Here is a 112,849-nt window from a genome sequence, read left to right on the forward strand (position 1 = left end):
GGCGCTGGGTGACTGGCATCAGCAGCACGCCTTCACCCTGGCCGCGGAGCTGTTGCCGGAGGCTGCCGAGTACCTGGTTCAGGAACTGGCCGCAGAACGCATCGAATTCACCTTCAGCAAATACGCCAAGCAGCTGCAGGAAGCCCTGACCCTGCGTCTGCAGGGCGCGCGGATGTGGGACGACTACCAGCAGGCCCTGGCGCGGCTGGTGGAACGGCCCGCTGCGCAGTGGGCGCTGACCGAGAACTGGCTCTCGGCCCTGTGCGCCGAGGGCGAGTTCGCCGAGTGGGCCGACTACGTGCCCGAGGCGGTGGCCCTGTCGCTGCTGCGGGAAGACTTTGCCAAGCGCATCACCGAAGTCGATCTGCGGTTCAAGGTCGACAACCTGATGGGCGAGCACCCGCGCATCCAGGAGCGCAGCCTGTCCCTCACCGTGGACGGCTTCTTCGCTCGCCTGCGGGCTCACCGCGAACAATTCCTGCCTGGCCTGCAGCGTTACCAGAGCCTGCGCCAGGGCATCATCAGCCGCGAACGCTCGGCCCTGCGCCTGAGCGAATTCAAGCCGCGGCCGCTGAGCTCGTTCGTGCGCAACAAGCTGATCAACGATGTGTACCTGGGCTTTATCGGCGACAACCTGGCCAAGCAGATGGGCACCGTGGGCGAGAACAAGCGCACCGACCTGATGGGCCTGTTGATGCTGATTTCGCCACCGGGCTACGGCAAGACCACCCTGATGGAGTACGTGGCGCACCGCCTGGGCCTGATCTTCATGAAGATCAACGGCCCGGCCCTGGGGCACCAGGTCCGTTCCCTGGACCCGGCCCAGGCGCCGGACGCCACTTCGCGCCAGGAACTGGAGAAGCTCAACCTGGCCCTGGAGATGGGCAACAACGTGATGCTCTATGTCGACGACATCCAGCACACCCACCCGGAATTCCTGCAGAAGTTCATCTCGCTGTGCGACGGCACCCGGCGCATCGAAGGCGTGTGGAAAGGCCGCACCAAGACCTACGACATGCGCGGCAAGAAGTTCTGCGTGGTGATGTCGGGCAACCCGTACACCGAGTCCGGCGAAGTGTTCAAGATCCCCGACATGCTGGCCAACCGGGCCGACATCTATAACCTCGGCGACACCCTGGGGGGCATGCAGGACGCCTTCGCCCTGAGCTACATCGAGAACGGCCTGACCTCCAACCCGGTGCTGGCGCCACTGGCCACCCGCGACATGGCGGACGTCTACCGCTTCGTCGCCAAGGCCGAGGGCAAGGCCTTCTCCAGCAACGAGCTGAGCCACAGCTACAGCGGTGCCGAGATCAACGAGATCACCACCACCCTGCAACGCCTGATGCAGGTGCGCGACGTGGTGCTGCGGGTCAACCAGCAGTACATCGCCAGCGCCGCCCAGGCCGACCAGTACCGCAGCGAGCCGCCGTTCAAGCTGCAGGGCAGCTACCGCAACATGAACAAGATGGCCGAGAAGATCTCGGCGGTGATGAACGACGCCGAGCTCCTGCAACTCTTGGCCGACCACTACCAGGGCGAATCCCAGCTGCTGACCACCGGCGCCGAAGAGAACCTGCTCAAGCTCGCCGAACTGCGGGGCAACCAGACCCCGGAGCAGAGCGAGCGCTGGACCCAGATCAAGCGCGACTTCGTGCGCAACCGTTCCATGGGCGGCAGCGACAGCGATGTCGGCACCCGCGTCGTGGCCCAGCTCAACGATCTGGTGGAAGGCGTGCGCGGCCTGGCCCGGCCCGCGCCGCAGCAAGGCATGCGTGAAGTGCTGGAGAACCTCTCCGAGCACCTGGAGCAGAGTTTCCTGCCGCTGCTCAAGGTCATGCACAAGAAGATCGATGTCGACCTGCACAGCCACCAGCGCATTGGCGACATTGCCACGCGCCTCGACGAACTGAGCCAGATGCTCAGTAACGGCGAGGTTCCGACCCTCAAGGACTCCCAACCGTAGGAGCCGGCTTGCCGGCGAACAGCCAAGGATCACGACATGGATTTTGCCCACCTGGACCAGCAACTGCGCGACAGCGTGCTGGACCTGAAACTGAGCAACGAAGAGCGGGATGAGCTGCGCCAGCTGGGCAGCGAACTGGGCCAGGACCAAGTGCGCTACATGCGTAACCGTGCCTTTGACCTGGTACGCGAGCTGGCGCTGGCGGACAGCGTCAATGTGCTGCCGGCGTTGAAGTGGCTGGAACAAGTGATCAAGACCCTGGACGCCAACAGCGCCCCGGTGCGGGACATGGCCAGCGCCCACTTCAGCCCCGGCGAAGACTGCCGGCGCAAGATCCGCGACCTGTGCCGCCAGGCCCGAATCTCGGTGGATATCTGTGTGTTCACCATTTCCGACGATCAACTGAGCGACGAAATTCGCGCCTGCCACCAGCGCGGCGTGGCCGTACGGGTGATCAGCGACAGTGAAAAGCAGTTCGATGTCGGCAGCGACATCGCCGCGCTGCGCGAGGCCGGGGTGCCGGTGCGGATCGACGACACGCCGTTCCACATGCACCACAAGTTCGCCGTGTTCGATGGCCGGACCCTGCTCAACGGCAGCTTCAACTGGACCCGCAGCGCCACCACCGGCAATGAGGAGAACCTGCTGGTGATCGACCACCCGCAACTGGTGGCCAGTTACCTCAAGGAGTTCAACGAACTCTGGAGCCGCTACGCGCCGCGTTAAGGCGTGCAGCGGCGGGCCTTGACGCGGCCTCAGGCGGCGTTCGGCTGGCCCCAGGCGCTCTCGGCGGCCAGGTGGTCGATCAACTTCTGGCACAGCCCTTGGGCTTTTTCCGGGGCGCTCTGGCGCAGGGTTTCCAGGGCCAGGTGCAACTGCTGCACCGGGTTTTCGCCGATAAACAGGTTACTCGGTTCCAGCCCGGCAATCGCCTCGTCGAAGCGTTGCTCGTGGATGTGCTTGAGCACCATGGCCTGGCTCAACTGGTGGGTGTAGGCCGCCTGCTGCTCCAGGCGAGCTTTCAGTTCGACAGCCTTTGCCTGGTCGTCGATGTAGACGTAGCTCAGCGCCAGCTGTTCCAGGAAGAAGTTCTTTTCCGCTGGATCCAGAGGCGCATTCTGACTGTCGTCGAGGGCTTGCACGGCCTGCTCCAGCAGTTCACCGGCTTGCCGGGTCTGCTCCAGGTCGTGCAGCAGCTTGGCCTGCAAGGCCAGTTTCATCGGTCGATCGGCGTATTCGAGCTGGGTGTTGAGGCGCGCCATTTCCTCCAGATTGTTGCGGATCAGCCAGCTGTCGCGGCGCAGGCGCGGTAGGTCGGCCTGCACCCGCAGTTGGGTTTCCAGGATCAGCAGGCGCAACCACGGCCATTGCTCATCGCCACGCAAGGTCTCCAGTGCCAGCAAGGCTTGCTCCAGCAGATGGGCGCACCATTGCGAGTGTTCCTCGACGTAGCTGCCCCACAGGCAGACCAGGCACCAGATACGCTGCGAGGGCGAAACGGCGCAGGCCTGCAGGGCCGCCTCGGCCTTGGCCATTTCGTTGCGCCCGACATGCCAGTTCAACAGGCTCAGCAGTAGATCGCTGGCGTAGCTTTCCGGCATCTGGGCGATCAGCCGTGGAGCCAGATCCGGGCGGTTGGCGTCCAGTATCAGCTTGAGCAGCGGCGGGTAGCCGAAGTAGTCCTCGGGCTCGAGGGCCTGCGCCAGCAGTTCGAACCCGGCCTCGAATTCCCCGGTTTCCATGAGCAGGGTCACGACGATGATCCGAGCCGATCCGGGCAATTGCGCGGCCATGGCCGGGAACTGTGCATCCTGCCCCTGGGCACGGTACTCGCGCAGGGTCTGCTCTACCTCGTGTGGGTCCAGTTCGTTGACCGGCTGTTTGAGCAGCAGTTGCCAGGCCAGGCCGATGCTGATGGCAGCCTCGTCGGCCAGGCCCAAGCTGCGTTGCAGGGTAGCCAACTGCCGGTGCTCGCCGGGGGAGTCCGGGCTCAGCTGGTTGACGCCGAAGGTCACCAGCAAGTCGCGGGCCTGCTCGTGTTCACCCTTGGCCAGCAGCAGCGGGATGCGCAGCAAGGGCGCTGACGGCAGGGGTTGATGCAGGCGCTCCAGCAAGCCCAGCACAGCCTGCGGGCCGTCGTTGTCGAGCAGGGTTTCGAGCAACTGGTTCAGTGCCATGGGCTGGTAGGTTTCATCCAGCTCGGCCAGTACTTCCAGGGCCTGTTCCGGGTGCCCCTGCCGGTACAGCGCTGCGGGCATCTGGAACAGCCCCAGTTGCCGGGCTTTACCCGTCAGGCGTTGGGCCAGTTGCAGGCCCACTTGCGGTTCGATGGCGCTCAGGTGCGCCGCGCGATTGATCTGCGCCGCCTCGTCCAGGGTGATGCCCAGGTCATTGCCGGCGCTGCGCTTGTTGGCATAGACCACCAGCAGCGTTATCACGCCGGTAATCAGCAGCAGGATGACAAGTACTTCCATGATGAATCTTCCTCGGGTGCGGCTGTTGGCCGGTGACGCGCCCCGCCAAGGGCGCGCAACCGGGGGGGCGTCAGTTGGTCTGGGAACTGAGCCAGATCTGGCCGTTGGCGATGCGCGCCATCAGCTGCTGTTTCAGCTCGCCGGCACGTTCGGGGGCACGCTGCTGCAGGTCTTCCAGGGCCTGGTACAGCAGCGACAGGGGCTTCTTGTCACTGAGCAGGATGCCCAGGTTCAGGCCCTCGATGGCCTGGGCGTAACGCTGATGCTGGATATGGTTGAGCAGCAGTTCCTCTTCCAGGATGCGACTGCCCGAATCCTCGGCGTTGAGCCGGTCCTGCAGGGCCTGGGCCTGTTGTACATCGTCGATGTTCAGGTAGGCGCTGGCGATGTCCTCCAGGTAGAAGCGGGCGTCCATCTCATCCACATCCGGCAGCGGCTCGCCATCCAGTAGCTGCACCGCCTGCTCCAGCAGGGACCTGGCCTGGGCGGTCTGGTCCAGGGCGTGCAGCAGCTTGGCCTGGTCGCACAGGTGCAGCAATTGCTCGTCACCGGGCACCTGCTGGCGCAGGCGGTGCATTTCCTCGATGCTGCTGCGCACCAGCCAGCTGTCCCGGCGATGAGCTGGCAGGTGGCTTTGCATCAGTAGCTGGGTTTGCAGGGCCTGCATGCGCAAGCTGTTGTAGAACTCATGTTCATTCTTGTAGCCGTCGATCAGTTGCAGGGCCTGGGCCAGCAGGGCTGTGGTCCATTGCGGCTGCGCCTGGTGCAACTCATCGCAGAGGTTGAGCATCAGCCCCGGACGCTGCGACTCGTGGCTGGCTCGCGCCTGCAGCAGGGCCTCGGCTTCGGCGGTCTGGCCCTGGGCCGCCAGATGGTTGAGCAGTTGCAGCAGCAGGCTGTGCTGGTGCATCTCGGGGGTCAGGTCCAGCAGGCGCAGGGCGGTTTCGGTTGGCTGGCGTTTCAGGGCCGAGTCCATCAGGTCGCTGTAGGTCGAGGAGTAGAGGGTGCCGTTGTCGGCCAGCAAGCTGAAGGCCGGCTCCACCTGGCCGGCATCGAACAGCGCGATCAGCGCCTGCACCTGTTCCTCGGCCGGCAGTTCGGCCGAGTGGGCCAGAATCCGCTCGGCATGCCCTTGGGTGGCGAAGGCGTCGAACAGGCTGCGCAGCACAGTGTGATAGCGCTCCTGCCCGGGTTGCTGGAAGCTCGCCCAGGCCTGTTCGAGGCTGATCAGCGCGGCGTCTTGCATGCCCGCCTGAAATTGCACGCGCGACAGCATCAGCAGATTGCCGATGCTCTGGCGTTCATGGGCCGCAGGGTTTTTCGGGTCGCCGAGTTCGCCGATCAGGGCCAGGGCGCGCGCCTGTTCACCGCGGGCCTGGAGGATTGGCACCTGCAGCAGCGGCCAGCTGGGCAGGGATTCGCCCCAGTGCTCCAGGAGCTCCAGGCAGGCCTGGGTATCCTGGCTGTCGAGCAGCGTTTCAATCAGGGTATTGAGCACGTATTCCCGAGCGTGAGGCGGCAGTTGCTGGTAGATCGCCGTGGCCTGGGCCTTGTGCCCAGCTACATAGAGCTCGCTGGCCACCAGTTGCAGGGCCAACTGCTGCGCTTCGCCCTCCGGCAGTTGCAGCGCCAGTTCTAGGGCCAGCTGCGGCTCGGCCTTGCTCATCAGCAGGGTCTGATTGATCTGGGCGGTGAGGTTGCCGGTCTGTTCCAGGTACTGCTGCTGGTCGGCGGATTTCTGGCGCAAGTACAGGATCAGTGCGATGAACAGCAGCACGATGACGAGCAGGGTGACAAAGAGGGTCATGGACGTCCTTTTCTATTGCACAGCGGCTCTGGCGCGGTGCGCGTCAGCCGGTTTGCGCGGGGTTATAAAGCCATGGCTACAGGCTGGCAACCGACTTTACCCAGCCAATGCGTTTCAGCGGATGTCATCCAGGGCGGGGGCGGCCCGGTCAGCGGTCGGGCAGGGCGGCAGGTTTCGGGTTAGACTTGCCGCCTTTTCGCACATTCAAGAAGCCCGCACATGGCCCAGCCGTCCACCACCTACAAATTCGAACTGAACCTGACCGACCTCGATCGTGGGGTCTATGAAAGCGTCAAGCAGACCATCGCCCGTCACCCTTCGGAAACCGAAGAGCGCATGACCGTACGGCTGCTGGCCTACGCCTTCTGGTACAACGAGCACCTGTCGTTCGGTCGGGGTCTGTCGGACGTGGATGAACCCGCCCTGTGGGAAAAGAGCCTGGATGACCGCGTCCTGCACTGGATCGAAGTTGGCCAGCCGGACGCCGATCGCCTGACCTGGTGCTCGCGCCGCACCGAACGCACCAGCCTCCTGGCCTACGGCAGCCTGCGGGTCTGGCAGACCCGGGTGCTGGACGCGGTGAAGAGCCTGAAGAACCTCAATATCGCCGGCGTGCCCCAGGAAGTCCTCGAGACCCTGGCCAAGGACATGCCGCGCGTCATCAAGTGGGACGTGATGATCAGCGAAGGCACGATCTTCGTCACCGATGATCGCGGCCAGCACGAAGTGCAGCTGGAATGGCTGCTGGGCGAGCGCGGCTGATCGCCCGCTCTGCCCCTGAACGATCCACCGTCCCCCCAGAGAAGTTGCTGTTAGCCCATGCGTATCGAACCCCGTGAGTTGCCCGCCGTCCTGCCCTTTCTCGGCGATCTGCCGCCGCTGCTGACCCGCCTCTACGCCGCCCGTGGCGTGCAGTCGGTGGAGGAGCTGGACAAGAGCCTGGCGCGGCTGATCCCGTATCAGCAGCTCAAGGGCATCGATGCCGCGGTGGACCTGCTGGTGACCGCCCTGGACCAGCGCCAGCGCATCCTCATCGTCGGCGACTTCGACGCCGACGGCGCCACCGCCAGCACCGTGGGCCTGCTGGGCCTGCGCCTGCTGGGCGCGGCCCATGTCGATTACCTGGTACCCAACCGCTTTGAATACGGCTACGGCCTGACCCCGGAAATCGTCGCCGTGGCCCTGCAGCGCGAACCGCAGTTGCTGATCACCGTGGACAACGGCATCTCCAGTGTCGAGGGCGTGGCGGCGGCCAAGGCAGCAGGCTTGCAAGTGCTGGTCACCGACCACCACTTGCCCGGTCATGAACTGCCGGCGGCGGACGCCATCGTCAACCCCAACCAGCCGGGCTGCGAGTTCCCCAGCAAGGCCCTGGCCGGGGTCGGGGTGATCTTCTATGTGCTGATGGCCCTGCGCGCACGCCTGCGCAGCCTGGGGCGCTATGAAACCCGGCCGCAGCCGAACATCGGCGAGCTGCTGGACCTGGTGGCCCTGGGCAGCGTGGCGGACGTGGTGCCCCTGGACGCTAACAACCGCATCCTGGTGCACCATGGCCTGGAGCGGATTCGCGCCGGTCGCGCGCGGCCGGGGCTCAAGGCGATTCTCGAAGTGGCCAAGCGTGATCATTCGCGCATCACCTCCACCGACCTGGGCTTTATCCTCGGCCCGCGGCTCAACGCCGCCGGGCGCCTGGACGACATGAGCCTGGGTATCGAGTGCCTGCTCAGCGACGACGTTTCCGCCGCTCGGGCCATGGCCGCCCAGCTGGACGAACTGAACCAGGACCGCAAATCCATCGAGCAGGGCATGCAGCGCGAAGCACTGGCCCAGCTCAAGGAGCTGCCGGTGGAGTCGATGCCGTTCGGCCTGTGCCTGTTCGACGCCGACTGGCACCAGGGGGTGATCGGGATTCTCGCCTCGCGCCTGAAAGAGCGTTACCACCGGCCGACCATCGCCTTTGCCGATGCCGGCGACGGCATGCTCAAGGGTTCGGCGCGCTCGGTGCCGGGCTTCCATATCCGTGACGCCCTGGACGCCGTGGCCGCGCGCCATCCACAACTGATCAGCAAGTTCGGCGGCCACGCCATGGCCGCCGGCCTGTCGCTGCCGGAGCAGAACTTCCCGGCCTTTGCCGAGGCCTTCGACGAAGAAGTGCGGCGCCAGCTGCGCGAAGAAGACCTCACCGGGCGCCTGCTGTCGGACGGCACCCTGGCCGTGGAAGAGTTCCACCTGGAACTGGCCCGCGCCCTGCGCCACGCCGGCCCCTGGGGCCAGCATTTCCCCGAGCCGATGTTCCATGGCGTGTTCGAACTGGTGGAGCAGCGCATCGTTGGCGAACGCCACCTGAAAGTGGTGCTGCGCAGCGAATGCGGCTCACTGAAGCTGGACGGCATCGCCTTCGGCATCGACCGCGAAGTCTGGCCCAACCCGACCATCCGCTGGGTGGAACTGGCCTACAAACTCGACCTCAACGAGTTCCGTGGCCAGGAAACCGTGCAGTTGATGATTGCCCACATCGAACCGCGCTGACCTACGAAAGGGCGCCGGGCCTTGCCTTGTGCGTCCCCACCACCTTCCCCCGCCTCTGCTGGCAACCCCTGTAGCCGCTGCCGAGCCTGTGGCGAGGCTGCGAAAAGGCCCGCAGGGCCTTGCCGGCAATCTTGCGCCGACCTCTGAGGGCCTTTGAAGCCCCACGTCTGCTGTGCAGCCGATCGCAGCCTGCGGCAGCGGCTACAAGGGGAGCAGCGCCTTTTTTGCCCGGGCACGCATTAGGAACCCTGCCGGCGACAGTGTTGTCGACTAGTCTCTAAGCACTGTCTGATTGGCCTTGTGACCTTTTGTCATTCTTCTACCCGCGGGGGCGGGCGCTTCACTTCGCAGTCACTCGTCGACCGTTCAAACAGAACCCTGGAGCCTGACCATTGACCGAGAGGTGCCCCATGAGTCTGCTGCTTGAACCCTATACCCTGCGTCAACTGACCCTTCTCAACCGCATCGCCGTGTCGCCCATGTGCCAGTACTCGTCGGTGGACGGGTTGGCCAACGACTGGCACCTGGTGCACCTGGGCAGCCGCGCCGTCGGCGGCGCCGGGTTGATCTTCACCGAGGCCACGGCGGTTACCGCCGAAGGCCGGATCACCGCCCAGGACCTGGGCCTGTGGAACGACGCGCAGATCGAACCCTTGCAGCGCATCACCCGTTTCATCACCGCCCAGGGCGCGGTGGCGGGTATCCAGCTGGCCCATGCCGGGCGCAAGGCCAGTACTCATCGGCCCTGGCTCGGCAAGTCCGGCAGCGTCAAGCCCGAGGACGGCGGCTGGGTGCCGGTGGGGCCCTCGCGGATTGCCTTCGACCCGCAGCACACACCGCCTACCCAGCTCGATGAAGGGCAGATCGGCGAAGTCATCCAGGCCTTCGTCGAGGCCGCCAAGCGCGCCCTGGTGGCCGGTTTCAAGGTGGTGGAAGTGCATGCTGCCCATGGCTACCTGCTGCATCAGTTCCTCTCGCCCCTGAGCAACCAGCGCCAGGACCAATACGGCGGTTCGTTCGAGAACCGCATTCGCCTGGTGCTGCAGGTGACCGAGGCGGTACGCGCGGTGTGGCCCGAGGAGTTGCCGCTGTTCGTGCGGGTGTCGGCCACCGATTGGGTGGAAGACGGCTGGAACCCGGACGAGACCGTGGAGCTGGCGCGGCGCCTCAAGGACCTGGGGGTGGATTTGATCGATGTGTCGTCCGGAGGCACCGCGGCCAATGCCGAGATTCCCACCGGGCCGGGTTATCAGACGCGCTTTGCCGAGCGGGTGCGCAAGGAGTCGGGGATTGCCACCGGGACCGTGGGGATGATCACCGAACCGGCCCAGGCGGAGCATATTTTGCGTACCTGTCAGGCGGACATCATCTTTCTCGCCCGTGAGCTGTTGCGTGATCCTTACTGGCCGCTGCACGCCGATGACGACCTGGGCGGGCGCAAGGCGATCTGGCCGGCCCAGTACCAGCGGGCGACCCACAGGGACCAGCCGATTCATGAGTCGGATTTGCGCGATTAGGCTTTTGCCGATGTAAAAAAACGGCCCGTGCGGGCCGTTTTTTGTGCCTGGCTTCAGGCTGCCTTCGCTGGCAAGCCAGCTCCTACGGGGGCGGTGTGGTCTGTAGGAGCCGGCTTGCCGGCTAAGAGGCTCGTAGGGCGGGCCGGGGCTGGCAGCGGGTCACGGGTATTTGCGTTTGTCCGGCGCCGGCGGGAAGTACTGGTACAGCCAGGTCTCGCTCAGGGTACGGTCGTTGGTGCGGATGAACAGCCGCAGTTCCACCGGTTCGACGCTGTCGTTGGTGGGGAACCAGTCGAAGGTGATGCGGTAGCCCTTGATCTCGTCCAGCACCAGCACGTTGAAGTCCTTGACCTCGCCGTTAGACGCGGTGACCACCGGCTCGATGCCGGTGCCCGCTGGCAGGCGATCCAGGCCGCCGCCGGTGAAGTCCACGGCAAAGCGCCGCGCCCAGACTTCCGGGTAATGCTCGCCCGGGGCCCAGCCTTCGACGAAACCACCCATGCCGGAGCGGGTGGCGTGTACTCGCGCCAGGGGCGTGCCCACGGGCGGCAGGGCGCTCCAGTAGAGTTTGTAGCCGTAGTTCAGCGAGTCCCCGGCGGCCACCGGTTTTTTCGGGGTCCAGAAGGCCACGATGTTGTCCAGGGTTTCGCCGGTGGTGGGGATTTCCAGCAGGTCGATGCTGCCTTCGCCCCAGGCGGTGGTGGGCTCGACCCACAGGCTCGGGCGGCGGCTGTACCAGTCCACGGTGTCCTGGTAGCTGGTGAACTCGTGGTCGGTCTGCACCAGGCCGAAGCCTTTCGGGTCCTTGTCGGCGAAAGCGTTGAACTGCAGGTTCGCCGGGTTGTTCAGCGGGCGGCAGATCCACTCGCCGTTGCCGCGCCACATGGCCAGGCGGTCGGAGTCGTGGATCTGCGGGTGGATGGTGTCGCACATGCGCCGCTCATGGGTGCCGCAGCTGAACATGCTGGTCATCGGTGCAATGCCCAGTTGCTCGATGGCGGTGCGGGCATTGATGTGGGCGTCGACGTCCATCACCACGCGTTCGGCCTGGCAGTCGATGTCGAAACGGTAGGCACCGGTGGCGCTCGGCGAGTCCAGCAGGGCGTAGACCACGAAGCGGGTGCTGTCCTTGTCCGGGGTCTCGAACCAGAACTGGGTGAAGTCGGGGAACTCCTCGCGGCGCTTGGCGTAGGTGTCGATGGCCAGGCCACGGGCCGAGAGGCCGTACTGGCCGGTGGCGTCCACTGCGCGGAAGTAGCTGGCACCAAGGAAGGACACCACGTCGTGCTTGTCCAGTTCCGGGGCCTTGAACAGCTTGAACCCGGCAAAGCCCAGGTCGCCCTTGAGCTGGGCGGTGTCGACGCTGGTGTTCTGGTAGTTGAACAGTGGCGGGCGGAAGTGCACCTCCCGCGCCTGGCGGGTCTTGGGGTCGACACTGTGCATGCGCACCGGCTGCTTGAAGCCCATCCCGACGTGGAAGAACTGCACGTCCAACTGCCCGTTCAACTCGTTCCACAGCGAGTGCTTGCTGTCGTACTGGATGGCGTTGAAGTTCTGCGGGGTCATCTTCGCCAGGGTGGGCGGCAACACCTGCTTGGTGTCCACGTACTGGCTGGCGGCAAGTTGCTTGGCCTGGGCCTTGAGCTGCTCGAAATCGAACGCCTGGGCCTGGCCATCAGCGGCGCCGGCCCAGGCGCGGGCGGCCAGCAGGCCGCTGGCCGAGAGGCCGGTATAGGCCGCCAGGGCCATGGAGGCTTTGAGGAGATTCCTGCGGTGCATGGTTGAACCTTGATCAGAGAAAGATCCCAAGCCGTTCCTGGCTGCGTGGGGGGATCGCGAGGGGTGGTTCGGTCATGCCATCGGCCAAACGCAACGGACTATAAACAGACGCCGGATAGAATAAACGGTTCGCCAGGGGCAGAAAAATGATTAGCTTGTGTCCATTGGTAACCGCCCGATCCCCTTCAGGAACTGCTCCCATGCTGCACCCGCGCTTGCTCGGCGAAGACGATATCCCCTTGCTCAAATGGATCGACCGCGCCGAGGTCATCGATGAGTTCTACCGCCTGTGCAATGGGCAATTGAGCTGCTACGCCCAGCATGAAGTGGTGCAGGGCTGGCCGGAGGGCGAGGCCGAGCATGACGCATTGATCTTGCAGCAGTGTTACCGGCGTGGCGGTTGGCTGTACGGGGTGTTCGACGGCCCGGCGCTGGTGGCCGCGGTGGTGGTGGATTGCCTGCCGATCGCCTGTGCCGGGCTGGATCTGCGGCAATTGAAGTTCCTCCATGTGAGCCAGGCCTATCGCGGCCTTGGCCTGGGCCGGCAGTTGTTTGCCCTGGCCCGGGAGCAGGCCCTGGTCCTGGGGGGGCAGGGCTTGTATGTGTCGGCCACGCCGTCGCGGCATACGGTGGATTTCTACATGCGCCTGGGCTGCGAACTGCTGGCCACGCCCGACCCGCAACTGCTGCGCATCGAGCCCGAGGACATCCACCTGTACCTGCGCCTGGCCTAGGCCGCCAGGCGCTTGCGCCAGCTTGGCCAGGCCGCGATGGTCACGGCCCGCAGCAGCCACTCGCAGGGGCCGTACTGGTGGCTGCGCAACCACAGGGTGCTGAGCTGCATCTGCAGCAGGTAGATGGCAACCACCAGCAGCACAATCCACAGCGGCGGCAACTGGTTGACCAGCCCCAGCCCGTAGCCGGTGAACAGCAGCCCCAGAATCAGCGATTGCAGCAGGTAGTTGCTCAAGGACATGCGGCCCAGTGGCGCCAGCCGTCGGCACAGGCGTTGGCCCGGGGCCGAGCCGAAGGCCTTGAGCAGCAGCATGGCGTAGCTGGCCGAGAGCAGTGGTGCGGTCAGTTGGCTGATGCCGTAGCCGAGCACTTCCAGGCCGCCGCCGGGCGCATAGGCCGCCCAGTAGCCGTAGAGCAGGGCGCCACCCAGGCCCAGCGGCAGGCTGATCCTCAGCAGCCGTGCCAGGTGCGGTTCGAAGGCGTAGGGCGCCACCAGCAGCTTGTTGCGCCCCGCCACATAGCCCAGCAGGAACATTGCCAGGGTGCAGGGGCCCTGCAGCAGCCACAGCGCCGAGGCGGTTTCCAGCAGGTGCGAGGCGTTGTAGGCCAGGGTTTGCAGGGCGCTGCCGCTCAGGGCCAGGTCCTTGAGTACCGGCCCGCCATCGGCGGCGCCGGTGTAGAGGCCGGCCTCCAGCAGGGTGATGCCGAACAGCAGGAACAGCGCCGCCGTGCCGCTGATCAACAGTGCGGCCAGGGCCGCCGCCCAGCGGACCGACAAGCCGCGCAGCATCAGCAGGACCAGCCCCAGCACGGCGTACAGCGAGAGAATTTCGCCATAGAACAGCAGGGCGCCGTGGATCAGGCCGATCACCAGCAAGGCCAGTTGCCGGCGCAACATGCGCGGCACGAAGCGCTCCCCCGAGCGTTCGGCGGAGGTCATCTGCAAGGTGAAGCTATAGCCGAACAGGAACGAGAACAGCAGGTAGAACTTGGTCTCGAAGAACACCGACACCAGCCAGCGAACCAGGTGGTCAAGGCTACTGGCGTAGCCCGGGTTGCTCACCGACGAGGCGTAGTACGGATCGGCGAAGGACCAGATATTCACCGCCAGGATGCCCAGCAGGGCGAAACCGCGCAGGGCGTCCACCTGCTCCAGGCGCGCTGCTTGCGTCGCTCCGGAGGCCGTCATCTGCGGGGTACCGGCAACAGCGGTGGTGAAAGCGGGGTACAGCGCATGGAACGGACCTCCGGGGTTGATCGAGCCAGAGGCTCAATTAACCCGATCAGGCCGGGGCGCAGCTATGGGGATTTTGTTAAAAAGCGTCAAGATGCGGGCTCAGCTTCCCACCTGGGCGGGCGCTGAAGGTTCCAGGCACTGGGCGCCGCTGGCCGGCATCTCATTCTTTTTGCTCCACCAGGTCAGCGGCCAGAGGCTATGCAGGTCACCGCGCTTGAGTGCTTCCTGGTGACAGGCCAGGGCCCTGGGTCTGTCGGTGACGCCCCACTGGCCATCGGCATAGCCACTGCCCAGGTAGTAGAAGGCGCTGCCTGAATCCAGTTCCCTGGCGGTGCGCAGCACCAGCTCTTCGGACTTGCGCGGCTGCTGGCATTGGGTGATCGAGCCATCGCCGACTGGGTCGCAGTAGTACATGGACAGCATCAGCGCCGCCTCGGCATCGGTCTTGGCGTAGGGCAGCAGCAGTTCTTCCGGCTCCCCCGGCTTGAGCGCCGGGGCCATGCCCGAGTAGCCGAGGCTGACCGCCTGCACCGCGGCCTTGGGTGAGCCGTGGCGGGCGGCATCGAGCAGGATGCGTTGCCCGAGCTCGAAGAAGTACGCGGTCAGCGGGTACTGCTCGCGTCCGCCGTAGCCCAGGAACAGGTCAGCCTTGCGCATCTGTCGCTGCAGGGCGCTTTCGCCTGCGGGGGCGTTGTGTGTGAGCAATTCGTCCATGGACCATTGCTCGACGCGCACCAGTTGCCAGCAGGCACCCTGTTCAAAGACGAAGGCTTGCACCACATCGCCCAGGGGATCGTTGACCACCAGGGTATTGCCCTCCCAGAAGCTCTGCAGGCCAGCTTCGGCCTGGACCTTGGGGGCGAGCCGGGTCAGCAGGTGGTGGGTGTCGCCCGTGAGCTTGTAGCGCGCGGTGACTTCCCGGCCGCGCTCGTCAGTGATCGGCCGTTGCTCGACCAGTGGCACGGCAGTGAATGCCTGCTGCAGTTCCGGGCTGCTGGCAAAGGCCTGGGCAAAGACCTTCAGGTCGCTGGACGGGCAGGCAGGTGCGGCGGCGGCCTGGGCGGCGGCACCGAGCATCAGGCTCAGGGCGATCAGGTGCAAACAGCGACGGGGGGTGGGCATCGGCAGGGTCATCCGGGGGCGATACAGAACAGGCATGTGGGCAAGCAGGCTCATTGGCTTTGCGGGTCGCAATACAGCACCGAGCTGCCGGGAGTATGGCGGTCTTCGGTGAGCAGCGGGCGTTCCCGGCCATCACCGAAGAAGGCGGTTCCCAGGTGCTGGCGCACGCTGTCGACACTGTCCTTGAGATACAGGGCGTGGACCGAGAACGGCCCGCGATAGGGAATCATCACCGCGCTGACTGCCAGGCCGTGGTACTGGTCGTCGACGCAATAGCGGGCGGCTTCGTCCAGCTCGCAGGGCTGCAGTTGGCGTTCGCTGAAGTACGCGCCCCGGGGCTGGTGGTCGCTGGCGTCCAGGTAGACGTTTTCCATGGAGCAGTCGGCAAGCCCGGCGAACTGCTGCTCCAGGCTCATGGCCAGGCAGGGGCGGCCAATGATCAGCAGTACAAGCGCCAGCCAGAAGCGCGCAATTGGGGTGTTTCTACTGGGCATGCAACTGCTCCCTGGGCAGGCACAGCCGGCACAGACCCTGCGCCAGCCAGATCGCCAGCAATGGCGGCACGGTCATCAGGAAGCAGTAGACGTAGCCGCGTATCGGATGGTCGGGAAACATTGCCCAGGCGGTGAACAGCGCCAGGGTGCCAATCAGGACCAGCTTGACCTTGAGCTGGGGCACCAGGACCAGCAGGAAACTGACGACGATCAGCAGTTGCAGCAGCAGTTCCACCATCATCCCCAGACCGAAGCCCTTGGCGAGAGCGCCGAAGTGGCTGCGGTACACCGGTATGCCCCAGACATGGGCGTAGTAGAACAGCAGCGGTGGCAGGCAATGGGGCACCAGGCCGGTGAGGATTCGCGTCACCTGATAACGGCTGGCAGCGTCCAGGCTCATGGGCGGCACTCGCAGACTGTGGTGGGGTTGTCACGGGGCATGGGAGCATCCTTGCTGCCGGAAGGTATGGGGTGAGCCCGGGCAGTGGCGCCGGTGCTTTTCAGGAGGCGGATAGTGCCGTAACTCGGGGCGCCAATCCAGTGGGGCGACGCCGGTGTTCCAGGCCGGGCAAAGCAACATTCAGAAGCACTATCGCCGCATCGACCCGGGCACTTCTCTCTAGGCTTACAGCCTTATGTGTCGACATGACACCTATTTTCCGGAGGCAGCAGATGAACACCCGTGGATTGCTCGATCAATTACTCAGGTCCGGCCAGGAAATGCTGCAGAACAAGGCAGGCGCAGCGCCGGCGGAGCACGGCAAGGGCTCGCAGGGCGGCCTCGGCGGCTTGCTCGGTGGCCAGTCCGGCGGCCTCGGTGGGCTGCTTTCCGGCGCCGGTGGCGGTGCCTTGGCAGCCGGGGCCATGGGCCTGCTGCTGGGCAACAAGAAGGCCCGCAAGTACGGCGGCAAGGCCCTGACCTACGGCGGTCTCGCGGCCCTCGGCGTGCTGGCCTACAAAGCCTACGGCAACTGGCAGGCGCAGCAGGGCGCCGCCCCGCGCAGCGAACCCCAGACCCTGGACCGCCTGCCGGCGCAGCAGGTGGAATTGCACAGCCAGGCGATCCTCAAGGCGCTGGTGGCGGCGGCCAAGGCCGACGGCCATGTGGACGAGCGCGAGCGGGCGCTGATCGAGGGCGAGTTCCGCAAACTGGACAACGACCCGCAATTGCAGCAGTGGCTGCACAGCCAGCTGAACAAGCCCCTGGACCCGGCGGACGTCGCCCGGGCCGCGAGCACGCCGGAAATGGCCGCGGAAATGTACCTGGCCAGCGTGATGCTGGTGGATGAAGAACACTTCATGGAAAAAGCCTACCTGGACGAGCTGGCGCGCCAGTTGCAACTGGCGCCGGGGCTCAAGGCCGAACTGGAGAACCAGGTGCGCCAGAACAACCTCTGAAGCGGTGTTGGGAGTGCCGTTCGCCACGGATGGCGGTTCTGCCGGGTGGATTTGCCGAATTGCCTTGGCTGGGGTGATAAAACCGCCGCTGAGCCGCCATCCAGAGCGGGTGCACAAATTTATCGAAAGTGCCAACCGTGGTGCTAAACCACCCATAAAACCTGCATCGTCCTCGGCTATACTCCCCACATTTTTGAATGGCCTCGAGGACTGACTGTGAAGAACTGGACGTTGCGCCAACGCATTTTGGCGAGCTTTGCGGTGATTATCGCCATCATGCTGTTGATGGTCGTCGTCTCGTACTCGCGGCTGTTGAAGATCGAATCCGGTGAAGAACGCATGCGCAATGACGCGGTGCCCGGGGTCTATTTCAGTTCGATGATCCGCAGCGCCTGGGTCGACACCTACCTGCAGACCCAGGAAATCATCGGCCTCAAGCAGAATCAGGACATCAGCGCCGAGGACAAGGCGGACTTCAAGGCCTTCGAAGAACGCCTGCAGACCCAGATGACCAATTACAAGCAGACTATCAACAGCCGCGAGGACCAGAGCGAGTTCGATGCCTTCGAGAAGGACCACCAGGAGTTCAACCGCATCCAGGCCGCCGTGCTCGATCTGCACCAGCGTCGCCAGGAAGCCGAGGCAATCCGCCTGTTCAATGAGCAACTGACCCCGGCCTGGACCGCCGGGCGGATGAAACTCAACGACATCATCAGCGAAAACAAGGCCGTGGCCGACTCCGCCACCGCCGCCATCGACGATGCAGTGGCCGCGGCCAAGGTCAGCATGGGCGTGTCGTTGCTGCTGGCGGTACTGGCTGCCGGGCTCTGCGGCCTGCTGCTGATGCGCGCAATCATGGCGCCGATGAACCGCATCGTGAGCATTCTGGAAATCATGCGCACCGGTGACCTGAGCGGCCGCCTGAACCTGGACCGCAAGGACGAGTTCGGCGCCGTGGAAACCGGCTTCAACGACATGATGACCGAGCTCACCGCCCTGGTGTCCCAGGCCCAGCGCTCCTCGGTGCAGGTCACCACCTCGGTGACCGAGATCGCCGCCACCTCCAAGCAGCAACAGGCCACCGCCACCGAGACGGCCGCCACCACCACGGAAATCGGCGCCACCTCGCGGGAGATCGCCGCGACCTCCCGGGACCTGGTGCGCACCATGACCGAAGTGTCCAGCGCCGCCGACCAGGCCTCGGTGCTTGCCGGCTCCGGCCAGCAGGGCCTGGCGCGCATGGAAGACACCATGCACTCGGTGATGGGCGCGGCAGACCTGGTGAACGCCAAGCTGGCGATCCTCAACGAGAAGGCCGGCAACATCAACCAGGTGGTGGTGACCATCGTCAAGGTCGCCGACCAGACCAACCTGCTGTCGCTCAACGCCGCCATCGAGGCCGAGAAGGCCGGCGAGTACGGCCGCGGTTTTGCCGTGGTCGCCACTGAGGTGCGGCGCCTGGCGGATCAGACCGCAGTGGCCACCTATGACATCGAGCAGATGGTCCGTGAGATCCAGTCGGCGGTGTCGGCGGGGGTCATGGGCATGGACAAGTTTTCCGAGGAAGTGCGCCGCGGCATGGCCGAGGTGCAGCAGGTGGGTGAACAGCTGTCGCAGATCATCCATCAGGTCCAGGCCTTGGCTCCGCGGGTGTTGATGGTCAATGAGGGCATGCAGGCCCAGGCCACGGGTGCCGAGCAGATCAACCATGCCCTGGTGCAACTGGGGGATGCCAGCAGCCAGACCGTCGAGTCCCTGCGCCAGGCCAGCTTTGCCATTGACGAGCTGAGCCAGGTGGCGGTGGGGCTGCGCAGCGGCGTTTCGCGTTTCAAAGTCTGATGGATGAGCTCGCGCACAAGCGCAACGGCGCAACTGGTGCCAGGAATGCTCTGTTCCTGGTGTTCCGCATCGGCCAGGAGCGCTATGCGCTGCAGGCCGTGGATGTGGTGGAGGTGTTGCCGCGCCTGCAGCTCAAGCCCATTGCCCAGGCGCCGTCCTGGGTGGCCGGGGTGTTTGCCTATCGCGGCGTGGTGGTGCCAGTCATCGACCTGTGCGAGCTGACCTTCGGCCGCCCGGCGCAGTTGCGCACCAGTACCCGGCTGGTGCTGGTGCACTACCGTGGCGATGTCGGGCAGCCGGCGCGGATTCTCGGGCTGTTGCTGGAACAGGCCAACGACACCCTGCGCTGCGACCCGGCGCAGTTCCAGCCCTATGGCCTGGACAACTGCCAGGCGCCATACCTGGGGCCGGTGCGCGAAGACGCCCAGGGCCTGCTGCAATGGGTGCGGGTCGACGACCTGCTGCCCCTCAAGGTGCGTGAGCTGCTGTTTCCCGCCGTGCCCCTGGATCCGGCATCGCTTGAGGAGCCTCGATGAGCGAGGAGCAACGATTTTTCGATTTCCTCAAGGAACGTATCGGCCTGGATGTCGCCTCCGTGGGGCCGGCGATCATCGAGCGCGCGGTACGCCAGCGCTGCAATGCCCTGTATGCCCGCAGCAGCGATGAGTACTGGCAGAAACTGCAAGGTTCGCGGGATGAGCAGCAGGCCCTGATCGAAGCGGTGATCGTTCCGGAAACCTGGTTTTTCCGCTATCCGGAATCCTTCGCTACCCTGGTCAAGCTGGCCAAGGCGCGGCTGGCGCAGATCAAGGGCATGCGGGCCCTGCGCCTGTTGAGCCTGCCGTGCTCCACCGGCGAGGAGCCCTATTCCATCGCCATGGCCCTGCTCGATGGCGGCCTGGCGCCGCATCAGTTCAAGGTCGACGGCCTGGACGTCAGCCCGTTGTCGGTGGAGCGGGCCAAGGCTGCGCTGTACGGCAAGAATTCCTTTCGTGGCCAGCCCATCGAGTTTCGCGAGCGGCATTTCAACCCTGAAGAAGGCGAGCGTTATCGCCTGAGCGAGCGGGTTCGTGAGCAGGTGCGGTTGCAGGTGGGCAATGTCCTGGATCCGGGCTTGCTGGCCAGTGAACCGGCCTTCGATTTCGTGTTCTGCCGCAACCTGCTGATCTATTTTGACCAGCCGACCCAGCGCCAGGTGTTCGAGGTGCTCAAGCGCCTGACCCATGAAGAGGGCGTGCTGTTCATCGGCCCCGCCGAAGGCAGCCTCCTGGGCCGCCTGGGCATGCGCTCCATCGGCATCCCGCAGTCCTTCGCCTTCAGCCGCCATGAGCCCGAGCCGGCCCCGGTGGTGCTGCCGCAACCCTTGCCGCTGCCGGTTCCCGTGCGCAGCCTGGTGCCCCCGGCGCCGCGCCCACGGCCGTTCGCCAGGCGCCCGGTAGCGGCGCCGTTGAGCGACGGCGCGCTGATGGAAAGCGATGCCGCCAGCCTGCTGGCCACCATTGCCGCCCTGGCCAACGAGGGCAAGAGCGCCGAGGCCCGTGCCGCCTGCGAGCGTTATTTGCAGCAGCACGAGCCGGTGGCCCAGGTGTTCTACTGGCTGGGCCTGCTCAGTGATGTGGCCGGCAACGCCATGGAAGCCCAGGGTTACTACCGCAAGGCCCTGTACCTGGCGCCCCAGCACCCCGAAGCCCTGGCGCACCTGGGCGCGCTGCTGGCTTCCCAGGGTGATGTGGCCGGGGCCCAACGATTGCAGGAGCGCGCGGCCCGCAGCGTTCGCTCTGCCGACAGTGAGTTGAAACGATGAGCCATCCCTATTCATTGGACGTCACCCGTGAAGATGCGCAGGCCATCGATGATTGCTGGAACCGCATCGGTATCCATGGCGACAAGTCCTGCCCGTTGCTGGCCGAGCACATTCATTGCCGCAACTGCTCGGTGTATTCGGCCGCCGCCACCCGCCTGCTGGACCGCTATTCGTTGCGCCAGGAGGACCGCGAGCATTCGGTGGTGCTGGAGGCCGACAGCGATGTGGTCACTCGCTCGCTGCTGATGTTCCGCCTCGGCGAAGAGTGGCTGGGCCTGCCGACCCGCTGCCTGCTGGAAGTGGCACCGCAGCAGGCGATTCATTCCTTGCCGCACCAGCGCTCGCGCGCCCTGCTGGGGGTGGCCAATGTCCGCGGGGCGCTGGTGGCCTGCCTGTCGCTGACCGAGCTTCTGGGGCTGGATCCTTCCCCGGCCGCGCCGGCAGGAGGACGGGTGATGCCGCGCATGCTGATCATCGGCGCCGCCGGAGGCCCGGTGGTGGTGCCGGTGGACGAAGTGCACGGCATCCACGCCATCGACGAGCGCATCCTCAACGGCGCCTCGGCCTCCGGCGAGCAGGCCAATGCCAAGTACACCCGTGGCGTGTTGCAATGGCAGGGGCGCAGCCTGCGCCTGCTGGACGAAGAGCAATTGCTCGCGGCCGTGACCCGGAGCCTGACATGACCCCCGATCAGATGCGCGACGCCTCGCTGCTGGAGCTGTTCAGCCTGGAAGCCGAAGCCCAGACCCAGGTGCTCAGCACCGGGCTGCTGGCCCTGGAGCGCAACCCGACCCAGGCCGACCAGCTGGAAGCCTGCATGCGCGCAGCCCATTCCCTCAAGGGCGCGGCGCGGATTGTCGGGGTCGATGCCGGGGTCAGCGTTGCCCACGTGATGGAAGACTGCCTGGTGAGCGCCCAGGAAGGGCGGCTGTACCTGCAGCCCGAGCATATCGACGCCCTGCTGCAGGGCACCGACCTGCTGATGCGCATCGCCACCCCGGGCGGTGCGGAGCTGGTCGCCGCGGACATCCCGTTGTACGTGGCCCTGATGGAGCGCCTGTTGACCCCAGGGGCCGCGATGCCGGCGGCGCAAATGCCGGAACCGCCAGTGCCGGAGCTGCCAATCGCACAACCGCAAGCCCCGGTGCAAGCCCATGGAGCGTTCCTGGGCGAGCCCGAGGCCGAGGCCGAGCCCGTGCTGCTGGCTGCCAGCGAACCCGCCCATGAGCCCGCTCGCCCGGGCAAGCGCATGACCGAAGGCGGCGAGCGGGTGCTGCGGGTCACGGCCGAACGTCTCAACAGCCTGCTGGACCTGTCGAGCAAATCCCTGGTGGAAACCCAGCGGCTCAAGCCCTACCTGGCCACCTTGCAGCGCCTGCGGCGGATCCAGAGCAACAGCCTGACCGCCCTGGAAAACCTCAACCTGCACCTCAAGGAACATGCCTTGAGCCTGGAGGCTCAGGAGGCCCTGGCGGATGCGCGGCGCCTGCTGGCCGAATCCCAGCAGTTGCTGGCGGAGAAAACCGCCGAGCTCGACGAATTCGGCTGGCAGGCCAGCCAGCGCGCCCAGGTGCTCTACGACACCGCGCTGGCCTGCCGCATGCGGCCCTTTGCCGACGTACTCACCGGCCAGGTGCGCATGGTTCGCGACCTGGGTCGCAGCCTGGGCAAGCAGGTACGCCTGGAGATCGAGGGGGAGAAGACCCAGGTCGACCGCGATGTGCTGGAGAAACTCGAAGCGCCGCTGACCCACTTGCTGCGCAACGCCGTCGATCACGGCATCGAACTGCCGGAGCAGCGCCTGCTGGCGGGCAAGCCGGCGGAAGGGGTGATTCGCCTGCGGGCATCCCACCAGGCCGGTCTGCTGGTGCTGGAACTCAGTGACGACGGCAATGGGGTCGATCTGGAGCGTTTGCGCCAGAGCATTGTCGAGCGCCAGTTGTCGCCGGCGCAGACCGCGGCCCAGCTCAGTGAGGAAGAGTTGCTGACCTTCCTGTTCCTGCCGGGCTTCAGCCTGCGGGACAAGGTCACCGAGGTCTCCGGTCGCGGCGTCGGCCTGGATGCGGTGCAGCACATGGTGCGTCAGCTGCGCGGGGCGGTGGTGCTGGAACAGGACACTGGCCAGGGCAGCCGTTTCCACCTGGAGGTGCCGCTGACCCTGTCGGTGGTACGCAGCCTGGTGGTGGAGGTCGGCGACGAGGCCTACGCCTTCCCGCTGGCCCATATCGAACGCATGTGCGACCTGGAGCCCGAGGCCATCGTCCAGGTGGAAGGGCGCCAGCATTTCTGGCACGAAGGCCGGCATGTCGGCCTGGTCGCCGCCAGCCAGTTGCTGCAGCGGCCGGCAACCCAGGAAAGCGCGCCAACTCTGAAAGTGGTGGTGATCCGCGAGCGCGATGCGGTGTACGGGATCGCCGTGGAGCGTTTCATCGGCGAGCGCACCCTGGTAGTGCTGCCGCTGGACGACCGCCTGGGCAAGATTCAGGACATCTCCGCCGGAGCCCTGCTCGATGACGGCCGGGTGGCGCTGATCGTGGATGTCGAGGACATGCTGCGCTCGGTGGACAAACTGCTCAATACCGGGCGTCTGGAGCGCATTGCGCGCAACCATCAGCAGCACGCACAGGCCGCGCGCAAGCGTATTCTGGTGGTGGACGATTCGCTGACGGTGCGTGAATTGCAACGCAAGCTGCTGATCAACCGCGGTTACGACGTGGCGGTGGCAGTGGATGGCATGGATGGCTGGAATGCCTTGCGTTCGGAAAGCTTCGACCTGTTGATCACCGACATCGACATGCCGCGAATGGATGGAATTGAATTGGTCACACTCTTGCGTCGTGACAATCGCCTGCAGTCCCTGCCGGTGATGGTGGTGTCCTACAAGGACCGTGAGGAAGACCGGCGCCGTGGACTGGATGCCGGTGCCGACTATTATCTAGCCAAAGCCAGTTTCCATGACGACGCCCTGCTGGATGCAGTGGTGGAACTGATTGGAGGAGCGCGGGCATGAAGATAGCGATAGTCAATGACATGCCCATGGCCGTGGAGGCCCTGCGCCGTGCCCTGGCCTTCGACCCCAGCCACGAGGTGGTGTGGGTCGCCACCAATGGTGCGGAAGCGGTGAAGTACTGTGCCGAACTGACCCCGGACCTGATTCTCATGGACCTGATCATGCCGGTGATGGATGGCGTCGAGGCCACGCGGCGGATCATGGCCGAGTCGCCGTGCGCCATCGTGATCGTCACCGTCGATCGCCAGCAGAATGTGCACCGGGTGTTCGAAGCCATGGGCCACGGCGCGCTGGATGTGGTGGACACTCCGGCCCTGGGCGCGGGCAATGCCCAGGAAGCGGCGGCGCCACTGTTGCGCAAGATCCTCAATATCGGTTGGCTGATCGGCCAGCGCGGCAGCCGGGTGCGTTCCGCGCCCCAGCCACTGCGCAGCGGTGCGCCACGCCAGAGCCTGGTGGCCATTGGCTCCTCCGCGGGTGGGCCGGCGGCTCTGGAAGTGTTGCTCAAGGGCTTGCCAAAGGACTTTGCCGCCGCCATCGTGCTGGTCCAGCACGTTGATCAGGTGTTTGCCGCAGGCATGGCCGAATGGCTCAGCAGTGCCTCCGGCCTGGAGGTGCGCCTGGCCCGGGAAGGCGAGCCGCCGCAAAGCGGCAAGGTCCTGCTGGCGGGCACCAACCATCATATCCGTCTGTTGAAGAACGGCACCCTGGCCTATACCGCCGAGCCGGTGAACGAGATCTACCGGCCCTCCATCGATGTGTTTTTCGAGAGCGTTGCCAGTTTCTGGAATGGCGATGCGGTGGGGGTGCTGCTGACCGGCATGGGCCGTGACGGCGCCCAGGGCTTGAAGCTGATGCGTGATCAGGGTTATCTGACCATCGCCCAGGACCAGAACAGCAGTGCGGTGTATGGCATGCCCAAGGCGGCCGCTGCCATCGGCGCCGCCTCAGAGATTCGCCCGCTGGACAAGATCGCTCCACGTTTGCTGGAGATATTTGCCAAATGACTGATAAACGCAGCTGTCCTGGCCAGGTAGCAATTCAGGTGACAACCCATGAATGATTTACAGCTCGACGAATTCAAGACCGACGAAAATGCCGCCATGGTGTTGCTGGTGGACGACCAGGCCATGATCGGCGAAGCGGTGCGGCGTGGGTTGGCGAACGAGGAAAACATCGATTTCCACTTCTGCGCCGATCCGCACCAGGCCATTGCCCAGGCGATCCGCATCAAGCCCACGGTGATTCTCCAGGACCTGGTGATGCCGGGCCTGGACGGCCTGACCCTGGTGCGCGAGTACCGCAACCACCCGGCGACCCAGAACATCCCGATCATCGTTCTCTCCACCAAGGAAGACCCGCTGATCAAGAGCGCGGCCTTTGCCGCCGGGGCCAACGACTACCTGGTCAAGCTGCCGGACAACATCGAGCTGGTGGCGCGCATTCGCTATCACTCCCGTTCCTACATGACCCTGTTGCAGCGTGATGCGGCCTACCGCGCCCTGCGGGTCAGCCAGCAGCAACTGCTGGACACCAACCTGGTGCTGCAACGGCTGATGAACTCCGACGGCCTGACCGGGCTGTCCAACCGCCGGCATTTCGATGAGTACCTGGAGCTGGAGTGGCGGCGGGCGATGCGTGAACAGAGCCAGCTGTCGCTGTTGATGATCGACGTCGACTACTTCAAGACCTACAACGACACCTTCGGCCACCTGGAGGGCGACGAAGCCCTGCGCAAGGTGGCCACGGCGATTCGCGAGGCCAGCAGCCGGCCTTCCGACCTGCCGGCCCGCTACGGCGGCGAAGAGTTCGTGCTGGTGCTGCCCAATACCTCGCCGGGCGGGGCGCGACTGGTGGCCGAGAAGCTGCGCCAGACCGTGGAAGCCTTGAAAATCCCCCATATCGCGCCGGTGGAGGGCGCGAGCCTGACCATCAGCATCGGTCTTTCCACCGTAACGCCGCAGCCCAACAGCCATTGCCGGCAGTTGATTTCGGCGGCGGACAAGGGGCTGTACCTGGCCAAGAACAACGGTCGCAACCAGGTCGGGATCGAGTAACCGCCTCAGCTTCCAGGCTGCTCGTCGGTCGCCGGGTCCCGAGGGACGGGCACCAGGGTGTCGCCGAACAGGTAGTAGCTGTGGCTTGCGGTTTGCGAGCAGGTGAGAAGGGCGGCTTCGACCCTGTATCGGGTGTGCAGGTCGAGCCTTTTCTCGTTGAAGAGGTTGTTCAGCCGGCAGCAGGCGGCGATGGGGTAGTCACCGAAGCTGTAGCTGAAGTGGCCATTTCTGTGGCTGGAGACCCAGGTGGCGCTGAATTGACCTTGCAGCCACTGGGTCCGGGCTGCCACCTCGCTTTGCTGGCCTTTCAGACGATGCAAGACCCACCACCACAGGAAGATCGCCCACGGCACCAGCAGGGCGCAGGCCAGCTGTGGGGAGATCAACAGCCAGACCCCTTGCAGCAGGATCAGCACGAACAGGCTCAGGAACAGGCATATGAATGCCTGTGCTCCCCTGAGATTGCGACGCTCGCGGGCCTTGATGTAGCGGATTTGCGAGTCGCTGAGGGTTCTCTCCATGGCGGGCTGTTTCCTGGTTCTGCTGGCAATCGAGTGCGAGAAGTGGCATTCACGCTCGGATTGTATAGGTCCTGGCGCTTAAATTAGCGGGTCTAATTGCGCTTAAAGCCGCTAAGCGGGCTGCCGTGAATCAGTGATTCCGTTATAATCTCCGGCTTTCAAAAGTTCGCCAACGAGTGCCGCCCCCCATGGAAATCAACCCGATCCTGAACACCATCAAGGACCTGTCCGAGCGCTCCGAAACTATTCGGGGGTATCTTTGACTACGATCAAAAGCATGAGCGTCTGACCGAGGTCAATCGCGAGCTTGAAGATCCGAGTGTCTGGAACAAACCCGAATACGCCCAGGAACTGGGCCGCGAGCGCGCAGCGCTGGCACAGATCGTCGAGACCCTGGACGAACTGAACGGCGGCCTGGCCGATTGCCGCGATCTGCTGGACATGGCGGTCGAGGAAGAGGACGAAGGCGCGGTGGGCGATGTCGTCGCCGAGCTGGCCCGTCTCGAGGAAAACCTCGCCAAGCTCGAATTCCGCCGCATGTTCAGCCACGAAATGGACCCGAACAACGCCTACCTGGACATCCAGGCCGGCTCCGGCGGCACCGAGGCCCAGGACTGGGCCAACATCCTGCTGCGCATGTACCTGCGCTGGGCCGACAAACGCGGTTTCGACGCGACCATCATGGAACTGTCGGCCGGTGAAGTCGCCGGTATCAAAGGTGCGACCGTGCACATCAAGGGCGAATACGCCTTTGGCTGGCTGCGCACCGAGATCGGCGTGCACCGTCTGGTGCGCAAGAGCCCGTTCGACTCCGGCAACCGTCGCCACACCTCGTTTTCCGCCGTTTTCGTCTCGCCCGAGATCGACGACAAGGTGGAAATCGAAATCAACCCGGCAGACCTGCGGATTGACACCTATCGTTCCTCCGGTGCCGGTGGTCAGCACGTAAACACCACCGACTCGGCCGTACGTATCACCCACGTACCGACCAACACCGTGGTCAGCTGCCAGAACGAACGTTCCCAGCACGCCAACAAGGACACCGCCATGAAAATGCTGCGGGCCAAGTTGTACGAGCAGGAAATGCAGAAGCGCAACGCCGCGTCGCAAGCGCTGGAAGACACCAAGTCGGACATCGGCTGGGGTCACCAGATCCGCTCCTACGTGCTCGATGCGTCGCGGATCAAGGATCTGCGCACCAACATCGAACGCAGCGACTGCGACAAGGTACTCGACGGCGACATCGACGAATACCTGGAAGCCAGCCTGAAATCGGGCTTGTAATACTGCAATACGGGATCGGCTGACACGGTGCGATCCCGTAGGAGCCGGCTTGCCGGCGATCTCCAGGCCGAAGGCCTGGGGGCAATGAACCTGTGATGGAATTTCAAAAGACATGAGCGACCAACAACTCGACCCGCAAGCCCTGCAACAGGAAGAAAACTCCCTGATCGCCCTGCGCAAGGAAAAGCTTGCTGCCGAGCGCGCCAAGGGCAATGCCTTCCCGAACGACTTCCGCCGCGAAAACTACTGCGAAGATCTGCAGAAGAAATACGCGGACAAGACCAAGGAAGAGCTCGCAGAGGCTGCAATCCCGGTCAAGGTTGCCGGTCGCATCATGCTCAACCGTGGCTCGTTCATGGTGATCCAGGACATGACCGGTCGCATTCAGGTCTACGTCAACCGTAAAACCCTGTCCGAAGAAACCCTGGCCTCCGTCAAGACCTGGGACATGGGCGACATCATCGCTGCCGAAGGCACTCTGGCCCGTTCCGGCAAGGGTGACCTGTACGTTGAAATGACCAATGTGCGCCTGCTGACCAAGTCGCTGCGCCCGCTGCCGGACAAGCACCACGGCCTGACCGACACCGAGCAGCGCTACCGTCAGCGCTACGTCGACCTGATCGTCAACGAAGAAGTACGCCAGACTTTCCGCGTGCGTTCGCAAGTGATCGCCCACATCCGCAGCTTCCTGATGAAGCGCGACTTCCTCGAAGTCGAAACGCCGATGCTGCAGACCATCCCTGGCGGCGCGGCGGCCAAGCCGTTCGAAACCCACCACAACGCGCTGGACATGGAAATGTTCCTGCGTATCGCCCCTGAGCTGTATCTGAAGCGCCTGGTGGTTGGCGGTTTCGAGAAAGTGTTCGAGATCAACCGCAACTTCCGTAACGAAGGCGTTTCGACCCGTCACAACCCTGAATTCACCATGTTGGAGTTCTACCAGGCTTACGCCGACTACGAAGACAACATGGACCTGACCGAAGAACTGTTCCGCGAACTGGCGCAGTTGGTCCTGGGCAGCACCGACGTGCCGTACGGCGACAAGGTGTTCCACTTCGGCGAGCCGTTCGCGCGCCTGTCGGTGTTCGACTCGATCCTCAAGTACAACCCCGAACTGACCGCTGATGACCTGAACGACATCGACAAGGCTCGCGCCATCGCCAAGAAGGCCGGTGCCAAGGTGCTGGGCTTCGAAGGCCTGGGCAAGTTGCAGGTGATGATTTTCGAGGAACTGGTGGAGCACAAGCTGGAGCAGCCGCACTTCATTACCCAGTACCCGTTCGAAGTGTCGCCGCTGGCCCGTCGCAACGACGATAACCCCAACGTCACCGACCGTTTCGAGCTGTTCATTGGTGGTCGCGAAATCGCCAACGCCTACTCCGAGTTGAACGACGCGGAAGACCAGGCAGAGCGCTTCATGGCCCAGGTGGCGGACAAGGACGCTGGTGATGACGAAGCCATGCACTACGACGCCGACTTCGTCCGTGCCCTGGAATACGGTATGCCGCCCACCGCCGGCGAGGGCATCGGTATCGACCGCCTGGTGATGTTGCTGACCAACTCGCCGTCGATTCGCGACGTGATCCTGTTCCCGCACATGCGGCCGCAAGCTTAAGTGCTCTGAATAATCAGCCGCCTTTATCAGGCGGCTTTTTATTGTCTGGTTGGAACTGACGTACCGCTTCTAATTCTGTGTGATTTTTAAGAGGGAATACCTGTCGTGAACCGCGCAATTGCTCAAGAAGGTGCAGCTGGCATCGCCACTGCGGTGGCTGAAAGTGTTCAGTACCAGGGCCGCAAGGCCAGCCGCCAAGGCAGTGAGCAGCGTAGACAGGACATTCTCGATGCTGCCATGCGCATTGTCGTGCGTGACGGCGTGCGGGCCGTGCGCCATCGTGCGGTGGCCGCCGAAGCCGGTGTGCCCTTGTCGGCCACCACCTATTACTTCAAGGATATCGATGACCTGCTCACCGATACCTTCGCCCAGTACGTGGAGCGCAGCGCGGCGTTCATGGCCAAGCTGTGGGCCAGCAACGAGGGGCTGCTGCGGGAAATGGTCGCCTATGGCGACGGCAGCGCCGCCTCGCGCTCGCAACTGGCCGACGATATCGCGCGTATGACCGCCGATTACGTACGGCGCCAGTTGAGTACCCGTCGTGAACACTTGATGGCCGAACAGGCCTTCCGCCAGGAAGCCTTGCTCAACCCGCGCCTGGCGCAGCTGGTGCGCTCGCACCAGCAGATCCTGCTGCACGGCACTTGCCAGTTTTTCCAGGTCCTGGGCTCGCGGGAGCCGCAGCAGGATGCCAAGGTATTGACGTCGATAATCGGCCGGATGGAATATCAGGGCCTGCTCAACGGCGCCGAGCCGCTGGTGGAAGAAGAGATGCTCGGCATCCTCACGCGCTACATGCATCTGGTTCTGGCTTCGGTCTGAGCCGCCCGGCCTGGCTTGCCGGCTGCGGCCTGGCGGTCGTGGCCCGCGCCAGCGGCTACAGTGATTCTGGTGTTCATGGGAGAGTTGCATGCAAGCCTGGCGCGTCCTGATTGCCCTGTCGTTCCTGCTGCTCAGCGGTTGCCTGGTGGCCTTCAAGGAGCCGCTGCCGGCTGCGCAGGCGGCGCCTGCCCAATTGCTGGGCAAGTGGGCCAGCAAGAATGCCTGGGGCGAGCCGCTGAACATCCAGCTCAGCCAGATCGGCGCCAACCGCTACCGTGCCTCGAGTTACCCAGGCGGCACGGCGCGCCCGCGGGACACCTATGATTTCACCGTGTCCCGGCATGGCAACCGCTGGTACCTGTCAGCGGCGGTGCCCCAGGCTTTTGGCGGGCACTACAGCATTGCCGGCTTCGAGTTGACGGCAAGGCACGAACTGGTGCTTTACACCCTGGACCTGGAACAGATTCGCCAGGCCCTGGGTCAAAAGGCCTTGAGCGGTGAGCCCATGGCCACGGCCGAAGGCGATGGCGTGCTGATCAGCAGCCCCTTGCCCGAGGTCTTCGCCTACCTTGACGACCCCGCCAATTCCGACTTGTTCGTCGAGGCGGCGCGCTTCAAGCGCGTGGGCAAGTGACCCCGCGCTACAGACCCATTCAATAGGAGCTTTTGGTGGACGATTACCAGCAGACGATACGCACCTTGTCCGATCGCATAGTGCTGGCCCAGACACCGATCCGCGTGCTGGATGCGGTGAAGTGGGACGAGAACGTCCGCAAAGGCTTTCTCAAGGCCAAGGGCAAGGAAATGCCGGCGGTGGACCGCGCCTATTACGAGGGGCGGCCACTGTCTTTCGATTCTGGCGCGGTGAAGCTGGAATTCCAGAACATCGAGCGCGACATCACCCGCCAACTGGGCCAGTTCAACCCGGTGGGGCAGATCATGCGCCGCATGTGCAAGGAATACCGCATGGTGGTGCGCATGCTCGAAGCACGAGGTACCGGCGACTTCGGCCTGATCTCGCAGGAGCTGTACGGCGCCGCATCCGATGCCTTCCATGCCGGCGACCCGACCCTGGCGGACCTGGGGCTGATGATGTCCGATTACCTGAACAACATCGACGGTCGGGGCGATCTCAAGGACGAACCCAAGACCCTGAGTGCCAAGGATGCCGTGAGCCTGCTGCAGAGCCGCCTGAACAAGGTGTTCGGCGAGGCGGAGGAAACCATCCGGGTGTTCGAGTCCGACGGTATCGTCGCCGACGCCGCGGCGGGCGCCGACTACATCAAGATCCGCAGCGATGCGATGTTCAACAACCGTGACGTGCGAGCCCTGGAAGTCCATGAGGGGCTGGTGCACGTGGGCACCACCCTGAACGGCCTCAACCAGCCGATCTGCACCTTCCTGGCCAAGGGCCCGCCCTCGTCCACGGTGACCCAGGAGGGGCTGGCGATCCTGATGGAGATCATCACCTTTGCCTCTTACCCCAGCCGCTTGCGCAAGCTGACCAACCGCACCCGGGCCATCCATATGGTGGAGGAGGGCGCGGACTTCCTGCAGGTGTTCGAGTTCTTCCGCGAGCAGGGCTTCGAGATGGCCGAGAGCTACGGCAATGCCAGCCGGGTGTTCCGCGGGTCGGTGCCCACGGGGCTGCCGTTTACCAAAGACTTGTCCTACCTCAAGGGCTTCATCATGGTTTACAACTACATTCAGCTGGCTGTGCGCAAGGGCAAGCTGGAGCAGGTGCCGCTGCTGTTCTGCGGCAAGACCACCCTCGAGGACATGCGCACCCTGCGCCAGCTGGTGGACGAAGGGCTGGTGGTGGCACCCAAGTACCTGCCCGAACAGTTTCGCGACATGAACGCGCTGTCGGCCTGGATGTGTTTCTCCAACTTCCTCAACCACCTGAGCCTGGACCGGATCGAGGCGGACTACTCCAACATTCTTTGACTTCTGCCGGGGGGCGCACATGGACGTATCCACAGACAGCTGTAGCCACTGGCACAGGCTGCGACAAGGCCCGCAGGGCCTTCAGCGCCCATCCGGGTACAGGCCAGGGGGCTGCGGATGAGCCGGCTGCTGAAGTGTTGCGCGGTATTTGCCCTGCTGCTGGGCCTGCAGGGCTGCAGTTCGTTGCTGTTCTATCCCGAACCCGGGCTGCCTTTCACCCCTGAGCGGGCCAGGCTCCAATACCGTGACGTGACCCTGACCACCGCCGATGGCCTCAAGCTGCACGGCTGGTGGCTGCCGGCCAAACCCGGAGTGGCGGTCAAGGGCACGGTGCTGCACCTGCATGGCAACGGCGGCAATCTGGCCTGGCACCTGGGGGGTAGTTGGTGGCTGCCGGAGCAGGGCTATCAGGTGCTGCTGGTGGACTATCGCGGTTATGGCCTGTCCGAAGGTGCACCGAGCCTGCCGGCGATCTATCAGGATCTGGATGCCGCGTTCAAGTGGCTGGACCAGGCCCCCGAAGTGCAGGGCAAGCCATTGATCGTGCTGGGGCAAAGCCTGGGCGGCGCCCTGGCCATCCACTACCTGGTACAGCACCCCGAACGTCAGGCCCAGCTCAAGGCCATCGTCCTCGATGGGGTTCCGGCCAGTTATCGCGATGTCGGGCGCTATGCCCTGAGCACTTCCTGGCTGACCTGGCCGTTGCAGGTGCCGTTGTCGTGGCTGGTGCCGGACACCGACAGCGCGATTCACTCGATGCCGCGCCTGACCGGGGTACCGAAACTGATCTACCACAGCATCGACGATCCCATCGTGCCCCTTTCCAATGGCATCCGTGTGTATCAAGCTGCGCCCCCGCCCAGGGTCCTGCAGCTGACCCGCGGCGGCCATGTGCAAACCTTTGCCGATCCGACCTGGCGCCGCGTGATGCTGCGCTACCTCGATGATCCGCAGCATTTCGACGGGTTGCGCCGCCTGGGGGAGATCCCCAATTACCCGACGCCCCCGAATTCAGCAGTTGAACCTCCAGAGAGTCCGCAATGAGTGAAGAACGCAACGCCATTCCCATGATCATCACCGGTATCTGCAGCATCATCGTCACCGTGGGCAGCCTGTGGTACTACGGCTACCTGCACTTCGCCAAACCGGAGGATGCATTGCTGCTCAGCGACTTCACCATGCTCAAGACCGTGCCCGGCGAGGACTACAAGATCTCTCTGCAACCGGCCGATGAAGTGGCCCAGTGCATCGACGGTGTACTGGTGCTGTTCGACACCCAGCAGAAAGGCCTGACCGGGGTGCTGGTGAACAAGAAGAAGCAGGCCGTGCGCTGCATGGGGCAGGAAACCCCGCAACTGGAGCAGTGATCTGTTCGCCGGCAAGCCGGCTCCTACATGGATAACGGCATAAAAAAACGCCGCCGACCTGAAGAGGTCGGCGGCGTTTTGTCTTACCTGCCTATATAGGCAGGGTGCCCGATCAGTTGCGGCTGACCGACGAACGTGGTGCTACCGGCTGGTTGTCGTTGGAGATGGTGACTTCCACGCGACGGTTCATGGCGCGGCCGGAAACACTGCCGTTATCGGCCACCGGATATTCCTTGCCATAACCCTGGCTGACGATGCGCGCCGGGTCGATACCCATGCGGATCAGAGCCATCTGCACCGAGCCGGCACGGCGCTCGGACAGCGACTGGTTGTAGGAATCGCTGCCGGTGCTGTCGGTGTAGCCTTCGACGATCACCTTGCGATCGGGGTTCTGCTGGAGGAATTGCGCCAGCTTGTTGATGTTCACCAGGCCGCTGGATTTCAGGTCGGACTTGTTGGTGGCGAACAGCACGTCACCGAAGGTCACCAGGGTGCCGCGGTCGGTCTGCTTGGCGTTGAGGCTGTCCTGCAACTGCTTGATTTGCGCGTCGCGGGCATCGAGGATGGCGCGGGCGCGCTGGTCGCCGGCGTCCTTGAGCTTGGCTTCGGCGGTGCGCAGGGCAATGGTTTCCTTGGCCACTTCAACCCGCTGGTTGGTCAGGTAGGCCAGTTGGTCGACCTTCTTCTCGTCGTCCTTGTTCAGGTAGGCCTTGTCGGCCTTGTCCATCCAGTCGGCGGCGTCCTTGGTTTCCAGGGCGGCGACCTTGCTGGCCTGCGGGTTGGCCTGCAGGGCGGAGAAGTTGGTGCGGGCGTTTTCCAGGTTGGCGTTAGGCGGGGTGGAGCAGGCCGCCAGGGCTACGCTCATGGCCAACAGGGCTGGGATCATCAATTGTTTGCGCATAATGGTTCGTCCTTTCAATCAAATACGAGTACGTGGGAATCGGCGGCGGCTTCTTATTGCACGCTACGCATGCCTTCCTGACGCAGTTCCTGAACGCCTTTCTGCGAGTCTTTGAGCGCCTGCTCGGCCTTGGCGGCCTGGGCCTTGCGCTCTGCTACGCGGGCGTCCCACTCGGCTTGTTCAGCCAGGCGACGGGCTTCGTCGTACTTCTTGTCGTGCATGGCAATCTCGGCTTGCTTGAGCTTGTCCTGCGCCGACTTCATTTCCACGGCAGCAAATTCGGTACCGCCTGCGCTCACTGCGCTATTGACCGCAGATTGCGTGACCGCGTACTGCTCGGTGGGCGGGTTCCCGGCACAACCGGCCAGAACCATGCTGCTACCGAGGGCCAGCGCGGCCAGCTTCAGCCCGCGCAGAGAGGTGAACGAGGATTTGGCAGTGCTGATCTTCATGGTCTTCAACTCCATTGGGTAACTCCTGGAAAACATCAAAATCCATCCTGGTTCTGGCGCCGTGACGCTTCAGTGACGACGAGCGCTGATGGCAAAATTTGAAACGGCCGTTCCAGTGATGGCTAATGGGTGTGACCCGAGGCTTTTTTGAATAGTTCAGAGAAAGATGGCGATTGGCCGGAAAAAAATCTGACGCATCGGACAGGGCTCTAGATCGGGAACTTTTGCCGTGCGCAGGGGTATCCCCGACCCTTTGCAGGGCCGGGAAGGATGATTGTCAGGTGACCGCGGGAGTGTGGAAGTTCAGTGCTTGGGCTTGTCGGACTGGCTCGCCAGCAGGTGCAGATGCTGGCGCGACAATGCCAGGAAACGAGGGGTGGGACCCACATCCTCGTACAGTGGATCGCCCTCTTCATCGGTGGCCACGACGTGCTGGCCTTGGATGTAGGGGAAGCTCGCCTCCAGCTCTTCCAGGGCGGCGCCGATCAGTTCGCCGAGCAGTTCTTCGGTCTGGCGTTTGGGGTACATCTCGGAAAGGGCGGCCAGGCGTGCGGCGGCTTCCACATCCAGGTGAATCCGGTAGCCGGTCCGGGTCAGGCGACCCTTGGCGTTTTCTTCCCAGTGTTGCGCAAGTTCACGGATTTTCATGATGACCTCAATGAACACCTGCTCGTGGCAGGCTGGGTTGAGTGGACCGGCCGGGGCCGGTAGGCGGCCCTCGTGCGGCCTATGCTTGAGACTAGCTGCATCGCCGAAGGTTTGGTGCGCTTTGCCCCACGCTTGCTAAGCGAGGTGTGCAGGCGGCACTCTTGAGCCTTCCGTGCCGCCTTGAGTCCGCTGGAGAACACCTCGATGACCGATATTGATGCGCGCTTGCGCGAAGACGTTCACCTCTTGGGGGAACTGCTGGGCAATACCATTCGCGACCAGTACGGGGAGGCTTTCCTCGACAAGATCGAGCAGATTCGCAAAGGCGCCAAGGCCGATCGCCGGGGCTCGCCGGGGGCCGAGCTGAGCGCCAGCCTCGACCAGTTGAGCGAGGACGAACTGCTGCCGGTGGCCAGGGCCTTCAACCAGTTCCTCAACCTGGCGAACATCGCCGAGCAGTATCAGTTGATCCACCGCCGCGACGAGTCGCAGCCGGCACCCTTCGAGGCTCGGGTGCTGCCGGAGCTGCTGGCTCGCCTGCGGGCCGAAGGGCACAGCGCCGATGCTCTGGCCCGGCAACTGGGGCGCCTGGAAATCGAGCTGGTGCTGACCGCTCACCCCACCGAAGTGGCGCGCCGCACCCTGATCCAGAAATACGATGCGATTGCCGGGCAACTGGCGGCCCAGGACCACCGTGACCTCACCAGCGCCGAGCGCGGGCAGATCCAGGAGCGCCTGCAACGCTTGATCGCCGAGGCCTGGCACACCGAGGAAATCCGTCGGACCCGACCCACTCCGGTGGATGAAGCCAAGTGGGGCTTTGCGGTGATCGAGCATTCGCTGTGGCAGGCGATCCCCAATTACCTGCGCAAGGCCGACAAGGCCTTGTTCGAGGCCACCGGGCTGCACCTGCCGCTGGAGTCGGCGCCGATCCGCTTTGCGTCGTGGATGGGCGGCGACCGTGATGGCAACCCCAATGTCACCGCTGCGGTAACCCGCGAAGTGCTGCTGCTGGCGCGCTGGATGGCCGCCGACCTGTACCTGCGGGACATCGACCACCTGGCGGCCGAGCTGTCCATGCAGCAGGCCAGCCCGGCGCTCCTGGCCAGGGCCGGAGATAGCGCCGAGCCTTATCGGGCGCTGCTCAAGCAATTGCGCGAACGCCTGCGGGCCACCCGCAACTGGGCCCACGCGGCGCTCAGCGCGGCGGTGCCGGCGGGCGCCGAGGTGTTGCACAACAACCGTGACCTGCTGGAGCCGCTGCAGCTGTGCTACCAGTCGTTGCACGAGTGCGGCATGGGAGTGATTGCCGACGGGCCGCTGCTCGACTGTCTGCGCCGGGCAGTGACCTTCGGTCTGTTCCTGGTGCGCCTGGATGTACGCCAGGATTCCAGCCGGCATACCTCGGCCATGACCGAAATCACCGATTACCTGGGCCTGGGGCGTTACGAGGACTGGAGCGAGGAGGATCGCATCACCTTCCTGATGCGCGAACTGAGCAGCCGTCGGCCGTTGTTGCCAGGCTATTTCAAGCCCTCGGCGGACACCGCCGAAGTGCTCGCCACCTGCCGCGAAATTGCTGGTGCGCCAGCGGCGTCCCTGGGTTCCTATGTGATTTCCATGGCCGGCGCGGCCTCCGATGTGCTGGCGGTGCAGTTGCTGCTCAAGGAATCCGGTGTGCTGCGACCGATGCGCGTGGTGCCTCTGTTCGAGACCCTGGCGGACCTGGACAACGCCGGCCCGGTGATGGAAAAACTGCTGCACATGCCGGGCTATCGTTCGCGCCTGCAAGGGCCGCAGGAAGTGATGATCGGCTACTCCGACTCGGCCAAGGATGCCGGCACCACGGCTGCGGCCTGGGCCCAGTACCGGGCCCAGGAGCGGCTGGTGGACATCTGCCGCGAGCAACAGGTGGAACTGCTGCTGTTCCACGGCCGCGGTGGCACCGTGGGGCGTGGCGGCGGCCCGGCCCACGCGGCCATTCTGTCGCAGCCGCCGGGCTCGGTGGCGGGGCGTTTCCGCACCACCGAGCAAGGGGAAATGATCCGCTTCAAATTCGGCCTGCCGGACATCGCCGAGCAGAACCTCAATCTCTATCTGGCCGCGGTACTGGAGGCGACCCTGTTGCCGCCGCCGCCACCGCAGCCGGCCTGGCGTCACCTGATGGACGAGCTGGCCAGCGATGGCGTCCGGGCCTACCGCGAGGTGGTGCGGGACAATCCGCAGTTCGTCGAGTACTTCCGCCAGTCCACTCCGGAGCAGGAGCTGGGCCGCCTGCCGCTGGGCAGCCGCCCGGCCAAGCGCCGTGCCGGGGGCATCGAGAGCCTGCGGGCGATCCCCTGGATCTTCGGCTGGACCCAGACCCGCCTGATGTTGCCCGCCTGGCTCGGCTGGGAAGCGGCCTTGAGCAAGGCCCTGGCCCGTGGCGAGGGTGACCTGCTGGGGCAGATGCGTGAGCAATGGCCGTTTTTCCGCACCCGCATCGACATGCTGGAGATGGTGCTGGCCAAGGCCGACGCGGATATCGCCCGCTCCTATGACGAGCGCCTGGTGGAGGCCGAACTGTTGCCGTTGGGCGAGCATTTACGCGACCTATTGTCGCAGGCTTGCGCGGTGGTCCTGGGCCTGACCGGGCAGTCGCAACTGCTGGCGCACAGCCCCGATACCCTGGAGTTCATCCGCCTGCGCAACACCTACCTCGACCCGCTGCATCTGTTGCAGGCCGAGCTGCTGGCGCGCTCGCGCAAGCAGCAGGCGCCGCAAGGAAGCCCCGTGGAACAGGCGTTGCTGGTCTCCGTGGCCGGTATCGCCGCTGGCTTGCGCAATACCGGCTGAGGTGCGAGAGGGCTGCCGGCCAGCTGCGCGGCAGCCCCGATCAAGGCAATTGCGAGGTGTCGTTCTGGTTCATCTGGCGACACTTTGTTGTCGGGTTGCGACTTGTTCTACCCGGCCAATGGGGCACAAAAGGGCCGGGTTCCTCCGACTTTCGACTGCTTGTGTGCGCTGTGTCGGCTGTGTATCTTGATCAGCCTTTGGCCGTTTGGGCGGCCACACCCCCATTTTTGAGATTGGCCCCACGAGGCGAATCCGAGCGTTTCTAAATAAAAAATTGAGGAGCACATCGATGCGCGTAATTCTGCTGGGAGCTCCCGGGGCCGGTAAAGGTACTCAGGCAAAGTTCATCACCGAAAAGTTCGGTATTCCACAGATCTCCACCGGTGACATGCTGCGTGCTGCGGTCAAGGCCGGCACCGAGCTGGGCCTGAAGGCCAAGAGCGTGATGGACAGCGGTGGCCTGGTGTCCGATGACCTGATCATCAACCTGGTCAAGGAACGCATCAGCCAGGCCGACTGCGCCAATGGCTTCCTGTTCGACGGCTTCCCGCGCACCATTCCCCAGGCCGAAGCGCTGGTGAAGGCCGGTGTCGAGCTGGACAACGTGGTGGAAATCGCCGTCGACGACGAAGAGATCGTCCAGCGCATCGCCGGTCGCCGTGTGCACGAAGCTTCGGGCCGGGTCTACCACACCGTCTACAACCCGCCGAAGATCGCCGGCAAGGATGACATCACCGGTGAAGACCTGGTGCAGCGCAAGGACGACACCGAGGAAACCGTGCGTCATCGCCTGTCGGTCTACCACTCGCAGACCAAGCCGCTGGTGGAGTTCTACCAGCAACTGGCTGCCACCCAGGGCAAGCCTAAGTACAGCCATATCCCTGGCGTCGGTTCGGTGGAAGTGATCACCGGCAAGGTACTCGAAGCCCTGAGCTGAGTTGCCTGAGCGTTTGATCGTTGAACGGCCCGCTTGCGGGCCGTTGCTGTTTATAATGCGTCACTTTTTTCAATGCCTATGGAACCCCGAATGAGCACCTTGCTGGCCCTGGACACCGCGACTGAAGCTTGCTCCGTTGCTTTGCTGCATGACGGCAAGGTCACGAGCCATTACGAGGTGATCCCGCGCCTGCATGCGCAGAAGCTGTTGCCGATGATCCAGGAACTGCTGGCCAATGCCGGGGTGACCTTGCAACAGGTCGAGGCCATTGCCTTTGGCCGTGGCCCGGGGGCCTTCACCGGGGTGCGCATCGCCATCGGCGTGGTCCAGGGCCTGGCCTTTGCTCTGGAGCGCCCGGTGCTGCCGGTATCCAACCTGGCGGTGCTGGCCCAGCGGGCTCTGCGCGAGCATGGCGCGACCCAGGTGGCTTCGGCCATCGATGCGCGCATGGATGAAGTCTATTGGGGCTGCTACCAGGAAGTTGCCGGTGAGATGCGCCTGGTGGGCGCGGAAGCGGTATTGCCGCCGGAAGTCGCGGCCCTGCCCGCAGGCTCCAGCGGCGACTGGTTCGGTGCGGGCACCGGTTGGGGGTATGGCGAGCGCATTGCCGTCGAACTCAGCGGCCAGGACGCCGGCATGCTGCCGCATGCGGTCGACCTGCTGACCCTGGCGCAATTTGCCTGGGAGCGCGGCGAGGCGATCGTTGCCGACCAGGCCCAACCTGTCTATCTGCGGGACAAGGTCGCTACTCCCAAGGCCCGTTGAACCCAGAACAAATGTGCGCGGTTATGCGGATAACTCCTGCATACGCCCGCCAATCGTCCGTTTTTTCAGCCTGAACCTGCCCGGTTTTAAACCTTTTGGCTTTTCTGTGTTCTAGTTATCACTTGGGCATTTGCTAAGTCGAAGCGGTGCCGCTAAATTGCCATCATCGACCCCGGGCTTTTCTGTATGCGTATAGACGGCATCTCCTCTCAGTCCTACCCCATCAAGCGCAAGCCTCGCAAAGGCCGTGCGCTGGTAGACGAGTCCCTGGACGATGCCGACGCGATTGAAGTGCAGCCCGAGCCTTCGGCCCAGAGCCGTTCCCAGGCTTCTTCCCCACGTACCGGCAATCTTCCCGCCCGCCCCCAGGACATGATCTTCCAGCGGGCGATGAAAAAGAGCGTGGCCAACGCCCTGGCCAGCTACCTGACCACCGCCGGCTTTGTCGATTGGGATATGGAAGTGGTGGGTCTCGACCTGCATATCTGATGCTGCCTTATTTCCTCGGTTGTCCTTCCTGGAGCGAAAACGCCTGGCGTGAGTACCTGTACCCGGAAGACGCCCGGCCCAATGATTTCCTCGGCCTGTATTGCCAGGTCTTCAACGCCGTCGAAGGCAATACCACCTTCTATGCACGGCCGGCGCCCGGAACCGTGCAGCGCTGGGCCGAGATCATGCCCGAGCACTTTCGCTTTACCGCCAAGTTCCCCGGTGACATCAGTCACGGCGGCGACCTGCGCGAGCAGTTGAGCGCCGCTGAGTCCTTTATCCAGCTGCTCAGCCCCCTGGGTGAGCGGGTGTCGCCGCTGTGGCTGCAGTTGCCGGCCAGCTTTGCGCCCCAGCGTCTGGCGGAACTGGCCGGGTTCATCGATGGCCTGGAGCGGCCGCTGGCGGTGGAAGTGCGACATCCGGAGTTCTTCACCAAGGGCGATGCCGAGCGCATGCTCAACCGGCTGCTGCGCGAGCGTGGCGTGGAACGCATCTGCCTCGACCCGCGGGCCCTGTTCAGTTGCACGTCGACCGCTCCTGCGGTGCTGCATGCGCAGTCGAAAAAGCCCAAGGTGCCACCGCGCCCCGCAGCCTTCACCCAGTTTCCCCAGGTGCGCTTCATCGGTCATCCGGAGCTTGAGGCCAACGATCCTTTCCTTGAGCCCTGGATCGACAAGGTCGCCGGCTGGATCGAAGAGGGGCGTACGCCCTACGTGTTCCTGCACACTTCGGACAACCGTCTGGCGGCCGAACTGGCGCGGCGTTTTCACGCCCGGCTGATGCAACGTTTGCCTGGCTTGCCCGCATTGCCTGAGTTATACAGAGAGCCCGCTGCGGAGCAACTCGGCTTGCTCTGAAGCGCCTTCACGGCCTTCTTCAGGAGCGAGCCAATGGACGCGCAAACCCTTCGAGCCACTGCCTTCAGGGCCCTGCATGAACGTGCCGGAGCCTTCGTCATTCCCAACCCCTGGGATGCCGGTTCGGCGAAGATGCTCGCCAGCCTCGGCTTCGAGGCCCTGGCCACCACCAGCGCCGGCTATGCCTTTTCCCTGGGGCGCCCGGATGCCGAAGGTGCACTCAGCCTGGAGGACACGCTGGACAACGTGCGCAGCATCGTCGGCGCCAGCAGCCTGCCGGTGGCGGCGGACCTGGAAAACGGGTTTTCCGACAGCCCCGAAGGCTGTGCCCAGGCGCTGCTTCTTGCGGCGGCCAGCGGTGTGGTCGGTGCTTCGATCGAGGACGCCACGGGCCATGCCGAGCAGCCGATCTACGATTTCCAGCTGGCGGTGGAACGCATCGAGGCCTGCGTGGCGGCCGTTCGCAGTCTGCCCTTTCCCTTTACCCTGACCGCCCGGGCGGAAAACCTGCTGCACGGGCGTGATGATCTGGCAGACACCATTCGCCGCTTGCAGGCCTTTGCCGAGGCCGGTGCCGATGTGCTCTATGCCCCGGCCCTGGGCAGTGCCGAGGATATCCAGCAGGTGGTGCGGGCGGTGGCGCCCAAGCCGGTGAACGTGCTGATGTCGGGAGGCCTCAACCTCAGCGTGGCGCAACTGTCGGAGCTGGGCGTCAAGCGCATCAGTGTCGGTTCGGCCCTGGCGCGGGCCGCTTACGGAGCCTTCTACCGGGCTGCGCAAGATATCCATAGCCACGGGCGTTTCGATTTTGCCGACCGGGCGATGCCGTTCGGGCAGATCAATCAAATGTTCAAGCAGCCGTGAAACGGGAGTGTCTGTGCGGGTAGTGAAAGTCCTGGGCGCCTTGTTGTTGCTGGGCGCCCTGTTGTTGATCGGTGTCCGCCTGGGCTGGTTGCCCGTCGCGGACAGTTGGAATCCCTGGGCGCCGCTGGACGTGCGGGCCAAGCCCAACCTGTTGACCCGTTTCAAGCTGGCGCGGCTGCGGAATGACCCGCAACTGTGCGACCAGGTGCTGGCGGGCTCGGGTTTGCGTACCAGCCGCCAGCCCGACAGCCGCACGGACGTCGCTTGCCCATTGAGCAATACCCTGCGTGTACAGGGTGGCGACGTGGCCCTGAGCAGCAGCTTTCTCGCCAGTTGCCCGCTGGCGGTGGCCTTTGCCCTGTATGAGCGCCACGGGCTGCAGTCGGCCGCGCAGGCGGTGTACGGCCAGCGGGTGGCGCGAGTCGATCACCTGGGCAGTTTCGCCTGTCGCAACATGTACAGCCGCGAGAGCGGTGCCCGCAGCCAGCATGCCAGTGCCAATGCCCTGGACATCGCCGGCTTTCGCCTGGGGGATGGGCGCAGCATCAGCGTGCTCCGGGATTGGCCCAAGGACAGCAATGAAGGCCGGTTTCTGCGCCTGGCCCGGGATGGCGCCTGTGACGCGTTCAACGTGGTGCTGGGGCCGGACTACAACAATGCCCATCGCAACCACTTTCATCTGGATGTAGGGCCTTGGTGGGTGTGTCGCTGAGGCTGGGCTCAGGCGGCGATGCGCAGGTTCTGCAGGATCAATGGGCGGGCCCAGCCGATATCGAAGTCCATCGCCCGCTGTTGCTCGATGAGTTCCTGAGGCGGGAACGGCTCCGCGGGTTTGTCCAGCAGGTCCAGTTCGAATTCGGCGATCGGCAGGTGCAGTGGGCGGGGCTCCGGCGCAGGGCCTGGAGCAGGAATCGGCTGGCCGGCGTTGAGCACGATCGGGCGTACCCAGCCACTTTCGAAATCCTGCTGGCGCTGCTGGGCCACGATCTCTTCTGGCGGGAAGGGCGGGGCGGGTTTATCCAGCAGGTCCATTTCAAACTCGGCGATAGGCAGGAACAGCGGCTCCGGCGGGCGGACCTCGGTGTCTTGCACGTCGCAATGACGCTGATTGACGATCTGCGCCAGCACATCGCTGCCGCCAGCCGGTTCAACCGGGCCATCGATGGCCACCGCCGGTACCGATTCAACGCTCGCACCTTCACCCCGTTGCTCGGCCAGGGCCTGGGCAAAGAAGTCCTGCCACAGATGGCTGACGCCGCTCAGTGCCTGGGAGTTGCGCAGGCCATAGTCGCCGTGGGGCGAGATATAACCTATCGATGTGCGTTGAATGTCTGACATTGCTCTCGGTCGACGCTTGAGCTCTGGCAAAATGGCCGATAGTCCTGTTATCGGCAGTTTTTGCCGATCATTAATTTTTTGAGTGTGTTTTCAGATGAATGAGCAACCCGCAGCCTGCCGCATCAAAGTCGAGGCCCTGGGCGCCGGATTCGCCCCAGCGGCCGAGCAATGGGCCGAGCGCCTGGGGCTGGCGCTGCAGGTCGATGAGGCCGAGTTCGCCTTGCAAGTGGGGGAGCAGGGCCTGCAGTTGCAGCAATTGGGGCCGGACGCGCCCGGGCCGGTACGGGTGGATTTCGTCGAGGGTGGTGCAGCCCATCGGCGGCTGTACGGCGGCGGCAGCGGGCAGATGATCGCCAAGGCGGTGGGCGTGGCCCAGGGCGTGCGACCACGGGTGCTGGATGCCACGGCCGGTCTGGGCAAGGATGGCTTCGTGCTGGCGACCCTGGGTTGCGAGATGAGCCTGATCGAGCGCCAGCCATTGATTGGTGCGCTATTGGAAGACGGCCTGGCCCGCGCTGCGCAGGACGCCGAGGTAGGGCCTATCGTGGCCCGCATGCACCTGCTCAAGGGCAATTCCATCGAGCTGATGCGCAACTGGCAGGGTGAACCGCCCCAGGTGATCTACCTCGACCCGATGTTTCCCCATCGGGAGAAAAGTGCCCTGGTGAAGAAGGAAATGCGCTTGTTCCGGCCACTGGTGGGCGATGACAACGACGCCCCGGCCCTGCTCGCCGCGGCCCTGGCCCTGGCCAGCCACCGGGTGGTGGTCAAGCGTCCGCGCAAGGCGCCGTGCATCGAAGGGCCCAAGCCCAGCCATGGACTGGAGGGCAAATCCAGCCGCTACGACATCTACCCGAAGAAGGCCCTCAAGGCCTGAGCCCCCTGTAGCAGCCAGCTTGCCGGCGAAGGCGGTCTCTTCAGCCCGCTTCGCTGGCAAGCCCGCTCCTACATCAGCCAGCGCTTGCGCCTGCCGGTTTCTACGGCCGGTAGGCGCGGATGAACAGCGCCACCACTTCCTGCACATGCTCCTCTGCGGCGGCGCCCCTCAAGGGTTCGCCGCAGCCGTAGAGCAGGCGGAAATTCGCCCCGCCCTTGAGCATGCAGAAAAAGTGCTCGGCGGCGTTGCGCGGCTTGTCGATGCGCAGGGTGCCCAGTTGATTGATCTTCGCCAGCAGCCGCTCCATGCCCTGCAGCACCCGTTCGGGACCGGCCTCGATGAAGATCTGCGAGAGCTTGGGGTCCTGGCTGCCCAGCGTCATGATCAGGCGGTGCAGGTTCACCGACTCGTCGCTGTTGATCAGATGGTGAAAGCCCCGGGCGATGTTCAGCAGGACATTCTCCACCGGCGTTTCGGGGGTCAGTTCGTAGATCAGCGTGGGCAGCTGTTCTTCGCACTTGGCCACCACAGCGGCGGTGAACAAGGTCTCCTTGTCATTGAAATGGCTGTAGACCGTGAGCTTTGAAACCCCGGCCTCAGCGGCGACCGCATCCATGCTGGTACTGGCGTAGCCATTGCTCAAGAACAGGACTTTGGCTGCTTCGAGAATGGCCTGGCGCTTGGCCAGATCCTTGGGCCTGCCTGGCCCAACGTTTGCGGAAATATTGTCGGACATTTTTTCGCTGTTAATACTGGACTGGTGAGTTTGCTATTAATAACATACCGGCCAGTATAAATATTCCAAGCACCATTAGCGAAAGGTCGCCGCCATGTTCCGCTATGCCTTGCCAGTCAGCCTGGCTTTTTTTCTGTCTGCTTGTGGGCACGAAGAGCCCGTTCAAATTGGCATTCGGCCGGCCATGGTGGTCCAGCCAGAGCCCTCGGCAAGAGCTTCGGACAGCTACCCGGGCGAGGTGCGCGCCCGCTATGAGCCGGACCTGGCATTCCGTATCGGCGGCAAGGTCAGCCGACGGCTGGTGGAGGAGGGCGAGCGGGTCAAGGCCAACCAGCCCCTGGCGGAGCTCGACCCGCAGGACGTGCGCCTGCAACTTGAAGCCACCCGGGCCCAGGTCACTGCAGCCAGCGCCAACCTCAACCTGGTCCGCGCCGAGCGTGATCGCTACAAGACCCTGCTGGAGCGGCAGATGGTCAGCCATTCCCAATACGACAACGCCGAGAACCTCTACCGTTCCGGCGAAGCGCGCCTGAAGCAGATCAAGGCCGAGTTCGATGTGGCCAACAACCAGGCCGGCTACGCGGTGCTGCGCGCGCCGCAGGACGGCGTGGTGGCCAAGCGTGCGGTGGAAGTGGGGCAGGTGGTGGCGGCCGGGCAGACGGTCTTCACCCTGGCCACCGATGGCGAGCGTGAGGTGCTGATCAGCTTCCCCGAGCAGAACTACGGCCGCTTCAAGGTCGGCCAACCGGTATCGGTGGAGCTCTGGACCCAGCCGGGCCAGCGTTTCGACGGGCGCATCCGCGAGCTGTCGCCTGCTGCCGATCCCAAGTCCCGGACCTTCGCCGCGCGTATTGCCTTCACTGCCGGCAAGGTTCCCGCCGAGCTGGGCCAGAGTGCCCGGGTGTTCATCCAGAGCGGCGATGCGGTGCCGCTGTCGGTGCCGCTGTCGGCGTTGTCCGCGGAAGGCGGGGCGACTTATGTCTGGCGGGTGGATGCCAACAATACTCTGCACAAGACCCCGGTGCGGGTCGGCGCCTTCGGCGAGAAGAGCGTGCCGGTGCTGGAAGGGCTGAGCGCCAGCGATTGGGTGGTGGCCGCGGGGGTGCATGTGCTCCATGAGGGCTTGCAGGTGCGCCCGGTGGATCGCTCCAACCGCGTGGTCAATCTGGCGGCCAAGGAGTAATCCCCGATGGGTTTCAACCTTTCCGCCTGGGCGTTGCGCAATCGCCAGATCGTTCTGTTCCTGATGCTGCTGCTGGCCATTGTCGGTGCGCTGTCCTACACCAAGCTGGGGCAGAGCGAGGATCCGCCTTTCACCTTCAAGGCCATGGTGATCCGCACCAACTGGCCCGGGGCCACGGCCCAGGAAGTCTCGCGCCAGGTCACCGAGCGCATTGAAAAGAAGCTGATGGAGACTGGCGAGTACGACCGCATCGTGTCCTTCTCGCGGCCGGGGGAGTCCCAGGTGACCTTCATCGCCCGGGACTCGATGCACTCCAACGAGGTTCCCGAGCTGTGGTACCAGGTACGCAAGAAGATCAGCGATATTCGGCAGACCCTGCCGCCCGGTATCCAGGGGCCGTTCTTCAACGATGAGTTCGGCACCACCTTCGGCAATATCTATGCGTTGACCGGGCAGGGCTTCGACTACGCGGTACTCAAGGACTACGCCGACCGCATCCAGATCCAGCTGCAACGGGTCAAGGACGTGGGCAAGGTCGACCTGCTGGGCCTGCAGGACGAGAAAATCTGGATCGAGCTGTCCAACGTCAAGCTGGCGACCCTGGGCCTGCCTCTAGCGGCGGTGCAACAGGCCCTGGAAGAACAGAACGCAGTGTCCACCGCCGGGTTCTTCGAGACCCCGAGCGAGCGGGTGCAACTGCGGGTGTCGGGCAATTTCCAGACCGTGGAGCAGATCCGCAATTTCCCGATCCGCGTCGCCGGTCGTACCTTCCGCATCGGTGATGTGGCGGACGTGCGTCGTGGTTTCAACGATCCGCCCGCGCCGCGCATGCGCTTCATGGGTGAAGACGCCATCGGCCTGGCTGTGGCGATGAAGGAGGGGGGTGACATCCTGGTGCTGGGCAAGGCCCTGGAAGGCGAGTTCTCGCGCCTGCAGAAAAGCCTGCCGGCGGGGATGGAACTGCGCAAGGTGTCCGACCAGCCGGCGGCGGTGAAGACTGGGGTGGGCGAGTTCGTCCGGGTGCTGGCCGAGGCCCTGGTCATCGTGCTGCTGGTGAGTTTCTTCTCCCTGGGAGTGCGGACCGGGATGGTGGTGGCCCTGGCGATTCCCCTGGTGCTGGCGATGACCTTCGCCACCATGTACTACCTGGGGATCGGCCTGCACAAGATTTCCCTGGGGGCGCTGGTGCTGGCCCTGGGCTTGCTGGTGGACGACGCGATCATTGCGGTAGAGATGATGGCGATCAAGATGGAGCAGGGCTTCGACCGGATCAAGGCCGCCAGCTTCGCCTGGACCAGTACCGCCTTCCCCATGCTCACCGGCACCCTGATCACTGCGGCGGGCTTCCTGCCGATCGCCACGGCCCAGTCCGGCACGGGCGAATACACCCGTTCGATCTTCCAGGTGGTGACCATTGCCCTGGTGGCCTCGTGGATTGCAGCCGTGGTGTTCGTGCCGTACCTGGGGGAAAAACTGCTGCCGGACCTGGCGAAGATCCACGCCGCCAAGCACGGCGCCGAATCCAATCCCCACGGTACACCCTTCTACCAGCGGGTCCGGCGGGTAGTGGGCTGGTGCGTGGAGCGGCGCAAGACGGTGATCGTCCTGACCATCCTGCTGTTCGTAGGCTCGGTGATGCTGTTCCGTTTCGTTCCCCAGCAGTTCTTCCCGGCCTCGGGTCGCCTGGAACTGATGGTCGACCTGAAGCTGGCGGAAGGCGCGTCCCTGAGCAACACCGCCGATGAGGTCAAGCGTCTGGAAGCCCTGCTCAAGGAGCATGCGGGCATCGACAACTACGTGGCCTACGTGGGCACCGGTTCGCCGCGGTTCTACCTGCCGCTGGACCAGCAACTGCCGGCCACCAGCTTTGCCCAGTTCGTGGTGCTGGCCAAGAGCATCGAGGAGCGTGAAGAGCTGCGCGGCTGGTTGATCGAAACCCTCAACGAGCAGTTCCCGGCGCTGCGCTCGCGGGTCACGCGCCTGGAGAACGGGCCGCCCGTGGGCTACCCGGTGCAGTTCCGGGTCACCGGCGAGCACATCGAGGAAGTCCGCGCCCTGGCGCGCAAGGTAGCGGCCAAGGTGCGAGAGAACCCCCATGTGGTCAACGTGCACCTGGATTGGGAAGAGCCCAGCAAGGTGGTCTACCTGAACATCGACCAGGACCGGGCCCGGGCCTTGGGAGTGAGCACCGCCAACCTGTCGAAATTCCTCCAGAGTTCGCTGATCGGTTCCACCGTCAGCCAGTACCGGGAAGACAACGAGCTGATCGAGATCCTGCTGCGGGGCACCCGCGAGGAACGCACCGAGCTGTCGTTGCTGCCGAGCCTGGCGGTGCCTACCGAGAATGGCCAGAGCGTGTCCCTGTCCCAGGTGGCAACCCTGGAGTACGGCTTCGAAGAAGGGGTGATCTGGCACCGCAACCGCCTGCCCAACGTCACCGTGCGCGCCGACATCTACGGCAAGGAGCAGCCGGCGACCCTGGTGCAGCAGATCCTGCCGACCCTGGAGCCGGTTCGCGCGGAGCTGCCCGATGGTTACCTGCTGGAAGTGGGTGGCACGGTCGAGGACTCGACCCGGGGCCAGAACTCGGTGAAGGCCGGCGTGCCGCTGTTCATCGTGGTGGTGCTGACCTTGCTGATGATCCAGCTGCGCAGTTTCTCGCGCACGGCCATGGTGTTCCTCACGGCGCCCCTGGGATTGATCGGGGTCACCTTGTTCCTGCTGGTGTTCCGCCAGCCCTTCGGCTTCGTGGCCATGCTCGGGACCATTGCCCTGTCGGGGATGATCATGCGCAACTCGGTGATCCTGGTGGACCAGATCGAGCAGGACATCAAGGCGGGGCACAAGCCCTGGGATGCGATCATCGAAGCCACGGTGCGGCGTTTCCGGCCCATCGTGCTGACCGCCCTGGCGGCGGTGCTGGCGATGATCCCGCTGTCGCGCAGTGTGTTCTTCGGGCCGATGGCAGTGGCCATCATGGGTGGGCTGATCGTGGCGACGGCGCTGACCCTGTTGTTCCTGCCGGCGCTGTATGCGGCCTGGTTCAGGGTCAAGAAAACCTAGGAACCGGTATGCGGGAATACATCCTGTAGGAGCCGGCTTGCCGGCGAAGAGGCCCTTGGGGCAGGCGCTTGTCCTGGCGACGTCTTCGCCAGCAAGCTGGCTCCTACAGGTAGCGGGGAGGCTTACAGGGTGCCGAAGACTTTCTTGGCCAGGCTGGTGGCGGCTGCCGCCGGGTTCTGGCGAATGGTTTCTTCCTGCTTGCCGATCATTTCGAACAGGCCATTGAGGGCTTGTTCGGTCACGTAACTCTCGATGTTGGCGCTCTTGGCATCCAGCACGCCGAGCGTCGCAGCCTGGCCGGCGAAGGAGTTGTACTGCTTGGCCAGGCCGACCTGGTCAGTGGCCTGCTTGACGATCGGCAGGAACTTGGCGCGGATCTGCTCGCGGCTGCTCTTGTCCAGGTATTGGGTGGCGGAGTCCTTGCCGCCGGCAAGAATGCCCTTGGCGTCAGCCACGGTCATCTTCTTCACGGCATCCACCAACAGGGCCTGGGCTTGCGGCACAGCGGCCTCGGCAGCCTTGTTCATGCTGGTTTCAAGCTGATCGACCTGGTCGCCCATGCCGAACTGTTTCATTTTTTTCGCGACTTTGCCCAGGTTGCCGGGCAGCTCGATGCGCACCTCGGGGTTGTTGCTGAAACCACCTGGGGTGCCCAGCTGTTTGACGGCGATCTGCGCACCCTGGGTCAGGGCATCTTTCAGGCCACCGCTGGCGTCACCCTGGGACAGGTCGCTCAGGGACAGGGCCAGGGCGCTGGCGGAGATCAATAGGCCAGCGCACAGGCTGGTGAAACGAAGCGAAGTACGGAGCATGGCGGCTTCCTTGTGCAATAAGAATTAACGAACAGCGTCGACCCGCAGCTTCAAGGGCTGCGGGTCGCTGCCGTCGAGTTTAACGGCGTTGTTTTCGGTGGTGATGAAGACCAGCTGGCCAGCCACTTCAATCCGCGCGCTGACCGAATAGCGGTGGCCGGGCTTGACCTGGGCCGGGTCGTAGCTGAGGTGAAAGGGCAGCGGCACCTGGCCCTTGACCGGACCGCTCTGCTCGGCCAGGACCACGGCAGGGGCGTCGGCCAGTGACACGTCCTGCAGGCTCACGCTCAGGGTGGCGGCCGGAGGCAGGGCGATGCGCTGCAAGTAGAAGACTTCGCCGTCGAGGCTGGCCTTGGCAGCGGGATTCATGGACTGGCAAGCGCCGAGCAGCGCGGTGGCGGCCAGCAGGCTGAGCTTTTTCATCGCGGATCTCCGTATCGAGGGCGCCGCAGCTGCTCCGGCGCCCGTAAGAATCTAGTCGTTTTGCGCAGGTGCCGCGAGCTGGTCGGCGGCGTCTTCGCTGCGGTGCAGGGCGACCTGGCGGATCGACAGGCGAATTTCTGCCGGCAGCACGCGCTTGGCGGCACCTTCGGCCAGCTCCCCCAGCGCTTCGTGGTAGCTCAGCTTGCCGGCTTCGTCGCGGCGCAGCACACCCTGGTCCAGCAGGGTCTGGATAAAGTGGCGGAACAGGCTCTTGTCGAAGAACTCCGGGGCATTGAGGCCATGCAGGATCGACAGGCGCTGGGCCATGACCGTGCACAGGTCTTCCAGCTCCTCGGCGCTGATGCTGTTCTGGCCGCTGTTGAGCAACAGGGAAATAGCCATGTAGAAGCGTTGCAGGGTCTGGGCAATGCTCTTGGACAGCAGGGTCAGCAGGACGAAATGCCGCGAGCTCGGGGCCGGACGCTGGTACAGGTCCTTCTCGAAGCGCAGCAGGCCCTGTTCGACAAAGGCCTCCAGCCACTGGTCCACCACCGCGTCCAGCTCATCCAGCGGCCAGCGGATGAACAGCTCCGATTGCAGGTAGGGATAAAGCGCGCGGGTATAACGCAGGATCTGTTCGCGGCTCATGCGCGACGAGCTCTGGAAGAAGCTCGCCAGCAACGCCGGCAGGGCGAAGATGTGCAGCACGTTGTTGCGGTAGTAGGTCATCAGGACGGCGTTCTGCTCGTCCAGGTAGAGGATCTTGCCCAGGGCGTCGCTCTGTTCGGCCAGCAGGTCCATGTCCTTGACGTGCTGGATCAGAGCCCGGCCGTCGCCTTCGGGCAAGGTGGTGTGGGGCGAGTAGGGCACGCGACGCAGCAGTGCCAGGTACAGGTCCAGGACCCGCGCCATGGCGCGGTCGTCCAGGGCCAGGCGGGTGGTGGAAAGCAGGGCCAGGGCCACCAGGTTCACCGGGTTGATCGCCGCGGCTTCGTTGAGGTGCTGGGCCACCCGCTCGCCGAGACGGTTGGTGGTTTCATTGAGCCAGGCCGGGCGGTACTGCGGGCCCAGCTCCTGGGTCCGCCAGTCCGGCTGTTCCTGGTCGAGGAATTCCGCCAGCTTGATCGGTTCGCCGAAGTTCACCGCCACCTGGCCGAAGCGCTGCTTGAGGGCGCCGATGACCTTGAAGATGTCGAAAATCGACTCTTTCTTCTTACTCGCGCCGCGCAGCTCGCCCAGGTAGGTCCGGCCTTCCAGCACCCTTTCATAGCCGATGTACACCGGTACGAAGACGATGGGCATGCGCGAGGAGCGCAGGAAGCTGCGCAGGGTGATTGCCAGCATCCCGGTCTTGGGTTGCAGCATGCGCCCGGTGCGCGAACGGCCGCCCTCGACGAAGTACTCCACCGGGAAACCCTTGGTGAACAAGGTGTGCAGGTATTCGTTGAACACCGAGGTGTAGAGCGGGTTGCCCTTGAAGGTGCGGCGCATGAAGAAGGCCCCGCCGCGACGCAGCAGGCCGCCGATCACCGGCATGTTGAGGTTGATCCCGGCGGCGATGTGCGGCGGGGTCAGGCCGTTGCGAAACAGCAGGTAGGACAGCAGCAGGTAGTCGATATGGCTGCGGTGGCAGGGCACGTAGATCACTTCGTGGCCCTGGGCGATCTTCTGCACGCCTTCGAGGTGGTTGACCTTGATCCCGTCGTAGATCTTGTTCCAGAACCAGCTCAGCACCACTTCCAGGAAGCGGATCGCGGTGTAGGTGTAGTCCGAGGCGATCTCGTTGCCGTAGCGCAGGGCCTGGGCCTTGGCTTTTTCCGGGGAAATCTTTTCGCGCTCGGCCTCGTCGAGGATCGCCTGTTTCACCAGGGGCTGGTTCAGCAGGCCCTTGACCAGGTTGCGCCGGTGGGAAATGTCCGGGCCGATGACCGCAGCCTTGAGGTTGCGAAAGTGCACCCGCAGGATGCGCTGGGCCATGCGCACGGTGCGCTCGTGGCCCTTGTTGTGCTCGATCAGCTCGCGCAGGTTGATCGGTGCGGAGAACTGCACCCGGGTCTTGCGTCCCAGGATCATGATGCTCAGCAGCCGGCGCAGGCGCCCGGTGACCGCCCAGCTGTCGGCGAACAGCAGCTTCCACGGGCTCGATTCGCTGTCCGGCGACTGGCCCCAGAATACGCTGACCGGAATGATCTGTGCATCTTCGGCGGCATTCTGGGTCAGGGCGCTGACCAGCCGGGTCAGGGTCGGTGGCGCCCCGCGCTTGTCCTGGCGACCAAGCCAGTCGGGCTCCGGGGTCAGGTAGAAGAAGGCCGCCGGTTCCAGCAGGTTGCCCACCGACACCGGCAGTACCGGACGTGGCAGCCCAGCCTTGGTGCATTCGGTATCGACCACGGCGAGATCGGTCAGGGACGGGTTTTGCAGGACGTAGAACACCGGTCGGCTGCGGTCGAGGTCGAGGGTGAAGGACGACTGGTTGATGGTTTCCGAGCGGACCCAGAGGTACAGCAGTCGGCGCAAGGTGCCAAACACAAGACGGCGGATCGGGGAGCGGGTCATACGGCTTCTGCGTGAGTGAGTAGAAAACCGAGCAACTGCTCGGGGCCGGTAGTGTGCCGGATTCGCCGAAAATCGGCAAAAAAGCGCCGAAACAAGATTGAGTTGAGAGTTTTTACGCCTGTCATATACTCGGCCGACTCTCCCGCGGTCGTATCGCTTTCACTCATAGAGAGGCAGGCTGGGGGAAAGTTCTCAGGGTTTGGTTGCAGTGCGCCAATCCAATAATAAAAAAATGAGGTATGGATTCATGACTACTCGTGAGACAGGCAACGTGAAGTGGTTCAACGACGCCAAGGGCTACGGTTTTATCCAGCGTGAAGGCGGGGCGGACGTATTTGTCCACTACCGGGCGATCCGTGGCGAAGGCCACCGCTCCCTGACCGAAGGCCAGCAGGTGGAATACGCTGTGGTCGAAGGCCAGAAAGGTCTGCAAGCCGAAGACGTCGTCGGCCTGTAACCCACCCTGTAGGAGCTGGCTTGCCAGCGAAGGCGCCCGTCTATCGAACGCAAGTCTTGAAGGCCTCTTCGCCGGCAAGCCGGCTCCTACGGGTATGCACTGTTCAGGCAGTGCGCCAGGTAATCTCTTCTTCACCGTCGGCGCTGATGCGAATCCAGCGATCGGCGGACTCTTCACCCTCTTCCTCGACCCAGCTGCCCGGTGCGCAGCGCACCTCCACATTCAACGCGGCAAAGGCGGCGCGGGCGCAGGCGATGTCGTCATCCCACGGGGTCTGGTCGCTTTCCAGGTACAGGCTGTTCCACTTGCCCACGGCCTTGGGCAGCCAGGTCACGGGCACCTGGCCTGCGGTGCATTTGTAGGTCTGGCCTTTTTGTACCCAGTCGCTGCACGGGCCAAGCACGGCGCCAAGCCAGGCGGCGATGGCCTTGTAGTCGACGTCGGCGTCTTTCAGGTAAATCTCGATATCGGGCTGGCGCATGGATGTCCTCATTGCCGGTCTGAAAAATCCATTCGCGGATTTCTTCGGCCGCGAGCACAGGCTCGGGGCCTTGGGTTTTAGTGGGTTATTGCAGCACGAAGTAATCGTAGCGCATCGATACGCTGACCTCGAAAGGCTCGGCCTGCTCGATCACCGCGGCGCGGCGCTCGGCGCTGGCGCGCCAGCCGTGGGGCGTCATGGCCAGCAGGTTGGCGCGGTCTTGCGGGCATTCCAGGTGCAGCTTGAACTCCAGGGTTTCGCTGTGGGCCAGGGCCATGCCTTCGGGTACCAGGGCCAGGTGCTTGTCGTCGGTGTATTCGCGCACTTCGTCGTACAGGCGTTCGCGCAGTTCCATCAGGTGGCCGCTGGTGGGACCTACCTTCATCAGGCCGCCGCCGGGGCTGAGCAGGCGCTTGGCCTCCAGCCAGTCGAGGGGGCTGAAGACGCTGGCCAGGAACTGGCAGCTGGCGTCCGCCAGGGGGATGCGCGCCATGCTGGCGACCATCCAGGTCAGTTGCGGGGCACGACGGCAGGCGCGCTTCACCGCCTCCCGGGAAATATCCAGGGCGTAGCCATCGGCAGCGGGCAGGGCCTGGGCCAGTTGCGCGGTGTAGTAACCCTCGCCACAGCCGATGTCGACCCAGCGCTGGGGCGCGCGTTCTGCCGCCAGCTCCGCCAGGCGCCGGGCCACCGGGGCGTAGTGGCCGGCGTTGAGAAAGTCGCGGCGGGCCTCGACCATGGCCTGGTTGTCGCCCGGGTCACGGCTGTTCTTGTGCTGCACCGGCAGCAGGTTCAGGTAGCCCTGGCGTGCCCGGTCGAAACGATGCCCGGCCGGGCAGACCACGCCGTTGTCCACGGCGTTCAGCGGGGCACTGCAGAGAGGACAGGCAAGCATCAGGCGAGCAACTTGATCAGGGTCTGGTAGTAGATTTCGGTCAGCACATCGAGGTCGCTGGCCAGTACCCGCTCGTTGACCTGATGGATGGTGGCGTTGACCGGGCCCAGTTCCACCACCTGGGTGCCCAGGGTGGCGATGAAGCGCCCGTCGGAGGTGCCGCCACTGGTGGAGGCCTTGGTGTCGCGCCCGGTGACCTGCTTGATGCTGGCCGATACCGCGTCCAGCAGGGCGCCGGGTTCGGTGAGGAACGGCAGGCCGGACAGGGCCCACTCCACATGCCAGTCCAGGCCGTGCTTGTCGAGGATGGCCGCGACCCGCTGCTGCAGGCCTTCCACCGTGGATTCGGTGGAGAAGCGGAAGTTGAACACCGCCACCAGATCACCGGGGATCACGTTGGTGGCGCCGGTGCCGGAATTGAGGTTGGAGATCTGGAAACTGGTGGGTGGGAAGAAGGCGTTGCCGTCATCCCAGTGCTCCGCCGCCAGTTCCGCCAGGGCCGGTGCCGCCAGGTGGATCGGGTTCTTCGCCAGGTGCGGGTAGGCCACGTGGCCCTGTACCCCGCGCACGGTGAGCTTGGCGCCGAGGGAGCCACGGCGGCCGTTCTTGACCACGTCGCCCACCAGGCTGGTGCTCGAAGGCTCACCGACGATGCACCAGTCCAGGCGCTCCTTGCGTGCCGCCAGGCGCTCCACCACGGCCTTGGTGCCATGGTGCGCGGGGCCTTCTTCGTCGCTGGTGATGAGGAAGGCTACCGAGCCCTTGTGGTCCGGGTAGTCGGTGACGAAACGCTCAGCGGCCACCAGCATGGCCGCCAGGCTGCCCTTCATGTCCGCTGCGCCACGGCCGCAGAGCATGCCGTGCTCGTCGATCAGAGCGTCGAACGGGTCGTTCTGCCAGGCCTGGACCGGGCCGGTAGGCACCACGTCGGTGTGGCCGGCAAAACACAGCACCGGGCCTTCATGCTGGCCATGGCTGGCCCAGAAGTTGTCCACGTCCTCGATGCGCATCGGTTCCAGCTTGAAGCCGGCATCCCCCAGGCGCTGCATCATCAGCTTCTGGCAGTCGGCGTCGATCGGCGTCACCGAGGGGCGACGGATCAGATCACAGGCAAGTTGCAGGGTCGGCGAAAGCTCGGCATGGGCCGTCATGGGTAACTCCGGTGCAAGGCATTGTGCAGGAGCCGGCGGGGCGGCGAGGGCGGTTTAATCGATACACCGCGTTGCTTGGTTCGCTGGCAAGCCAGCTCCTACAGGGTTGGGCGAGGCGCGCAAAATGGCGGATATCTTAAAGCAAAACGGCGGCCAGAGGCCGCCGTTTAGTGCTTTGGATCGATTTAGGTTGCGGGAGCCGGCTGGCTTTCTTCCGCCGGTTTTGGCAGCGACGAAAGGAAGGCCATGACCAGCGCTGCCACGTAAGGCAAAGACTGCACCAGGAGCATGGTCACCCAGAAGCGCATGTCGTTGCTCGGCAGGCCCTGCACCAGGAAGATCCCCAGCGCCGCGCCCCACAACAGCAGCATGATGAACAGCTCTTCCCGGGCTTCCGAGATCGCCACCCAGAAGCCGTGGTTGTCGGCGTTCTTCGGGGTGCGGAAGAACGGAATGCTGCTGGTGAAGAAACCGTACAGCACCGCCTTGGCGATGGTGTGGGACAAGGCCAGGCCCGCCAGGGCCGCGCAGAACGCGTCCTTGAGGTTGACCCCCACCGCACGGCGGTAGAGGAAGATGATCTTGCCCACCTTGAACACGAACAGCGCCAGCGGCGGGATGGCGAAGATCAGCAGCGGCGGGTCGACCCGTTGCGGCACGATGATCATCGCCGCCGACCACAGCAGGGCGCCGACGGTGAAGAAGATGTTCATGCCGTCCGCTACCCACGGCAGCCAGCCCGCGAGGAAGTGGTAGCGCTGGCCACGGGTCAGCTCGGTGTTCTTGCCGCGCAGCAGGCTGGCGGTGTGGCGCTTGATGATCTGGATCGCGCCATAGGCCCAGCGGAAACGCTGCTTCTTGAAGTCGATGAAGGTGTCGGGCATCAGGCCCTTGCCGTAGCTTTCGTGGTGGTACGCCGCCGACAGGCCTTTCTCGAACACCCGCAGGCCCAGCTCGGCATCTTCGCAGATGCACCAGTCGGCCCAGCCCAGCTCTTCGAGCACTGTGCGCCGGGTCATGGTCATGGTGCCGTGCTGGATGATCGCGTCACGGTCGTTGCGGGTGACCATGCCGATATGGAAGAAGCCTTTGTATTCCGCGTAGCAGAGCTTCTTGAAGGTGCTTTCGTTCTGGTCGCGATAGTCCTGGGGCGACTGCACGATGGCGATCTTCGGATCGGCGAAGTGCGGCACCATGTGCTTGAGCCAGTTGCGGTCGACGCAGTAGTCGGAATCGATCACCGCGATCACTTCGGCGTCCTTGGCGGTGTGCGGCAACAGATAGTTCAGCGCACCGCCCTTGAAGCCGGCCAGGGGCGCGACGTGGAAGAACTTGAAGCGCGGGCCGAGGGTCTCGCAATAGGCCTGCACCGGTTCCCAGACCGCCGGGTCCTTGGTGTTGTTGTCGATGATCAGGACTTCGAAGTCCGGGTAATCGAGGTTGGCCAGGGCATTGAGGGTCTGTTTGACCATCTCCGGCGGCTCGTTGTAGCAGGGCACGTGGATCGAGACTTTCGGCCGGTAGCTGGAGTCCCCCTCCACCGGCAGGAATTCGCGCCGGCGCTTGTGGATCCACACCGCTTCGGCCAGTTCATGGGCCTCGGTCAGCAGCACGATGAACACCCCCAGCGCGCCGAGGGCCAGGAGGAAGCCCACCGTCAGGCTGAACCAGGTGCTGTATTGCTGGCTGTAGTCGTAGCCGATCCACACCAGCACCGAACCGCAGAGGAACGCGATAAAGGTCAGGAAGGTCCGGCCGCGCTGGCGCAGGGCCGAGCCGTCGATCATCAGCAGGGTCAGCGACAGCAGCGCCAGCACCACCGAGCCGATGGCCAGCACCCGCCATTGCGGGATGGCCACCACCGGGCCTTCGAAGTTGAATTTCTGCTGGCGCGCGGCGTTGAACACGCCCCAGTAGGCGCCCACCGAACCTTCGTCGCTGGCCTTCCACGGCTGGTCGAAGGCTTCGATGACAAAGTAGTTGTAGCCCTGGCGGTTGAGCTTGTTGACCAGGGTACGCAGGTAGATCGCCTGGTCCGCCGGGCTGGCGTCGGCGCCACCACGCATGCGGCCGTTGCTCGGCCAGCCCACTTCGGACAGCAGCAGCGGCTTTTTCGGGAACATCTTCTTCAGGTCCCGGGCGCGATCGAGGACGAACTGCTCGGCCTTGTCCACCGGGATGAACTCCCAGTAGGGCAGGATGTGCGCGGCGATCAGGTCGACGTGCTTGGCCAGCCCCGGGTTTTCCTCCCAGACGTGCCATTGCTCCGAGGTGGTGACCGGAACTTTTACCGCGGCACGCACCCGGTCGAGAATCACCGACAGTTGGTCGGCGGTGATTTCCTTGCGGAAGATCGCCTCGTTACCCACCACCACCCGCACGACGCTGCGGGAGGTATTGGCCAGTTCGATGGCGCGCATGATTTCCCGCTCGTTGCGCTCCAGGTCCGGGCTGATCCAGATCCCCAGGGTCACGCGCAGGCCGAACTCTTCCGCGAGCCTCGGGATGTCTTCCAGGCTGCCGTCCACCGAATAGGTACGGATGTTGTCGGTCAGCTTGCTCATGATCTCCAGGTCGCGACGCATTTCATCGTCGGACGGGTACTGGTCCTTCTGCGGGAACTGGCCCTGCTGGAAAGGCGAGTAGGAAAAACCGGAGATCTGTTCCGGCCAGTCGGGGGCCGAGACCGGGCGATTGATCAGCGCCCAGAAACCGGTGAACAGCGCGGCAATGGCCAGCACTATCACCAGGTTGAGTCCAAATTTACGCGATGACATAGCTATTTCGGGTTCCAAAAGGTGTGGAACGAGGGAAGGGTTGGCAGGCGCCAAACGGCGGGCATCCTACACCGGCCCTCAACTGAGCGTACAGCGCACAGAGGAAAGCCAGACCTTGGGCACTGTATTCGGGTTTAAGTTCTTTACTTGTAGCTTCAAGGTTAAAACTTGTCGCGTTGAGGCCCTATAATGCGCGCCGGTTTTTTAGGTGATGGTCATGAGTACAGAAGATCCACGGTTTGCCGGCGTCGCCCGTTTGTATGGCATTGAAGGCCTGGAGCGGCTGCGGGCGGCCCATGTGGCGATCGTCGGAGTCGGCGGGGTCGGTTCCTGGGCGGCAGAAGCCATCGCCCGTTGCGGGGTGGGCGAGATCTCGCTGTTCGACCTCGATGACGTCTGCGTCAGCAACAGCAACCGCCAGTTGCACGCGCTGGACAGCACTGTGGGCAAGCCCAAGGTCGACGTCATGGCCGAACGCCTGCGGGGCATCAATCCGGGCTGCAGGGTGCACGCGGTGGCGGACTTCGTCACCCGCGAGACCATGGCCGAGTACATCACCCCAGACATCGATTGCGTGATCGACTGCATCGACAGTGTCAATGCCAAGGCGGCGCTGATTGCCTGGTGCAAGCGACGCAAGATCCAGATCATCACCACCGGCGGCGCGGGGGGGCAGATCGACCCGACGCTGATCCAGGTCTGCGACCTGAACCGTACCTTCAATGACCCGTTGGCCTCCAAGGTGCGCTCCACCCTGCGCCGCGACTACGGTTTCTCGCGCACCGTAACCCGGCACTACAGCGTGCCTTGCGTGTTTTCCACCGAGCAGCTGCGTTATCCGAAGCCGGACGGCAGCATCTGCCTGCAGAAGAGTTTTGTCGGCGATGGCGTCAAGCTCGACTGTGCCGGCGGCTTTGGCGCGGTGATGATGGTGACCGCGACCTTCGGCATGGTGGCGGCGACCAAGGCGGTGGACAAGATTGTCGCCGGCGTGCGCCGCCCGTCGGAACGCAGCAAACCCGCCGCCCCGTAGGAGCTGGCTTGCCAGCGAAGAGGGCCGCGAGGAGGGTGCAAGGCTTATGGGCCTGTTCGCCAGCAAGCAGGCTCCTACGGAGTTAGGGGGCGCTGGCCAGTTCGCTCATGCGTTGCAAGACGGCGTTCAGGCCATTGCTGCGCGAGGGCGAGAGCTGGCGCGACAGGCCCAACTGGTTGAACCAGTCGGCCAGGTCCACTTCCCGCAACTGCTGTGCCGTCAGGCCATTGACCCGCGCCAGGAGCAGGGCCACCAGCCCGCGAATCAGCCGCGCGTCGCTGGCCGCGGCAAACTGCCAATGACCGTTTTCCAGGGCCGCCACCAGCCAGACCTGGCTTTCACAGCCGTGCACCCGGTTGACCTCGACCCGGTCGGCCTCGCTCAGGGGCGGCAGGCGCTCGCCCCATTGCATCAGCAGGCGCGCCCGCTGTTCCCAGCCGGCAGCCCCCTGGAAAATCTCCAGGGCGGCGACGGCATCCGCCGGCAGGCTCATCGCAGCAGTTCCAGGGCCTGATCCAGGGCTTCGAAGAAACGCTCCAGGTCCTCGGAATCGTTGTACAGCGCCAATGACACGCGAATCGCTCCGGCCAACCCCAGGCTTTTCATCAGCGGCATGGCGCAGTGGTGCCCGGCGCGTACGGCAATGCCTTGTTCGGTCAGCAGGTGCGCCAGGTCGGCGTTGTGCACCCCATCCACGACAAAACTGACCAGGGCCACTTGCGGCGAGCCCAGCAGGCGGATGCCATTGCGCGCCTGCAAGCCGTGCAGCAGGTAGGCGTGCAGCGCTGCTTCATGGTCGGCCAGTGCTTGTTGATCCAGGCCGGCAAGATAATCCAGGGTGGCCCCCAGGCCGATGACCCCGGCAATCGGCGGCGTACCGGCCTCGAACCCCAGGGGGGCGGGGCGGAAGCTGGCGTGCTGGTAATCGGCGTCCTGGACCATTTCACCGCCGAACTGCCAGTGGCGCAGGCCCTTGAGTGCTGCATGACGGCCAAACAGCACGCCGACCCCATCCGGGCCGTACAGCTTGTGGCTGGAGAACACATAGAAGTCGCAGCCCAGGGCCTGTACATCGTGGCGGCCATGGACCACGCCCTGGGCGCCGTCGATCACCGTCAGTGCGCCCTGGGCCCTGGCCATGGCCAGCAGTGGGGTCAAGGGTTGCCAGGCGCCAAGCACGTTGGACAGCTGGCTCACCGCCAGCAAACGGGTTCGCGGGCCGATCAAGCGGCTTGCCGCGTCGACGTCGATCAGGCCGTCCGGGTCCAGGGGCAGGACCATCAGCTTGAGACCGCGACGTTGGGCCAGTTGCTGCCAGGGCAGCAGGTTGGCGTGGTGCTCCAGGGCGCTGATGACGATTTCATCGCCCGGGGAAAATTGGTGCTCCAGGCCGTAGGCCAGAAGATTCAGCGCGGAGGTCGCGCCGTGGGTGAAGACGATTTGCCCACTGTCACCGGCATTCAGCCATTGGCCGACCTTGCTGCGGCTGTCTTCGAACGCTTGGGTGGCGTGGGCGCCGGGCAGGTGTTGCGCACGATGAACGTTGGCGGCGCCATTGGCGTAGTAGTGCGCCAGCGCGTCCAGCAGGGCTTGGGGTTTTTGCGTGGTGGCGGCGTTGTCCAGGTACGTCTGGTCCTGGCGATGCAGGGCGGCGATGGCCGGGAAGTCGGCGCGCCAGGGGGAGGCTACAAGCATGGTGGCAGAACTCGTTTGAACAGGCCGGGCGCCGATGATAAGCGCCTGGCCGGTTCCAGTGAAACCGAATCGCTGCTTAGTTGTGAGCGTGCAGCGCTTCGTTCAGCTCGATGGCCGACTTGTGGGTCTTGCACTCCACGGCGCCGGTTTCCGAGTTGCGACGGAACAGCAGGTCCGGCTGGCCGGCCAGTTCCCGGGCCTTGAGCACTTTGACCAGTTGGTTGTTCTCGTCCAGCAGCGCCACCTTGGTGCCGGCGGTCACGTACAGGCCCGACTCCACGGTATTGCGGTCGCCCAGCGGGATGCCGATACCGGCGTTGGCGCCGATCAGGCAACCTTCGCCGACCTTGATCACGATGTTGCCGCCACCCGACAGGGTGCCCATGGTGGAGCAACCGCCGCCCAGGTCCGAACCCTTGCCGACGAACACGCCTGCGGAAACCCGGCCTTCGATCATGCCCGGGCCTTCGGTGCCGGCGTTGAAGTTGACGAAACCTTCGTGCATCACGGTGGTGCCTTCCCCGATGTAGGCGCCCAGGCGAATCCGCGCACTGTCCGCGATACGCACGCCGCTCGGCACCACGTAGTCGGTCATTTTCGGGAATTTGTCCACCGAGAACACTTCCAGCAGCTCGCCGCGCAGGCGCGCTTCCAGTTGACGCTCGGCCAGCTCGCCGAGGTCGATGGCGCCCTGGCTGGTCCAGGCCACGTTCGGCAGCAGCGGGAACACACCGGCCAGGCTCAGGCCGTGCGGCTTGACCAGGCGGTGGGACAGCAGGTGCAGCTTCAGGTAGGCCTCTGGAGTGGAGGTCAGCTGGGCATCTTCGGCCAGCAGGGTCGCTACCAGCGGCTTGTGGCTTTCGGCCAGGCGGGTCAGCAGGGCGGCCTGGGTGGCGTCGATGCTTTTCAGTGCGTCGGCCATTTGCGCGGCCTGGGCGGTGGTGAACGTGATGGCCTGGTTGCCTTCGCTGTAGCCGAGGATCGGCGCTACGGCAGCGACGATTTCAGCCGCAGGCTGGAGCAGGGGCGATGCGTAAAACACTTCCAGCCAAGCGCCTTGACGGTTCTGGGTGCCGACACCGAATGCCAGGCTGAACAGGGTAGTGGACATGCAGTTACCTCTTGCGAAATTGATTGAGCAGGCTTACTTGAGCGCCGCTGCGTAAAGGTCTGGCTTGAAGCCAATCAGGGTCTTGTCTCCGAGATCGAGCACCGGGCGCTTGATCATCGAAGGTTGCGCGAGCATCAGTTCAACGGCTTTCGCCTGGTCGAGATCGGCTTTGCTTTCGTCATCGAGTTTGCGAAAGGTCGTGCCCGCGCGGTTCAACACCACCTGCCAGCCGTGCTCGTCGCACCACTGATTCAGGTGCTCACGGTCAATGCCGGAGGTTTTGTAATCATGGAAGTCATAGCTGACAGCGTGTTCATCGAGCCAGGTGCGCGCCTTTTTCATGGTGTCACAGGCTTTGATGCCGAAAAGGTGCAACGTTTTGCTTGAAGCGGTCAAGGAATTGCCCCCTTTGGAGATGCTGGAGATGAAAGGTCACGGATTATGCCACGACCGCGCCGATTCGGCGTCGGCTGCTGCGGGGCTTTGTCGCATTGTGTTTCCACGCCCGGGCGCCGTTGCGACTTTTGTGCAGCGGCGTAAACGCAGCTTAAGCGGCTAATATGGCACTTCTGCGGTGAATTCCTGCCGCCGTTGTGTGTCTGCTTTGAAGTTTCAGATCGGGAAGCCCGCTTTATGCAAACCGCCTATACCGTCCTCATCCTGCTGATGCTGGTGAGCCTCTCGCGTCTTGTCGGACGGGTGATTCCACTGCCGCTGCCCCTGGTGCAGATTGCCGCCGGCGCCTTGCTGGCCTGGCCGACCCTGGGGTTGCACGTGGCCCTGGACCCGGAGCTGTTTCTCTTCCTGTTCTTGCCGCCGCTGTTGTTTTCCGATGGCTGGCGCATGCCCAAGCGCGAATTCTGGCGCCTGCGCGGGCCGATCCTGACCCTGGCAGTAGGGCTGGTGCTGTTCACCGTGGTGGGTGCCGGCTACTTCATCCATTGGCTGCTGCCGAGCATTCCGTTGCCGGTGGCCTTTGCCCTGGCCGCCGTGCTTTCGCCCACCGACGCCGTGGCGGTATCGGCGATTTCCCAGAACCGCTTGCCCACGCCCCTGATGCACATGCTCCAGGGGGAGGCGCTGATGAATGACGCCTCGGGCCTGGTGACCTTCAAGTTCGCCCTGGCAGCGGCGGTGACCGGGGTGTTCTCCCTGGCCAACGCCAGCCTGACCTTCGTCCTGGTGGCGGTGGGCGGCCTGGCGGTCGGCGTGGCACTGAGCTGGCTGGTGGGGCGCCTGCGGGCCTGGATGATCGCCCGAGGCTGGGATGACCCGGCGACCCACGTGGTGTTCATGCTGCTTTTGCCGTTCGCCGCCTATGTGCTGGCCGAGCGCCTGGGAGCCTCGGGCATTCTCTCGGCGGTGGCGGCGGGGATGATGCAGAGCTGGCTCGACCTGCTGCCGCGCCAGACCAGCACCCGGCTGCTCAATCGCAGCGTCTGGTCACTGCTGGAGTTCGCCTTCAACGGCCTGATCTTCCTGCTCCTGGGGTTGCAGCTGCCGGACATCATCAAGGCCGTGGTCAGTCACGAGACCTCGCTGTGGCCGACCCTGTTCTACCGTTGCCTGGATGTGGTGGCGATTTTCCTGGTGCTGCTGGTGTTGCGTTTCATCTGGGTGCAGAGCATCTGGCGCCTGTCCGGCCTGCTGCGGCGCTGGCGCGGCAAGGGTGAATTGACCCTGGTGCCGACCGCCCGTTCCTGCTGGTTGCTGACCGTGGGTGGAGTGCGCGGGGCGGTAACCCTGGCCGGTGTGATGTCGGTACCGTTGTTTCTCGGTGCCGGCGAAGCCTTTCCGGAGCGCGACCTGCTGATCTTCATCGCTGCCGGGGTGATCCTGCTGTCCCTGGTGGCGGCCTGCATTGCCCTGCCGCTGCTGCTGCGCGGCATTGTGAAGAGCCCTGACGACAAGCGCCGTGGGGAAGTGCGGGATGCCTGGCGCAAGACTGCCGAAGCGGCGATCCATGCCCTGGAAGCCGAAGAAGTGGCTGACACCGGTGAAACCCCGGATGCTGCCCAGGCGGCCCTGGCTACCGAACTCAAGGGGCGCTTGATGGCCGAGTACCGGCATCAGTTGGAGGTCTACAACGATTCCGCCGAGGCCCAGGCCCTGGCGTTCCAGATGGACTTGCTGGAGCGGCGCCTGCGGATCAAGGCCCTGCGTGCGCAACGGCTGGAGCTGTATCGGCTGAGCCGCCAGCATCAGATTGGCGACGATGTGCTACGCGAAGTACTGGCCGACCTGGATATGAGCGAGGCCAATCTGGGGCAGGTGAAGTGAGGCGTTCGCCGGCAGTCGGCTCCTGTTGTGGGAGCCGGCTTGCCGGCGAAAGGCCTCAAGTGCGACGCAGCACGAAATCGCGAATCCGTTCCGCGGCTTCCACGCATTCCGCCAGCGGCGCTACCAGCGCCATGCGTACCCGGCCGGCGCCCGGGTTGGTGCCGTCCACATCCCGCGACAGGTAGGAGCCCGGAACCACGGTCACATGCTCCTGTTCGAACAGGTCGCGGCAGAAGGCTGCGTCATCCCCGGCCACGTTCGGCCACAGGTAGAAGCTGCCGTCCGGGCGCTGCACATCCATCACGGGCGCAAGGATCGCCAGCACCGCGTCGAATTTCTCCCGGTACAAGGCGCGGTTGGCGCGCACGTGCACTTCGTCGTTCCAGGCGGCGACGCTGGCCAGTTGGGTCTGCACCGGCATGGCGCAGCCGTGGTAGGTGCGGTACAGCAGGAAGCCCTTGAGAATCTCGGCATCACCGGCGACGAAGCCCGAGCGCAGGCCCGGCAGGTTGGAGCGCTTGGACAGGCTGTGGAACACCACGCAGCGCTTGAAGTCCTTGCGGCCCAGTTCGACGCAGGCGCTGAGCAGGCCCGGCGGCGGTGTCTGTTCGTCGAAGTACAGCTCGCTGTAGCACTCGTCGGCGGCGATCACGAAGTCGTGCTCGTCGGCCAGTGCGATCAGCTTCTTCAGGGTGTCCAGCGGGATCAGCGCGCCGGTGGGGTTGCCCGGCGAGCACAGGAAGAGGATCTGGCAGCGCTGCCAGATCTCCTCCGGCACGGCGTCGAAGTCCGGGTTGAAGCCGTTTTCGTCGAGGCACGGCAGGTAGTGCGGCTTGGCCCCGGCGAGGAAGGCCGCGCCTTCGTAGATCTGATAGAAGGGGTTGGGGCTGACCACCAGGGCATCTTCGCCGCGGTTGACCACGGTCTGGGTGAAGGCGAACAGCGCTTCGCGGGTGCCGTTGACCGGCAGTACATTGCGCGCCGGGTCGAGCCAGAGCGCGGGCACGCCAAAGCGCCGTTCGCACCAGCCGGCGATGGCTTCGCGCAGGGCCGGGATGCCCAGGGTGGTGGGGTAGACCGCCATCTGATCGAGGTTGCTGGCCAGGGCTTCGGCGACAAAGCTTGGCGAGCGGTGCTTGGGTTCGCCGATGGACAGGGCGATGGCGCGCTTGTCCGGGTTGGGCGTCACGGTGCCGAGCAAGGCGCGCAGCTTTTCGAACGGGTAGGGCTGCAACTGGTTCAGAGCGTTGTTCATGGAGGCGGTATCTCACTCAAAGCGGTGGTTCGGACCCGTCAGATGCTCAGGCGGGTCATTTCGATAGTCGGTTCGTGGCTGACGCTCAACTGCTCGACGATCGCATCCTGCAAGCGGCTGCACAGCTGGGGGTCGGACAGGGGCTGGTTGTGCGCATCGGTGATGAAGAACACGTCTTCCACGCGCTCGCCCAGGGTGGCGATCTTGGCGTTCTGCAGCGACAGGTCGAACTCCAGGAAGATCTTGCCGATCCGCGCCAGCAAACCCGGGCGATCCGGGGCGCTGAGTTCCAGCACGGTCACCGGGCGTTGGGCGTCGTTGTGGATAGTCACCTCGGGGGCGAAGGCAAAATGCTTGAGCTGGCGCGGCACCCGGCGCTGGATGATGGTCGGGTAGTCATCGGGGTTGCGCAGGGCGTCGGTCAGGCCCTTGCGGATCTGCTCGACTCGCTGCGGGTTGTTGCCGATGGATTCGCCGTCGTTGTCCAGGACGATGTAGGTGTCGAGGGTGAACTGGCTGCTGGAGGTGATGATGCGCGCGTCATGGATGTTCAGGTTGAGCTGGTCCATGGCGGCCACGGTCACCGCGAAGAAGTCGTGCTGGTCCGGGGCGTAGATGAAGATCTGGGTGCCGCCCTCGAACTCGCGCTGGGTGATTTCCTTGATCAGCACCAGTGGCCCGCCATCGGCCGGCTGCTGGAGGATCGCGTCGCTGTGCCAGGCCACGTCGCCGGCGGTGTGGCGCAGGAAGTAGTCGTCCCCCAGTTGGGACCAGAGTTGTTCCACTTCGTCCGGGTCGGTGCCGTTGCGCACCAGGATGTCCAGGGCGGCGCTCTGGGTCTGGCGGATCTGCTCTTCGCGGTCCACCGGGTTTTCCAGGCCGCGGCGCAGGGCTCGCTTGGTCTCGGTGTAGAGCTGGCGCAACAGGCTGGCGCGCCAGGAGTTCCACAGCGTCGGGTTGGTGGCGTAGATATCGGCGACGGTCAGTACGTAGAGGTAGTCGAGGCGGGTCTGGTCGACCACGATCTGTGCGAAATCGTGAATCACCTGCGGGTCGGACAAGTCCTTGCGCTGAGCCGTGGTGGACATCACCAGGTGGTTCTGCACCAGCCAGACGATCAGCCGGGTATCCCACTGCGGCAACTGGTGGCGCACGCAGAAGGCTTCGGCATCCACGGCGCCGATTTCCGAGTGGTCGCCATGACGGCCCTTGCCGATGTCGTGGTACAAACCGGCCAGGTAGATCAGCTCGGGCTTGGGCAGCTTGCCCATGAGCTTGCTGGCCAGCGGGAATTTCTCGGAGATCGGCGTGTACTGCATTTTGCGCAGGTGCTTGATCAGGTTCAGCGTGTGGGCGTCCACGGTATAGATGTGGAACAGGTCGTGCTGCATCTGCCCGACGATGAAGCCGAACTCCGGCAGGTAGCGTCCGAGAATGCCGTAGCGGTTCATCCGCCGCAGGTTGCGGTGGATGCCGATTTCGCACTTGAACAGCTCGATGAACAGGCTGGTGTTGCGGATATCGTGGCGGAAGTCGTCATCGATCAGGTGCCGGTGTTCGCGCAGCAGGCGGATGGTGTCGGCGCGCACGCCCTTGATTTCCGGGTGCTGGGCCATCAGCACGAAGATCTCCAGCATGGCGAACGGCGTGCGCTTGAATACGTTGTCGTTGATCGCCTCGATGTAGCCGTCGTGCAGTTGGAAGCGCGCATTGATCGGCTGTGGCGGTGCCTCGTCCTCGGGGGCGAGGATCACCTCCTCGAAGTGCTGGATGATCAGGTCGCTCAACTGGGCGATGCTCATCACCACCCGGTAGTACTGCTGCATGAAGCTTTCGATGCTCTGTTTCGCATCTTCGCCCTCGAAGCCCAGCAGGGTGGCGATGGAGCGCTGGTGGTCGAGCAGCAGGCGGTCCTCGGCGCGCCCCGCGAGCATGTGCAGCGCGTAGCGGACCTTCCACAGGAACTCCTGGGACGAGGCCAGGAGCGCGTTTTCGCTTTCCACCAGGAAGCCTTCGCCGGCCAGGGCCCGCAGGTTCAGGGTGCCGTACTGGCGGCGCGCGACCCAGAGGATGGTCTGGATGTCCCGCAACCCACCCGGCGAGCCTTTGACGTTGGGCTCCAGGTTGTATTCGGTGTCGTTGTACTTGTGATGGCGGGCCTTCTGCTCGGCCCGCTTGGCCAGGAAGAAATCCTTGCTCGGCCACATGTGCTCGGTGCTGGTCACTTGCAGCATGCGCTGGCGCAGGTGCTCGGGGCCGGCAATGGTGCGGCTTTCCATCAGGTTGGTGATCACCGTCAGGTCGGCCCGCGCCTGTTCGGCGCATTCGTCCACCGAGCGCACGCTTTGCCCGACTTCCAGGCCAATGTCCCAGAGCAGGGTAAGAAAGCGTTCGATGGAGTCGCGGAAAATTTCGTGGTCGGCGCTGTCCAGGAGGATCAGCAGGTCGATGTCGGAATAGGGGTGCAGCTCGCCGCGACCGTAGCCGCCGACCGCCACCAGGGCGATGTCGGCGTCGTCGCTCCAGCTGAACTGGTCCCAGGCCTTTTGCAGGATGTTATCGATGAACCAGGCGCGGTCTTCGATCAGCCGGCGGATCTCCCGCCCACTGCGAAAGCGCGTATCCAGCACTTCCCGTGCCTGGCGGATGGCCTTCTTGAAGGCGGCGATAGGGCTGGCCTTCAGGGCCAGTTCCGCCTGGAACTGGCCGCGGTCGAAGAGTTCGGGGTCCACCTGCGGCATCGATTGGCTTTCCTTTCTATCTATAAGGTCGGGACGCAGCGTTGTGGATCAGGCAGACACCCGGGCGATGGTGTCATCGCTGCGCAGGGTGAAGATCTCGTAGCCGGTCTCGGTCACCAGCAGGGTGTGTTCCCACTGCGCGGAGAGCTTGCGGTCCTTGGTGATGGCGGTCCAGCCGTCGCCCAGGACCTTGGTGTCGGCCTTGCCCTGGTTGATCATCGGCTCGATGGTGAAGGTCATGCCGGCCTTGAGTTCCATGCCGGTACCGGCACGGCCGTAGTGCAGGATCTGCGGCTCTTCGTGGAACACCTTGCCGATGCCGTGGCCGCAGAACTCGCGAACCACCGAGAAACCGTTCTTTTCCGCGTGCTTCTGGATCACTTCGCCGATGTCGCCCAGGCGGCAGCCCGGTTTCACCAGTTCAATGGCCTTGTACATGCATTCCTGGGTGATCTGCGACAGGCGCTCGGCCCAGACCGGCACGGTGCCGACGTGGAACATGCGGCTGGTGTCGCCGTGGTAGCCGTCCTTGATGACGGTCACATCGATGTTCAGGGTGTCGCCATCCTTCAGCGGCTTCTCGTTGGGAATGCCGTGGCACACCACGTGGTTGATCGAGGTGCAGATGGATTTGGGGAAGCCCTTGTAGTTCAGCGGGGCAGGGATCGCACCTTGCACATTGACGATGTAGTCATGGCAGATGCGGTCCAGTTCTTCGGTGGTGACACCGGGTTTGACATGCTCGGCAATCATTTCCAGCACGTCGGCGGCCAGTTTGCCGGCGACACGCATTTTGGCGATGTCCTCGGGAGTTTTGAGGGTGACGGTCATACAGGCTCTCTTGACGCCCAGGGGCGCGATAAACACGGAAATGGCTCGAAAACCCGCATGCGCAAGGCTTGGCCTACGATGGGCCAGCAAGGTTTTCAAAAGCCGCAAAGGTGCGATTCTAACAGAGGCTCAGCGCAAATCTGAGGTTCTGCTGGCGCTTCTCTCCATACAGTGGTGCATTCTGGACCGATTCCAAGAGGCGGGCAAAATGCCTGCGGATCGCCGAGTGTGAATCCGGGTTCCGTTTTTGCCCTTGCTGTGGTATAAAATGCGCCGCTTTCCGGGGATGCCCCGAAAAGCTCAAACCCACACACGTGTCGACACGATGACCTGGGTGCCCTCAGCACAAGCTGTTGGTTGGTCATTGGGATACGTGGAGGCCTAACCCGACTTATTAAGGAACTATCATGTCCCAAGTCAACATGCGCGATATGCTGAAGGCCGGTGTGCACTTCGGTCACCAAACCCGTTACTGGAATCCGAAAATGGGCAAGTACATTTTCGGCGCGCGCAACAAGATCCACATCATCAACCTTGAAAAAACCCTGCCAATGTTCAACGAAGCTCTGACTTTCGTAGAGCGTCTGGCCCAGGGCAAAAACAAGATTCTGTTCGTCGGCACCAAGCGTTCCGCTGGCAAGATCGTTGCTGAAGAAGCAGCACGTTGCGGTTCGCCGTACGTCGATCACCGCTGGTTGGGCGGCATGCTGACCAACTACAAAACCATCCGTGCTTCCATCAAGCGTCTGCGTGACCTTGAAGTGCAAGCAGAAGACGGCACCTTCGCCAAGCTGACCAAGAAAGAGGCGCTGATGCGCACTCGCGATCTGGAAAAGCTGGATCGTTCCCTGGGTGGTATCAAGGACATGGGCGGCCTGCCTGACGCACTGTTCGTGATCGACGTTGACCACGAGCGCATCGCGATCACCGAAGCCAACAAGCTGGGCATCCCGGTCATCGGCGTTGTCGATACCAACAGCAGCCCGGAAGGCGTTGACTACATCATCCCAGGCAACGATGACGCCATTCGCGCCATCCAGCTGTACATGGGTTCGATGGCTGACGCTGTGATCCGTGGTCGCAACAACGTTGCTGGCGGCACCGAAGTGTTCGAAGAAGCTGCAGCACCGGCGGCTGAAGCCTGAGTAACTGACGCGTAGCGTTGACTCAGCACGCAAAAAGGGGGCTTGGCCCCCTTTTTGCCAACTCGAAAATCATTTCGTCGTCGCGCCCCGACAGTTTCTGTAATGCGGGGCTGTTATGAAGTGGTTTCGGGGCAATGCCCAAGAATTGAGCGCCCGTTCGATCGGGTGGAATGGTTGAAAACCTATCCAAGAGGATTTTGAAAATGGCAGAGATTACTGCAGCGTTGGTTAAAGAACTGCGCGAGCGTACCGGCGAAGGCATGATGGACTGCAAAAAGGCCTTGACCAAGGCCGGCGGCGACATCGAAAAAGCCATTGATGACATGCGTGCTTCCGGCGCCATCAAGGCTGCCAAGAAAGCAGGCAACGTTGCTGCTGAAGGCGCTATCGCCATCAAGGACGACGGTAAAGCCGCTGTCCTGCTGGAAGTCAACTCGCAGACCGACTTCCTGGCTCTGCAGGACGATTTCAAGGCATTCGTTGCCGCTAGCGTGGAAAAGGCTTTCGCTGACAAGCTGACTGACGCCGCTCCGCTGATCGAAGCTCAAGAAGCTGCGCGCCTGATCCTGGTTGGCAAGACTGGCGAGAACGTCAACATCCGTCGTCTGGCTCGCGTTGAAGGCGACGTGGTCGGCACCTACCTGCACGGCAACAAGATCGGTGTTGCGGTTGTTCTGAAAGGCGGTTCCGTTGAACTGGCCAAAGACATCGCCATGCACGTAGCGGCCAGCAACCCTGAGTTCCTGCTGCCATCGCAAGTTTCGGCTGAAGCGATCGAGCGTGAAAAGGCTGTGTTCCTGCAGCTGAACGAAGACAAGATGAAAGGCAAGCCAGCCGAAATCGTTGAAAAAATGATCGCTGGCCGTATCAGCAAGTTCCTGGCCGAAGCCAGCCTGGTTGAGCAAGCTTTCGTCAAGGACCCAGAAGTCACCGTAGGTGCTCTGGCCAAGAAAGGCGGCGCTGAAATCGTTTCCTTCACCCGTTTCGCGGTAGGTGAAGGCATCGAGAAGAAAGAAGACAACTTCGCCGAAGAAGTTGCTGCACAACTGGCTGCTGCCAAGCAACAGTAAGACGGTTTTTTCAACTGTCGCCCAGAAGAGGCTGCCCGCTCACGCGCGCAGCCTCTTTTCAAATGGGCAGGGTAATTTAGTTGTTTATCCTCGGAACCGCCTTACAAAGTCGTGTTCTGATGGCGCTGTGACAGCGTCAAGCTAGAGTGAACGCAGGCTGTAAACAGCCCGCAAAGAATTTTTTAAATACGCCGCAGGAGAGATTCGCAATGGCTCAGCAGGGCAGTGGTTATCAAGCTCGCTATAAACGCATTCTACTCAAGCTTAGCGGCGAGGCCCTGATGGGCTCGGAAGAGTTCGGGATCGATCCCAAGGTGCTGGATCGCATGGCGCTGGAAGTCGGCCAGCTGGTTGGTATCGGCGTCCAGGTAGGCTTGGTGATCGGTGGTGGCAACCTGTTCCGCGGCGCTGCATTGAGCGCGGCCGGGATGGATCGGGTCACGGGCGACCACATGGGCATGCTGGCCACTGTGATGAACGCCCTGGCCATGCGTGATGCACTGGAACGTGCGAATATCTCGGCCATCGTGATGTCGGCTATTTCCATGGTCGGCGTGACCGATCACTATGACCGTCGCAAGGCGATGCGCCACCTGAACTCCAAAGAGGTGGTGATCTTCGCGGCCGGTACCGGCAACCCGTTCTTCACCACCGACTCCGCAGCCTGCCTGCGCGCTATCGAGATCGATGCCGACGTGGTGCTCAAGGCAACCAAGGTCGATGGTGTTTACACTGCAGACCCGTTCAAGGACCCGCATGCCGAGAAGTTCGATCATCTGACTTACGATGAAGTGCTGGATCGCAAGCTGGGAGTGATGGACCTGACGGCAATCTGCCTGTGCCGCGACCACAAGATGCCGCTGCGGGTATTTAACATGAACAAGCCCGGCGCCCTGCTGAATATCGTGCATGGTGGCGCTGAAGGAACCCTGATCGAGGAAGGCGAGCAATGATCAACGAAATCAAGAAAGACGCTCAAGAGCGCATGAAGAAATCCCTGGAGTCCCTGGCCCATGCATTCGGCCAGATTCGCACCGGCAAGGCACACCCTAGCATCCTGGGTAGTGTGATGGTGCCTTACTACGGTACCGACACACCGTTGAGTGGCGTTGCCAACGTTACCGTGAAGGACTCCCAGACCCTGCAGGTAGTGCCGTTCGAGCGCAATATGCTCGGAGCCATCGACAAGGCCATCGGCAGTGCCGGTCTTAACCTCAATCCGACCAACCTGGGCGAGCTGCTGCTGATCAAGATGGCACCGCTGACCGAGGAAACCCGCAAGGGCTTCACCAAGCAGGCGCGTGCTGCCGCCGAAGATGCACGGGTTGCAGTGCGCAACATTCGCCGCGATGCCCTGGGTGAGTTGAAGAAGCTGACCAAGGACAAGGAAATCAGCGAAGACGAAGAACGCCGTGGCAGCGCCGAAATCGATAAGCTGATCAAGGACTTTGAAGCTCAGATCGCCAAGGCGACTGAGGAAAAAGAAAAGGACTTGATGGCCGTATAAGGGTCAGGCGTTTTCATGGAAAAGACCAAGCAGTCCGTGTTGTCCTCGGTGCCGCGCCATGTGGCAATCATCATGGACGGTAATAACCGCTGGGCAAAAAAACGCTTTATGCCGGGTGTCGCCGGGCATAAGGCGGGTGTCGATGCGGTACGTGCAGTGATCGAAGTGTGCGCTGAGGCCAAGGTCGAGGTGCTGACCCTGTTTGCCTTTTCCAGTGAAAACTGGCAGCGCCCGGCTGACGAAGTCAGTGCCTTGATGGATCTGTTCTTCAAGGCCCTGCGTCGTGAAGCCAAGCGCCTCAACGAGAACAACATCAGCCTGCGGATCATTGGCGATCGTTCACGCTTCCATCCCGAGTTGCAGGCGGCGATGCGCGAAGCGGAAGCCATTACCGCGGGCAGTGATCGTTTCATCCTGCAGATCGCCGCCAACTATGGCGGCCAGTGGGATATCGCTCAGGCCGCCCAGCGCCTGGCGCGCGAGGTCCAGGCCGGGCATCTGCGGCCTGAGGACATCACTCCGGGCCTGCTGCAGACCTGCCTGGCGACCGGCGACCTGCCGCTGCCGGACCTGTGCATCCGGACCGGTGGCGAGCATCGCATCAGCAATTTCCTGTTGTGGCAGCTGGCCTATGCCGAGCTGTATTTCTCCGACCTGTTCTGGCCGGACTTCAAACACGAAGCCATGCGTAACGCATTGGCCGATTACGCATCTCGCCAGCGACGCTTCGGTAAGACGAGCGAGCAGGTCGAGGCTGGAGCCCGGGTTTAATGCTTAAACAACGAATCATTACTGCGCTGATCCTGCTGCCGATCGCCTTGTGCGGGTTCTTCCTGCTCGAAGGCTCGGGGTTCGCCCTGTTCATCGGTCTGGTGGTAAGCCTCGGTGCCTGGGAGTGGGCGCGTCTGGCGGGCTTCGAGGCGCAGCCGGCTCGGGTGGCCTTCGCCGTGGTGGTGGCGGCGCTGTTGTTCCTGATGCATCTGGTTCCGGGCGTTGCGCCCTGGGTGCTGGGTGCTGCGGTGCTGTGGTGGGCGCTGGCGACCTACCTGGTGCTGACCTATCCGCGTTCCAGCGAGCAATGGTCCGGTGCCGCACCCAAATTGTTGATCGGCCTGCTGATCCTGCTGCCGGCCTGGCAAGGGCTGGTGTTCATCAAGCAACTGCCACTGGGCAACTGGTTGATCATGGCGGTGATGGTGCTGGTGTGGGGTGCGGATATCGGTGCCTACTTCTCCGGCAAGGCCTTCGGCAAGCGCAAGCTGGCGCCCCAGGTCAGCCCGGGCAAGAGCTGGGAGGGCGTGTACGGCGGCCTGGCGTTGAGCCTGGTGATCACCGCGGTGGTGGGGCTGGTGCGTGACTGGACCCTGGGGCAGATGATCCTGGGGCTGCTGGGTGCAGCGATCGTTGTATTCATTTCGGTGGTCGGCGACCTGACCGAGAGCATGTTCAAGCGCCAGTCGGGTATCAAGGACAGTAGTAACCTGCTGCCCGGTCATGGTGGGGTGCTGGACCGCATCGACAGCCTGACCGCGGCCATTCCGGTGTTTGCCGTGCTGTTGTGGATGGCTGCGCTGTGACTGCTGTACAGCAGATCACGGTTCTGGGGGCTACCGGCTCTATCGGTCTGAGCACCCTGGATGTGATTGCCCGTCATCCGGATCGTTATCAAGTGTTTGCCCTGACGGGCTTCACGCGTCTGGCCGAGTTGCTGGCGTTGTGCGTAAAACATGAGCCCCGTTTTGCGGTGGTGCCCGAGGCCGCGGCCGCCAGCCGCCTTCAGCAAGATTTGCGCGCCGCCGGCCTGGCTACCCAGGTGCTGGTGGGGGAGCAGGGGTTGTGCGAGGTGGCCTCGGCTCCGGAAGTCGATGCCGTTATGGCAGCGATTGTCGGTGCGGCGGGGTTGCGCCCGACTCTGGCGGCGGTTGAGGCTGGCAAGAAGATCCTGTTGGCCAACAAGGAAGCGCTGGTGATGTCTGGCGCGCTGTTCATGGAGGCAGTGGGCAAGAGTGGTTCCGTGCTGTTGCCTATCGACAGTGAACACAATGCGATCTTTCAATGCATGCCCGCGGATTTTTCCCGCGGGCTGAGTCGGGTCGGTGTGCGACGTATTCTTCTGACGGCTTCGGGCGGTCCTTTCCGTCAGACGCCTCTGGAAGAGCTTGAGCATGTTTCCCCCGAACAGGCCTGTGCCCATCCGAACTGGTCCATGGGGCGCAAGATCTCCGTGGACTCGGCAAGCATGATGAACAAGGGGCTGGAACTGATCGAGGCCTGCTGGCTATTTGATGCCAGGCCTTCCCAGGTCGAAGTGGTGGTGCACCCGCAAAGCGTGATCCACTCGCTGGTGGATTACGTCGACGGCTCGGTCCTGGCGCAGTTGGGTAATCCGGACATGCGCACCCCGATCGCCAATGCCCTGGCCTGGCCGGAGCGCATTGATTCCGGTGTAGCGCCGCTGGATCTGTTCGCCATTGCTCGCCTGGATTTCCAGGCACCCGACGAGCAGCGGTTCCCTTGCCTGCGCCTGGCACGGCAAGCTGCCGAGGCGGGTAACAGCGCTCCGGCCATGCTGAATGCGGCCAATGAGGTGGCGGTATCGGCGTTTCTCGAGCGGCGCATCCGCTACCCGGAGATCGCGAGTATCATCGATGAGGTTTTAACCCGTGAGCCTGTGGTCGCAGTCAATGAACTCGACGCAGTGTTTGCGGCAGACGCCAGGGCTCGAGTCCTGGCGCAACAATGGTTGCAGCGTAACGGGCGATAGGATTCGCGACCGGGGCGAGTGGCGGCGAATAGGATTGCGGAGAAAGTAGATGAGCGCGCTCTATATGATTGTCGGCACCCTGGTAGCCCTGGGTGTGCTGGTCACCTTCCATGAATTCGGTCACTTCTGGGTCGCCCGTCGCTGTGGCGTCAAGGTTCTGCGCTTCTCCGTGGGCTTTGGCATGCCCTTGCTGCGCTGGCATGATCGTCGCGGCACCGAGTTCGTCATCGCCGCTATCCCGCTGGGCGGCTACGTGAAGATGCTGGATGAGCGTGAAGGCGAGGTAGCTGCCGAGGAGCTCGATCAGTCCTTCAACCGCAAGTCGGTTCGCCAGCGTATCGCGATTGTTGCTGCCGGTCCGATTGCCAACTTCCTCCTCGCACTGGTGTTTTTCTGGGCCCTGGCGATGCTGGGCAGCCAGCAGGTGCGGCCGGTCATCGGTGATGTAGAGGCTGGCAGTATTGCTGCCAAGGCCGGGCTCAGTGCCGGCCAGGAAATCGTCGCCATCGACGGCGAGCCGACTACCGGCTGGGCGGCCGTGAACCTGCAACTGGTGCGGCGCCTGGGTGAAAGCGGTGCACTGCAGGTGCTGGTGCGTGAGCAGGGCGCCACTGTGGATTCGCCGCGCCAGCTGGAATTGGACAAATGGTTGAAAGGGGCTGATGAGCCGGATCCGATTCGCTCCCTGGGCATTCGTCCGTGGCGTCCGGCCCTGCCTCCGGTGCTGGCTGAACTTGACCCCAAGGGCCCGGCCCAGGCCGCTGGCCTGAAAACCGGCGATCGTCTGTTGGCCCTTGATGGCCAGTCGCTCAATGACTGGCAGCAAGTGGTGGATTGGGTCCGTGTGCACCCTGATACGAAAATTGTGCTGCATGTCGAGCGCGATGGTGCTCAAATCGACGTCCCCGTGACCTTGGCCAGCCGCGGCGAAAGCAAAGCGCCAAATGGCTACCTGGGGGCCGGGGTGAAAGCGGTGGATTGGCCGCCGCAGATGCTTCGCGAGGTCAGCTACGGGCCGTTGGAGGCGATTGGTGAAGGGGCCCGACGGACCTGGACCATGAGCGTTCTGACCCTCGAATCGCTGAAGAAAATGTTGTTCGGCGAGCTCTCGGTAAAAAACTTGAGTGGACCGATAACCATTGCTAAAGTGGCGGGCGCTTCTGCCCAGTCGGGCATTGCTGATTTCTTGAATTTCCTTGCTTATCTGAGTATTAGCCTGGGTGTTCTGAATTTGTTGCCCATCCCGGTACTGGATGGGGGGCATTTGCTGTTTTATCTGATCGAGTGGGCGCGTGGTCGTCCCTTGTCGGATCGGGTGCAAGGTTGGGGGATACAGATCGGTATCAGCTTGGTGGTCGGAGTCATGCTGCTTGCTCTGGTCAACGATCTGGGTCGTCTGTAACGCTTCGCTGAATTGCGAATCTGCCGCATTTTGCGGCAGTTTGTTTATTGCCAGTTGGAATAAGAAAGGACTTCATGAAACGTCTGCTGCTAACTGCGGTTCTCACCGTATTGATGATCGCCGAAGTTCACGCCGAGTCCTTCACTATCTCCGATATCCGCGTCAACGGCCTCCAGCGCGTTTCCGCGGGTAGCGTCTTTGGTGCCTTGCCGTTGAACGTCGGCGAGCAGGCGGACGACCGTCGCCTGGTGGAATCCACTCGTGCGCTGTTCAAAACCGGTTTCTTTCAAGACATCCAGCTGGGCCGCGATGGCAACGTCCTGGTCATCACGGTAGTCGAACGTCCGTCGGTTGCCAGTATCGAGATCGAAGGCAACAAGGCGATCTCCACTGACGACCTGATGAAAGGGCTCAAGCAGTCCGGCCTGGCGGAAGGTGAAATCTTCCAGCGCGCGACCCTCGAAGGCGTGCGCAACGAGCTGCAGCGTCAGTATGTCGCTCAGGGCCGTTACTCGGCCACCGTTGAAACCGAAGTCGTGCCGCAGCCACGTAACCGGGTTGGCCTGAAGGTCAAGATCAACGAAGGCACAGTCGCAGCCATCCAGCACATCAACGTGGTAGGCAACACCGTCTTCCCCGATGAAGACCTGATCGGCCTGTTCGAACTCAAGACCACCAACTGGCTGTCGTTCTTCAAGAACGATGACAAGTACGCCCGTGAAAAACTCTCCGGTGACCTGGAGCGTCTGCGTTCCTACTATCTGGATCGTGGCTATATCAACATGGATATTGCCTCGACCCAGGTGTCCATCACCCCGGACAAGAAGCACGTCTACATCACCGTCAACGTCAACGAAGGCGAGAAGTACAGCGTTCGTGACGTGAAGCTCAGCGGTGACCTGAAAGTCCCTGAAGACCAGGTCAAGGCGCTGCTGCTGGTGGAGAAGGGCCAGGTGTTCTCGCGCAAGCTGATGACCACCACTTCCGAACTCATCACTCGCCGCCTGGGCAACGAGGGTTATACCTTCGCCAACGTCAACGGCGTGCCTCAGCCTCACGATGAAGACCACACCGTGGACATCACCTTTGTGGTGGACCCGGGCAAGCGTGCCTACGTCAACCGCATCAACTTCCGTGGCAACACCAAGTCCGAGGACGAAGTGCTGCGTCGCGAGATGCGCCAGATGGAAGGCGGCTGGGCTTCGACCTACCTGATCGATCAATCCAAGACTCGTCTTGAGCGCCTGGGCTTCTTCAAGGAAGTCAACGTCGAGACCCCGGCCGTGCCGGGTGTGGATGACCAGGTAGACGTGAACTACGCGGTTGAAGAACAAGCGTCCGGTTCGATCACCGCCAGCGTCGGTTTTGCCCAGAGCGCGGGCCTGATCCTCGGTGGTTCGATCACCCAGAACAACTTCCTGGGTACCGGTAACAAGGTCAGCATCGGCCTGACCCGCAGCGAATACCAGAGCCGCTACAACTTCGGCTACGTAGACCCCTACTGGACCGCCGATGGCGTGAGCCTGGGCTACAACGCCTTCTATCGCACCACTGACTACAAAGACCTCGACGTCGACGTGGCCAGCTATGCGGTGGACAGCCTGGGTGCCGGCGTCAGCGTGGGCTACCCGATCAGCGAGACTTCGCGTCTGACCTTCGGTCTGACTGCGCAGCAGGACAAGATCAAGACCGGCCTGTACACCGTCGACGAAATCTTCGACTTCGTGAACAAGCAGGGCGACAGCTACCTGAACTTCAAGGCCTCGGCCGGCTGGTCCGAATCGACCCTGAACAAAGGCGTATTGGCGACCCGCGGTCACTCGCAAAGCCTGGTGCTGGAAACCACCACCCCGGGCAGCGATCTGTCGTTCTTCAAGCTCGACTACCGTGGCCAGTTGTTCACGCCGTTGAGTGAGAACTACACCATGCGCTTCCATACCGAGCTGGGTTATGGCGACGGCTTTGGTGATACCAAGGGCTTGCCGTTCTACGAGAACTACTATGCTGGTGGCTTCAACTCGGTACGTGGCTTCAAGGACAGCACTCTGGGCCCACGCAGTACTCCTAGTCGTGGTGCTGGTGTAACCGGTAACGTCGGTACGGCTGCCGACCCGGACCAGGATCCACTGCCATTCGGCGGTAACGTATTGATCCAGGGTGGTGCCGAGTTGCTGTTCCCGTTGCCTTTCGTCAAGGATCAGCGCTCGCTGCGTACCTCCTTGTTCTGGGATGTGGGTAACGTCTTCAACTCTCGCTGTGAAAGCACGTCCAACACCATTGCGGCGTCGAACGTGAAAACGCAGTGCAACGATATCAGCCTGAGCAATCTGGCCAGTTCGGTTGGTGTCGGTGTGACTTGGGTCACCGCTCTGGGTCCATTGAGCTTCGCCCTGGCGATGCCGATCAAGAAACCGGATGACGCTGAAACCCAGGTGTTCCAATTCTCTCTCGGTCAGACTTTCTAATAGCCTGATCCAAGATAACGACAATGGATTTTGTAGGAGTGCATCGTGCGTAAGTTGACTCAATTGGTTCTCCTGGCCACCGTTCTGGTCGCGAGCCCGGCATTTGCCGAAATGAAAATCGCCGTCCTGAACTATCAGATGGCCCTGCTGGAATCTGACGCAGCCAAGAAGTACGCCGTGGATGCCGAGAAAAAGTTCGGTCCGCAGTTGACCAAGCTGAAGACTCTGGAAAGCAGCGCCAAAGGCATCCAGGACCGTCTGGTGGCCGGTGGCGACAAGATGCAGCAGGGCGAGCGTGAACGCCTGGAGCTCGAGTTCAAGCAAAAGGCCCGTGACTTCCAGTTCCAGTCCAAGGAGCTGAACGAAGCCAAAGCCGTTGCCGACCGCGAAATGCTCAAGCAGCTGAAGCCGAAGCTGGACAGCGCTGTGGAAGAAGTCATCAAGAAAGGCGGTTTCGACCTGGTCTTCGAGCGTGGCGCAGTGATTGATGTCAAACCTCAGTACGACATCACTCGCCAGGTTATCGAGCGTATGAATCAGCTGAAGTAAGCCATGACCGCGACCATAAAGCTCGGCCAGTTGGCCGAGTTCCTCGGCGCCACCTTGAGTGGCGACGGGGAGAAGGAAATCACTGGGCTAGCCACCTTGCAGGAGGCTGGCCCAGCTCAGTTGAGCTTTTTGGCAAATCCCCAGTACCGCAAGTACCTGGTGGATTGCCACGCCGGCGCGGTGCTGTTGAAGGCCGCGGATGCCGAAGCCTATGCCGGTGACGCACTGATAGTGGCCGATCCCTACTTGGCCTATGCGCGCATTTCCCATTTGTTCGATCCCAAGCCAAAGGCACAGGCAGGTGTTCATCCTTCTGCGGTGATTGCCGCTGATGCGCAGGTAGATCCTGCGGCCAGCATTGGCCCCTTTGCCGTGATCGAGAGCGGTGCGCGGATTGCTGCAGGTGTGACCATCGGCGCTCACTGCTTTATCGGCGCCCGCTGCGAAATCGGCGAAGGTGGCTGGCTGGCACCACGGGTGACCCTGTACCACGACGTGCGTATCGGCAAGCGTGTGGTCATTCAGTCAGGTGCTGTGCTGGGGGGTGAAGGCTTTGGTTTTGCCAATGAAAAAGGCGTCTGGCAGAAAATCGCCCAGATTGGCGGCGTGACCATCGGTGACAATGTGGAAATCGGCGTCAACACGGCGATCGACCGCGGTGCCCTGGCCGATACCGTCATTGGCAATGGCGTGAAGCTGGACAACCAGATCCAGATCGCCCACAACGTCCAGGTCGGTGATCACACCGCCATGGCTGCTTGTGTGGGGATCTCCGGCAGTACCAAGATCGGCAAGCACTGTATGCTCGCCGGTGGCGTGGGCCTGGTTGGGCATATCGATATTTGCGACAACGTATTCCTCACCGGGATGACCATGGTGACCCACTCGATTACCGAGCCGGGCGCCTACTCTTCCGGTACGGCCATGCAGCCTGCTGCCGAGTGGCGCAAAAGCGCGGCACGCATCCGCCAGCTGGATGACCTTGCACGGCGCTTGCGTCAGTTGGAAAAGCGCGTTGGGGACGTGACCCCCGGCGGCAATGCTTCATCTGATGGCTGATACCATTTCCATATCAAGTGTGCACAGCCGCTAGACTGCCTCCTTGATTTGCTAGAGGAGCGTGCGTTAGTCGCGCGCTCCCACTCTTTACTACAGGCTTCCCCCCGAAATGATGGACATCAACGAGATTCGCGAATACTTGCCTCACCGTTACCCTTTCCTGTTGGTGGATCGGGTAGTGGACCTGGATGTTGAAGGCAAGTGCATTCGTGCCTACAAGAATGTCAGCATCAATGAACCGTTCTTCAATGGTCACTTCCCTGCGCACCCGATCATGCCGGGCGTGCTGATCATCGAGGCCATGGCTCAGGCTGCGGGTATTCTCGGTTTCAAGATGCTCGACGTGAAGCCCGCCGACGGCACCCTCTATTACTTCGTCGGTTCCGACAAGCTGCGCTTCCGCCAGCCGGTGCTGCCGGGCGACCAGCTGATCCTTGAAGCCAAGTTCATCAGCTGCAAGCGCCAGATCTGGAAGTTCGAATGCCAGGCTTCGGTCGACGGCAAGCCGGTGTGCTCTGCCGAGATCATCTGTGCGGAACGCAAACTATGAGTTTGATTGACCCTCGCGCAATCATCGATCCGACGGCCGTCCTGGCCGACGACGTTGAGGTTGGCCCGTGGTCGATCGTCGGCGCTGGTGTGGAAATCGGCGAGGGTACAGTGATCGGGCCCCATGTGATTCTCAAGGGCCCTACCCGGATCGGTAAGCACAACCGCATCTACCAGTTTTCGTCGGTAGGTGAGGACACGCCTGATCTGAAATACAAGGGCGAGGAAACCCGCCTGGTGATCGGTGACCACAACGTGATCCGCGAAGGCGTGACCATTCACCGTGGCACCGTCCAGGATCGTTCCGAAACCACTCTGGGTGATCACAACCTGGTCATGGCCTATGCCCACATCGGCCATGACAGCGTTATCGGCAACCACTGCATCCTGGTCAACAACACCGCCTTGGCCGGCCATGTGCATGTGGATGACTGGGCGATTCTCTCCGGTTTCACCCTGGTGCATCAGTATTGCCATATCGGCGCCCACAGCTTTTCCGGCATGGGCACCGCCATCGGCAAGGACGTGCCGGCATTCGTCACCGTATTCGGCAACCCCGCCGAAGCCCGCAGCATGAACTTCGAAGGCATGCGCCGTCGCGGCTTCAGCGAAGATGCGATCCACGCGCTGCGTCGTGCCTACAAGACGGTCTATCGCCAGGGGCTGACGGTTGATCAGGCCTTGGCCGAGCTGGCCGAGCCGGCTGCACAGTTCCCTGAAGTCGCGGTCTTTCGTGACTCGATCCAGTCCTCGACTCGCGGCATCACCCGTTAATCATGAGCACTCTGCGTATTGCGCTGGTGGCTGGCGAAGCCTCCGGCGACATTCTCGGCGCCGGTTTGATGCGAGCTCTCAAGGTTCAGCACCCGGCCGTCGAATTCATAGGGGTCGGTGGTCCGCTGATGGAGGCCGAAGGCCTTGTTTCCTACTTCCCCATGGAGCGCCTGGCGGTCATGGGGCTGGTAGAGGTGCTTGGGCGCCTGCGTGAGCTGCTGGCTCGACGCAAGAAGCTGATCCAGACCCTGATTGCTGAAAAGCCGGATGTGTTTATCGGTATCGATGCCCCGGATTTCACCCTGAATATCGAACTCAAGCTGCGTCAGGCCGGGATCAAGACCGTGCACTACGTCAGCCCTTCGGTCTGGGCCTGGCGGCAGAAGCGGGTGCTGAAGATCCGCGAAGGCTGCGACCTGATGCTGACCCTGTTCCCCTTCGAAGCCCGCTTCTATGAAGAGAAGGGGGTACCGGTGAAGTTCGTCGGTCACTCTCTGGCCGATGCCATTCCGCTGGAGGCCGACCGAGCCGCTGCACGCGCGGAGCTGGGGTTGCCAGAAGGGCCGTTGGTGGCCTTGATGCCCGGTAGTCGCGGTGGCGAAGTAGGGCGCCTGGGCGCCTTGTTCCTCGATGCCGCTCAGCGCCTGCGGGCCATGCGCCCCGGCGTGCGTTTCATCATGCCTTGCGCCAGCCCGGAGCGGCGGGTCCAGCTGGAGCAGTTGCTGGCCAATCGTGATCTGCCACTGACGTTGCTCGATGGCCAGTCCCACAAGGCGCTGGCTGCTTGCGATGCGGTGTTGATCGCCTCCGGTACCGCGACCCTGGAGGCCTTGCTCTACAAGCGCCCGATGGTCGTGGCTTATCGCCTGGCGCCGCTGACCTTCTGGATTCTCAAGCGCATGGTCAAGAGCCCGTACATTTCCCTGCCGAACCTGCTGGCCCAGCGCCTCCTGGTGCCTGAGCTGCTGCAGGACGATGCCACGGCCGATGCTCTGGCCCAGACCTTGTCGCCGCTGATCGAAGGTGGTGAAGAGCAGACTCGCGGCTTTGACGAGATCCACCGAACCTTGCGTCGCGACGCATCCAACCAGGCCGCGCAAGCCGTGCTTGGGCTGATCGGCAAATGACTGTGAGTAACCCGAAAATGCAAATGGGCCTGGATTTCACCCTGGTGGCGGACGCCGAGGACCTGGTGGCCGGGGTCGATGAGGTCGGCCGCGGCCCTTTGTGTGGTGCAGTGGTCACCGCGGCAGTGATTCTCGACCCGACGCGGCCGATTATCGGCCTCAACGATTCGAAGAAGCTCACCGAAGCCCGGCGCGAGAAGCTGTTCGACGAAATCTGCGAGAAAGCCCTGAGCTGGTGCATCGCCCGGGCTGAGGTCGAGGAAATCGACGAGCTGAATATCCTCCATGCCACCATGTTGGCCATGCAGCGCGCGGTGGAGGGGCTGAGTGTGACCCCGAAGCTGGCGATGATCGATGGCAACCGTTGCCCGAAGCTGGCGATGCCGGCTGAAGCGGTGGTCAAGGGCGATAGCAAGGTTCCGGCGATTGCTGCGGCATCGATCCTGGCCAAGGTCAGCCGTGACCGAGAAATGGCCGCTTTCGAGCTGATCTATCCGGGATATGGCATCGGTGGCCACAAGGGCTACCCGACCCCGGTGCATCTGGAAGCCCTGGCCCGCCTGGGGCCGACCCCGATTCACCGGCGCTCTTTCGCTCCGGTGCGGCAAGCCTACGAAGCCCGCGAGGCGCTGGGCGAGATTCAGTCCTGAGGCTGATGTTTTAGTCGAGGCCCGGTACAATCCGGGCCTTGTTGTTTTCGCGCTTATTACAGGATCACTATGCCGGCTTCATTCGTTCACCTGCGCCTGCACACTGAATATTCCCTGGTCGACGGTCTGGTGCGGATCAAGCCGCTGGTCAAGGCGCTGGCCGGCATGGGCATGCCGGCGGTGGCGGTCACCGACCAGAACAACATGTGTTCCCTGGTCAAGTTCTATAAAACCAGCATGGGTGCGGGGATCAAGCCGATCTGCGGCGCCGACCTGTGGCTGTCGAACAAGGACCCGGATAACCCCCTGAGCCGCATCAGCCTGCTGGTGATGAACGCCGTGGGTTATCGCAACCTGACCGAGCTGATTTCCCGCGGCTTCATCGATGGCCAGCGCAACGGCCAGATCATCATCGAGCGTGAGTGGGTGGCGGAGGCCGCGGAAGGCTTGATCATGCTCTCGGCGGCCAAGGAGGGCGAGATCGGCATGGCCCTGATCGCCGGCGATCTCGAGGTTGCCGAGACCCTGGCCCGGGAGTGGATGGCCGTATTCCCCGAGCGCTTCTACCTGGAAGTGCAGCGTACCAACCGCCCCAACGACGAAGAGCAATTGCACGCTGCGGTGGCCCTGGCCGACAAGATCGGCGCGCCGCTGGTGGCTACCAACGACGTGCGTTTCATCAAGCAGGAAGACTTCGAAGCCCACGAAACCCGGGTTTGCATCGGTGAAGGCCGGGCCCTGGACGATCCGCGCCGCTCAAAGAACTACAGCGACCAGCAGTACCTGAAAAGCGCCGAAGAAATGGCCGAGCTGTTCAGTGACCTGCCCGAGGCGCTGGAAAACACTGTCGAGATCGCCAAACGCTGCAACATCGAGGTCAAGCTGGGCAAGCACTTCTTGCCTGACTACCCGATTCCCGATGGCATGACCATCGATGAGTATTTTCGCAAGGTTTCCTTCGACGGCCTGGAAGAGCGCCTCAGCGTGCTGCTGCCCAAGGACACCACCGAGGACTACGAGGCCAAGCGTCAGGTCTACGTCGACCGGCTGAATTTCGAACTGGATATCATCATCCAGATGGGCTTCCCCGGTTACTTCCTGATCGTTATGGACTTTATCCAGTGGGCCAAGAGCAACGGCGTACCGGTAGGTCCGGGCCGGGGGTCGGGTGCCGGTTCCCTGGTGGCCTATGTGCAGAAGATCACTGACCTCGATCCGCTGGAATACGACCTGCTGTTCGAACGTTTCCTTAACCCGGAACGGGTCTCCATGCCCGACTTCGACGTCGACTTCTGCATGGACGGTCGCGACCGAGTGATCGACTACGTGGCCGAGAAATACGGCCGCAACGCGGTGAGCCAGATCATCACCTTCGGTTCCATGGCGGCCAAGGCGGTGGTCCGTGACGTGGCGCGGGTGCAGGGCAAGTCCTACGGCCTGGCCGACCGTCTGTCGAAGATGATCCCCTTCGAAGTCGGCATGACCCTGGAAAAAGCCTACGAGCAAGAGGAGATCCTGCGGGACTTCATCAAGGTCGATGAAGAGGCGGCGGAAATCTGGGAGATGGCGCGCAAGCTCGAGGGCGTGGTGCGTAACGTCGGTAAACACGCCGGGGGCGTGGTGATCGCGCCCACCAAGCTTACCGACTTCTCGCCGATCTACTGCGACGAAGAAGGCGGCGGCCTGGTGACCCAGTTCGACAAGGATGACGTCGAGGCTGCTGGCCTGGTGAAGTTCGACTTCCTCGGTCTGCGGACCCTGACCATCATCGACTGGGCGCTGAAAACCATTAACCGCGACCGCGCCAAGGTCGGCGAGGAACCGCTGGATATCGCCTTTATCCCGCTGGACGACAAGCCGACCTACAGCCTGTTGCAGAAAGCAGAAACCACCGCGGTATTCCAGCTTGAATCCCGGGGCATGAAGGAGCTGATCAAGAAGCTCAAGCCCGACTGCCTGGAAGACCTGATCGCACTGGTGGCCCTGTTCCGTCCGGGGCCGCTGCAATCGGGCATGGTGGATGACTTCATCAACCGCAAGCACGGCCGCGCCGAGCTGGCCTACCCGCACCCGGACTATCAGTACGACGGCCTGCAGCCGGTACTGGCGCCGACCTACGGCATCATCCTGTACCAGGAACAGGTGATGCAGATCGCCCAGGTCATGGCCGGCTACACCCTGGGCGGTGCGGACATGCTGCGTCGGGCCATGGGTAAGAAAAAGCCCGAGGAGATGGCCAAGCAGCGTGGCGGCTTCATTGAGGGTTGCGCCAGCAACAACATCGATGCAGACCTGGCGGGCAACATCTTCGACCTGGTGGAAAAGTTCGCCGGCTACGGCTTCAACAAATCCCACTCCGCCGCCTACGGCCTGGTGTCGTACCAGACCGCCTGGCTCAAGGCGCACTACCCGGCGCCGTTCATGGCGGCGGTACTCTCCGCGGATATGCACAACACCGACAAGGTCGTGACCTTGATCGAGGAAGTGCGGATCATGAAACTGCGCCTCGACGCGCCGGACGTGAACACCTCCGAGTTCAAGTTCACGGTGAACGACGAAGGTCGCATCGTCTACGGCCTGGGGGCGATCAAGGGCGTCGGCGAGGGGCCGGTGGAAGCCATCACCGAAGCCCGCGAGGAAGGCCCCTTCAAGGATCTGTTCGATTTCTGCGCCAGGGTCGACCTCAAGCGCATCAACAAGCGGACCCTGGACGGCTTGATTCGAAGCGGCGCCCTAGACCGCCTGGGGCCGCACTTCTTCGATGAGCCCAAGGCCTACCAGGCCAATATCGACCAGAACCGCGCCGTGCTGCTGGCGGCCATGGAAGAAGCGATCAAGGCCGCGGAGCAGACCGCCCGTACCCACGACAGTGGCCACGCCGATCTGTTCGGCGGGGTCTTCGTCGATGAGGATGCGGATGTCTACGCCAACCATCGCAAGGCCAAGGAACTGACCCTCAAGGAACGCCTGAAAGGCGAGAAAGACACCCTGGGGCTGTACCTGACCGGGCACCCGATCGACGAATACGAAGGCGAGATCCGTCGTTTCGCCCGCCAGCGCATCATCGACCTGAAGCCGGCCCGGGATACCCAGACCGTGGCTGGCATGATCATCGCCCTGCGGGTGATGAAGAATAAAAAGGGCGACAAGATGGGCTTCATCACCCTCGACGACCGCTCGGGGCGAATCGAAGCCTCGCTGTTTGCCGATGCGTTCCACTCGGCGCAGTCGCTGCTGCAGACCGACGCCATGGTGGTGGTGGAGGGCGAGGTCAGCAACGACGACTTCTCCGGCGGCCTGCGCCTGCGGGTCAAGCGGGTGATGAGCATGGAGGATGCGCGGACCAACCTGGCGGAAAGCCTGCGCCTGAAGATCCACAGCGATGCCCTGAAGGGCGATCAGCTACGCTGGCTGGGTGATCTGTTCAAGCGCCACCGCGGCGCATGCCCGATCACCATGGAGTACACCCGGGATGACGCCAAGGCCCTGCTGCAGTTTGGCGAGAACTGGCGGATCGATCCGGCGGACAGCTTGATTCAAGCCCTGCGTGACCAGTTCGGGCGAGACAACGTCTTCCTCCAATACCGTTGACGGTGAGGTGCCATCATTGCGCCTCATCGCCACTTGAATTTTTAATCTCGACCTCAACGCGTCCGTCCCTTAAGGTAGGGCGCGAATAGACAACCGGCCGGCCCAAGCTCCCTTGGACGTCGAGCCCAGACGGACGCCTATGAACCCGAATTTTCTTGATTTCGAACAGCCGATCGCCGACCTGCAAGCCAAGATCGAAGAGTTGCGCTTGGTCGGTAATGACAATTCGCTGAATATCGGCGATGAGATTTCCCGCCTGCAGGACAAGAGCAACACCCTGACCGAGGACATCTTCGGCAAGCTCACCAGCTGGCAGATCGCACGTCTGGCGCGGCACCCGCGTCGCCCGTACACCCTGGACTACATCCAGCACATCTTCACCGAGTTCGACGAGCTGCATGGCGATCGCCACTTCTCTGACGACGCCGCCATCGTAGGCGGCGTTGCTCGCCTGGACGAGCAGCCGGTAATGATCATCGGGCACCAGAAAGGCCGTGAAGTACGCGAAAAGGTCCGCCGCAACTTCGGCATGCCGCGTCCGGAAGGCTACCGCAAGGCCTGCCGCCTGATGGAAATGGCCGAGCGCTTCAAGATGCCGATCCTGACCTTCATCGACACTCCGGGCGCCTATCCGGGCATCGACGCTGAAGAGCGCAACCAGAGCGAGGCCATTGCCTGGAACCTGCGAGTCATGGCGCGCCTGAAGACTCCGATCATCGCCACCGTGATCGGTGAAGGTGGTTCTGGCGGTGCCTTGGCCATCGGTGTCTGTGACCAGTTGAACATGCTGCAGTACTCCACCTACGCGGTGATCTCGCCGGAAGGCTGCGCATCGATCCTGTGGAAAACCTCGGAAAAGGCTGCCGATGCCGCTGAGGCCATGGGGATTACCGCCGAGCGCCTCAAAGGCCTGGGTATTGTCGACAAGGTCATCGGCGAGCCATTGGGCGGTGCCCATCGGGATCCGGCTGCCGCAGCGGCCTCGATCCGTGCCGAACTCAGCACGCAGCTGGCCATGCTCAAGGAAATGGACAACGACACCTTGCTGGCCCGTCGCTATGACCGCCTGATGAGCTACGGTCTCTGATCGAGCACTGCCTCCCCTTGTAGGGGCACGCTCGTTCGCGACCCAGGCGCCGCCATCGATTCGATGGCGGCGTTGTTGCTTATGCGGGCAAGCAGTACGCCACCCGGCCGCTCCTACAGGTCTTGAACACGTCATGAACGCTCTCTCCGCCAAACTACTGCAAAGCCTCGCGCCCTGGCGCGACTCCAGGAGTTGGCGCGTGGCTTTCTCCGGTGGCCTGGATTCCACCGTCCTGTTGCATCTGCTCGCCGATCTGGCGCAGCACCATCGCCTTCCTCCACTTTCGGCTGTGCATATCCATCATGGGCTTCAGGCTGCGGCCGACGCCTGGCCGGAGCATTGTCAGGCCTTCTGTGATGCGCTGGGGGTGCCGCTGCAGGTGCTTCGCGTCCAGGTGCCAGCCGGTGCCAGCCTGGAGCGCGCCGCCCGCGAGGCACGCTATGGCGCTTTCGCACGGCTCACGGCGAGCACTGAAGTGCTGCTGACGGCGCAGCATCGTGACGACCAGGCGGAAACGCTGCTGTTTCGCCTGCTGCGCGGTGCCGGAGTCAGGGGCTTGTCGGCAATGCCGTCAGCGCGGCCGTTGGGTGACGGGCACCTGCTGCGACCCTTGCTTGATGTGTCACGTGCCGAACTGCAGTGCTACGCCGCGGAGCATCAGTTGAGCTGGGTCGAAGACCCAACCAACGCCGATCATCAGTATTCGCGCAATTACCTGCGCCACCAGGTCATGCCGGCGATTACCGCGCGCTGGCCCCAGGCGGCACTCAGCATGAGCCGCAGCGCCGCGCACTTGAATGAAGCCCAGGGCCTGCTCGATGAGCTGGCGATCATGGACCTGGATGCAGCCCGCGGTGCTAGCGTCTGGCCCTGGCTGGATCTGCCCTCACTGGCCCTGGCACCTTTGCAGTCTTTGTCGGGCGCGCGCCAACGCAATGCCTTGAGCCATTGGTTGAGCCGGTTTGGCCGTCTGCCGGATACCGATCACTGGCGCGGCTGGGACAGCCTGCGAGATGCGGATGCCGCAGGGCGACCGGTGTGGCGTTTGGCCGATGGCGAGTTGCATCGTGCGGCAGGGCGAGTCTGGTGGCTGTCCGGCAGCTGGCTGCAACCGGTCGACGGATGGTTGCAGTGGCTCGATCCGCAAAAGCCCTTGCATCTGCCGGGCAACGGTCAGGTGTCGTTCCCTGGGCCAGTGCCGACCGGGTCGCTGCATATCCGCTATCGCCAGGGGGGCGAGATCATGCACCTGGCCGGCCGCGGCCATCGGGACTTGAAGCGTTTGCTCAATGAAAGCGGGCTGCCGGGTTTCGTCCGTGGCAGATTGCCGCTGCTGTATCAGGACGACCGCTTGCTCGCGGTGGCGAACCTGCCGGCACTTGCGACAAACCCCCAGGGTGGCTGGCCATTGCAATGGCTGCCACCAACCAGCGATCAAGGTTTGAGCTGAAAGGGGCTTTCCGGTAGACTACGCTCCCTTCTTGATACAACTTCTGTGGATTCGCCTGAATTGCAGGAGTTGCCGATTACCAAGCAGTCTTTGCTGGGCGATTCCAAAAAATGTGTAGCGAGCAACCTACCGGTGTTTTTGCATCCGGTCTGTCACCACGCGGCGGTTTTTTTGAAAGGTGCACTGTGATTAATGCAGGTGATCGGGGGCTTCGGCCTTCCTTCGCTTTCCCCGGCGGCACTGACCGCTTTAACGCAGACTTCTAGGGTTTTTCATGACGCGCTACATATTCGTCACGGGCGGTGTTGTTTCTTCATTGGGGAAAGGCATTGCCTCGGCTTCATTGGCGGCCATCCTGGAGGCGCGGGGGCTTAAGGTCACCATGCTCAAGCTGGACCCGTACATCAACGTCGACCCGGGCACCATGAGCCCGTTCCAGCACGGTGAAGTGTTCGTCACCCACGACGGCGCCGAGACCGACCTGGACCTGGGCCACTACGAGCGGTTCATCCGCACGACCATGACCCAGAACAACAACTTCACCACCGGCCGCGTGTACGAGCACGTGCTGCGCAAGGAGCGCCGTGGTGATTATCTGGGTGCCACCATCCAGGTGATTCCGCACATCACCGACGAGATCAAGCGTCGCATCATCAAGGGCGCCGGCGATGCCGACGTGGCCCTGGTGGAAATCGGCGGTACTGTGGGTGACATCGAGTCGCAACCGTTCCTCGAAGCCATCCGTCAACTGCGTGTGGAAGTCGGTTCCAAGCGCGCGATGCTGATGCACCTGACGCTGGTTCCGTACATCGCCACCGCTGGCGAGACCAAGACCAAGCCGACCCAGCACTCGGTAAAAGAGCTGCGTTCGATCGGCTTGCAGCCGGACGTGCTGATCTGCCGCTCCGACCATCCGGTGGATGTGTCGTCGCGCCGCAAGATCGCGCTGTTCACCAACGTTGAAGAGCGTGCGGTGATCTCCCTGGAAGACGTTGACACCATCTACAAGATCCCGGCCGTGCTGCACGCTCAGGGCCTGGACGATTTCGTCGTCGAGCGTTTCGGCCTGCAGTGCAACGGTGCTGATCTGTCCGAGTGGGAAAAAGTGGTGGACGCCAAGCTCAACCCAGAGCACGAAGTCACCATCGCCATGGTCGGCAAGTACATGGAACTGCTGGACGCCTACAAGTCGCTGATCGAAGCGATGAGTCATGCCGGCATCACCAACCGTACCAAGGTCAACCTGCGCTACATCGATTCCGAAGACATCGAGAACCAGGGCACCGCGCTGCTGGAAGGCGTCGACGCGATCCTGGTTCCAGGCGGTTTCGGCCTGCGTGGCGTGGAAGGCAAGATCACCGCGGTGCAATACGCTCGTGAGAACAAGGTGCCGTACCTGGGTATCTGCCTGGGCATGCAAGTGGCGGTCATCGAGTTCGCCCGTAATGTCATGGGCTGGAAAGACGCCAACTCCACCGAGTTCGATCGCACCAGCGGCCATCCGGTCGTCGGCCTGATCACCGAGTGGGAAGACGCCACCGGTGCCGTTGAAGTACGTACCGAAGCTTCCGACCTGGGCGGCACCATGCGTCTGGGCGCTCAGGAATGCTTGCTGGAAGCGGGCTCCAAGGTCCACGACTGCTACGCCAAGGACGTGATCATCGAGCGTCACCGTCACCGCTACGAAGTGAACAACAAGCTGCTGCCGCAACTGATCGAGGCTGGCCTGAAGATCTCCGGTCGCTCGGGTGACGGCGCGCTGGTTGAAGTGGTCGAGGCCCAGGATCATCCATGGTTCGTTGCTTGCCAGTTCCACCCCGAGTTCACCTCGACTCCCCGTGACGGCCACCCACTGTTCAGCGGTTTCGTCAAAGCAGCATTGGCTCAACACCAGAAGAAGGCGTGACCCTGATGGCGCAGAAGATCATCCGCGTAGGCAACATCGAGATCGCCAACGACAAGCCGATGGTGCTGTTCGGCGGCATGAACGTGCTGGAAAGCCGCGACATGGCGATGCAGGTCTGTGAAGAATACGTGCGGGTCACCGAGAAGCTCGGTATCCCCTACGTGTTCAAGGCCAGTTTCGACAAGGCCAACCGTTCGTCGGTGACCTCCTACCGTGGCCCGGGCCTGGAAGAAGGCATGCGGATTTTCGAAGACGTGAAGCAGGCCTTTGGCGTGCCGATCATCACTGACGTCCACGAGCCGGCCCAGGCTGCCGTGGTCGCCGAAGTCTGCGACATCATCCAGCTGCCGGCCTTCCTTTCGCGGCAGACCGACCTGGTGGTGGCCATGGCCAAGACCGGCGCGGTGATCAACATCAAGAAAGCCCAGTTCCTCGCACCCCAGGAAATGAAACACATCCTGAGCAAGTGCGAAGAGGCGGGCAACGATCAGTTGATCCTCTGCGAGCGCGGTTCCAGCTTCGGCTACAACAACCTGGTCGTGGACATGCTCGGCTTCGGCATCATGAAGCAGTTCGAATACCCGGTGTTCTTCGATGTGACCCACGCCCTGCAGATGCCGGGTGGTCGCGCCGACTCCGCTGGCGGTCGCCGGGCCCAGGTCACCGACCTGGCCAAGGCCGGCATGAGCCAGTCTCTTGCCGGGCTGTTCCTCGAAGCCCATCCGGATCCGGACAACGCCAAGTGCGACGGTCCTTGCGCCCTGCGCCTGGACAAGCTCGAGCCGTTCCTGGCCCAGCTCAAGGCCCTGGACGAGCTGGTCAAGAGTTTTCCGACGGTAGAAACCGCGTAAAACCGATTTCTCCGGTAAAGTACCGCACGATTATTGCTCAGGCCCCCGGGCCTGAGCCTTATCGTCTGCAAGACTGCCCGCTTTCCCCGCCTTGCCGACGGTAAAAGATTTCCTACAGCTGCGTCGTTTTCGTCAACTTTGGAGTGTTTACAACAATGGCAAAAATCGTCGACATCAAAGGTCGTGAAGTTCTCGACTCCCGTGGCAACCCCACTGTCGAAGCGGACGTGCTTCTCGACAACGGCATCATCGGCAGTGCATGCGCGCCGTCCGGTGCTTCCACCGGCTCGCGCGAAGCGCTGGAGCTGCGTGATGGCGACAAGAGCCGTTACCTGGGCAAGGGCGTGCTCAAGGCGGTAGCCAACATCAACGGTCCGATCCGCGACCTGCTGCTGGGTAAGGACCCGATCGATCAGAAGGCCCTGGATCAGGCCATGATCAAGCTCGACGGTACCGAGAACAAGGCCACCCTGGGCGCCAACGCGATCCTCGCCGTGTCCCTGGCTGCTGCCAAGGCCGCCGCTCAGGACCAGGACCTGCCGCTGTACGCCCACATCGCCAACCTCAATGGCACTCCGGGCGTCTACTCGATGCCGGTACCGATGATGAACATCATCAACGGTGGCGAGCACGCCGATAACAACGTCGACATCCAGGAGTTCATGGTGCAGCCGGTTGGCGCCAAGTCCTTCTCGGAAGGCCTGCGCATGGGCACTGAAATCTTCCATCACCTCAAAGCCGTGCTGAAGGCCCGTGGCCTGAACACCGCAGTGGGTGACGAAGGCGGTTTTGCACCGAACCTGGCTTCCAACGAAGACGCTCTGAAAGTGATCTCCGAAGCCGTGGCCAACGCCGGTTACACCCTGGGCACCGACGTGACCCTGGCCCTGGACTGCGCTGCCAGCGAATTCTATGAAGATGGCAAGTACAACCTGTCCGGCGAAGGCCAGGTGTTCACCGCCGAAGGTTTCGCCGAGTACCTCAAAGGCCTGACCCAGCGCTACCCGATCATCTCCATCGAAGACGGCCTGGACGAGTCCGACTGGGCCGGCTGGAAAATCCTTACCGACAAGATCGGCGAGAAGGTTCAACTGGTCGGCGACGACCTGTTCGTGACCAACACCAAGATCCTGAAAGAAGGCATCGACAAGAAGATCGCCAACTCGATCCTGATCAAGTTCAACCAGATCGGCACCCTGACCGAAACCCTGGAAGCCATCCAGATGGCCAAGGCTGCCGGCTACACTGCGGTGATCTCCCACCGTTCCGGTGAAACCGAAGATTCGACCATCGCCGACCTGGCCGTGGGTACCTCGGCTGGCCAGATCAAGACCGGCTCCCTGTGCCGTTCCGACCGCGTTTCCAAGTACAACCAATTGCTGCGTATCGAAGAGCAATTGAACGGCAAGGCCAAGTACAACGGTCGCGGTGAGTTTCGCGGCTAAGCAGTAGATGGTAAAAAGACACCGGATTGTGTCGGGAAAATCGCTACAGCGAGTTTTTTGCCACTAATCTGATGCCTTAAGAGCACAAGCCTGGGTCTTCCAGGCTTCGTGCTATCAGTAGGTCCGAAGTTGTTGGCATGGCTGTCTTTTTTCACTGGATACCCGATATTCGATGCGCAGTCCCAATTGGTTGTTCCTGGTCTTGCTCTTGCTGCTGGCTGGCTTGCAGTACCGCCTGTGGGTGGGGAACGGCAGCTTGGCCCAGGTTGCTGACCTGACTCAGCAGATTGCCGACCAGCACGCTGAAAACGAGCGTTTGCTGGAACGAAATCGCGTACTCGATGCGGAAGTCATGGAGCTGAAAAAAGGCATGGAGACCGTGGAAGAACGGGCTCGTCATGAGTTGGGTATGGTCAAGGAGGGTGAAACCCTCTACCAGTTGGCCCAATGAGCGACGTATTGCCGGCCTTCTGGGCCGTGATTCCTGCCGCGGGCGTTGGTGCCCGCATGGCCGCGGACCGCCCCAAGCAGTACCTGCAACTGGGTGGACGCACAATTCTTGAACACAGCCTGGGCTGCTTTCTCGACCACCCCGGCCTCAAGGGGCTGGTGGTCAGCCTGGCGGTTGATGATCCTTACTGGCCGGCCCTGGCTTGCGCCCATGATTCGCGGATCCAGCGGGTCGAAGGTGGTGCTGAGCGTTCCGGCTCGGTGCTCAATGCCTTGCTCCATCTGCACGCCCAGGGCGCTGCCGATGACGACTGGGTGCTGGTTCACGATGCCGCCCGGCCCAATCTTTCCCGGGATGACCTGGACAAACTGCTGGGTGAGTTGGTGGATGACCCGGTGGGGGGGCTGCTCGCAGTTCCGGCCCGGGACACCCTGAAACGTGTGGACAAGCACGGTCGAGTGCTGGAAACCGTTGACCGCAGTTTGATCTGGCAAGCCTACACACCGCAGATGTTCCGCCTCGGTGCCCTGCATCGTGCCCTGGCCGACAGCCTGGTGGCCGATGTGGCGATTACCGATGAAGCTTCGGCGATGGAATGGGCCGGCCAGGCGCCGCGCCTGATCGAAGGCCGCTCGGATAACCTCAAGGTCACCCGTCCCGAAGACCTGGAATGGTTGCGCCAGCGCTGGTCCAACCGCCGCTGACTGCTGGCTTGCGCTGCACCTTGTAGCTGCTGGTGCAGGCTGCGAACGACTCGGAAGGAGGCGCCGCTCTTGAGGCCCTGAAGGCCCTGCGGGCCTTGTCACCGCCTGCGGCAGCAGCTACAGGTCGCGGTATTCCGGGCGCTGCGCCAGCCCTTGTTTCAGATAATCCACCAGCTTGCGCACTTTCGGTGACAGGTGCCGTTGCTGCGGGTACAGCGCCCAGACTGCGGTGTTGGGCGGTTGGTGAGCTTCCAGCAAGGAAATCAGCGTACCGTTCTGCAAGTGCTCCAGGACGTAGTAGTCCGGCAACTGGCACAGCCCCACCCCTTGCAAGGCCGCGTCCAGCACCGCCTGCCCGCTGTTGCAGCGCCAATTACCCTGCACCCGTTGCGAAAATTCGCGCCCATCCAGTTCCAATTGCCAGATATCCGAGCTGCCGATCAGGCAGTTGTGCCGGCTCAACTCCGACAGGCTGTGTGGGCGTCCATAACGTTCCAGGTAGGAGGGCGAGGCGCATAGGTACATGCGGCGTGGGGCCAGGCGAGTGGCGACCAGGCGCGAGTCCTGCAGGCGCCCCAAGCGAATCGCCAGGTCCAGCCCTTCATGCACCAGGTCCAGGGGGCGGTTGCTGAGCTCTATATCCACCCGCAACTGCGGATAAAGGCTCATGAACCGGGTAACCAGCGGCACGATAAAGCGCTCGCCGTAGGCCACTGCACAGGTCATGCGCAGCATGCCCTTGGGCTCGCTGGTCAGGTCGCCTACGGCCCGCAGGGCCTCCTCGCGACCATCCTGCAAGCGTTGGCAATGCTGGAGAAAGGTCTGCCCGGCCTCGGTCAGGGTCACCCGGCGGGTACTGCGATACAGCAGGCGAGTCTGCAAACGCTCCTCGAGCCGTGCCACCTGACGGCTGATATGGGACGAAGAGACCCCCAGGCGCTCGGCGGCAGCGGTGAACTGGCTGCATTCGGCGACCGCGACAAATTCGTCGATACCTTCCCAACGGTTGTCATTCATTGATTGTCCCTATACAGCAATAATGTTTTGCTTTTGCCTGGATTATTCATCGCATTGCGCTGTTTTACACTCTGTGCCTCGTTTTTATTCGCTGGAGAGTCAGGATGATCAAGTCACGTGCTGCCGTAGCCTTCGAGGCCAAGAAGCCGCTGGAAATCGTCGAAGTGGATGTCGCCATGCCCAAGGCGGGCGAGGTGCTGCTGCGGGTCGTCGCCTCCGGCGTCTGCCACACCGACGCCTACACGCTGTCTGGTGCCGACCCTGAAGGCATCTTCCCGGCGATCCTCGGCCACGAAGGCGGTGCGGTGGTGGAGGCGGTGGGCGAGGGCGTGACCTCGGTGGCTGTGGGTGACCATGTGATCCCGCTGTACACCCCGGAATGCGGCAAGTGCAAATTCTGTCTGTCGGGCAAGACCAACCTCTGTCAGGCCATTCGCGCCACCCAGGGCAAGGGCCTGATGCCTGATGGCACCACGCGTTTTTCCTACAAGGGTCAGCCGATTTTCCACTACATGGGTACCTCGACCTTTTCCGAGTACACCGTGCTCCCGGAAATCTCCGTGGCCAAGATTCCCAAGGAAGCGCCGCTGGAAAAGGTCTGCCTGCTGGGGTGCGGCGTGACCACCGGGATCGGAGCGGTGATCAACACCGCCAAGGTCAAGGCCGGTGACACCGTGGCCATCTTCGGCCTGGGCGGCATTGGGCTGTCGGCGGTCATCGGTGCGGTCAAGGCCAAGGCCGGGCGTATCATCGCCATCGATATCAACCCGGCCAAGTTCGAGATCGCCAAGCAACTGGGCGCCACCGACTGCGTCAATCCGAAGGATTTCGACCGTCCGATTCAGGAGGTCATTGTCGACATGACTGATGGCGGCGTGGATTTCTCCTTCGAGTGCATCGGCAATGTGCAATTGATGCGTGCGGCCCTGGAGTGCTGCCACAAGGGCTGGGGCGAATCGGTAATCATCGGCGTGGCCGGTGCCGGCCAGGAAATCTCCACCCGTCCCTTCCAATTGGTGACCGGCCGGGTATGGCGCGGCTCAGCCTTTGGTGGCGTGCGCGGGCGCAGCGAGCTGCCAAGCTACGTGGAAATGTCCCAGACCGGCGAGATCCCCCTGGATACCTTCATCACCCACACCATGGGCCTGGAAGATATCAACAAGGCGTTCGACCTGATGCACGAAGGCAAGAGCATTCGCTCCGTCATTCACTTCTAAGAGCAGCGGCAAGCGGCAAGCCACAGGCGCCAAGCGGGAGTTCCGCTTGCGGCCCATGGCTTGCGGCGTGCCGCTGGAGGTCTGCCATGAGTCTGGAAAACCTTTCCTGCCAGAAAAGCTTCGGCGGCTGGCATAAACGCTACAAGCATCATTCCCGGGTGCTGGGCTGTGACATGGTGTTCGCCGTGTATTTGCCGCCCCAGGCCGAGCAGGGCGGCAAGCTGCCGGTGCTTTACTGGTTGTCCGGCCTGACCTGTACCGACGAGAACTTCATACACAAGGCCGGGGCTCAACGCATGGCTGCCGAGCTGGGCTTGATCATCGTCGCTCCGGATACCAGCCCGCGTGGCCCCGGCGTGCCCGGTGACCCGGACGGTGCCTGGGATTTCGGTCTGGGTGCCGGGTTCTACCTGAACGCGACGCAGGAGCCCTGGGCCCAGCATTACCGGATGCACGATTATGTGGTGAACGAGCTGCCGGAGCTGGTGGAGGCGCATTTTCCCGCTTCGCGCAAGCGTGGGATCAGCGGGCACTCCATGGGCGGTCACGGGGCACTGGTGTGCGCGCTGCGTAATCCGGGGCGCTATCAGTCGGTTTCGGCCTTCGCTCCCATCAGCAACCCGATGGATTGCTCCTGGGGGCAGAAGGCGTTTTCCCGTTACCTGGGGGAGGAGCGTTCACGCTGGCGCGAGTGGGATGCCAGCGTGCTGATCGCCGAAGCCACCGAGAAGCTGCCGTTGCTGGTGGATCAGGGGGATCGTGACGACTTCCTCGCCGGCCAGCTCAAGCCTGAGGTCTTGCAGCAAGCGGCAAAGAATGCCGGGCATGAGCTGACGTTGCGGATGCAGCCGGGGTACGACCACAGCTACTTCTTTATCGCCAGTTTCATAGACGACCACTTGCAGCACCATGCACGTGCTCTTAACGCCTAATACCTGCCAAAGCAGGTAGAATCACGCCCTGACTTTTTCGGGGCGTTTTTTTATGCGTATTGGCCACGGCTACGATGTGCACCGTTTCGCTGAGGGCGACTTCATCACGTTGGGGGGGGTGCGTATTGCCCACTATTTCGGGCTGCTCGCGCACTCCGATGGTGATGTGCTGTTACACGCACTCAGTGATGCCCTTCTGGGCGCTGCCGCGCTGGGTGATATCGGCAAGCACTTTCCGGACACCGATCCGCAGTTCAAGGGCGCCGACAGCCGTGTCCTGCTGCGTCATGTTGTCGCGCTGATTCATGCCAAGGGCTGGAAGATCGGCAACGTCGACAACACCATCGTCGCCCAGGCACCGAAAATGGCACCTCACATTGAAACCATGCGGGCCTTGATTGCCGAGGACCTGCAGGTCGAGCTGGACCAGGTGAACGTGAAGGCAACCACCACCGAAAAACTCGGCTTTGTCGGCCGCGAGGAAGGCATCGCCGTGCATTCCGTGGCCTTGTTGCAACGCCCATGAATGAACTGCAATTGTTGGGCCCGCGGGCCTATGGCGATGCCCTGGGCAGCGCCGTACTAAAGGCCACTGCCGAAGACTTCCAGGTTGATGAAGTACTCGATATCCCGCTGAGCGGGGAAGGCGAGCATCTGTGGCTGTGGGTGGAAAAACGCGGCTTGAACACCGAGGAAGCGGCGCGGCGGATCGCCAAGGCGGCGGGGGTGTCGTTGCGCACTGTCAGCTATGCCGGGCTCAAGGATCGCCAGGCGCTGACCCGCCAGTGGTTCAGTGTGCAACTGCCGGGCAAGGCCGATCCGGATCTTGGCGCAGCGGAAAATCACACTCTGAAGATCCTCGAGGCCACCCGCCACAAGCGCAAATTGCAGCGTGGGGCCCATGCCGCCAATGGCTTTACCCTGCGCCTGACAGAGCTCAAGGCGGATCAGGCAGCCATCGACGAGCGCCTGAAGAGAATTGCCGCTCAAGGTATTCCCAACTATTTCGGCGCCCAGCGCTTCGGCCACGACGGTGGCAACCTGGTGGACGCCCGTAGCTGGGCTGCCCGCCAGGCGCTGCCGGAGCAGCGCAATGTGCGTTCGCGCCTGTTGTCCACCGCCCGCAGCTACCTGTTCAACCAGGCACTGGCAGCGCGAGTGGCGGACGGCACTTGGCAGCAGGCGCAAGTGGGCGACTTGCTGGCATTTACCGACAGCCGCAGCTTTTTCATGGCCGGCCCGGATGAATGCACGGATCCGCGCCTGGCAATTCTTGACTTGCATCCCACAGGCCCGTTGTGGGGCGAAGGCGAGTCTCCGGCGGGTGGTGCGGTTCATGAACTTGAACAGCAGATGGCCGACCGCGAGGCGGCACTGTGCGAATGGCTGATAAAAGCCGGCATGAGCCACGAACGACGCATCCTGCGGCTGCCCATTGGCGGTTTGACGTGGCATTATCCCGAGCCTGATATTCTGCAACTGGAATTCGTCCTCCCGGCCGGATGTTTCGCCACCGCCTTGGTGCGTGAACTCGTCGATCTGGTGCCGGTGGGGCAGACGGACAGCTCATGCGCATTCTGATTTCTAACGATGATGGGGTAACTGCACCCGGTATCGCGGCGTTGCACGCTGCGCTGGCGGATTACGCCGAGTGCGTGGTTATCGCTCCGGATCAAGACAAAAGCGGCGCCAGCAGCTCGCTGACGCTCGACCGTCCGTTGCATCCGCACACCCTTGGCAACGGCTTTATCAGCATCAATGGCACCCCCACCGACTGTGTTCACCTGGGGCTCAACGGCCTGCTGGAGCATGACCCGGACATGGTGGTGTCGGGCATCAACCTGGGGGCCAACCTCGGTGATGACGTGCTGTACTCCGGGACGGTCGCCGCTGCATTGGAAGGGCGCTTCCTGCAACGCCCTGCGATCGCCTTTTCGCTGGTCTCGCGCCAGGTGGAGAACCTTGCTACCGCAGCCTATTTCGCGCGCAAGCTGGTGCAAGCCCAGGGCTTGCTGGATTTACCACCACGGACGGTGTTGAACGTGAATATTCCCAATCTGCCGCTTGATCATATTCGGGGCATCCAGCTGACCCGCCTGGGCCATCGCGCCCGTGCTGCGGCACCGATGAAGGTGGTCGACCCCCGCGGCAAGGCGGGTTACTGGATCGCTGCCGCCGGCGACGCCGAGGATGGCGGGCCCGGCACCGACTTTCATGCAGTGATGCAAGGCTACGTGTCTGTCACGCCGCTGCAGCTGGATCGCACCTTCAATGACGCGTTCAGGAGTTTGGATGGCTGGTTGGAGGGGCTGCGCTGATGGCTCGCGAGCAAGACGATCTGCTGCGGCGGGGAATCGGCATGACTTCCCAGCGTACCCGCGAACGCCTGATCCAGCGCCTGTATGACGAGGGGCTGTCCAACCCTCAGGTACTGGAAGTGATTCGGCGCACACCGCGGCATCTGTTTGTCGATGAGGCCCTGGCCCATCGTGCCTATGAAGACACGGCGCTGCCGATCGGCCACAACCAGACCATCTCCCAGCCTTATATGGTGGCCCGCATGAGTGAGCTGCTGCTGGCGGCCGGGCCGCTGGACAAGGTACTGGAGATCGGTACCGGCTCGGGCTACCAGACGGCGGTGTTGTCGCAGCTGGTGGAGCGGGTGTTTTCGGTGGAGCGGATCAAGGTCCTGCAAGACCGGGCCAAAGAGCGCCTGCAGGAATTGAACCTGCGCAACGTCGTGTTTCGCTGGGGCGACGGCTGGGAAGGCTGGCCGGCGCTGGCGCCCTATAACGGCATCATCGTCACTGCCGTCGCCACCGATATCCCCCAGGCCCTGCTCGATCAACTCGCGCCTGGCGGGCGCCTGGTGATTCCGGTGGGGGCAGGGGAGGTGCAGCAGTTGATGCTGATCATCCGTGAAGAACAGGGCTTTGCCCGGCACGTCCTGGGGGCGGTGCGTTTTGTGCCGTTGCTCAATGGTCCCCTGGCCTGAAGGCATTTATCAGGCTGGGGTGAATTCTGTCTGGCGGGCTGTGTCTTAGTGCCGTATCGATCGTCAATGAGTGATACGACGGCCAGAGGCAGGTTCTTGCGGCTGTCCTTGTGCTGGGCCAGCGGTAAAGCGCCTGTGTCCAGTTATACTTGCGTCACTTCACGCCTGAGTCAGGCAATCTATATCGTCAACCACCACAAAGGGAGCGGCGGGTGAGTCTCACAGTCATTGCGCAGCGTATGGGTACAACAAGCTTTCAGCGACTGATGATTGGCCTTGCCTTGAGTTCCTTGTTGGTCGGTTGCTCCAGCACCAAATCCAGCAGCGTGGGGGTGGTCGAGCGCAGTAACACTGTTGCGCCGCAGCGTCCTACGGTGACCACCGGGCAGTACGCGGTGCGTCGCGGAGACACCTTGTTTTCCATTGCCTTCCGCTATGGCTGGGACTACAAGGCGCTGGCCGCTCGCAACAACATCGCCGAGCCTTATACCATCCATCCCGGGCAGGTCATTCGCTTTGACGGCCGCACTGGCACTACGCCGGCAACGGTTGTTACCAGCACCCAGTCCAGTGCCTCTTCCTCCAGCAAGACCACGGTCATTCGTCGCCCGGCAGGCACCACGACAACGCCTGCAACTGCGACCACCACCAGCCCTGCGAGCAAGCCGGCGCCTGCTCCGGCTACCCCCGCGGGCCCCGCTCCTACGGGTTGGGGATGGCCTTCGAACGGTGTTCTGATTGGAAAATTTTCTTCAAACGGTAGTTTGAATAAAGGCATTGATATCGCCGGAGATTTGGGACAGCCTGTTTTAGCTGCGTCTGATGGGACGGTGGTTTACGCCGGGAGTGGCTTAAGGGGCTACGGCGAATTAGTCATCATCAAACACAACGAAACCTACGTCAGTGCTTACGGCCACAACCGCAAGCTATTGGTTCGGGAGGGACAGCAGGTCAAAGTCGGACAGACAATTGCCGAGATGGGATCAACTGGTACAGACCGGGTGAAACTGCACTTTGAGATTCGCCGACAAGGTAAACCTGTAGATCCGCTGCAATTCCTGCCACGTCGTTGATCCGTTACCAGCCTGTTCCGCTCACGTAGAGGGAACAGGCTCCAGCGTTGCCAGGGATAAAGGCGCCGCTTGAGCCTGAGGTCGAACTCACCAAAGGACTATAACAATGGCTCTCAGTAAAGAAGTGCCGGAGTTTGACATCGACGATGAGGTTCTCCTTATGGAGAGCAGCATCGATATGGATTCGATGTCGAATAATGAGGGGGCAACTCCACCTTCCGTTCGCACCAAATCCAAAAGCTCCGCTTCATTAAAGCAACACAAATACATTGATTACACGCGTGCACTCGATGCGACGCAGCTGTACCTCAATGAAATTGGTTTTTCTCCATTGCTCTCCCCCGAAGAGGAAGTGCACTTTGCGCGGTTGTCGCAAAGTGGTGATCCGGCCGGGCGCAAGCGCATGATTGAAAGCAACTTGCGGCTGGTGGTGAAAATCGCCCGGCGCTATGTCAATCGTGGCCTGTCGCTGCTGGACCTGATCGAAGAGGGCAACCTCGGGCTGATCCGAGCGGTGGAGAAGTTCGATCCGGAACGCGGCTTCCGCTTCTCGACCTATGCCACCTGGTGGATTCGTCAGACCATCGAGCGGGCCATCATGAATCAGACCCGGACCATCCGGTTGCCGATCCATGTGGTCAAAGAACTCAACGTCTACTTGCGCGCCGCCCGTGAGTTGACGCAAAAACTCGATCATGAACCCTCCCCCGAAGAAATCGCCAACCTGCTGGAGAAGCCGGTGGCCGAAGTCAAACGCATGCTCGGCCTGAACGAGCGGGTTTCTTCGGTTGATGTCTCCCTGGGCCCGGATTCGGACAAGACCCTGCTGGATACCCTGACCGACGACCGTCCGACAGATCCTTGTGAGCTGTTGCAGGACGACGATCTGTCACAAAGTATCGATCAGTGGCTTTCCGAATTGACCGAGAAGCAGCGCGAAGTGGTGGTGCGACGCTTCGGTCTGCGTGGACACGAGAGCAGCACCCTTGAAGATGTGGGCCTGGAGATCGGTCTGACCCGTGAACGGGTTCGGCAGATCCAGGTTGAAGGGCTCAAGCGCCTTCGGGAAATTCTCGAGAAGAATGGATTGTCCAGTGAGTCGCTGTTTCAGTAGCCACTGGATCGATTCACAAGAGCCCCGATCGACTCGGGGCTTTTTATTGCACGCAGCTTGTGGTTTTGAATGGGCTATTGCCAGAGAAGTTGGCTTAACTCTCAACCGTCATGTAAGCCAAAGATTACTTTTTCGTACGCATTCGGTTCTCGGCTACTTCTGCGTTGTCTAGTTTTGCGTAGGCTGTTTTTTATATTATTGATTTATATAATATTTTTTATGAAAGGCTATGAGTTTCGACAAAGTTTCACACGAATAGTGCGATTGCTCTTGCCGGGGAACTCTCTAATATCAGCCCTGTGTCGACGGATAGACACAGCCATCAAGGACGATGGTCAGGACATCGCAGGAAGCGATTCATCAGGACGATGAAAAGGAACACAGGGACTAGGGAAAAATGTGGGCGGGTCATACCGCCCCTTTTTTTCGTCTGTCGAAAAGTCCCGCCGGCATTTCCTTGCCCCAGAAACGCAAAAAGGCCCGCAAGGGGCCTTTGGGAACGCAGCTGCAATCAGCGTTCGAGATCCTTGATCTTGCCTTTGACGCCATCCCACTCTTCGGCATCCGGCAACGGATCTTTCTTTTCAGTGATGTTCGGCCAGATCTCTGCCAGCTCGACGTTCAACTGAATGAATTCTTGCATCTCTTCCGGGACTTCATCCTCGGAGAAAATCGCTACAGCGGGGCATTCAGGCTCACACAGTGCGCAATCAATGCACTCATCCGGGTGAATCACCAGGAAGTTCGGGCCTTCGTAAAAGCAGTCCACCGGACAGACTTCTACGCAGTCGGTGTACTTGCACTTGATGCAGTTGTCGGTGACGACGAAGGTCATTTCTAATTCTCTCCTCAGGCGGCGGCAGCGGAGCCCCTACATGACGGGGTCGCCAGGTTTGGGAGCGATAGTCTGCGCAACCAGGCTAATAGTCCGCAGCATCCCAAACCGCGCGAGATTCTAACAGCTTGAAGGCGTTCGCGTTAGATGCGTGTCTTCAATGTATAGAGCATTTCCAGTGCTCGGCGTGGCGTCATGTCATCCAGATCCAGCTTGGCCAGGTCGTCGAGCACCGGGTGCGGCAGGCTGGCGAACATGTCGCTTTGTTGCGGAACCGAGGGTTTGCCCGGCGCTTGAGGCGCCACTTCATGGGGCAAGCTGGTGGTTTCCAGGCGGCTCAAGTGCTCCCGGGCGCGGGTGATGACTGCGCTGGGAACCCCGGCCAGCTGGGCTACCGCCAGCCCATAGCTCTGGCTGGCTGGGCCTGGAAGTACATGGTGCAGGAACACAATGCGCTCATTGTGCTCGGTGGCATTGAGGTGCACGTTGGCCACCAGCGGCTCGCTTTCCGGCAGTACCGTCAGTTCGAAATAGTGGGTGGCGAACAGGGTATAGGCGCGCAGGTGGGCGAGACGTTCTGCCGCAGCCCAGGCCAGGGAAAGTCCGTCAAAGGTGCTGGTACCGCGTCCCACTTCGTCCATCAGCACCAAGCTGCGTTCCGTTGCGTTGTGCAGGATGTTCGCGGTTTCGCTCATTTCCACCATGAAGGTCGAACGGCCGCCGGCCAGGTCGTCGCTGGAGCCGATACGGGTGAAGATCCGGTCCACCAGGGACAGCTCGCAGCTCGCCGCCGGGACGAAGCTGCCGATATGGGCCAGCAGCACGATCAGGGCCGTCTGGCGCATATAGGTGGATTTACCGCCCATGTTCGGACCGGTGATCACCAGCATCCGCGTGTTGTCGTCCAGGCTCAGGTCGTTGGCCACGAACGGCGTGGTCAACACTTGCTCCACCACCGGGTGACGACCCTGGGTGATGCGCATGCAAGGTTCGCTGACAAAACGTGGGCAGTTGAAGTCCAGGTTCAAGGCGCGCTCGGCCAGGTTGCTCAGCACGTCCAGCTCAGCCAGGGCACCAGCGGTATCCTGCAACGGCGGCAAATGGCTGATCAGGGTTTCCAGGAGCGCGTCGTAGAGCATCTTCTCCCGGGCCAGGGCACGGCTCTTGGCCGATAGCGCCTTGTCTTCGAACGCCTTGAGTTCCGGAGTGATGAAGCGCTCGGCGCCTTTCAATGTCTGGCGGCGAATGTAGTCCGCCGGGGCCTGTTCGGCCTGCTTGCTTGGCAGCTCGATGAAATAGCCATGGATACGGTTGTAGCCGACCTTGAGGTTGGCCAGGCCGGTACGGGCTTTCTCGCGGGCTTCCAGGTCAATCAGGAACTGTCCGGCGTTCTCGCTCAGCGACTGCAGCTCGTCGAGCTCGGCGTCGTAGCCGGTCTTGAGTACACCGCCGTCACGGATCACCGCCGGCGGGTTGTCGATGATGGCCTTGGCCAGCAGAGCGGCCAGTTCCGGGTAGGTGCTGGTGGTGGCGGCCAGCTGATTGAGGTGAGTGGCCTCCAGCTCGGTCATGGCTTCTTGCAGCTCGGGCAGTGCAGCCAGGGCATCACGTAGACGGGCCAAGTCCCGCGGACGGGCATTGCGCAGGCCGATTCGCGCCAGAATCCGCTCGATATCGCCGATTTCCTTCAACTGCGGTTGCAACCGTTCGAAACGGTAGCCGTCCAGCAGGCAAGTAATGGAGGACTGGCGCGCTTCCAGGACCTTGAGGTCGCGCAGCGGGCGGTTCAGCCAGCGGGTCAGCAAACGGCTGCCCATGGCGGTCTGGCAGCGGTCGACCACCGATTGCAGGGTGTTGTCGCGCCCGCCCGCCAGGTTGGTGTCCAGTTCCAGGTTGCGACGGCTAGCACCGTCCAGCACCACGGTGTCATCCAGGCGCTCATGACGCAGGCTGCGCAGGTGGGGCAGGGCGGTACGCTGGGTTTCCTTGGCATAGCTGAGCAGGCAACCGGCGGCGCCGATGGCCAGGGTCAGGGTTTCGCAGCCAAAGCCCTTGAGGTCCTGGGTAGAGAACTGCTGGCAGAGGCTCTTGTGCGCCGAGTCCCGCTCGAAATCCCAGGGGGCACGGCGTCGCACACCGCGGCGTTTTTCTGCCGGCAAGCCTTGTGGCCAGTCGTCGGGGATCAGCAGCTCCACTGGGTTGATCCGCTCCAGCTCGGCCAGCAGATTCTCCCAGCCCCTGATCTCCAGGACGCTGAAGTTGCCGCTGGTGATGTCCAGCACCGCCAGGCCGAACAGACGCTCGTCGCCCAGCACGGCGGCGATCAGGTTGTCGCGGCGCTCATCCAGCAGAGCCTCGTCACTCACGGTGCCTGGCGTGATGATACGCACCACCTGGCGTTCCACCGGGCCCTTGCTGGTCGCCGGGTCCCCCACCTGTTCGCAGATCACCACCGACTCGCCGAGCTTTACCAGCTTGGCCAGGTAGCCCTCGGCGGCGTGGTAAGGAATACCGCACATGGGAATCGCCTGGCCGGCCGACTGCCCGCGCGCCGTCAGGGTGATGTCCAGCAGCTTGGCGGCCTTCTTCGCGTCTTCATAGAAGATCTCGTAGAAGTCGCCCATGCGGTAGAACATCAACTGATCAGGGTGCTGGTTCTTGAGGCGCCAGTACTGCTGCATCATCGGCGTATGGGAGGATAAGTCAGAAATTGCTTTATTCATCAACGAGTTATGTATGTCGTTAGAAAGGTGTGGGGCATTTTGGGGGCGTTCTTGGAAAATAATTTCCGTGCAGTTTTTTTGGTAATGCCTCCGCCAAGCCATTTAAGCTAGAAAGGGTATCACGCATCCACGATGCTCAGGGACTGCGTTCCGAGCACCCTAAAGCGGCTTTCGGATGTCTGAGAAATGAGCTGTGTCTGGAAGAAATCGCCATGGATTTCGTAGGCGGCATAACCTACACTCCGCGCAAGGTGTAATAGTATTGCTTGTGAACTGTTGGTTCTTGTGTGATGGCGTTTCTGGTGGGGCCTCCCGCTATGTCCAATGTGCAGGGGCATTCAGTTCACTTGGGCGTCCGGTATGTTCAGTTTTGGGAGTAGTCAGGTGTCAGGATTGGGGATGGGGAGAAAGCTTCCTACAAAGCTCGCCAAAGAGCCGATGATTGAGGCTGTCTTTGAGATGCGTTTCGAAAGTCCCGCGCCTATAGCAGCAATGCTACCTGGAATCCTCTATAGCAAACTGGATGGAGAGCTCTCCATGGAGCAGTCACCTATCCATGCTATGCCTAAAGAAATTCGTGATGCTGACCCAAACTTTTCGCACGTTCCATTAACGAAATGCAGTTGGGGTAATTATTGGCTGCTGGTCGGTGATCGTGTTTTTTCAGTTGCTTCCAAGCTTCCCTACGCAGGCTGGACTGACTTTCAAGAAAAGATAATTACCGCTTTTACTGTGGTTTTGAATGCCGGAGTTATTTCAACCGTAAATCGATGCTCAATAAAATATGTTGATATTCTTGACTCGATTCCGTTGAAGCCTTCTGAATGTTTTAATATGGATTTGAAGGTTGGCGAACTTTCTGGAATAGATGATTTTCATGTCAAGGTTGGTGTTTCTGAAGCTGGAGTTTTACATACAGTTCAGTTGGTTTCTCAAGCCATGACAAGACTAACTAATGGACGGGATTTGCAGGGCGCGCTGATTGATGTCGATTCTGTGATTGATATCGCCAATGAGGACTCGCAAATGTTTTTGAATAGCTTGAGTGAGCGAGCAGAGAAGCTCCATAGCGCCAATAAAAAGGCGGTTTTTGAAGCTATTTCTGATGCGGCTTTGAGCTATCTGGAGCCGAGCTATGAGTAATTATAGTGTTGTTGCAATCCCTGCAACTATAGGCGCTATGGCTGGCTTGGTTTTAATTGGTGCCACTTGTGCAGAGCTGCCAAGGCGGGAGAATTCCATGGATAGGATACGACCAATTGTTTCGAGTCTTTCTAATGTCACTAAATATGCTGAAAACACCAAGAGTCCGACCTTTGGATTAAACAAAGGAACTAGTGTCGCTACCACTGATGAGTTGCTGCAGCAGGCTTCATTGAGTTTTTCTGCTGGTATTAGCAATGGTTTAGAAACCTTGGGTGCTGAGTACCTTGAGGTAGTGGAAGATAATTTTTGGGATTTAGTGCTTAGGTAGATTTAGGTTGATGGATATCGCCGGGTTTGACTATAAGGATTTTCTACCCTATTACTTGACTGAAGATCAAAAGCGCGGCTTGGCTCGTGCGTTAAAGGATTACTCAAGTGTTTCCAATATTTACACTCAGGCACTTCAGGGAGAGGTCCTTCAGGGTGACTGTTGGGAGGGTATCCCATATATAGATTTGTCTGGAAGAAAAGAGAATATCCAGGCGATTATTCTTTCTAACTCTTGTGATATAGATCAGGGTAATGCTAGGCATACACCTGTTTATATTAGTTATGCTCCTTTAGTTAATCTAAAGGTGTATGAGGCTCTTCTTTTAAAGAAGCTTCCTGAAAAGGATGTTAAGGGCGCAATCGAGGCAATTAAAAATCAGCGTACAACCAATGTGCTGTACCTTCCCGCTTCCGTCGAGGGAACGGTTGATAGTGTTGTCATGTTGAATATGATTTCATCGATAACTTATAAGGCTTTTGAGGCTCAAGCTGAAAAGCGAAAGGTTCGGTCGCTTAATCAGCTTGGTTTTTATCTGCTTTCTTTCAAACTGTCGATCCATTTCTGTCGTATGCATGAAGCAATTTATCGTGCTTGAAATGTTTTTATGCGATTTCTGAGTGATTGCTTTTTGTTCGTCGCTCTTATGGGTTGTGTTTTTTTTCTGAGATTGATTGGCTCTAGAGTGTTCAAATTAATGTGTGTTTTTGGCTTTAATAGATGGCTCTACAGAGCCCAGGCTTAGCTGTTGGCGGATAAGTTTTCCCAGATTCGGGAAAGCTCGCTTTGAGACTCATCGTCCATCCACTTAGCATAGACTTCGACCAGCATGGTGAAGTCTTTGTGACCCATCTGTTTCGCGATAAACGCAAGGTTGCCACGTGCAGTCAAGCACCAGCACGCATAGGTGTGTCGGGTCTGATAAGGGCGGCGTGGCCTGATTTGCGCTCGATGCTGTATGGCCGCCCACTTGGTATTCCAAGCTGTTGGAACGAACCACTTGTTGATCACTTTCTTGCGCGCTTGGGTAGCTGGTGATAGCAGCGGTGTTGCGTGTCCGGTGCGGCTTTCGTGCCGGTTGTGGTAGATGTTGATCTCTTCCGGCTTGTCACCATTGACCAAGTCCATTAACACTTTGCATGCCTCGATTGCCGGAGGCATCAGCATCACTGTACGGGGCTTGCCGGTCTTGGGCAGTTTGAATGTACCTCGTGCGGTGATGGCCCTGGTTATCCTTATTTGGCCCTGATCTAGATCTATGTCTTCTACAGCCAGGCCGCATAGCTCGCCGGGGCGTAGGCCGGTATATACAGCCAGAGTTACGGCGGCTGAGTCCTGGCGATGAAGGCAGCCCTTCGTTATGAGCAAGTCGAACTCGGTTTGTGTCAGTGGGTCGGGCTCTCGATCTTGCATGGCAAAGCGAATGCACGCGGCCGCCAGCCCCTCTCGGCAGTATCCATTGCTTTCGCACCAACCCAGGAAGCCGGCGAAGGTCGCGAGGTAATGGTTCGCAGTCGATGGTGCCCGCTCTGCGATCAGTAGGGTCCTGAGCAGTTGGATATCTTCAGGCAGCAATGTGCCGGCAAGGCGATCCTTGCCCACCAGGTGAGTGCATATATCAAGTGCATAACCGTACTTCTCTTCGGTTTCCGGAGTGATATCAACAGCCTTGAGCGGCTTATATCGCTCAAGGAGTGCACTGAGGCGTTCGTCTCTGGCACTGCTGTAGTTGGTGGCGTGCTTCGAGTTTGGAAAGTGCCGGCCATAATCAAAGTGGCCGGTTTTGATCTCATGAATAATTGCCGCCCTTAGAAGGGCGGCGTGTTTGATGTTGGCTTTGGTGATAGGCAAGCCCAAGGATTCGCGGCAGCGTATCCGCCGCCACATGAATACGACGCGCAAATTGCCGCCGTGTATCTCAATGCCCTTGTGCTTTGCCAGTTCTGTCTCTAAGCCGCTTCCTGGGGTGCGCTCTCGGCCCACTTGTCATACTCCGTCATGTTGATTGCAATGCGGCCATCAGGTGTCTTGCGCCAAATTCGCCCCTGGGCCCAGGTTCCGTTCTTTACCTTGTGGCGGATGGCGTCTTCGCTGTACCCGGTGAGTTCGGCAGCTCGGCAGATCATTACCCAGCGTGGCAGGTTCATGCGGCCTCCTTTAGTTGATCGGTTTGGCGCCATGGGTCATTTGCTTGGGCGATGGCTGCCATTGGTGGCGGGCTCACGCTGTTGCCGCACATGTGAACCTGCTGGGTCTTAGTGAACGGCTTTCCGTCGGCGCCGTGGCTGATGATGTAGTCGTCGGGGAAGCCCTGAGCCTTGTACAGCTCGGAGGGCTGCAGCATCCGCAGGCAGATATCGACGATCACATAGGGGGTGCCCTTGATGGTGACGGTTACCAGACCAAGGCGGTCCCTGGTGGTAATCGTTGGGGCCGGCTCGTTTGCAGCGCTCACGTTCTCGGCGCCGTAGTAGCTGATCAGGAATGCGGCGACCCGCAGGGCGCCCTCTTCGTGCTCAGGCGATAGGGTGTACTCGACCAGGCCGTGATGGGGGCCGGCTGCGCTGACAGTGTGCAGCGGTTCGGCGCAATCCTTCGCATCGCAGTTGCCGCGCAGGTGCAGCAGGTTTGCCGTCACCAGCTGTTGCTGGCTGCCGGTGTTGGTAACCGTGGTCATCGGATCCTCGATGCTCTTGGCTACCGTGGTGTTGAAGCCACCATTCATCTGGGCCATGAACGCAGTCACCACTGATCGGTGGTTCTGAGTCATCAGGGTGCCGGCAGGCAGGTCAATTGGCGCCGGCTTGCCGGAGTACTCAGGGCCCCCGGTACCCACCAGCACAGCGCCGGCTATGGCGTGCTTGACGCCGCCGGCAACAACGGTGCCCAGCGGCTGGTCAAGGCCAGGCACTCTGGGTTCCTGGCCGGTGCGCTCGCCGTATCCGGTTTGGATCAGGGTTGGGCTGATCAAGGTCAGCTCGCCGCGATTCGCGCAGGTCACAGTCGGTAGTGGGGCGGACGGGTCGTTGGTCCGGTCGCTGCCCTGGTGTGTTGCTGGCGCGATGATCGGGCTGGCCATGGCGAACGATCCGCCGCGGGGCCAGGACGTCACGGTCCGCAGCGGCTCATGGGCTGACTGCACGCTGTCGCCGGACC

Annotated in this window: 101 protein-coding genes (2 of these 101 running past the window's edge); 68 read left to right on the forward strand and 33 right to left on the reverse strand. The window is 62.4% G+C overall.

The genetic code is table 11. The features are described from left to right. On the forward strand, positions 1–1,966 hold the 3' end of the coding sequence (locus AC1RMG_RS08705; protein WP_493168952.1) for a DNA repair ATPase. It extends 3,182 nt beyond the left edge of the window; 1,966 of the gene's 5,148 nt are visible here — the last part of the coding sequence; the start codon falls outside the window, past its left edge; the stop codon is at positions 1,964–1,966. 36 nt (positions 1,967–2,002) lie between these two features. Further along, positions 2,003–2,692 carry a phospholipase D-like domain-containing protein gene (locus tag AC1RMG_RS08710; protein ID WP_011059464.1) on the forward strand — a complete coding sequence of 230 codons (690 nt, stop codon included), beginning with the start codon at positions 2,003–2,005 and terminating at the stop codon, positions 2,690–2,692. 29 nt (positions 2,693–2,721) lie between these two features. Here AC1RMG_RS08710 and AC1RMG_RS08715 read toward each other — a convergent pair whose 3' ends face one another. Beyond that, on the reverse strand, positions 2,722–4,440 hold the full coding sequence (locus tag AC1RMG_RS08715) for a hypothetical protein (RefSeq protein ID WP_493168954.1): 1,719 nt from the start codon (positions 4,438–4,440) through the stop codon (positions 2,722–2,724). Between the two features lie 70 nt (positions 4,441–4,510). After that, positions 4,511–6,247, reverse strand: a complete 1,737-nt coding sequence (locus tag AC1RMG_RS08720) for a hypothetical protein (protein ID WP_493168956.1) — start codon at positions 6,245–6,247, stop codon at positions 4,511–4,513. 219 nt (positions 6,248–6,466) lie between these two features. Between AC1RMG_RS08720 and AC1RMG_RS08725 the strand changes: the two genes are divergently transcribed. The 3 genes from AC1RMG_RS08725 to AC1RMG_RS08735 all read left to right on the forward strand — a co-directional run bounded on the left by AC1RMG_RS08725 (position 6,467) and on the right by AC1RMG_RS08735 (position 10,293). Next, positions 6,467–7,009: a YaeQ family protein gene (locus AC1RMG_RS08725; RefSeq protein ID WP_493168958.1), complete on the forward strand. Its 543-nt coding sequence runs from the start codon at positions 6,467–6,469 to the stop codon at positions 7,007–7,009. Between the two features lie 57 nt (positions 7,010–7,066). Next, positions 7,067–8,776 carry a single-stranded-DNA-specific exonuclease RecJ gene (gene recJ, locus AC1RMG_RS08730; RefSeq protein WP_493168960.1) on the forward strand — a complete coding sequence of 570 codons (1,710 nt, stop codon included), beginning with the start codon at positions 7,067–7,069 and terminating at the stop codon, positions 8,774–8,776. 410 nt (positions 8,777–9,186) lie between these two features. Then, positions 9,187–10,293, forward strand: coding sequence for an NADH:flavin oxidoreductase/NADH oxidase (locus tag AC1RMG_RS08735; RefSeq protein WP_123482947.1), 1,107 nt, complete (start codon positions 9,187–9,189; stop codon positions 10,291–10,293). A gap of 159 nt (positions 10,294–10,452) precedes the next feature. Here the strand turns inward: AC1RMG_RS08735 and AC1RMG_RS08740 are convergent, their stop codons facing one another. Next, positions 10,453–12,072, reverse strand: coding sequence for a glucan biosynthesis protein D (locus AC1RMG_RS08740; protein ID WP_368994160.1), 1,620 nt, complete (start codon positions 12,070–12,072; stop codon positions 10,453–10,455). 200 nt (positions 12,073–12,272) lie between these two features. Here AC1RMG_RS08740 and AC1RMG_RS08745 point away from each other — a divergent pair, with 200 nt between their 5' ends. Beyond that, a complete protein-coding gene (locus AC1RMG_RS08745) occupies positions 12,273–12,806 on the forward strand; it encodes a GNAT family N-acetyltransferase (RefSeq protein ID WP_011059471.1) in 534 nt (177 codons plus the stop codon). Here AC1RMG_RS08745 and AC1RMG_RS08750 read toward each other — a convergent pair. From AC1RMG_RS08750 to AC1RMG_RS08765, 4 genes are all read right to left on the reverse strand, one after another. Next, positions 12,803–13,996, reverse strand: coding sequence for a DUF418 domain-containing protein (locus AC1RMG_RS08750; protein ID WP_053149219.1), 1,194 nt, complete (start codon positions 13,994–13,996; stop codon positions 12,803–12,805). The genes AC1RMG_RS08745 and AC1RMG_RS08750 overlap by 4 nt on opposite strands. 147 nt (positions 13,997–14,143) lie before the next feature. Next, positions 14,144–15,166 (reverse strand): hypothetical protein, encoded by a 1,023-nt coding sequence (locus AC1RMG_RS08755; protein WP_493168963.1) that lies wholly within the window; start codon positions 15,164–15,166, stop codon positions 14,144–14,146. Between the two features lie 50 nt (positions 15,167–15,216). Next, a complete protein-coding gene (locus AC1RMG_RS08760) occupies positions 15,217–15,660 on the reverse strand; it encodes a hypothetical protein (RefSeq protein ID WP_053149225.1) in 444 nt (147 codons plus the stop codon). After that, positions 15,650–16,060 (reverse strand): hypothetical protein, encoded by a 411-nt coding sequence (locus AC1RMG_RS08765; RefSeq protein ID WP_053149228.1) that lies wholly within the window; start codon positions 16,058–16,060, stop codon positions 15,650–15,652. Before AC1RMG_RS08765 ends, AC1RMG_RS08760 begins: the two co-directional genes overlap by 11 nt. 272 nt (positions 16,061–16,332) lie before the next feature. Between AC1RMG_RS08765 and AC1RMG_RS08770 the strand changes: the two genes are divergently transcribed. The 8 genes from AC1RMG_RS08770 to AC1RMG_RS08805 all read left to right on the forward strand — a co-directional run bounded on the left by AC1RMG_RS08770 (position 16,333) and on the right by AC1RMG_RS08805 (position 25,768). Beyond that, positions 16,333–17,058, forward strand: coding sequence for a tellurite resistance TerB family protein (locus tag AC1RMG_RS08770; protein ID WP_493168966.1), 726 nt, complete (start codon positions 16,333–16,335; stop codon positions 17,056–17,058). Positions 17,059–17,274: 216 nt separating this feature from the next. Then, positions 17,275–18,897, forward strand: coding sequence for a methyl-accepting chemotaxis protein (locus tag AC1RMG_RS08775; protein WP_065364560.1), 1,623 nt, complete (start codon positions 17,275–17,277; stop codon positions 18,895–18,897). Continuing rightward, entirely contained in the window at positions 18,897–19,433 is a 537-nt protein-coding gene (locus AC1RMG_RS08780; protein WP_368995661.1) for a chemotaxis protein CheW, read from the forward strand. The genes AC1RMG_RS08775 and AC1RMG_RS08780 overlap by 1 nt, the downstream gene beginning before the upstream one ends. Beyond that, entirely contained in the window at positions 19,430–20,701 is a 1,272-nt protein-coding gene (locus AC1RMG_RS08785; RefSeq protein ID WP_493168969.1) for a CheR family methyltransferase, read from the forward strand. The genes AC1RMG_RS08780 and AC1RMG_RS08785 overlap by 4 nt, the downstream gene beginning before the upstream one ends. After that, positions 20,698–21,384 (forward strand): chemotaxis protein CheW, encoded by a 687-nt coding sequence (locus AC1RMG_RS08790; RefSeq protein ID WP_015634305.1) that lies wholly within the window; start codon positions 20,698–20,700, stop codon positions 21,382–21,384. Before AC1RMG_RS08785 ends, AC1RMG_RS08790 begins: the two co-directional genes overlap by 4 nt. Beyond that, positions 21,381–23,711 carry a hybrid sensor histidine kinase/response regulator gene (locus AC1RMG_RS08795; protein WP_011059481.1) on the forward strand — a complete coding sequence of 777 codons (2,331 nt, stop codon included), beginning with the start codon at positions 21,381–21,383 and terminating at the stop codon, positions 23,709–23,711. The genes AC1RMG_RS08790 and AC1RMG_RS08795 overlap by 4 nt, the downstream gene beginning before the upstream one ends. Next, positions 23,708–24,718 carry a chemotaxis response regulator protein-glutamate methylesterase gene (locus AC1RMG_RS08800; protein WP_011059482.1) on the forward strand — a complete coding sequence of 337 codons (1,011 nt, stop codon included), beginning with the start codon at positions 23,708–23,710 and terminating at the stop codon, positions 24,716–24,718. The genes AC1RMG_RS08795 and AC1RMG_RS08800 overlap by 4 nt, the downstream gene beginning before the upstream one ends. A 48-nt stretch (positions 24,719–24,766) precedes the next feature. After that, positions 24,767–25,768, forward strand: coding sequence for a response regulator (locus AC1RMG_RS08805; RefSeq protein ID WP_011059483.1), 1,002 nt, complete (start codon positions 24,767–24,769; stop codon positions 25,766–25,768). Between the two features lie 5 nt (positions 25,769–25,773). Here AC1RMG_RS08805 and AC1RMG_RS08810 read toward each other — a convergent pair whose 3' ends face one another. Continuing rightward, positions 25,774–26,289, reverse strand: a complete 516-nt coding sequence (locus AC1RMG_RS08810) for a hypothetical protein (RefSeq protein WP_053149237.1) — start codon at positions 26,287–26,289, stop codon at positions 25,774–25,776. Between the two features lie 188 nt (positions 26,290–26,477). On the opposite strand from AC1RMG_RS08810, the gene prfB reads away from it, so the two are divergent. The 7 genes from prfB (at position 26,478) to AC1RMG_RS08845 (ending at position 33,324) form a co-directional block, all read left to right on the forward strand. Continuing rightward, positions 26,478–27,573 (forward strand): peptide chain release factor 2 gene (gene prfB / locus AC1RMG_RS08815; protein WP_100255254.1). Its coding sequence is split into 2 segments (ribosomal slippage): positions 26,478–26,549 and positions 26,551–27,573, totalling 1,095 coding nucleotides; the frame shifts between segments, so codons are not numbered across the junction. 112 nt (positions 27,574–27,685) lie between these two features. Then, positions 27,686–29,188: a lysine--tRNA ligase gene (gene lysS, locus AC1RMG_RS08820; RefSeq protein ID WP_011059486.1), complete on the forward strand. Its 1,503-nt coding sequence runs from the start codon at positions 27,686–27,688 to the stop codon at positions 29,186–29,188. A 105-nt stretch (positions 29,189–29,293) separates the two neighbouring features. After that, positions 29,294–30,010, forward strand: coding sequence for a TetR/AcrR family transcriptional regulator (locus AC1RMG_RS08825; RefSeq protein WP_011059487.1), 717 nt, complete (start codon positions 29,294–29,296; stop codon positions 30,008–30,010). An 88-nt stretch (positions 30,011–30,098) separates the two neighbouring features. Next, on the forward strand, positions 30,099–30,644 hold the full coding sequence (locus AC1RMG_RS08830; protein WP_011059488.1) for a hypothetical protein: 546 nt from the start codon (positions 30,099–30,101) through the stop codon (positions 30,642–30,644). A gap of 35 nt (positions 30,645–30,679) precedes the next feature. Continuing rightward, positions 30,680–31,957 carry a flavohemoglobin expression-modulating QEGLA motif protein gene (locus AC1RMG_RS08835; protein ID WP_011059489.1) on the forward strand — a complete coding sequence of 426 codons (1,278 nt, stop codon included), beginning with the start codon at positions 30,680–30,682 and terminating at the stop codon, positions 31,955–31,957. 117 nt (positions 31,958–32,074) lie between these two features. Then, positions 32,075–33,001 (forward strand): alpha/beta hydrolase, encoded by a 927-nt coding sequence (locus AC1RMG_RS08840; protein WP_125062624.1) that lies wholly within the window; start codon positions 32,075–32,077, stop codon positions 32,999–33,001. Further along, complete coding sequence (locus AC1RMG_RS08845; RefSeq protein ID WP_011059491.1) at positions 32,998–33,324, forward strand: PA3694 family proteiin; 327 nt, start codon at positions 32,998–33,000, stop codon at positions 33,322–33,324. The genes AC1RMG_RS08840 and AC1RMG_RS08845 overlap by 4 nt, the downstream gene beginning before the upstream one ends. A gap of 112 nt (positions 33,325–33,436) precedes the next feature. Here AC1RMG_RS08845 and lptF read toward each other — a convergent pair whose 3' ends face one another. From lptF to AC1RMG_RS08860, 3 genes are all read right to left on the reverse strand, one after another. Then, on the reverse strand, positions 33,437–34,225 hold the full coding sequence (gene lptF / locus AC1RMG_RS08850; RefSeq protein ID WP_011059492.1) for a lipotoxin F family OmpA-related lipoprotein LptF: 789 nt from the start codon (positions 34,223–34,225) through the stop codon (positions 33,437–33,439). 53 nt (positions 34,226–34,278) lie between these two features. Beyond that, positions 34,279–34,692: a DUF4398 domain-containing protein gene (locus AC1RMG_RS08855; RefSeq protein ID WP_011059493.1), complete on the reverse strand. Its 414-nt coding sequence runs from the start codon at positions 34,690–34,692 to the stop codon at positions 34,279–34,281. Between the two features lie 288 nt (positions 34,693–34,980). After that, positions 34,981–35,325, reverse strand: a complete 345-nt coding sequence (locus AC1RMG_RS08860) for a hypothetical protein (protein WP_015634311.1) — start codon at positions 35,323–35,325, stop codon at positions 34,981–34,983. Positions 35,326–35,529: 204 nt separating this feature from the next. On the opposite strand from AC1RMG_RS08860, the gene ppc reads away from it, so the two are divergent. The 7 genes from ppc (at position 35,530) to AC1RMG_RS08895 (ending at position 42,784) form a co-directional block, all read left to right on the forward strand. Beyond that, a complete protein-coding gene (gene ppc / locus AC1RMG_RS08865; RefSeq protein WP_011059495.1) occupies positions 35,530–38,160 on the forward strand; it encodes a phosphoenolpyruvate carboxylase in 2,631 nt (876 codons plus the stop codon). Positions 38,161–38,449: 289 nt separating this feature from the next. Beyond that, positions 38,450–39,097: an adenylate kinase gene (gene adk / locus AC1RMG_RS08870; RefSeq protein WP_015634313.1), complete on the forward strand. Its 648-nt coding sequence runs from the start codon at positions 38,450–38,452 to the stop codon at positions 39,095–39,097. Positions 39,098–39,187: 90 nt separating this feature from the next. Next, a complete protein-coding gene (gene tsaB, locus AC1RMG_RS08875) occupies positions 39,188–39,862 on the forward strand; it encodes a tRNA (adenosine(37)-N6)-threonylcarbamoyltransferase complex dimerization subunit type 1 TsaB (RefSeq protein ID WP_152685980.1) in 675 nt (224 codons plus the stop codon). A gap of 186 nt (positions 39,863–40,048) precedes the next feature. Continuing rightward, positions 40,049–40,351: a hypothetical protein gene (locus tag AC1RMG_RS08880; RefSeq protein ID WP_015634315.1), complete on the forward strand. Its 303-nt coding sequence runs from the start codon at positions 40,049–40,051 to the stop codon at positions 40,349–40,351. Then, a complete protein-coding gene (locus AC1RMG_RS08885) occupies positions 40,348–41,208 on the forward strand; it encodes a DUF72 domain-containing protein (RefSeq protein ID WP_026020060.1) in 861 nt (286 codons plus the stop codon). Before AC1RMG_RS08880 ends, AC1RMG_RS08885 begins: the two co-directional genes overlap by 4 nt. Positions 41,209–41,241: 33 nt before the next feature. After that, complete coding sequence (locus tag AC1RMG_RS08890; protein ID WP_065364557.1) at positions 41,242–42,072, forward strand: isocitrate lyase/PEP mutase family protein; 831 nt, start codon at positions 41,242–41,244, stop codon at positions 42,070–42,072. 13 nt (positions 42,073–42,085) lie between these two features. Further along, complete coding sequence (locus AC1RMG_RS08895; RefSeq protein ID WP_210693584.1) at positions 42,086–42,784, forward strand: extensin-like domain-containing protein; 699 nt, start codon at positions 42,086–42,088, stop codon at positions 42,782–42,784. Between the two features lie 8 nt (positions 42,785–42,792). On the opposite strand, the gene AC1RMG_RS08900 is transcribed toward AC1RMG_RS08895, so the two are convergent. Beyond that, the gene (locus AC1RMG_RS08900; RefSeq protein WP_015634318.1) at positions 42,793–43,410 is read right to left on the reverse strand and encodes a hypothetical protein; all 618 of its coding nucleotides are present in this window, start codon (positions 43,408–43,410) and stop codon (positions 42,793–42,795) included. A gap of 94 nt (positions 43,411–43,504) precedes the next feature. Here AC1RMG_RS08900 and AC1RMG_RS08905 point away from each other — a divergent pair, with 94 nt between their 5' ends. After that, entirely contained in the window at positions 43,505–44,287 is a 783-nt protein-coding gene (locus tag AC1RMG_RS08905; RefSeq protein WP_011059503.1) for a class I SAM-dependent methyltransferase, read from the forward strand. Between the two features lie 100 nt (positions 44,288–44,387). Here AC1RMG_RS08905 and AC1RMG_RS08910 read toward each other — a convergent pair whose 3' ends face one another. Beyond that, positions 44,388–45,023 (reverse strand): TetR/AcrR family transcriptional regulator, encoded by a 636-nt coding sequence (locus AC1RMG_RS08910; protein WP_011059504.1) that lies wholly within the window; start codon positions 45,021–45,023, stop codon positions 44,388–44,390. 94 nt (positions 45,024–45,117) lie between these two features. On the opposite strand from AC1RMG_RS08910, the gene AC1RMG_RS08915 reads away from it, so the two are divergent. Next, positions 45,118–46,206, forward strand: a complete 1,089-nt coding sequence (locus tag AC1RMG_RS08915; protein ID WP_011059505.1) for an efflux RND transporter periplasmic adaptor subunit — start codon at positions 45,118–45,120, stop codon at positions 46,204–46,206. A gap of 6 nt (positions 46,207–46,212) precedes the next feature. Further along, complete coding sequence (locus AC1RMG_RS08920) at positions 46,213–49,269, forward strand: efflux RND transporter permease subunit (protein ID WP_493168975.1); 3,057 nt, start codon at positions 46,213–46,215, stop codon at positions 49,267–49,269. 122 nt (positions 49,270–49,391) lie between these two features. Here AC1RMG_RS08920 and AC1RMG_RS08925 read toward each other — a convergent pair whose 3' ends face one another. Genes AC1RMG_RS08925 through plsB form a run of 3 tightly spaced genes read right to left on the reverse strand, consistent with a single transcriptional unit; the run spans position 49,392 to position 53,060 of the window. Then, a complete protein-coding gene (locus tag AC1RMG_RS08925) occupies positions 49,392–50,081 on the reverse strand; it encodes a DUF4197 domain-containing protein (RefSeq protein ID WP_011059507.1) in 690 nt (229 codons plus the stop codon). Positions 50,082–50,105: 24 nt separating this feature from the next. After that, complete coding sequence (locus tag AC1RMG_RS08930) at positions 50,106–50,504, reverse strand: YbaY family lipoprotein (RefSeq protein WP_011059508.1); 399 nt, start codon at positions 50,502–50,504, stop codon at positions 50,106–50,108. A gap of 51 nt (positions 50,505–50,555) precedes the next feature. Then, positions 50,556–53,060: a glycerol-3-phosphate 1-O-acyltransferase PlsB gene (plsB, locus tag AC1RMG_RS08935; protein ID WP_011059509.1), complete on the reverse strand. Its 2,505-nt coding sequence runs from the start codon at positions 53,058–53,060 to the stop codon at positions 50,556–50,558. 247 nt (positions 53,061–53,307) lie between these two features. Here plsB and AC1RMG_RS08940 point away from each other — a divergent pair, with 247 nt between their 5' ends. After that, complete coding sequence (locus AC1RMG_RS08940) at positions 53,308–53,517, forward strand: cold-shock protein (protein ID WP_011059510.1); 210 nt, start codon at positions 53,308–53,310, stop codon at positions 53,515–53,517. 103 nt (positions 53,518–53,620) lie between these two features. Here AC1RMG_RS08940 and AC1RMG_RS08945 read toward each other — a convergent pair whose 3' ends face one another. The 4 genes from AC1RMG_RS08945 to AC1RMG_RS08960 all read right to left on the reverse strand — a co-directional run bounded on the left by AC1RMG_RS08945 (position 53,621) and on the right by AC1RMG_RS08960 (position 58,821). Further along, a complete protein-coding gene (locus AC1RMG_RS08945; protein WP_011059511.1) occupies positions 53,621–53,998 on the reverse strand; it encodes a hypothetical protein in 378 nt (125 codons plus the stop codon). An 85-nt stretch (positions 53,999–54,083) separates the two neighbouring features. After that, positions 54,084–54,893, reverse strand: coding sequence for a putative RNA methyltransferase (locus AC1RMG_RS08950; protein WP_493168977.1), 810 nt, complete (start codon positions 54,891–54,893; stop codon positions 54,084–54,086). After that, complete coding sequence (gene dapE, locus AC1RMG_RS08955) at positions 54,893–56,044, reverse strand: succinyl-diaminopimelate desuccinylase (protein ID WP_011059513.1); 1,152 nt, start codon at positions 56,042–56,044, stop codon at positions 54,893–54,895. The genes AC1RMG_RS08950 and dapE overlap by 1 nt, the downstream gene beginning before the upstream one ends. A gap of 185 nt (positions 56,045–56,229) precedes the next feature. Then, positions 56,230–58,821, reverse strand: coding sequence for a glycosyltransferase (locus tag AC1RMG_RS08960; protein ID WP_015634324.1), 2,592 nt, complete (start codon positions 58,819–58,821; stop codon positions 56,230–56,232). 211 nt (positions 58,822–59,032) lie between these two features. On the opposite strand from AC1RMG_RS08960, the gene tcdA reads away from it, so the two are divergent. Further along, complete coding sequence (gene tcdA, locus AC1RMG_RS08965; protein WP_093404443.1) at positions 59,033–59,854, forward strand: tRNA cyclic N6-threonylcarbamoyladenosine(37) synthase TcdA; 822 nt, start codon at positions 59,033–59,035, stop codon at positions 59,852–59,854. A gap of 82 nt (positions 59,855–59,936) precedes the next feature. Here the strand turns inward: tcdA and AC1RMG_RS08970 are convergent, their stop codons facing one another. The 4 genes from AC1RMG_RS08970 to AC1RMG_RS08985 form a co-directional block, all read right to left on the reverse strand. Beyond that, entirely contained in the window at positions 59,937–60,347 is a 411-nt protein-coding gene (locus tag AC1RMG_RS08970; protein ID WP_169892715.1) for a SufE family protein, read from the reverse strand. Next, on the reverse strand, positions 60,344–61,549 hold the full coding sequence (locus AC1RMG_RS08975) for an aminotransferase class V-fold PLP-dependent enzyme (RefSeq protein ID WP_125062628.1): 1,206 nt from the start codon (positions 61,547–61,549) through the stop codon (positions 60,344–60,346). Before AC1RMG_RS08975 ends, AC1RMG_RS08970 begins: the two co-directional genes overlap by 4 nt. 76 nt (positions 61,550–61,625) lie before the next feature. Further along, positions 61,626–62,660, reverse strand: coding sequence for a 2,3,4,5-tetrahydropyridine-2,6-dicarboxylate N-succinyltransferase (gene dapD / locus AC1RMG_RS08980; protein ID WP_011059518.1), 1,035 nt, complete (start codon positions 62,658–62,660; stop codon positions 61,626–61,628). 33 nt (positions 62,661–62,693) lie between these two features. Next, positions 62,694–63,056: an ArsC family reductase gene (locus AC1RMG_RS08985; RefSeq protein ID WP_011059519.1), complete on the reverse strand. Its 363-nt coding sequence runs from the start codon at positions 63,054–63,056 to the stop codon at positions 62,694–62,696. 237 nt (positions 63,057–63,293) lie between these two features. On the opposite strand from AC1RMG_RS08985, the gene AC1RMG_RS08990 reads away from it, so the two are divergent. Beyond that, the gene (locus tag AC1RMG_RS08990) at positions 63,294–64,940 is read left to right on the forward strand and encodes a Na+/H+ antiporter (RefSeq protein ID WP_015634329.1); all 1,647 of its coding nucleotides are present in this window, start codon (positions 63,294–63,296) and stop codon (positions 64,938–64,940) included. A 55-nt stretch (positions 64,941–64,995) separates the two neighbouring features. Here the strand turns inward: AC1RMG_RS08990 and dapC are convergent, their stop codons facing one another. Genes dapC through map form a run of 3 tightly spaced genes read right to left on the reverse strand, consistent with a single transcriptional unit; the run spans position 64,996 to position 69,767 of the window. Next, the gene (dapC, locus tag AC1RMG_RS08995; protein WP_125062629.1) at positions 64,996–66,195 is read right to left on the reverse strand and encodes a succinyldiaminopimelate transaminase; all 1,200 of its coding nucleotides are present in this window, start codon (positions 66,193–66,195) and stop codon (positions 64,996–64,998) included. 38 nt (positions 66,196–66,233) lie between these two features. Further along, positions 66,234–68,936 (reverse strand): [protein-PII] uridylyltransferase, encoded by a 2,703-nt coding sequence (locus AC1RMG_RS09000; protein WP_015634331.1) that lies wholly within the window; start codon positions 68,934–68,936, stop codon positions 66,234–66,236. A gap of 48 nt (positions 68,937–68,984) precedes the next feature. Continuing rightward, entirely contained in the window at positions 68,985–69,767 is a 783-nt protein-coding gene (gene map / locus AC1RMG_RS09005; protein ID WP_011059523.1) for a type I methionyl aminopeptidase, read from the reverse strand. A 407-nt stretch (positions 69,768–70,174) separates the two neighbouring features. Between map and rpsB the strand changes: the two genes are divergently transcribed. The 23 genes from rpsB to ispD all read left to right on the forward strand — a co-directional run bounded on the left by rpsB (position 70,175) and on the right by ispD (position 96,313). Continuing rightward, entirely contained in the window at positions 70,175–70,912 is a 738-nt protein-coding gene (gene rpsB / locus AC1RMG_RS09010; RefSeq protein ID WP_011059524.1) for a 30S ribosomal protein S2, read from the forward strand. Positions 70,913–71,115: 203 nt separating this feature from the next. Continuing rightward, positions 71,116–71,982: a translation elongation factor Ts gene (gene tsf, locus AC1RMG_RS09015; protein ID WP_123430124.1), complete on the forward strand. Its 867-nt coding sequence runs from the start codon at positions 71,116–71,118 to the stop codon at positions 71,980–71,982. A 209-nt stretch (positions 71,983–72,191) separates the two neighbouring features. Next, positions 72,192–72,935 (forward strand): UMP kinase, encoded by a 744-nt coding sequence (gene pyrH / locus AC1RMG_RS09020; RefSeq protein ID WP_011059526.1) that lies wholly within the window; start codon positions 72,192–72,194, stop codon positions 72,933–72,935. Then, positions 72,932–73,489, forward strand: a complete 558-nt coding sequence (gene frr, locus AC1RMG_RS09025) for a ribosome recycling factor (RefSeq protein ID WP_011059527.1) — start codon at positions 72,932–72,934, stop codon at positions 73,487–73,489. Before pyrH ends, frr begins: the two co-directional genes overlap by 4 nt. A gap of 15 nt (positions 73,490–73,504) precedes the next feature. Then, complete coding sequence (gene uppS / locus AC1RMG_RS09030) at positions 73,505–74,260, forward strand: polyprenyl diphosphate synthase (protein WP_011059528.1); 756 nt, start codon at positions 73,505–73,507, stop codon at positions 74,258–74,260. Then, entirely contained in the window at positions 74,260–75,066 is an 807-nt protein-coding gene (locus AC1RMG_RS09035; RefSeq protein ID WP_011059529.1) for a phosphatidate cytidylyltransferase, read from the forward strand. The genes uppS and AC1RMG_RS09035 overlap by 1 nt, the downstream gene beginning before the upstream one ends. Then, the gene (ispC, locus tag AC1RMG_RS09040; RefSeq protein ID WP_125062630.1) at positions 75,063–76,253 is read left to right on the forward strand and encodes a 1-deoxy-D-xylulose-5-phosphate reductoisomerase; all 1,191 of its coding nucleotides are present in this window, start codon (positions 75,063–75,065) and stop codon (positions 76,251–76,253) included. Before AC1RMG_RS09035 ends, ispC begins: the two co-directional genes overlap by 4 nt. 49 nt (positions 76,254–76,302) lie before the next feature. Further along, positions 76,303–77,655, forward strand: coding sequence for a sigma E protease regulator RseP (gene rseP / locus AC1RMG_RS09045; RefSeq protein ID WP_065364548.1), 1,353 nt, complete (start codon positions 76,303–76,305; stop codon positions 77,653–77,655). A gap of 74 nt (positions 77,656–77,729) precedes the next feature. Then, positions 77,730–80,120: an outer membrane protein assembly factor BamA gene (gene bamA / locus AC1RMG_RS09050; protein ID WP_125062631.1), complete on the forward strand. Its 2,391-nt coding sequence runs from the start codon at positions 77,730–77,732 to the stop codon at positions 80,118–80,120. A gap of 45 nt (positions 80,121–80,165) precedes the next feature. After that, positions 80,166–80,669 carry an OmpH/Skp family outer membrane protein gene (locus tag AC1RMG_RS09055; RefSeq protein WP_011059533.1) on the forward strand — a complete coding sequence of 168 codons (504 nt, stop codon included), beginning with the start codon at positions 80,166–80,168 and terminating at the stop codon, positions 80,667–80,669. Between the two features lie 3 nt (positions 80,670–80,672). Beyond that, positions 80,673–81,728, forward strand: a complete 1,056-nt coding sequence (gene lpxD / locus AC1RMG_RS09060) for a UDP-3-O-(3-hydroxymyristoyl)glucosamine N-acyltransferase (RefSeq protein WP_493168989.1) — start codon at positions 80,673–80,675, stop codon at positions 81,726–81,728. Between the two features lie 109 nt (positions 81,729–81,837). Then, the gene (fabZ, locus tag AC1RMG_RS09065; RefSeq protein WP_007924058.1) at positions 81,838–82,278 is read left to right on the forward strand and encodes a 3-hydroxyacyl-ACP dehydratase FabZ; all 441 of its coding nucleotides are present in this window, start codon (positions 81,838–81,840) and stop codon (positions 82,276–82,278) included. After that, positions 82,275–83,051, forward strand: coding sequence for an acyl-ACP--UDP-N-acetylglucosamine O-acyltransferase (lpxA, locus tag AC1RMG_RS09070; RefSeq protein WP_011059535.1), 777 nt, complete (start codon positions 82,275–82,277; stop codon positions 83,049–83,051). Before fabZ ends, lpxA begins: the two co-directional genes overlap by 4 nt. A gap of 2 nt (positions 83,052–83,053) precedes the next feature. After that, complete coding sequence (gene lpxB / locus AC1RMG_RS09075) at positions 83,054–84,178, forward strand: lipid-A-disaccharide synthase (protein WP_065364546.1); 1,125 nt, start codon at positions 83,054–83,056, stop codon at positions 84,176–84,178. Between the two features lie 17 nt (positions 84,179–84,195). After that, the gene (gene rnhB / locus AC1RMG_RS09080; RefSeq protein WP_236203476.1) at positions 84,196–84,828 is read left to right on the forward strand and encodes a ribonuclease HII; all 633 of its coding nucleotides are present in this window, start codon (positions 84,196–84,198) and stop codon (positions 84,826–84,828) included. A 69-nt stretch (positions 84,829–84,897) separates the two neighbouring features. After that, positions 84,898–88,419, forward strand: a complete 3,522-nt coding sequence (gene dnaE / locus AC1RMG_RS09085; protein WP_053149264.1) for a DNA polymerase III subunit alpha — start codon at positions 84,898–84,900, stop codon at positions 88,417–88,419. A 139-nt stretch (positions 88,420–88,558) separates the two neighbouring features. Beyond that, positions 88,559–89,506: an acetyl-CoA carboxylase carboxyltransferase subunit alpha gene (locus AC1RMG_RS09090; protein ID WP_011059539.1), complete on the forward strand. Its 948-nt coding sequence runs from the start codon at positions 88,559–88,561 to the stop codon at positions 89,504–89,506. A gap of 133 nt (positions 89,507–89,639) precedes the next feature. Further along, complete coding sequence (gene tilS / locus AC1RMG_RS09095) at positions 89,640–90,956, forward strand: tRNA lysidine(34) synthetase TilS (RefSeq protein WP_493168992.1); 1,317 nt, start codon at positions 89,640–89,642, stop codon at positions 90,954–90,956. A gap of 274 nt (positions 90,957–91,230) precedes the next feature. Further along, entirely contained in the window at positions 91,231–92,862 is a 1,632-nt protein-coding gene (gene pyrG / locus AC1RMG_RS09100) for a CTP synthase (RefSeq protein ID WP_011059541.1), read from the forward strand. A 5-nt stretch (positions 92,863–92,867) separates the two neighbouring features. Continuing rightward, positions 92,868–93,713 carry a 3-deoxy-8-phosphooctulonate synthase gene (gene kdsA, locus AC1RMG_RS09105; protein WP_011059542.1) on the forward strand — a complete coding sequence of 282 codons (846 nt, stop codon included), beginning with the start codon at positions 92,868–92,870 and terminating at the stop codon, positions 93,711–93,713. A 155-nt stretch (positions 93,714–93,868) separates the two neighbouring features. Next, positions 93,869–95,158 carry a phosphopyruvate hydratase gene (eno, locus tag AC1RMG_RS09110; protein ID WP_011059543.1) on the forward strand — a complete coding sequence of 430 codons (1,290 nt, stop codon included), beginning with the start codon at positions 93,869–93,871 and terminating at the stop codon, positions 95,156–95,158. 172 nt (positions 95,159–95,330) lie between these two features. Then, the gene (ftsB, locus tag AC1RMG_RS09115) at positions 95,331–95,609 is read left to right on the forward strand and encodes a cell division protein FtsB (RefSeq protein WP_011059544.1); all 279 of its coding nucleotides are present in this window, start codon (positions 95,331–95,333) and stop codon (positions 95,607–95,609) included. Further along, positions 95,606–96,313, forward strand: a complete 708-nt coding sequence (gene ispD, locus AC1RMG_RS09120) for a 2-C-methyl-D-erythritol 4-phosphate cytidylyltransferase (protein WP_019093200.1) — start codon at positions 95,606–95,608, stop codon at positions 96,311–96,313. The genes ftsB and ispD overlap by 4 nt, the downstream gene beginning before the upstream one ends. Positions 96,314–96,430: 117 nt before the next feature. Here ispD and AC1RMG_RS09125 read toward each other — a convergent pair whose 3' ends face one another. Further along, positions 96,431–97,330 (reverse strand): LysR substrate-binding domain-containing protein, encoded by a 900-nt coding sequence (locus AC1RMG_RS09125; protein ID WP_011059546.1) that lies wholly within the window; start codon positions 97,328–97,330, stop codon positions 96,431–96,433. 104 nt (positions 97,331–97,434) lie between these two features. Between AC1RMG_RS09125 and AC1RMG_RS09130 the strand changes: the two genes are divergently transcribed. From AC1RMG_RS09130 to rpoS, 8 genes are all read left to right on the forward strand, one after another. Further along, on the forward strand, positions 97,435–98,547 hold the full coding sequence (locus AC1RMG_RS09130; RefSeq protein WP_011059547.1) for an S-(hydroxymethyl)glutathione dehydrogenase/class III alcohol dehydrogenase: 1,113 nt from the start codon (positions 97,435–97,437) through the stop codon (positions 98,545–98,547). Between the two features lie 86 nt (positions 98,548–98,633). Beyond that, positions 98,634–99,479: an S-formylglutathione hydrolase gene (fghA, locus tag AC1RMG_RS09135; protein ID WP_493168994.1), complete on the forward strand. Its 846-nt coding sequence runs from the start codon at positions 98,634–98,636 to the stop codon at positions 99,477–99,479. A gap of 52 nt (positions 99,480–99,531) precedes the next feature. Next, positions 99,532–100,005, forward strand: a complete 474-nt coding sequence (ispF, locus tag AC1RMG_RS09140; protein WP_493168996.1) for a 2-C-methyl-D-erythritol 2,4-cyclodiphosphate synthase — start codon at positions 99,532–99,534, stop codon at positions 100,003–100,005. Then, positions 100,002–101,060: a tRNA pseudouridine(13) synthase TruD gene (truD, locus tag AC1RMG_RS09145; protein ID WP_011059550.1), complete on the forward strand. Its 1,059-nt coding sequence runs from the start codon at positions 100,002–100,004 to the stop codon at positions 101,058–101,060. Before ispF ends, truD begins: the two co-directional genes overlap by 4 nt. Then, the gene (surE, locus tag AC1RMG_RS09150) at positions 101,048–101,797 is read left to right on the forward strand and encodes a 5'/3'-nucleotidase SurE (protein WP_011059551.1); all 750 of its coding nucleotides are present in this window, start codon (positions 101,048–101,050) and stop codon (positions 101,795–101,797) included. Before truD ends, surE begins: the two co-directional genes overlap by 13 nt. Before the next feature lie 41 nt (positions 101,798–101,838). Next, positions 101,839–102,474, forward strand: a complete 636-nt coding sequence (locus AC1RMG_RS09155) for a protein-L-isoaspartate(D-aspartate) O-methyltransferase (RefSeq protein ID WP_169892832.1) — start codon at positions 101,839–101,841, stop codon at positions 102,472–102,474. A 212-nt stretch (positions 102,475–102,686) separates the two neighbouring features. Then, on the forward strand, positions 102,687–103,547 hold the full coding sequence (locus AC1RMG_RS09160) for a peptidoglycan DD-metalloendopeptidase family protein (protein WP_183001392.1): 861 nt from the start codon (positions 102,687–102,689) through the stop codon (positions 103,545–103,547). A 106-nt stretch (positions 103,548–103,653) separates the two neighbouring features. Then, positions 103,654–104,661 carry an RNA polymerase sigma factor RpoS gene (rpoS, locus tag AC1RMG_RS09165; RefSeq protein WP_011059554.1) on the forward strand — a complete coding sequence of 336 codons (1,008 nt, stop codon included), beginning with the start codon at positions 103,654–103,656 and terminating at the stop codon, positions 104,659–104,661. A gap of 511 nt (positions 104,662–105,172) precedes the next feature. Here the strand turns inward: rpoS and fdxA are convergent. Then, positions 105,173–105,496 carry a ferredoxin FdxA gene (gene fdxA / locus AC1RMG_RS09170; RefSeq protein ID WP_011059555.1) on the reverse strand — a complete coding sequence of 108 codons (324 nt, stop codon included), beginning with the start codon at positions 105,494–105,496 and terminating at the stop codon, positions 105,173–105,175. 143 nt (positions 105,497–105,639) lie between these two features. After that, positions 105,640–108,207 (reverse strand): DNA mismatch repair protein MutS, encoded by a 2,568-nt coding sequence (mutS, locus tag AC1RMG_RS09175; RefSeq protein ID WP_493169299.1) that lies wholly within the window; start codon positions 108,205–108,207, stop codon positions 105,640–105,642. Between the two features lie 411 nt (positions 108,208–108,618). On the opposite strand from mutS, the gene AC1RMG_RS09180 reads away from it, so the two are divergent. From AC1RMG_RS09180 to AC1RMG_RS09190, 3 genes are read left to right on the forward strand one after another with little or no spacing between them, the layout of a single operon-like run. After that, the gene (locus AC1RMG_RS09180) at positions 108,619–109,362 is read left to right on the forward strand and encodes a TIGR04255 family protein (RefSeq protein ID WP_493168999.1); all 744 of its coding nucleotides are present in this window, start codon (positions 108,619–108,621) and stop codon (positions 109,360–109,362) included. After that, entirely contained in the window at positions 109,355–109,693 is a 339-nt protein-coding gene (locus AC1RMG_RS09185; protein ID WP_493169001.1) for a hypothetical protein, read from the forward strand. Before AC1RMG_RS09180 ends, AC1RMG_RS09185 begins: the two co-directional genes overlap by 8 nt. 10 nt (positions 109,694–109,703) lie before the next feature. Then, positions 109,704–110,291: a hypothetical protein gene (locus AC1RMG_RS09190; protein WP_493169003.1), complete on the forward strand. Its 588-nt coding sequence runs from the start codon at positions 109,704–109,706 to the stop codon at positions 110,289–110,291. A gap of 143 nt (positions 110,292–110,434) precedes the next feature. On the opposite strand, the gene AC1RMG_RS09195 is transcribed toward AC1RMG_RS09190, so the two are convergent. The 3 genes in view from AC1RMG_RS09195 to AC1RMG_RS09205 are tightly spaced (each overlapping or abutting the next) and all read right to left on the reverse strand, a layout consistent with a single transcriptional unit that may run on beyond the window. Then, a complete protein-coding gene (locus tag AC1RMG_RS09195) occupies positions 110,435–111,676 on the reverse strand; it encodes a site-specific integrase (protein WP_493169005.1) in 1,242 nt (413 codons plus the stop codon). Further along, complete coding sequence (gene xisR / locus AC1RMG_RS09200; RefSeq protein WP_493169007.1) at positions 111,643–111,840, reverse strand: excisionase family protein; 198 nt, start codon at positions 111,838–111,840, stop codon at positions 111,643–111,645. Before xisR ends, AC1RMG_RS09195 begins: the two co-directional genes overlap by 34 nt. Beyond that, on the reverse strand, positions 111,837–112,849 hold the 3' portion of the coding sequence (locus AC1RMG_RS09205) for a DNA cytosine methyltransferase (protein WP_493169009.1). The gene runs 955 nt beyond the window's last position; only the last 1,013 of its 1,968 coding nucleotides appear in the window; its start codon lies off the right edge, out of view; its stop codon occupies positions 111,837–111,839. The genes xisR and AC1RMG_RS09205 overlap by 4 nt, the downstream gene beginning before the upstream one ends.

This window comes from Pseudomonas sp. GW822-FHT04H02, from assembly GCF_058800645.1.

Coding starts and splice junctions, on each gene's coding strand:
- AC1RMG_RS08710 (WP_011059464.1), top strand. CDS start 2,003: ATGGATTTTGCCCACCTGGACCAGCAACTGCGCGACAGCGTGCTGGAC.
- AC1RMG_RS08715 (WP_493168954.1), bottom strand. CDS start 4,440: ATGGAAGTACTTGTCATCCTGCTGCTGATTACCGGCGTGATAACGCTG.
- AC1RMG_RS08720 (WP_493168956.1), bottom strand. CDS start 6,247: ATGACCCTCTTTGTCACCCTGCTCGTCATCGTGCTGCTGTTCATCGCA.
- AC1RMG_RS08725 (WP_493168958.1), top strand. CDS start 6,467: ATGGCCCAGCCGTCCACCACCTACAAATTCGAACTGAACCTGACCGAC.
- recJ (WP_493168960.1), top strand. CDS start 7,067: ATGCGTATCGAACCCCGTGAGTTGCCCGCCGTCCTGCCCTTTCTCGGC.
- AC1RMG_RS08735 (WP_123482947.1), top strand. CDS start 9,187: ATGAGTCTGCTGCTTGAACCCTATACCCTGCGTCAACTGACCCTTCTC.
- AC1RMG_RS08740 (WP_368994160.1), bottom strand. CDS start 12,072: ATGCACCGCAGGAATCTCCTCAAAGCCTCCATGGCCCTGGCGGCCTAT.
- AC1RMG_RS08745 (WP_011059471.1), top strand. CDS start 12,273: ATGCTGCACCCGCGCTTGCTCGGCGAAGACGATATCCCCTTGCTCAAA.
- AC1RMG_RS08750 (WP_053149219.1), bottom strand. CDS start 13,996: ATGACGGCCTCCGGAGCGACGCAAGCAGCGCGCCTGGAGCAGGTGGAC.
- AC1RMG_RS08755 (WP_493168963.1), bottom strand. CDS start 15,166: ATGCCCACCCCCCGTCGCTGTTTGCACCTGATCGCCCTGAGCCTGATG.
- AC1RMG_RS08760 (WP_053149225.1), bottom strand. CDS start 15,660: ATGCCCAGTAGAAACACCCCAATTGCGCGCTTCTGGCTGGCGCTTGTA.
- AC1RMG_RS08765 (WP_053149228.1), bottom strand. CDS start 16,060: ATGAGCCTGGACGCTGCCAGCCGTTATCAGGTGACGCGAATCCTCACC.
- AC1RMG_RS08770 (WP_493168966.1), top strand. CDS start 16,333: ATGAACACCCGTGGATTGCTCGATCAATTACTCAGGTCCGGCCAGGAA.
- AC1RMG_RS08780 (WP_368995661.1), top strand. CDS start 18,897: ATGGATGAGCTCGCGCACAAGCGCAACGGCGCAACTGGTGCCAGGAAT.
- AC1RMG_RS08785 (WP_493168969.1), top strand. CDS start 19,430: ATGAGCGAGGAGCAACGATTTTTCGATTTCCTCAAGGAACGTATCGGC.
- AC1RMG_RS08790 (WP_015634305.1), top strand. CDS start 20,698: ATGAGCCATCCCTATTCATTGGACGTCACCCGTGAAGATGCGCAGGCC.
- AC1RMG_RS08795 (WP_011059481.1), top strand. CDS start 21,381: ATGACCCCCGATCAGATGCGCGACGCCTCGCTGCTGGAGCTGTTCAGC.
- AC1RMG_RS08800 (WP_011059482.1), top strand. CDS start 23,708: ATGAAGATAGCGATAGTCAATGACATGCCCATGGCCGTGGAGGCCCTG.
- AC1RMG_RS08805 (WP_011059483.1), top strand. CDS start 24,767: ATGAATGATTTACAGCTCGACGAATTCAAGACCGACGAAAATGCCGCC.
- AC1RMG_RS08810 (WP_053149237.1), bottom strand. CDS start 26,289: ATGGAGAGAACCCTCAGCGACTCGCAAATCCGCTACATCAAGGCCCGC.
- lysS (WP_011059486.1), top strand. CDS start 27,686: ATGAGCGACCAACAACTCGACCCGCAAGCCCTGCAACAGGAAGAAAAC.
- AC1RMG_RS08830 (WP_011059488.1), top strand. CDS start 30,099: ATGCAAGCCTGGCGCGTCCTGATTGCCCTGTCGTTCCTGCTGCTCAGC.
- AC1RMG_RS08840 (WP_125062624.1), top strand. CDS start 32,075: ATGAGCCGGCTGCTGAAGTGTTGCGCGGTATTTGCCCTGCTGCTGGGC.
- AC1RMG_RS08845 (WP_011059491.1), top strand. CDS start 32,998: ATGAGTGAAGAACGCAACGCCATTCCCATGATCATCACCGGTATCTGC.
- lptF (WP_011059492.1), bottom strand. CDS start 34,225: ATGCGCAAACAATTGATGATCCCAGCCCTGTTGGCCATGAGCGTAGCC.
- AC1RMG_RS08855 (WP_011059493.1), bottom strand. CDS start 34,692: ATGGAGTTGAAGACCATGAAGATCAGCACTGCCAAATCCTCGTTCACC.
- AC1RMG_RS08860 (WP_015634311.1), bottom strand. CDS start 35,325: ATGAAAATCCGTGAACTTGCGCAACACTGGGAAGAAAACGCCAAGGGT.
- ppc (WP_011059495.1), top strand. CDS start 35,530: ATGACCGATATTGATGCGCGCTTGCGCGAAGACGTTCACCTCTTGGGG.
- adk (WP_015634313.1), top strand. CDS start 38,450: ATGCGCGTAATTCTGCTGGGAGCTCCCGGGGCCGGTAAAGGTACTCAG.
- tsaB (WP_152685980.1), top strand. CDS start 39,188: ATGAGCACCTTGCTGGCCCTGGACACCGCGACTGAAGCTTGCTCCGTT.
- AC1RMG_RS08880 (WP_015634315.1), top strand. CDS start 40,049: ATGCGTATAGACGGCATCTCCTCTCAGTCCTACCCCATCAAGCGCAAG.
- AC1RMG_RS08890 (WP_065364557.1), top strand. CDS start 41,242: ATGGACGCGCAAACCCTTCGAGCCACTGCCTTCAGGGCCCTGCATGAA.
- AC1RMG_RS08900 (WP_015634318.1), bottom strand. CDS start 43,410: ATGTCAGACATTCAACGCACATCGATAGGTTATATCTCGCCCCACGGC.
- AC1RMG_RS08905 (WP_011059503.1), top strand. CDS start 43,505: ATGAATGAGCAACCCGCAGCCTGCCGCATCAAAGTCGAGGCCCTGGGC.
- AC1RMG_RS08910 (WP_011059504.1), bottom strand. CDS start 45,023: ATGTCCGACAATATTTCCGCAAACGTTGGGCCAGGCAGGCCCAAGGAT.
- AC1RMG_RS08915 (WP_011059505.1), top strand. CDS start 45,118: ATGTTCCGCTATGCCTTGCCAGTCAGCCTGGCTTTTTTTCTGTCTGCT.
- AC1RMG_RS08920 (WP_493168975.1), top strand. CDS start 46,213: ATGGGTTTCAACCTTTCCGCCTGGGCGTTGCGCAATCGCCAGATCGTT.
- AC1RMG_RS08925 (WP_011059507.1), bottom strand. CDS start 50,081: ATGCTCCGTACTTCGCTTCGTTTCACCAGCCTGTGCGCTGGCCTATTG.
- AC1RMG_RS08930 (WP_011059508.1), bottom strand. CDS start 50,504: ATGAAAAAGCTCAGCCTGCTGGCCGCCACCGCGCTGCTCGGCGCTTGC.
- plsB (WP_011059509.1), bottom strand. CDS start 53,060: ATGACCCGCTCCCCGATCCGCCGTCTTGTGTTTGGCACCTTGCGCCGA.
- AC1RMG_RS08940 (WP_011059510.1), top strand. CDS start 53,308: ATGACTACTCGTGAGACAGGCAACGTGAAGTGGTTCAACGACGCCAAG.
- AC1RMG_RS08945 (WP_011059511.1), bottom strand. CDS start 53,998: ATGCGCCAGCCCGATATCGAGATTTACCTGAAAGACGCCGACGTCGAC.
- AC1RMG_RS08950 (WP_493168977.1), bottom strand. CDS start 54,893: ATGCTTGCCTGTCCTCTCTGCAGTGCCCCGCTGAACGCCGTGGACAAC.
- dapE (WP_011059513.1), bottom strand. CDS start 56,044: ATGACGGCCCATGCCGAGCTTTCGCCGACCCTGCAACTTGCCTGTGAT.
- AC1RMG_RS08960 (WP_015634324.1), bottom strand. CDS start 58,821: ATGTCATCGCGTAAATTTGGACTCAACCTGGTGATAGTGCTGGCCATT.
- tcdA (WP_093404443.1), top strand. CDS start 59,033: ATGGTCATGAGTACAGAAGATCCACGGTTTGCCGGCGTCGCCCGTTTG.
- AC1RMG_RS08970 (WP_169892715.1), bottom strand. CDS start 60,347: ATGAGCCTGCCGGCGGATGCCGTCGCCGCCCTGGAGATTTTCCAGGGG.
- AC1RMG_RS08975 (WP_125062628.1), bottom strand. CDS start 61,549: ATGCTTGTAGCCTCCCCCTGGCGCGCCGACTTCCCGGCCATCGCCGCC.
- dapD (WP_011059518.1), bottom strand. CDS start 62,660: ATGTCCACTACCCTGTTCAGCCTGGCATTCGGTGTCGGCACCCAGAAC.
- AC1RMG_RS08990 (WP_015634329.1), top strand. CDS start 63,294: ATGCAAACCGCCTATACCGTCCTCATCCTGCTGATGCTGGTGAGCCTC.
- dapC (WP_125062629.1), bottom strand. CDS start 66,195: ATGAACAACGCTCTGAACCAGTTGCAGCCCTACCCGTTCGAAAAGCTG.
- AC1RMG_RS09000 (WP_015634331.1), bottom strand. CDS start 68,936: ATGCCGCAGGTGGACCCCGAACTCTTCGACCGCGGCCAGTTCCAGGCG.
- map (WP_011059523.1), bottom strand. CDS start 69,767: ATGACCGTCACCCTCAAAACTCCCGAGGACATCGCCAAAATGCGTGTC.
- rpsB (WP_011059524.1), top strand. CDS start 70,175: ATGTCCCAAGTCAACATGCGCGATATGCTGAAGGCCGGTGTGCACTTC.
- tsf (WP_123430124.1), top strand. CDS start 71,116: ATGGCAGAGATTACTGCAGCGTTGGTTAAAGAACTGCGCGAGCGTACC.
- pyrH (WP_011059526.1), top strand. CDS start 72,192: ATGGCTCAGCAGGGCAGTGGTTATCAAGCTCGCTATAAACGCATTCTA.
- frr (WP_011059527.1), top strand. CDS start 72,932: ATGATCAACGAAATCAAGAAAGACGCTCAAGAGCGCATGAAGAAATCC.
- uppS (WP_011059528.1), top strand. CDS start 73,505: ATGGAAAAGACCAAGCAGTCCGTGTTGTCCTCGGTGCCGCGCCATGTG.
- AC1RMG_RS09035 (WP_011059529.1), top strand. CDS start 74,260: ATGCTTAAACAACGAATCATTACTGCGCTGATCCTGCTGCCGATCGCC.
- rseP (WP_065364548.1), top strand. CDS start 76,303: ATGAGCGCGCTCTATATGATTGTCGGCACCCTGGTAGCCCTGGGTGTG.
- bamA (WP_125062631.1), top strand. CDS start 77,730: ATGAAACGTCTGCTGCTAACTGCGGTTCTCACCGTATTGATGATCGCC.
- lpxD (WP_493168989.1), top strand. CDS start 80,673: ATGACCGCGACCATAAAGCTCGGCCAGTTGGCCGAGTTCCTCGGCGCC.
- fabZ (WP_007924058.1), top strand. CDS start 81,838: ATGATGGACATCAACGAGATTCGCGAATACTTGCCTCACCGTTACCCT.
- lpxA (WP_011059535.1), top strand. CDS start 82,275: ATGAGTTTGATTGACCCTCGCGCAATCATCGATCCGACGGCCGTCCTG.
- lpxB (WP_065364546.1), top strand. CDS start 83,054: ATGAGCACTCTGCGTATTGCGCTGGTGGCTGGCGAAGCCTCCGGCGAC.
- rnhB (WP_236203476.1), top strand. CDS start 84,196: ATGCAAATGGGCCTGGATTTCACCCTGGTGGCGGACGCCGAGGACCTG.
- dnaE (WP_053149264.1), top strand. CDS start 84,898: ATGCCGGCTTCATTCGTTCACCTGCGCCTGCACACTGAATATTCCCTG.
- AC1RMG_RS09090 (WP_011059539.1), top strand. CDS start 88,559: ATGAACCCGAATTTTCTTGATTTCGAACAGCCGATCGCCGACCTGCAA.
- tilS (WP_493168992.1), top strand. CDS start 89,640: ATGAACGCTCTCTCCGCCAAACTACTGCAAAGCCTCGCGCCCTGGCGC.
- pyrG (WP_011059541.1), top strand. CDS start 91,231: ATGACGCGCTACATATTCGTCACGGGCGGTGTTGTTTCTTCATTGGGG.
- kdsA (WP_011059542.1), top strand. CDS start 92,868: ATGGCGCAGAAGATCATCCGCGTAGGCAACATCGAGATCGCCAACGAC.
- eno (WP_011059543.1), top strand. CDS start 93,869: ATGGCAAAAATCGTCGACATCAAAGGTCGTGAAGTTCTCGACTCCCGT.
- ftsB (WP_011059544.1), top strand. CDS start 95,331: ATGCGCAGTCCCAATTGGTTGTTCCTGGTCTTGCTCTTGCTGCTGGCT.
- ispD (WP_019093200.1), top strand. CDS start 95,606: ATGAGCGACGTATTGCCGGCCTTCTGGGCCGTGATTCCTGCCGCGGGC.
- AC1RMG_RS09125 (WP_011059546.1), bottom strand. CDS start 97,330: ATGAATGACAACCGTTGGGAAGGTATCGACGAATTTGTCGCGGTCGCC.
- AC1RMG_RS09130 (WP_011059547.1), top strand. CDS start 97,435: ATGATCAAGTCACGTGCTGCCGTAGCCTTCGAGGCCAAGAAGCCGCTG.
- fghA (WP_493168994.1), top strand. CDS start 98,634: ATGAGTCTGGAAAACCTTTCCTGCCAGAAAAGCTTCGGCGGCTGGCAT.
- ispF (WP_493168996.1), top strand. CDS start 99,532: ATGCGTATTGGCCACGGCTACGATGTGCACCGTTTCGCTGAGGGCGAC.
- truD (WP_011059550.1), top strand. CDS start 100,002: ATGAATGAACTGCAATTGTTGGGCCCGCGGGCCTATGGCGATGCCCTG.
- surE (WP_011059551.1), top strand. CDS start 101,048: ATGCGCATTCTGATTTCTAACGATGATGGGGTAACTGCACCCGGTATC.
- AC1RMG_RS09155 (WP_169892832.1), top strand. CDS start 101,839: ATGACTTCCCAGCGTACCCGCGAACGCCTGATCCAGCGCCTGTATGAC.
- rpoS (WP_011059554.1), top strand. CDS start 103,654: ATGGCTCTCAGTAAAGAAGTGCCGGAGTTTGACATCGACGATGAGGTT.
- fdxA (WP_011059555.1), bottom strand. CDS start 105,496: ATGACCTTCGTCGTCACCGACAACTGCATCAAGTGCAAGTACACCGAC.
- AC1RMG_RS09180 (WP_493168999.1), top strand. CDS start 108,619: ATGGGGAGAAAGCTTCCTACAAAGCTCGCCAAAGAGCCGATGATTGAG.
- AC1RMG_RS09185 (WP_493169001.1), top strand. CDS start 109,355: ATGAGTAATTATAGTGTTGTTGCAATCCCTGCAACTATAGGCGCTATG.
- AC1RMG_RS09190 (WP_493169003.1), top strand. CDS start 109,704: ATGGATATCGCCGGGTTTGACTATAAGGATTTTCTACCCTATTACTTG.
- xisR (WP_493169007.1), bottom strand. CDS start 111,840: ATGAACCTGCCACGCTGGGTAATGATCTGCCGAGCTGCCGAACTCACC.